Source organism: Sanguibacter sp. Z6_81, from assembly GCF_057180625.1.
Window position 1 is genome coordinate 628368 of sequence record NZ_JBXUFV010000002.1, and the last position, 113191, is coordinate 741558.

At 71.6% G+C, this 113191-nt stretch carries 109 protein-coding genes and 3 tRNA genes (2 of these 112 only partly in view); 41 read left to right on the forward strand and 71 right to left on the reverse strand.

Annotated features, from left to right (window positions below):
• The 8 genes from leuS to AC2AXK_RS07870 form a co-directional block, all read right to left on the reverse strand.
• On the reverse strand, positions 1-1266 hold the 5' portion of the coding sequence (leuS, locus tag AC2AXK_RS07835) for a leucine--tRNA ligase (protein ID WP_484344793.1). Its footprint begins 1707 nt before the window's first position; 1266 of the gene's 2973 nt are visible here — the first part of the coding sequence; its start codon is at positions 1264-1266; the stop codon falls past the left edge of the window.
• A 30-nt stretch (positions 1267-1296) separates the two neighbouring features.
• Positions 1297-2001, reverse strand: a complete 705-nt coding sequence (locus AC2AXK_RS07840; RefSeq protein WP_484344794.1) for a vitamin K epoxide reductase family protein — start codon at positions 1999-2001, stop codon at positions 1297-1299.
• 15 nt (positions 2002-2016) lie between these two features.
• A complete protein-coding gene (locus AC2AXK_RS07845; RefSeq protein ID WP_484344795.1) occupies positions 2017-3252 on the reverse strand; it encodes an MFS transporter in 1236 nt (411 codons plus the stop codon).
• The gene (locus AC2AXK_RS07850) at positions 3249-3932 is read right to left on the reverse strand and encodes a metal-dependent transcriptional regulator (RefSeq protein ID WP_484344796.1); all 684 of its coding nucleotides are present in this window, start codon (positions 3930-3932) and stop codon (positions 3249-3251) included. The genes AC2AXK_RS07845 and AC2AXK_RS07850 overlap by 4 nt, the downstream gene beginning before the upstream one ends.
• A 78-nt stretch (positions 3933-4010) precedes the next feature.
• Positions 4011-4862: a metal ABC transporter permease gene (locus AC2AXK_RS07855; RefSeq protein WP_484344797.1), complete on the reverse strand. Its 852-nt coding sequence runs from the start codon at positions 4860-4862 to the stop codon at positions 4011-4013.
• Positions 4859-5635 (reverse strand): metal ABC transporter ATP-binding protein, encoded by a 777-nt coding sequence (locus AC2AXK_RS07860; protein ID WP_484344798.1) that lies wholly within the window; start codon positions 5633-5635, stop codon positions 4859-4861. The genes AC2AXK_RS07855 and AC2AXK_RS07860 overlap by 4 nt, the downstream gene beginning before the upstream one ends.
• Positions 5632-6630, reverse strand: a complete 999-nt coding sequence (locus AC2AXK_RS07865) for a metal ABC transporter solute-binding protein, Zn/Mn family (protein ID WP_484344799.1) — start codon at positions 6628-6630, stop codon at positions 5632-5634. Before AC2AXK_RS07865 ends, AC2AXK_RS07860 begins: the two co-directional genes overlap by 4 nt.
• A gap of 78 nt (positions 6631-6708) precedes the next feature.
• A complete protein-coding gene (locus tag AC2AXK_RS07870) occupies positions 6709-8466 on the reverse strand; it encodes a metallophosphoesterase family protein (RefSeq protein WP_484344800.1) in 1758 nt (585 codons plus the stop codon).
• Positions 8467-8607: 141 nt separating this feature from the next.
• On the opposite strand from AC2AXK_RS07870, the gene AC2AXK_RS07875 reads away from it, so the two are divergent.
• On the forward strand, positions 8608-9069 hold the full coding sequence (locus tag AC2AXK_RS07875; protein WP_484344801.1) for a PPOX class F420-dependent oxidoreductase: 462 nt from the start codon (positions 8608-8610) through the stop codon (positions 9067-9069).
• Between the two features lie 21 nt (positions 9070-9090).
• Here AC2AXK_RS07875 and ku read toward each other — a convergent pair whose 3' ends face one another.
• The gene (gene ku / locus AC2AXK_RS07880) at positions 9091-10158 is read right to left on the reverse strand and encodes a non-homologous end joining protein Ku (protein ID WP_484344802.1); all 1068 of its coding nucleotides are present in this window, start codon (positions 10156-10158) and stop codon (positions 9091-9093) included.
• Positions 10159-10245: 87 nt separating this feature from the next.
• Between ku and AC2AXK_RS07885 the strand changes: the two genes are divergently transcribed.
• From AC2AXK_RS07885 to AC2AXK_RS07895, 3 genes are all read left to right on the forward strand, one after another.
• Positions 10246-12753: an ATP-dependent DNA ligase gene (locus AC2AXK_RS07885; protein WP_484344803.1), complete on the forward strand. Its 2508-nt coding sequence runs from the start codon at positions 10246-10248 to the stop codon at positions 12751-12753.
• A gap of 84 nt (positions 12754-12837) precedes the next feature.
• Positions 12838-14340 carry a malate dehydrogenase (quinone) gene (gene mqo, locus AC2AXK_RS07890; protein ID WP_484344804.1) on the forward strand — a complete coding sequence of 501 codons (1503 nt, stop codon included), beginning with the start codon at positions 12838-12840 and terminating at the stop codon, positions 14338-14340.
• A gap of 61 nt (positions 14341-14401) precedes the next feature.
• Positions 14402-15394 (forward strand): aldo/keto reductase, encoded by a 993-nt coding sequence (locus AC2AXK_RS07895; RefSeq protein ID WP_484344805.1) that lies wholly within the window; start codon positions 14402-14404, stop codon positions 15392-15394.
• A gap of 62 nt (positions 15395-15456) precedes the next feature.
• Here AC2AXK_RS07895 and AC2AXK_RS07900 read toward each other — a convergent pair whose 3' ends face one another.
• Genes AC2AXK_RS07900 through idi form a run of 8 tightly spaced genes read right to left on the reverse strand, consistent with a single transcriptional unit; the run spans position 15457 to position 21875 of the window.
• Positions 15457-16065, reverse strand: coding sequence for a thymidine kinase (locus tag AC2AXK_RS07900; RefSeq protein ID WP_484344806.1), 609 nt, complete (start codon positions 16063-16065; stop codon positions 15457-15459).
• Positions 16066-16115: 50 nt separating this feature from the next.
• The gene (locus AC2AXK_RS07905) at positions 16116-16970 is read right to left on the reverse strand and encodes a prenyltransferase (protein ID WP_484344807.1); all 855 of its coding nucleotides are present in this window, start codon (positions 16968-16970) and stop codon (positions 16116-16118) included.
• Positions 16967-17311: a lycopene cyclase gene (locus AC2AXK_RS07910; protein ID WP_484344808.1), complete on the reverse strand. Its 345-nt coding sequence runs from the start codon at positions 17309-17311 to the stop codon at positions 16967-16969. Before AC2AXK_RS07910 ends, AC2AXK_RS07905 begins: the two co-directional genes overlap by 4 nt.
• Positions 17308-17658, reverse strand: a complete 351-nt coding sequence (locus AC2AXK_RS07915; protein ID WP_484344809.1) for a lycopene cyclase domain-containing protein — start codon at positions 17656-17658, stop codon at positions 17308-17310. The genes AC2AXK_RS07910 and AC2AXK_RS07915 overlap by 4 nt, the downstream gene beginning before the upstream one ends.
• Positions 17655-19232, reverse strand: a complete 1578-nt coding sequence (gene crtI, locus AC2AXK_RS07920) for a phytoene desaturase family protein (protein ID WP_484344810.1) — start codon at positions 19230-19232, stop codon at positions 17655-17657. The genes AC2AXK_RS07915 and crtI overlap by 4 nt, the downstream gene beginning before the upstream one ends.
• Positions 19229-20113: a phytoene/squalene synthase family protein gene (locus tag AC2AXK_RS07925; protein ID WP_484344811.1), complete on the reverse strand. Its 885-nt coding sequence runs from the start codon at positions 20111-20113 to the stop codon at positions 19229-19231. Before AC2AXK_RS07925 ends, crtI begins: the two co-directional genes overlap by 4 nt.
• On the reverse strand, positions 20110-21330 hold the full coding sequence (locus tag AC2AXK_RS07930; protein WP_484344812.1) for a polyprenyl synthetase family protein: 1221 nt from the start codon (positions 21328-21330) through the stop codon (positions 20110-20112). The genes AC2AXK_RS07925 and AC2AXK_RS07930 overlap by 4 nt, the downstream gene beginning before the upstream one ends.
• Positions 21327-21875, reverse strand: a complete 549-nt coding sequence (idi, locus tag AC2AXK_RS07935) for an isopentenyl-diphosphate Delta-isomerase (protein ID WP_484344917.1) — start codon at positions 21873-21875, stop codon at positions 21327-21329. Before idi ends, AC2AXK_RS07930 begins: the two co-directional genes overlap by 4 nt.
• 89 nt (positions 21876-21964) lie before the next feature.
• Between idi and AC2AXK_RS07940 the strand changes: the two genes are divergently transcribed.
• Together AC2AXK_RS07940 and AC2AXK_RS07945 are read left to right on the forward strand one after the other, a co-directional pair.
• Complete coding sequence (locus AC2AXK_RS07940) at positions 21965-22498, forward strand: MarR family winged helix-turn-helix transcriptional regulator (RefSeq protein ID WP_484344813.1); 534 nt, start codon at positions 21965-21967, stop codon at positions 22496-22498.
• 9 nt (positions 22499-22507) lie between these two features.
• Positions 22508-23158: an alpha/beta hydrolase gene (locus AC2AXK_RS07945; RefSeq protein WP_484344814.1), complete on the forward strand. Its 651-nt coding sequence runs from the start codon at positions 22508-22510 to the stop codon at positions 23156-23158.
• A gap of 25 nt (positions 23159-23183) precedes the next feature.
• On the opposite strand, the gene AC2AXK_RS07950 is transcribed toward AC2AXK_RS07945, so the two are convergent.
• Positions 23184-23825: a CYTH domain-containing protein gene (locus tag AC2AXK_RS07950; protein WP_484344815.1), complete on the reverse strand. Its 642-nt coding sequence runs from the start codon at positions 23823-23825 to the stop codon at positions 23184-23186.
• 181 nt (positions 23826-24006) lie between these two features.
• Between AC2AXK_RS07950 and AC2AXK_RS07955 the strand changes: the two genes are divergently transcribed.
• The 4 genes from AC2AXK_RS07955 (at position 24007) to AC2AXK_RS07970 (ending at position 27210) form a co-directional block, all read left to right on the forward strand.
• Complete coding sequence (locus tag AC2AXK_RS07955; protein WP_484344816.1) at positions 24007-25086, forward strand: NAD(P)/FAD-dependent oxidoreductase; 1080 nt, start codon at positions 24007-24009, stop codon at positions 25084-25086.
• Positions 25087-25208: 122 nt separating this feature from the next.
• Complete coding sequence (locus AC2AXK_RS07960) at positions 25209-26084, forward strand: hypothetical protein (RefSeq protein WP_484344817.1); 876 nt, start codon at positions 25209-25211, stop codon at positions 26082-26084.
• Positions 26081-26524 (forward strand): phage holin family protein, encoded by a 444-nt coding sequence (locus AC2AXK_RS07965; RefSeq protein ID WP_484344818.1) that lies wholly within the window; start codon positions 26081-26083, stop codon positions 26522-26524. Before AC2AXK_RS07960 ends, AC2AXK_RS07965 begins: the two co-directional genes overlap by 4 nt.
• Positions 26521-27210, forward strand: a complete 690-nt coding sequence (locus AC2AXK_RS07970; RefSeq protein ID WP_484344819.1) for a DUF3618 domain-containing protein — start codon at positions 26521-26523, stop codon at positions 27208-27210. The genes AC2AXK_RS07965 and AC2AXK_RS07970 overlap by 4 nt, the downstream gene beginning before the upstream one ends.
• 134 nt (positions 27211-27344) lie before the next feature.
• Here the strand turns inward: AC2AXK_RS07970 and AC2AXK_RS07975 are convergent, their stop codons facing one another.
• Positions 27345-28091, reverse strand: coding sequence for an MBL fold metallo-hydrolase (locus AC2AXK_RS07975; protein WP_484344820.1), 747 nt, complete (start codon positions 28089-28091; stop codon positions 27345-27347).
• A gap of 140 nt (positions 28092-28231) precedes the next feature.
• On the opposite strand from AC2AXK_RS07975, the gene AC2AXK_RS07980 reads away from it, so the two are divergent.
• The 7 genes from AC2AXK_RS07980 to AC2AXK_RS08010 all read left to right on the forward strand — a co-directional run bounded on the left by AC2AXK_RS07980 (position 28232) and on the right by AC2AXK_RS08010 (position 34634).
• Positions 28232-28681: a pilus assembly protein CpaE gene (locus tag AC2AXK_RS07980; protein ID WP_484344821.1), complete on the forward strand. Its 450-nt coding sequence runs from the start codon at positions 28232-28234 to the stop codon at positions 28679-28681.
• Positions 28678-29526 (forward strand): DUF72 domain-containing protein, encoded by an 849-nt coding sequence (locus AC2AXK_RS07985; RefSeq protein WP_484344822.1) that lies wholly within the window; start codon positions 28678-28680, stop codon positions 29524-29526. The genes AC2AXK_RS07980 and AC2AXK_RS07985 overlap by 4 nt, the downstream gene beginning before the upstream one ends.
• 56 nt (positions 29527-29582) lie before the next feature.
• On the forward strand, positions 29583-30428 hold the full coding sequence (locus tag AC2AXK_RS07990) for an ABC transporter ATP-binding protein (protein ID WP_484344823.1): 846 nt from the start codon (positions 29583-29585) through the stop codon (positions 30426-30428).
• Between the two features lie 56 nt (positions 30429-30484).
• Complete coding sequence (locus tag AC2AXK_RS07995) at positions 30485-31477, forward strand: ABC transporter substrate-binding protein (RefSeq protein ID WP_484344824.1); 993 nt, start codon at positions 30485-30487, stop codon at positions 31475-31477.
• Positions 31474-33597: an iron ABC transporter permease gene (locus AC2AXK_RS08000; protein ID WP_484344825.1), complete on the forward strand. Its 2124-nt coding sequence runs from the start codon at positions 31474-31476 to the stop codon at positions 33595-33597. Before AC2AXK_RS07995 ends, AC2AXK_RS08000 begins: the two co-directional genes overlap by 4 nt.
• A 118-nt stretch (positions 33598-33715) precedes the next feature.
• A complete protein-coding gene (locus AC2AXK_RS08005; protein WP_484344826.1) occupies positions 33716-34159 on the forward strand; it encodes a GNAT family N-acetyltransferase in 444 nt (147 codons plus the stop codon).
• Between the two features lie 58 nt (positions 34160-34217).
• Complete coding sequence (locus tag AC2AXK_RS08010) at positions 34218-34634, forward strand: VOC family protein (protein WP_484344827.1); 417 nt, start codon at positions 34218-34220, stop codon at positions 34632-34634.
• Positions 34635-34658: 24 nt separating this feature from the next.
• Here AC2AXK_RS08010 and AC2AXK_RS08015 read toward each other — a convergent pair whose 3' ends face one another.
• The 14 genes from AC2AXK_RS08015 to AC2AXK_RS08080 all read right to left on the reverse strand — a co-directional run bounded on the left by AC2AXK_RS08015 (position 34659) and on the right by AC2AXK_RS08080 (position 48951).
• Entirely contained in the window at positions 34659-35885 is a 1227-nt protein-coding gene (locus tag AC2AXK_RS08015; RefSeq protein WP_484344828.1) for a benzoate/H(+) symporter BenE family transporter, read from the reverse strand.
• 237 nt (positions 35886-36122) lie between these two features.
• Positions 36123-36195, reverse strand: a tRNA-Ala gene (locus AC2AXK_RS08020).
• A gap of 45 nt (positions 36196-36240) precedes the next feature.
• Positions 36241-36921, reverse strand: a complete 681-nt coding sequence (locus AC2AXK_RS08025) for a histidine phosphatase family protein (protein ID WP_484344829.1) — start codon at positions 36919-36921, stop codon at positions 36241-36243.
• On the reverse strand, positions 36918-37367 hold the full coding sequence (gene rsfS / locus AC2AXK_RS08030) for a ribosome silencing factor (protein ID WP_484344830.1): 450 nt from the start codon (positions 37365-37367) through the stop codon (positions 36918-36920). Before rsfS ends, AC2AXK_RS08025 begins: the two co-directional genes overlap by 4 nt.
• A gap of 16 nt (positions 37368-37383) precedes the next feature.
• Entirely contained in the window at positions 37384-38604 is a 1221-nt protein-coding gene (locus tag AC2AXK_RS08035) for a hypothetical protein (RefSeq protein ID WP_484344831.1), read from the reverse strand.
• Positions 38601-39215, reverse strand: coding sequence for a nicotinate-nucleotide adenylyltransferase (gene nadD / locus AC2AXK_RS08040; RefSeq protein ID WP_484344832.1), 615 nt, complete (start codon positions 39213-39215; stop codon positions 38601-38603). The genes AC2AXK_RS08035 and nadD overlap by 4 nt, the downstream gene beginning before the upstream one ends.
• Before the next feature lie 17 nt (positions 39216-39232).
• Positions 39233-39382 carry a hypothetical protein gene (locus AC2AXK_RS08045; RefSeq protein WP_484344833.1) on the reverse strand — a complete coding sequence of 50 codons (150 nt, stop codon included), beginning with the start codon at positions 39380-39382 and terminating at the stop codon, positions 39233-39235.
• A 139-nt stretch (positions 39383-39521) separates the two neighbouring features.
• Positions 39522-40826: a glutamate-5-semialdehyde dehydrogenase gene (locus tag AC2AXK_RS08050; RefSeq protein WP_484344834.1), complete on the reverse strand. Its 1305-nt coding sequence runs from the start codon at positions 40824-40826 to the stop codon at positions 39522-39524.
• A gap of 13 nt (positions 40827-40839) precedes the next feature.
• Positions 40840-41412 carry a GNAT family N-acetyltransferase gene (locus AC2AXK_RS08055; RefSeq protein WP_484344835.1) on the reverse strand — a complete coding sequence of 191 codons (573 nt, stop codon included), beginning with the start codon at positions 41410-41412 and terminating at the stop codon, positions 40840-40842.
• Positions 41409-42524 carry a glutamate 5-kinase gene (gene proB, locus AC2AXK_RS08060; protein ID WP_484344918.1) on the reverse strand — a complete coding sequence of 372 codons (1116 nt, stop codon included), beginning with the start codon at positions 42522-42524 and terminating at the stop codon, positions 41409-41411. The genes AC2AXK_RS08055 and proB overlap by 4 nt, the downstream gene beginning before the upstream one ends.
• A gap of 55 nt (positions 42525-42579) precedes the next feature.
• On the reverse strand, positions 42580-44118 hold the full coding sequence (obgE, locus tag AC2AXK_RS08065; protein WP_484344836.1) for a GTPase ObgE: 1539 nt from the start codon (positions 44116-44118) through the stop codon (positions 42580-42582).
• Positions 44119-44302: 184 nt separating this feature from the next.
• On the reverse strand, positions 44303-44560 hold the full coding sequence (gene rpmA / locus AC2AXK_RS08070) for a 50S ribosomal protein L27 (protein ID WP_056131185.1): 258 nt from the start codon (positions 44558-44560) through the stop codon (positions 44303-44305).
• Positions 44561-44633: 73 nt separating this feature from the next.
• Entirely contained in the window at positions 44634-44942 is a 309-nt protein-coding gene (gene rplU / locus AC2AXK_RS08075; protein ID WP_484344919.1) for a 50S ribosomal protein L21, read from the reverse strand.
• A 349-nt stretch (positions 44943-45291) separates the two neighbouring features.
• Positions 45292-48951 carry an Rne/Rng family ribonuclease gene (locus AC2AXK_RS08080; RefSeq protein ID WP_484344837.1) on the reverse strand — a complete coding sequence of 1220 codons (3660 nt, stop codon included), beginning with the start codon at positions 48949-48951 and terminating at the stop codon, positions 45292-45294.
• 471 nt (positions 48952-49422) lie between these two features.
• Here AC2AXK_RS08080 and AC2AXK_RS08085 point away from each other — a divergent pair, with 471 nt between their 5' ends.
• From AC2AXK_RS08085 to AC2AXK_RS08105, 5 genes are read left to right on the forward strand one after another with little or no spacing between them, the layout of a single operon-like run.
• Positions 49423-50904, forward strand: coding sequence for a cytochrome ubiquinol oxidase subunit I (locus AC2AXK_RS08085; RefSeq protein ID WP_484344838.1), 1482 nt, complete (start codon positions 49423-49425; stop codon positions 50902-50904).
• Between the two features lie 27 nt (positions 50905-50931).
• On the forward strand, positions 50932-52023 hold the full coding sequence (gene cydB, locus AC2AXK_RS08090; RefSeq protein ID WP_484344839.1) for a cytochrome d ubiquinol oxidase subunit II: 1092 nt from the start codon (positions 50932-50934) through the stop codon (positions 52021-52023).
• The gene (gene cydD / locus AC2AXK_RS08095) at positions 52020-53672 is read left to right on the forward strand and encodes a thiol reductant ABC exporter subunit CydD (protein ID WP_484344840.1); all 1653 of its coding nucleotides are present in this window, start codon (positions 52020-52022) and stop codon (positions 53670-53672) included. The genes cydB and cydD overlap by 4 nt, the downstream gene beginning before the upstream one ends.
• The gene (gene cydC, locus AC2AXK_RS08100; protein WP_484344841.1) at positions 53669-55477 is read left to right on the forward strand and encodes a thiol reductant ABC exporter subunit CydC; all 1809 of its coding nucleotides are present in this window, start codon (positions 53669-53671) and stop codon (positions 55475-55477) included. The genes cydD and cydC overlap by 4 nt, the downstream gene beginning before the upstream one ends.
• The gene (locus AC2AXK_RS08105; protein WP_484344842.1) at positions 55478-56701 is read left to right on the forward strand and encodes a GAF domain-containing sensor histidine kinase; all 1224 of its coding nucleotides are present in this window, start codon (positions 55478-55480) and stop codon (positions 56699-56701) included. It begins immediately after the preceding gene.
• A 94-nt stretch (positions 56702-56795) separates the two neighbouring features.
• Here the strand turns inward: AC2AXK_RS08105 and AC2AXK_RS08110 are convergent, their stop codons facing one another.
• Positions 56796-57422 (reverse strand): response regulator, encoded by a 627-nt coding sequence (locus AC2AXK_RS08110; protein ID WP_484344920.1) that lies wholly within the window; start codon positions 57420-57422, stop codon positions 56796-56798.
• Positions 57423-57548: 126 nt separating this feature from the next.
• Between AC2AXK_RS08110 and AC2AXK_RS08115 the strand changes: the two genes are divergently transcribed.
• Positions 57549-58505, forward strand: coding sequence for an NAD(P)-dependent oxidoreductase (locus tag AC2AXK_RS08115; protein ID WP_484344843.1), 957 nt, complete (start codon positions 57549-57551; stop codon positions 58503-58505).
• A 30-nt stretch (positions 58506-58535) separates the two neighbouring features.
• On the opposite strand, the gene mutM is transcribed toward AC2AXK_RS08115, so the two are convergent.
• The 9 genes from mutM to AC2AXK_RS08160 all read right to left on the reverse strand — a co-directional run bounded on the left by mutM (position 58536) and on the right by AC2AXK_RS08160 (position 66921).
• Complete coding sequence (mutM, locus tag AC2AXK_RS08120; RefSeq protein WP_484344844.1) at positions 58536-59465, reverse strand: bifunctional DNA-formamidopyrimidine glycosylase/DNA-(apurinic or apyrimidinic site) lyase; 930 nt, start codon at positions 59463-59465, stop codon at positions 58536-58538.
• Positions 59458-60195 carry a ribonuclease III gene (gene rnc, locus AC2AXK_RS08125; protein WP_484344845.1) on the reverse strand — a complete coding sequence of 246 codons (738 nt, stop codon included), beginning with the start codon at positions 60193-60195 and terminating at the stop codon, positions 59458-59460. The genes mutM and rnc overlap by 8 nt, the downstream gene beginning before the upstream one ends.
• 48 nt (positions 60196-60243) lie before the next feature.
• On the reverse strand, positions 60244-60438 hold the full coding sequence (gene rpmF, locus AC2AXK_RS08130; RefSeq protein WP_083941789.1) for a 50S ribosomal protein L32: 195 nt from the start codon (positions 60436-60438) through the stop codon (positions 60244-60246).
• 2 nt (positions 60439-60440) lie between these two features.
• Complete coding sequence (locus tag AC2AXK_RS08135) at positions 60441-61010, reverse strand: YceD family protein (protein ID WP_484344846.1); 570 nt, start codon at positions 61008-61010, stop codon at positions 60441-60443.
• Positions 61011-61135: 125 nt separating this feature from the next.
• Positions 61136-61666: an ATP synthase subunit B family protein gene (locus tag AC2AXK_RS08140; protein ID WP_484344847.1), complete on the reverse strand. Its 531-nt coding sequence runs from the start codon at positions 61664-61666 to the stop codon at positions 61136-61138.
• 1 nt (position 61667) lies between these two features.
• Positions 61668-62180, reverse strand: a complete 513-nt coding sequence (gene coaD, locus AC2AXK_RS08145) for a pantetheine-phosphate adenylyltransferase (protein WP_484344848.1) — start codon at positions 62178-62180, stop codon at positions 61668-61670.
• Positions 62181-62208: 28 nt separating this feature from the next.
• Entirely contained in the window at positions 62209-62754 is a 546-nt protein-coding gene (rsmD, locus tag AC2AXK_RS08150) for a 16S rRNA (guanine(966)-N(2))-methyltransferase RsmD (RefSeq protein ID WP_484344849.1), read from the reverse strand.
• A gap of 58 nt (positions 62755-62812) precedes the next feature.
• On the reverse strand, positions 62813-65092 hold the full coding sequence (locus AC2AXK_RS08155) for an ATP-dependent DNA helicase RecG (RefSeq protein ID WP_484344850.1): 2280 nt from the start codon (positions 65090-65092) through the stop codon (positions 62813-62815).
• Between the two features lie 2 nt (positions 65093-65094).
• Positions 65095-66921, reverse strand: a complete 1827-nt coding sequence (locus AC2AXK_RS08160) for a DAK2 domain-containing protein (RefSeq protein WP_484344851.1) — start codon at positions 66919-66921, stop codon at positions 65095-65097.
• 263 nt (positions 66922-67184) lie between these two features.
• Between AC2AXK_RS08160 and rpmB the strand changes: the two genes are divergently transcribed.
• Together rpmB and AC2AXK_RS08170 are read left to right on the forward strand one after the other, a co-directional pair.
• Positions 67185-67376, forward strand: coding sequence for a 50S ribosomal protein L28 (gene rpmB / locus AC2AXK_RS08165; protein ID WP_198733004.1), 192 nt, complete (start codon positions 67185-67187; stop codon positions 67374-67376).
• Between the two features lie 109 nt (positions 67377-67485).
• Positions 67486-68001, forward strand: a complete 516-nt coding sequence (locus AC2AXK_RS08170) for an N-acetyltransferase family protein (protein ID WP_484344852.1) — start codon at positions 67486-67488, stop codon at positions 67999-68001.
• 28 nt (positions 68002-68029) lie between these two features.
• Here AC2AXK_RS08170 and AC2AXK_RS08175 read toward each other — a convergent pair whose 3' ends face one another.
• Positions 68030-69010 (reverse strand): thiamine-phosphate kinase, encoded by a 981-nt coding sequence (locus AC2AXK_RS08175; protein ID WP_484344853.1) that lies wholly within the window; start codon positions 69008-69010, stop codon positions 68030-68032.
• Between the two features lie 35 nt (positions 69011-69045).
• Here AC2AXK_RS08175 and AC2AXK_RS08180 point away from each other — a divergent pair, with 35 nt between their 5' ends.
• A complete protein-coding gene (locus AC2AXK_RS08180) occupies positions 69046-69585 on the forward strand; it encodes a DUF3515 family protein (protein WP_484344854.1) in 540 nt (179 codons plus the stop codon).
• A gap of 57 nt (positions 69586-69642) precedes the next feature.
• On the opposite strand, the gene AC2AXK_RS08185 is transcribed toward AC2AXK_RS08180, so the two are convergent.
• Entirely contained in the window at positions 69643-70845 is a 1203-nt protein-coding gene (locus AC2AXK_RS08185) for a D-alanine--D-alanine ligase family protein (RefSeq protein WP_484344855.1), read from the reverse strand.
• A 61-nt stretch (positions 70846-70906) separates the two neighbouring features.
• Between AC2AXK_RS08185 and AC2AXK_RS08190 the strand changes: the two genes are divergently transcribed.
• Complete coding sequence (locus AC2AXK_RS08190) at positions 70907-72070, forward strand: trans-sulfuration enzyme family protein (protein WP_484344856.1); 1164 nt, start codon at positions 70907-70909, stop codon at positions 72068-72070.
• 37 nt (positions 72071-72107) lie between these two features.
• Entirely contained in the window at positions 72108-72824 is a 717-nt protein-coding gene (locus tag AC2AXK_RS08195; protein ID WP_484344857.1) for an AMIN-like domain-containing (lipo)protein, read from the forward strand.
• 18 nt (positions 72825-72842) lie between these two features.
• Here the strand turns inward: AC2AXK_RS08195 and AC2AXK_RS08200 are convergent, their stop codons facing one another.
• From AC2AXK_RS08200 to leuC, 5 genes are all read right to left on the reverse strand, one after another.
• The gene (locus tag AC2AXK_RS08200; RefSeq protein ID WP_484344858.1) at positions 72843-73841 is read right to left on the reverse strand and encodes an NAD(P)H-dependent glycerol-3-phosphate dehydrogenase; all 999 of its coding nucleotides are present in this window, start codon (positions 73839-73841) and stop codon (positions 72843-72845) included.
• Complete coding sequence (locus AC2AXK_RS08205; protein WP_484344859.1) at positions 73838-74656, reverse strand: lysophospholipid acyltransferase family protein; 819 nt, start codon at positions 74654-74656, stop codon at positions 73838-73840. Before AC2AXK_RS08205 ends, AC2AXK_RS08200 begins: the two co-directional genes overlap by 4 nt.
• Positions 74657-74737: 81 nt before the next feature.
• A complete protein-coding gene (gene murA, locus AC2AXK_RS08210) occupies positions 74738-76054 on the reverse strand; it encodes a UDP-N-acetylglucosamine 1-carboxyvinyltransferase (protein WP_484344860.1) in 1317 nt (438 codons plus the stop codon).
• Between the two features lie 131 nt (positions 76055-76185).
• Positions 76186-76824: a 3-isopropylmalate dehydratase small subunit gene (gene leuD, locus AC2AXK_RS08215; protein ID WP_484344861.1), complete on the reverse strand. Its 639-nt coding sequence runs from the start codon at positions 76822-76824 to the stop codon at positions 76186-76188.
• Between the two features lie 38 nt (positions 76825-76862).
• Positions 76863-78302: a 3-isopropylmalate dehydratase large subunit gene (gene leuC / locus AC2AXK_RS08220; protein WP_484344862.1), complete on the reverse strand. Its 1440-nt coding sequence runs from the start codon at positions 78300-78302 to the stop codon at positions 76863-76865.
• A 111-nt stretch (positions 78303-78413) separates the two neighbouring features.
• On the opposite strand from leuC, the gene AC2AXK_RS08225 reads away from it, so the two are divergent.
• Positions 78414-79133 (forward strand): IclR family transcriptional regulator, encoded by a 720-nt coding sequence (locus tag AC2AXK_RS08225; RefSeq protein ID WP_484344863.1) that lies wholly within the window; start codon positions 78414-78416, stop codon positions 79131-79133.
• A 148-nt stretch (positions 79134-79281) separates the two neighbouring features.
• On the opposite strand, the gene AC2AXK_RS08230 is transcribed toward AC2AXK_RS08225, so the two are convergent.
• The 6 genes from AC2AXK_RS08230 to AC2AXK_RS08255 form a co-directional block, all read right to left on the reverse strand.
• Positions 79282-79354: transfer RNA gene (locus AC2AXK_RS08230), tRNA-Glu, on the reverse strand.
• Positions 79355-79462: 108 nt separating this feature from the next.
• Positions 79463-79534: transfer RNA gene (locus AC2AXK_RS08235), tRNA-Gln, on the reverse strand.
• A 125-nt stretch (positions 79535-79659) separates the two neighbouring features.
• A complete protein-coding gene (locus AC2AXK_RS08240) occupies positions 79660-80481 on the reverse strand; it encodes an HAD family hydrolase (protein WP_484344864.1) in 822 nt (273 codons plus the stop codon).
• Entirely contained in the window at positions 80478-82025 is a 1548-nt protein-coding gene (gene gltX / locus AC2AXK_RS08245; RefSeq protein ID WP_484344865.1) for a glutamate--tRNA ligase, read from the reverse strand. Before gltX ends, AC2AXK_RS08240 begins: the two co-directional genes overlap by 4 nt.
• Before the next feature lie 108 nt (positions 82026-82133).
• Entirely contained in the window at positions 82134-82925 is a 792-nt protein-coding gene (locus tag AC2AXK_RS08250; RefSeq protein WP_484344866.1) for a fumarylacetoacetate hydrolase family protein, read from the reverse strand.
• Between the two features lie 17 nt (positions 82926-82942).
• Positions 82943-83839, reverse strand: a complete 897-nt coding sequence (locus AC2AXK_RS08255; RefSeq protein WP_484344867.1) for a methyltransferase domain-containing protein — start codon at positions 83837-83839, stop codon at positions 82943-82945.
• Between the two features lie 108 nt (positions 83840-83947).
• Here AC2AXK_RS08255 and AC2AXK_RS08260 point away from each other — a divergent pair, with 108 nt between their 5' ends.
• Positions 83948-84928: an aldo/keto reductase gene (locus AC2AXK_RS08260; RefSeq protein ID WP_484344868.1), complete on the forward strand. Its 981-nt coding sequence runs from the start codon at positions 83948-83950 to the stop codon at positions 84926-84928.
• A gap of 95 nt (positions 84929-85023) precedes the next feature.
• The gene (locus AC2AXK_RS08265) at positions 85024-86064 is read left to right on the forward strand and encodes a 3-methyladenine DNA glycosylase (protein ID WP_484344869.1); all 1041 of its coding nucleotides are present in this window, start codon (positions 85024-85026) and stop codon (positions 86062-86064) included.
• Here AC2AXK_RS08265 and AC2AXK_RS08270 read toward each other — a convergent pair.
• Positions 85992-87452, reverse strand: a complete 1461-nt coding sequence (locus AC2AXK_RS08270) for an alanine/glycine:cation symporter family protein (RefSeq protein WP_484344870.1) — start codon at positions 87450-87452, stop codon at positions 85992-85994. The two genes, AC2AXK_RS08265 and AC2AXK_RS08270, sit on opposite strands and share 73 nt — an antisense overlap.
• Before the next feature lie 115 nt (positions 87453-87567).
• Between AC2AXK_RS08270 and AC2AXK_RS08275 the strand changes: the two genes are divergently transcribed.
• Both AC2AXK_RS08275 and AC2AXK_RS08280 read left to right on the forward strand, forming a co-directional pair.
• Positions 87568-88458, forward strand: coding sequence for an endo alpha-1,4 polygalactosaminidase (locus AC2AXK_RS08275; protein ID WP_484344871.1), 891 nt, complete (start codon positions 87568-87570; stop codon positions 88456-88458).
• A gap of 167 nt (positions 88459-88625) precedes the next feature.
• Complete coding sequence (locus AC2AXK_RS08280; RefSeq protein WP_484344872.1) at positions 88626-91229, forward strand: DEAD/DEAH box helicase; 2604 nt, start codon at positions 88626-88628, stop codon at positions 91227-91229.
• On the opposite strand, the gene AC2AXK_RS08285 is transcribed toward AC2AXK_RS08280, so the two are convergent.
• Complete coding sequence (locus AC2AXK_RS08285) at positions 91207-91878, reverse strand: GNAT family N-acetyltransferase (RefSeq protein ID WP_484344873.1); 672 nt, start codon at positions 91876-91878, stop codon at positions 91207-91209. The genes AC2AXK_RS08280 and AC2AXK_RS08285 overlap by 23 nt on opposite strands.
• 80 nt (positions 91879-91958) lie before the next feature.
• Between AC2AXK_RS08285 and ybaK the strand changes: the two genes are divergently transcribed.
• Positions 91959-92462: a Cys-tRNA(Pro) deacylase gene (gene ybaK / locus AC2AXK_RS08290; protein ID WP_484344874.1), complete on the forward strand. Its 504-nt coding sequence runs from the start codon at positions 91959-91961 to the stop codon at positions 92460-92462.
• 77 nt (positions 92463-92539) lie between these two features.
• On the opposite strand, the gene AC2AXK_RS08295 is transcribed toward ybaK, so the two are convergent.
• The gene (locus AC2AXK_RS08295; protein WP_484344875.1) at positions 92540-94054 is read right to left on the reverse strand and encodes a DUF2079 domain-containing protein; all 1515 of its coding nucleotides are present in this window, start codon (positions 94052-94054) and stop codon (positions 92540-92542) included.
• An 81-nt stretch (positions 94055-94135) separates the two neighbouring features.
• On the opposite strand from AC2AXK_RS08295, the gene AC2AXK_RS08300 reads away from it, so the two are divergent.
• The 5 genes from AC2AXK_RS08300 to AC2AXK_RS08320 all read left to right on the forward strand — a co-directional run bounded on the left by AC2AXK_RS08300 (position 94136) and on the right by AC2AXK_RS08320 (position 97393).
• Positions 94136-94894, forward strand: a complete 759-nt coding sequence (locus tag AC2AXK_RS08300) for a YggS family pyridoxal phosphate-dependent enzyme (protein ID WP_484344876.1) — start codon at positions 94136-94138, stop codon at positions 94892-94894.
• Positions 94895-94960: 66 nt separating this feature from the next.
• A complete protein-coding gene (locus AC2AXK_RS08305; RefSeq protein ID WP_484344877.1) occupies positions 94961-95758 on the forward strand; it encodes a hypothetical protein in 798 nt (265 codons plus the stop codon).
• A gap of 105 nt (positions 95759-95863) precedes the next feature.
• Positions 95864-96748 carry a CPBP family intramembrane glutamic endopeptidase gene (locus AC2AXK_RS08310; RefSeq protein ID WP_484344878.1) on the forward strand — a complete coding sequence of 295 codons (885 nt, stop codon included), beginning with the start codon at positions 95864-95866 and terminating at the stop codon, positions 96746-96748.
• Between the two features lie 14 nt (positions 96749-96762).
• A complete protein-coding gene (locus AC2AXK_RS08315; RefSeq protein WP_484344879.1) occupies positions 96763-96957 on the forward strand; it encodes a helix-turn-helix transcriptional regulator in 195 nt (64 codons plus the stop codon).
• Positions 96944-97393 carry a hypothetical protein gene (locus tag AC2AXK_RS08320; RefSeq protein ID WP_484344880.1) on the forward strand — a complete coding sequence of 150 codons (450 nt, stop codon included), beginning with the start codon at positions 96944-96946 and terminating at the stop codon, positions 97391-97393. Before AC2AXK_RS08315 ends, AC2AXK_RS08320 begins: the two co-directional genes overlap by 14 nt.
• A gap of 7 nt (positions 97394-97400) precedes the next feature.
• Here the strand turns inward: AC2AXK_RS08320 and lplAB are convergent, their stop codons facing one another.
• The 4 genes from lplAB to AC2AXK_RS08340 all read right to left on the reverse strand — a co-directional run bounded on the left by lplAB (position 97401) and on the right by AC2AXK_RS08340 (position 102676).
• Positions 97401-98450, reverse strand: coding sequence for a lipoate-protein ligase LplAB (gene lplAB / locus AC2AXK_RS08325; protein WP_484344881.1), 1050 nt, complete (start codon positions 98448-98450; stop codon positions 97401-97403).
• 84 nt (positions 98451-98534) lie between these two features.
• A complete protein-coding gene (gene cimA / locus AC2AXK_RS08330; RefSeq protein ID WP_484344882.1) occupies positions 98535-100124 on the reverse strand; it encodes a citramalate synthase in 1590 nt (529 codons plus the stop codon).
• Between the two features lie 262 nt (positions 100125-100386).
• Positions 100387-101514 carry a branched-chain amino acid aminotransferase gene (locus AC2AXK_RS08335; protein ID WP_484344883.1) on the reverse strand — a complete coding sequence of 376 codons (1128 nt, stop codon included), beginning with the start codon at positions 101512-101514 and terminating at the stop codon, positions 100387-100389.
• A 118-nt stretch (positions 101515-101632) separates the two neighbouring features.
• Complete coding sequence (locus AC2AXK_RS08340; RefSeq protein ID WP_484344884.1) at positions 101633-102676, reverse strand: 3-isopropylmalate dehydrogenase; 1044 nt, start codon at positions 102674-102676, stop codon at positions 101633-101635.
• A gap of 89 nt (positions 102677-102765) precedes the next feature.
• Here AC2AXK_RS08340 and AC2AXK_RS08345 point away from each other — a divergent pair, with 89 nt between their 5' ends.
• The gene (locus AC2AXK_RS08345) at positions 102766-103089 is read left to right on the forward strand and encodes an antibiotic biosynthesis monooxygenase family protein (RefSeq protein WP_484344885.1); all 324 of its coding nucleotides are present in this window, start codon (positions 102766-102768) and stop codon (positions 103087-103089) included.
• Between the two features lie 50 nt (positions 103090-103139).
• Here AC2AXK_RS08345 and AC2AXK_RS08350 read toward each other — a convergent pair whose 3' ends face one another.
• The 5 genes from AC2AXK_RS08350 to AC2AXK_RS08370 form a co-directional block, all read right to left on the reverse strand.
• A complete protein-coding gene (locus AC2AXK_RS08350) occupies positions 103140-103682 on the reverse strand; it encodes an ASCH domain-containing protein (protein WP_484344886.1) in 543 nt (180 codons plus the stop codon).
• Positions 103679-104143: a nitroreductase family deazaflavin-dependent oxidoreductase gene (locus tag AC2AXK_RS08355; RefSeq protein WP_484344887.1), complete on the reverse strand. Its 465-nt coding sequence runs from the start codon at positions 104141-104143 to the stop codon at positions 103679-103681. The genes AC2AXK_RS08350 and AC2AXK_RS08355 overlap by 4 nt, the downstream gene beginning before the upstream one ends.
• 139 nt (positions 104144-104282) lie before the next feature.
• The gene (gene ilvC / locus AC2AXK_RS08360) at positions 104283-105311 is read right to left on the reverse strand and encodes a ketol-acid reductoisomerase (RefSeq protein ID WP_484344888.1); all 1029 of its coding nucleotides are present in this window, start codon (positions 105309-105311) and stop codon (positions 104283-104285) included.
• Between the two features lie 45 nt (positions 105312-105356).
• Positions 105357-105878 carry an acetolactate synthase small subunit gene (gene ilvN, locus AC2AXK_RS08365; RefSeq protein ID WP_484344889.1) on the reverse strand — a complete coding sequence of 174 codons (522 nt, stop codon included), beginning with the start codon at positions 105876-105878 and terminating at the stop codon, positions 105357-105359.
• 21 nt (positions 105879-105899) lie between these two features.
• Positions 105900-107777, reverse strand: a complete 1878-nt coding sequence (locus AC2AXK_RS08370) for an acetolactate synthase large subunit (RefSeq protein ID WP_484344890.1) — start codon at positions 107775-107777, stop codon at positions 105900-105902.
• Between the two features lie 416 nt (positions 107778-108193).
• Between AC2AXK_RS08370 and AC2AXK_RS08375 the strand changes: the two genes are divergently transcribed.
• Positions 108194-108814 (forward strand): DUF4352 domain-containing protein, encoded by a 621-nt coding sequence (locus AC2AXK_RS08375; protein ID WP_484344891.1) that lies wholly within the window; start codon positions 108194-108196, stop codon positions 108812-108814.
• 28 nt (positions 108815-108842) lie between these two features.
• Here AC2AXK_RS08375 and ilvD read toward each other — a convergent pair whose 3' ends face one another.
• From ilvD to gatA, 3 genes are all read right to left on the reverse strand, one after another.
• Positions 108843-110576 carry a dihydroxy-acid dehydratase gene (gene ilvD, locus AC2AXK_RS08380; protein ID WP_484344892.1) on the reverse strand — a complete coding sequence of 578 codons (1734 nt, stop codon included), beginning with the start codon at positions 110574-110576 and terminating at the stop codon, positions 108843-108845.
• Positions 110577-110711: 135 nt separating this feature from the next.
• Positions 110712-112220 (reverse strand): Asp-tRNA(Asn)/Glu-tRNA(Gln) amidotransferase subunit GatB, encoded by a 1509-nt coding sequence (gene gatB, locus AC2AXK_RS08385; protein WP_484344893.1) that lies wholly within the window; start codon positions 112218-112220, stop codon positions 110712-110714.
• Positions 112217-113191: the 3' portion of an Asp-tRNA(Asn)/Glu-tRNA(Gln) amidotransferase subunit GatA gene (gene gatA, locus AC2AXK_RS08390; RefSeq protein ID WP_484344894.1), read on the reverse strand. Its footprint extends 540 nt past the window's final position; the window shows 975 of its 1515 coding nt (coding positions 541-1515); its start codon lies off the right edge, out of view; the stop codon is at positions 112217-112219. The genes gatB and gatA overlap by 4 nt, the downstream gene beginning before the upstream one ends.

Sequence of the window (113191 nt, forward strand, 5' to 3'; positions counted from 1 at the left end):
GCCGGTGAACACGCCCGTCTTCTGCTTCGCGTCGATCTGCCGCTCCACGGCCGTCTTGGCCGCGGCGGCCCGGCGGTACGCGGCCACCGCCTCGACCGGCGTGGCGTGCCCACCGGTCCACGCGTCCTTCGTCCCGGCCGGCCACTGGTCGGGGACGGACGTCTCGAGCAGGGGGTGCTCGGGGGCGACGACCATGAACGTCGCACCGAAGAGCGTGTCCGGGCGGGTCGTGAAGACCTCCACGGAGGCGCCCTCCCCACCGCCGGGCACCGGGAACGTCACGTGCGCGCCCTCGGAGCGACCGATCCAGTTGCGCTGCATCGCCTTGACCTTGTCCGGCCAGTCGATGAGCTCGAGGTCGTCCGCGAGGCGGTCGGCGTAGGCCGTGATCCGCATGTTCCACTGACGCAGGTTCCGCTGGAAGACGGGGTAGTTGCCGCGCTCGGACCGACCGTCGGAGGTGACCTCCTCGTTCGCGAGCACCGTGCCGAGCCCGGGGCACCAGTTCACCGGAGCGTTCGACACGTACGCCAGACGTTGGTCGTTGATGACCTCGCGCTGCTCCGCCGGCGTGAGGTCGGACCATGCTCGTCCGTCAGGCGTCGCACGCGTCCCGGCCGCGTACTCGGCCTCGAGCTCGGCGATCGGCCGGGCGCGTCCCAGACCACCGTCCGCGCGCTGCGCCGTCTCGTCGTACCAGGAGTTGAAGATGCGCAGGAAGATCCACTGCGTCCAGCGGACGTAGTCGGAGTCGGTCGTCGCGAACGACCGGCGTGGGTCGTGACCGAGACCCAGGCGGCGCAGCTGGCGCTGCATGTTGGCGATGTTCTGGTCCGTCGTGATCCGCGGGTGCTGGCCCGTCTGGACGGCGAACTGCTCGGCGGGCAGACCGAACGCGTCGAACCCGAGGGTGTGCAGGACGTTGTCTCCGCTCATCCGCCGGAAGCGTCCGACGACGTCGGTCGCGATGTACCCCAGCGGGTGCCCGACGTGCAGGCCCGCACCGGAGGGGTACGGGAACATGTCCATGACGAAGAAGCTCGGCGTGGCTGGGTCCGCGTGCGCACCCTCGCCGTCGGTGAGACCGACAGGGTCGGCTGCGTAGAACGTGCCGCGGTCCTCCCAGTGCTGCTGCCAGCGCTGCTCGATCTCGGCGGCGAGAGCGGCCGTGTAGCGGAAGGCTGGCTCGCCCGGCCCGGGGGCCGCGCTGCGCGCGTCGTCGGGAGTGGTGCGAGCGTCTGTGCTGGGGGAATCCTGCGTGGTCACCCGTCGGAGTTTACCGCCCCGAGCACCCGGTCAGCCGCGCTGGATGTGGTCCGCGATCGCCGGGTAGAGCCCGATGCACACCCATGCCACGACGGCGAGGTAGAGGACGACGAGGACGACCGAGCGGTTCTTCACGAGAGTCGACCGCGTGCGCTCGGAGACGCGGACGTGCCGCTCCTGGACCGCGTAGGTGAAGGTGTACCAGGCCAACGGGATCACGACCGCCCAGACGACCATGCAGTACGGGCAGAGCTTGCCGAGCACGGCGACGGACGTGTGGATGAGGAAGACGACGAGACCGAGGGCCGCGAGGGTGCCCGTGAGGAGCGACAGCCAGTACCACCGTGGGAGCCGGGCGCCCGTGAGCAGCACGACGCCCGTGGTGACCACGACCGGGAACGCGCCCACGCCGATGAGCGGGTTCGGGAAGCCCAGCAGGCCCCCCTGCCAGGAACCCATGGCAGCGCTGCAGTCGAGGAAGATGTTGAGCGAGCAGCTCGCGACGTGGTCGGGGTCGAGGAGCTTGAGGTACTTCTCCACCGCGAGGGCGAGCGATGCGGCGAACCCGACGAGCCCGAGGACGACGAGCAGCCACCCCATGCGCCGCGGGGAGATCTCGGTCAGGCGCGCGAGCGCGTCACCGTCGAGGGCCTCGTCGTCTCCGTGGTCGTCGTCGACGAGGAGGGCGCCGTCGCCGTCCGAGGCCGTGCCACGGTCCAGGTCACTGCCGGTCACGAGCGTCTCCTTCGGTCAGCGTGCTGGATCGAGGATATCCGGTGCGACCCGCGGGAGCCTCTGCCGGCCCACGGCGAGGACGAGCGCGAGCCCCACGACAGTCATGACGACGCCCACCCATGCGAGGGAGAGGTACCCCCAGCCGGCGGCGATGACGAGGCCCCCGACGAACGCGCCGTTCGCGTTGGCGGCGTTGAGCGCAGAGTGGCACAGCGCCGCGCCCAGGGAGGGTGCCGCCGGCGAGAGGTCCATGAGCCGGGCCTGGAGCGCGACGCTGAGCACCTGCGACGTCGTCCCCAGGGCCACGAGCGCGAGGACCGCTGCGACCGGGTGCGCCCCGACGAGCGCGAACGCCGCGAGGCTCACCGCGGTGCTCGTGTACCCGACGTACACGGCGCGCATGACGTGCAGGTCCACGAGCCGGCCGCCGACGATCACGCCGAGGGTCATCCCCACACCGAAGAGCGCGAGGACGGCGGGGACGGATCCCTCGGACAGGCCCGTGACCTCGAGCAGCGTGGGCTTGACGTAGGAGTAGACGGCGAAGAGCCCGCCGAAGCCGACGGCGGACGCGACGAAGAGGATCCACAGCGGTCCGTTGCGCAGTGCCGCCAGCTCACCGCGCACGCTCGCTTCCCTCGGTCGCGGGATCGCGGGCAGGAACGACACGAGGAAGACGACGGTGACGAGCCCGAGCAGGCCCACGGCGACGAAGGTGGCACGCCAGCCCAGGTGCTGTCCGAGCCAGGCCGACAGGGGGACCCCCACGATGTTCGCCACCGTGAGCCCGGCCATGAGCATCGCGACGGCGAACCCCCGGCGCGCCACGCCGACGACGGCGGTGCCCAGGACGGCTCCGACACCGAAGAAGACGCCGTGCGGGAGCGCGGACACGAAGCGCCCCACGAGCAGGAGCTCGAGGTTGGGCGCCCATGCGGAGAGGAGGTTGCCGACCGAGTAGCCGACCATGAGCCAGACCGCGAGGGTCTTGCGGGGGACGCGGGCGGCGAGGACCGTGATGAGCGGCGCGCCGACGACCACGCCGAGCGCGTAGGCGGTGATGGCGTGACCGGCGGCGGGGATGGAGGTCCGCAGCCCGTCCGCGATGTTCGTGAGGATGCCCATCGTGGCGAACTCGGTCGTGCCGATGGTGAACCCGCCGAGCGCGAGGGCGGCGAGGGCGGCGACGGGGCGCACCGCGGCGCGGGCGGCTGGAGCCGGAGCCGGGCTCTTCGCACGGGCGGTCTTCACACGGGCACGACCCACACGGCGTCGGCGGCGAGCAGGCCGAGGTCGAGTCGGCTGGTCGCGGTGCCGTCGTCCCACTCCACGCTGATCGTCCCGGCGAAGTCGCGGCGGTCGACGACCGTCAGGTGGGTGTCGAGACCGAACCCGAGCTCGGCGAAGTACCGCAGCACCTCAGGGTCGGCGTCGGAGATGCGCGCGACGACACCGCGGGTGCCGGCGTCGAGGCCGGCGAGGGTCCGGGCGGCGGGCCGGGGAACGGTGCCGTCCGCGGTGGGGATGGGATCACCGTGGGGGTCGCGGACGGGGTGTCCGAGCCGGGCGTCGATCCGCTCGACGAGGGTGTCGGAGATCGCGTGCTCGAGCACCTCGGCCTCGTCGTGCACCTCGTCCCACGTGTACCCGAGCTCCTGGACGAGGAACGTCTCGAGCAGCCGGTGGCGTCGGACCACCCGCAGTGCCTGGGCGCGGCCTGCGGGGGTGAGCTCCACAGCCCCGTACCGCTGGTGCTCGAGGAGCCCCAGGCCCGTGAGGCGGCGCACGGTCTCGGAGACCGTGGACATGCCGACACCCAGTCGCTCGGCGAGCAGCTTGGTCGTCACCGGCTCGGCCGACCACTCCTGCGCGCTCCACACGACCTTGAGGTAGTCCTGGGACACGGAGGTCAGTTCAGGCGCATCGGTCACGGTGCCAAGCCTAGGACAGTCCGTGCACGAGGCAGCACGGCACGGCCCGACGCCCGCAGACGCCGCCAGCCCGGGAGCTCACACCCTCGACCGTTGTCGCAGGGTCGCGAGGTAGGCGACACCGAACGTGACCCCCTGGGCGAGGACGATGAGTCCCGCGCTCGAGGCGTCGAGGTAGTAGCTGGCGTACATGCCCGCGACGGCGCACCCGACGGCGATCGTCGGTGCGATGACGAGCATCCTCGCGATGCGGTCGGTGAGCAGGAACGCCGTCGCCCCCGGGATGATGACCATGGCGACGACGAGGATGACCCCGACGGCCTGCAGCGCGACGACGACCGTCAGGGCCAGCGCGCCGAGGAGGAGGGCGCTCAGCCGCCGGGGCGACAGACCGATGGCGTGGGCGTGCACGGGGTCGAACGCGAACAGGGTGAGGTCGCGCTGCTTGACGAGCAGGACCGCTGCCGTGAGCACACCGAGCACGACGACCTGACCGATGTCGAGGTCGCTCACGCCCAGGAGGTTGCCGAAGAGGATGTGCGAGAGGTCGATGTGGCTCGGTGTGAGGGAGACGAGCACGAGCCCGATGGCGAAGAGGGAGGTGAACACCACACCGATGACGGCGTCCTCCTTGAGGCGCGTGGTGTCCCGGACGGTCCCGATGAGGGCGACCGCCCCGAGCCCGAAGACGAGGGCTCCGACGGCGAACGGTGCTCCGACGATGTAGGAGAGCACCACGCCCGGCAGGACGGCGTGCGACACGGCGTCACCGAGCAGCGACCATCCGATGAGCACGAGCCAGCAGCTGAGCAGCGCGCACACCGCGCTCGCGACGACGGTGACGAGCAGCGAACGCAGCATGAACTCGTAGGCGAAGGGCTCGCTGAGCCACCCGCCCACCGCAGACAGGACGTCGAGCACCGCGCTCATGCTGACGCCCCCGCACCGAACGCGAGGGCGAGGTTGGCGTCGGTGAGGACGACCTCGGGCGGTCCCGCAGCCAGCACCCGGTGGTGGATGAGCACGACGTGGTCGGCGAGCGCCGGCAGCGCAGCGAGGTCGTGCGTCGAGACGAGCACGGCACCTCCGCGTGCTGTCAGCTCCCGGAGCACTCCGACGACGAGCTGCTCGGACACGCGGTCGACACCGGCGAACGGCTCGTCGAGGAGCAGCACCTGGGCGTCCTGGGCGAGTCCGCGTGCGACGAACGCGCGTCGCCGCTGTCCGCCGGAGAGTCGCCCGATCTGCCGGTCGGCGAGGTCGGACAGCGCGACGCGCCCGAGGGCGTCGTCGACGGCGGCACGGTCCGAGCGTCCGAGCCGGCGCATCGGGCCGAGACGGCCGTAGCGGCCCATCGCGACGACGTCCCGGACCGTGAGCGGGAAGTCCGCGTCGACGGCCTCTGCCTGGGGTACGTACCCGACGAGCCCGGTCCGCCGCGCCCGGGCGGGCGGGAGACCGAGGATCTCCATGGACCCTGCGGCGGGCGCGACGATACCCATGAGTGCCTTGAAGATGGTCGACTTGCCTGCTCCGTTCACCCCGATGAGGCCGGTGATCCCGCCGTTCGCCACCGTGAGGGACGCGCGGTCGAGCGCGGGACGGGTCTCGGTCCCCCGGCGCCCTGACGACGGGTAGGTGTAGCTCACGTCGTCGACGACGATCGCGGCCGGGACGCCGGTGACCCAGCGGTGCACGGTCATGACTCCTCCGTGGGGGTGCCGGCTGTGAGGCCGTCGATGATGAGCCCGACGTCGTACGTCAGGAGGTCGAGATAGGTGGGGACGGGTCCGTCGGCAGCGGAGAGGGAGTCGACGTAGAGCTCGCCGGCGTAGGTCGAGCCGGTCTCTGCCGCGACCTGCCGCTGGGCGCCCGTGGGCACCGTCGACTCGCAGAACACCGCAGGCACGTCGCGGGCCCGGACGGTGTCGACGAGGGCGCCCATGTTCCGGGGGGTCGCCTGCTGCTCGGAGTTCACCGCCCAGAGGTAGGCCTCGTCGAGTCCCGTGTCGCGGGCAAGGTAGGAGAATGCGCCCTCGCAGGTGACGAGCACCCGGCGGGACTCCGGCAGCGCCGCGACCGCCTCCGTGAGCGAGTCGGCGAGCCCGGCGAGCTCGGCGGAGTACCGCTGCGCGTTGGCCCGGTAGTCGGCGGCGTGCTCGGGGTCCGCGTCGGACAGGGCCTCGCCGATGCTGAGGGCGTACTGCGCTCCCACCGTCGGCGACATCCATGCGTGGGGGTTGGGCACGTCCGGCTCGCCCGCTGACCCCGACCGGCGTACCGGGAGGGGCTCGACGACGTCCCCGAGCGTGACGCGGGGAGCGTCGACGCCCGCCGTGAAGTCCGCGAACCACGCCTCGAGGCCGAGTCCGTTCTCGATGACGAGGTCGGCTTCCGCGGCGCGCCGCAGGTCGTCGGGCGTGGGCTCGTACCCGTGGATCTCCGCGCCCTGCTTCGTCACGGACTCCACGTGCACGTGGCTCCCGCCCACCTGCCGGACCATGTCGGCCGTCACGGTGAAGGTCGTGAGCACGAGCAACGCGTCACCCGCGCGCTCGCGGACGTCGGTGCTGCCTGACGGCGCGCAGGCGGGCAGCGCGAGCAGGCTCGCTGCGACCGCCAGCGCGGTGGCGGCCCCCGCTCGGCGCGGGCGGCCACGACGATCGCCGAAGGGCTCCCACAATTGAAAGTTCGGCATACCGAACTTTTACACACGGCATGTGCCCTGTCTACCGGGACACGTGCCATCCAGAGCCGCCGCCAGCACCGGGTCCGCTCAGCCGTCGGTCGCTGCCTCGCCCCCGGTGTCCGGGACGGTCACCAGGCCGGACGTCCCCTCCCCGACCCGCTCGTCAGCGACCGGCGCCGGCCGCGGGAACGCGAGCCGCGCACCCACCTGCGCGCTGCCGTCCGGGCGCACACGCACGACCTGGTAGTCCTGCATCGTGCGCGTCGCCCGATCGAACCGGAAGACCGTCATCTCGGCATCGCCGTTGAGCGGTCCCACCGTCGCCTGGCCGCTGACCGACCCCGCGGTGGACCCGCTCACGTAGAGCACCCCACCGCCGGAGCGCACCGGGCCGAGCCGGGTGTGGGTGTGGCCCGACATCTGCACCGGCACGCATCCCGAGGCGAGCGCCGGCGTACCGACGGCCGGGGTATGGATGAGCATGAGGTCCACGGGCTCGTCGGCCTCGCACGCCACCTCAGCCAGGCGCTTCCCGGCTTCCGCGTAGCTCTCGCCCGAGACCGAGGCTGATCCCTGCCCGATCCGCGTCTCGTGAGGGTCCCGGTCACCGAGGATCCGCACTCCGGCGACCTCGACGATCGACCCGTCGAGCACGACGACGCCCGCGTCCCGCGCCTGCTGGGACGTCTCGGTGCTGTCATGGTTGCCGTCCGCCTGCACCATCCGGACGCCGTCCGGGAGCGCGCTCGCGAAGGAGTCCATGCAGAACCGTTCGACGGACGTCCCGTTGATCGTCGTGTCACCGCCGTTGAGGACGAGATCCGCCCCCGAGAGCCGGGCGGCCGTCGTGATGAGCGGGGACATCCCCGTGTTGCAGTGCAGGTCCGAGACGAGCAGCAGCGTGACGAGGTCGGCCTCCGGCGCATCCTCGTCGCCCGCTTCCGCGGCGCCGCTCTCCTCCCGACCCGGCTCGTCCTCGCGCGTCTCGTCCTCGCCCCCACCGGCACCAGGACCCGCACCGGTGTCGTCGGAGCTGCCTGCCTGACCGACGCTCTCCTGCAGCCGGGCCGTCGCGAGGTCCGTACGCTCGGTCCGTGCCGCCCACGCGGCCGCGAGGTTGCGGTCCGCCCCGGCGTAGAAGTCCTCGTTCTCGCGGTAGACGCTCAAGAGCTGACCGCCGTACGCGTCCACCACGCCGGAGAGTCGCCCGGTGATGCGCGCCCCCTCGAGCGGCGTGCCGGCGAAGACCGCCGACGCCCGCTCGCCCTCGACGTCCGACGAGCCCTGCGCCCCGTCGGTCACGACGACCCCGCCCACGACCGCAGAGACGGTCACGAGAGCCGCGATGGACCAGGAGTGCCGGGTAGCCGCTGCACCGAGCTCCGAGCGGCGCTCGGCACCGAGCAGGAAGTACCCCCCGACACCGACGGCGAGCACGACGAGCATCATGGCGACCGCGCGGCTGATCGCATCCTCGACGAGCGCCCCGGCGACGTAGGAGATCGTCTCCTGCGGCCCGGCGAAGAACTGGAGGTACCCCTGCACGTCGGTGGCGAGCGCGTCGAGCGTCGCACCGGAGTCCACCGACGTGAGGTCGTTCGGGATCTCCTCGATCGTCACGGTCACGCCGAGGCCGCCCGGCAGCGGCGAGTCGAGCGCGACCGTCCCGAGCGGGCCGAGGTCCACCCGCACCTCGGAGTCGACCGTCACCGCGTAGTGCGCGTTGTGCGGACCGAGGCTCGCGTCGGTCGACGCCGTCGTCACCCCGTAGACGAGGGACCCGAGGACCACGACGAGCACGACGAAGGCGATCCGCAACCAGCGGGGTGGGGGCGACAGGTGCACCGCCACATCACCTCCGGTCGATCGGCACGCGGCCACAAACGCCCTGATCGTAACGCGCTGTCCTGAACGACGCGGGCACCTGACCACGCACCCGGGAGGCGGCCCGGCGGTGCACCGGCGCCCGCTCGCTACTGTCAGGACATGGTCCGATCCATCGCCTCCGCCACGACAGTCACCCGCGACGAGCTCCTCGAGTTCGTGCGCCCACGCCACCACGCCGTCCTCACGACGTTCCGCAAGGACGGCAGCCTGCAGACCTCTCCCGTGTCCTGCGGCGTCGACGCGCAGGGGCGAGTGGTCGTCTCGACGTACCCCGACCGCGCCAAGGCGGTGAACCTGCGCCGGGACCCCCGCGTGTCGATGTGCATCCTCTCCGACGACTTCGACGGCGAGTACGTGCAGATCGACGGCACGGCCGAGGTCCTCGACATGCCCGAGGCCCTCGAACCCCTCGTCGAGTACTTCCGGGTCATCGCCGGCGAGCACCCCGACTGGGACGAGTACCGGGACGCCATGCGCGCCCAGGACAAGTCGCTCCTGCGCGTGACCATCACGCGCTGGGGCCCGCTCGCCAAGGGTGGGTTCCCCGCGCGCCTCGCGTGACGCCGAGGGGCGAGCCGCCTGTCAGGCGCTCTCCTTCTTCTCCGCCCCGCCCTTCTCCGCCCCGCCCTTCTCCGCCCCGCCCTTCTTCGCGGCAGCCTTCTTCGCGGGGGCCTTCGTCGCGGCAGGCTTCTTCGCTGGCGCCTTCGACCCGGACGTCGTCGACGAGGACGGAGCCGCGTCCGTCGCACGCTTGGCGGTCGCCTTCTTCGTCGTCCGGGACACACCAGCGGAGTCGTCAGAGCCCGAGGTGCCACCCGACGTCCCGGTGCTCCCTGACGCCTTGGTGCTCTTCCCGGTCCCCCGTGACTTCTCGACGCTGCGTCGCAGCACCTCCATGAGGTCGACGACCTGCGCGTCCTCGCCGTCCTCGTCCTCGGGCTGCTCGCCGAACGTCGCTGCCGTGTCGACCGCGTCCCCCTGCTCGAGCTTGGCGTCGATGAGCATCTGCAGCTGCTCGGTGTACTCGTCGGTGAACTTCTCGGGGGTGAAGTCGCTCTCGAAGCTCTCGACGAGCGTGGCCGCCATGTCGAGCTCCTTCTGGCTGATGCGGACCTTCTCGTCGAGGGACGGGAAGGACGCCTCGCGGACCTCGTCGTCCCACCGCAGGATCTGCAGCGTGAGCACGCCCTCGCGGACCCGCAGCGCGCCCAGCCGCGAGCGCTGACGCAACGAGAAGTTCACGACGGCGACGCGCTCGCTCGCCTCGAGGGTGCGCACGAGCAGCGCGTAGGACTTGATCGACTTCGAGTCCGGCTCGAGGTAGTAGGCGTGCTCGTACATGATCGGGTCGATCTGGTCGGCGGGCACGAACTCGACGACGTCGATCTCCCGGCTGCGCTCGACCGGCAGGGACTCGAGGTCGTCAGAGGTGAGGACCACGGTGCGGTCCCCGTCGTCGTACGCCTTGGCGATGTGCCCGTAGTCGATGACCTTGCCGCAGACCTCGCACGTGCGCTTGTACCGGATGCGCCCGCCGTCGGCGTCGTGCACCTGGTGCAGCCCGATGTCGTGGTCCTCGGTCGCGCTGTACAGCTTGACCGGCACGTTGACGAGCCCGAACGTGATGGCGCCCTTCCAGATCGCTCGCATCGCCCCATCATGGCCCGAGGTGCCGCAGCGTGCACCCGTCGCCATGATGGGGCGGGACACAGGTCGGCACGACGACGGGAGCCTGGCATGGCGGCACGGTCCGGCGGCGGTGCGCGCTCGTCGCGCCCGGGTGGCGCGCAGGCCGTGGAGATCGGCGGGCGTCGCCTGTCGCTGACCAACCTCGACAAGGTCCTCTACCCGCGCACCGGCACGACGAAGGCGGAGGTGCTCGCCTACCTCGCCGCCGTCGCTGACCCGTTCATCGCCCACGCGTACGACCGTCCTGCGACGCGCAAGCGCTGGGTGCACGGCACCGACGGCCCGGTGTTCTTCCAGAAGAACCTCGACGACGCGACACCCACGTGGGTCCCGCGCCGCCGCCTGCAGCACTCCGACCACGTGAACACCTACCCGGTGGTCAACGACCTGGCGACGCTCACGTGGCTCGGTCAGATCGCCGCCCTCGAGGTGCACGTGCCCCAGTGGCGGTTCACCGGCGACCCCGACGACGCCGGTCGGAGCAACCCCGACCGGCTCGTCCTCGACCTCGACCCGGGCCCCGGCACGGGCCTCGCGGAGTGCGCCGACGTCGCTCGGTGGGCGCGCGCGATCCTTCTCGACATGGGCCTCGAGCCGTTCCCCGTCACGAGCGGTTCCAAGGGGATCCACCTCTACGCCGCGCTCGACGGCACGAACGACGCGACCGCGATCGGAGCCGTCGCGCACGAGCTCGCACGGGCGCTCGAGGCGGACCACCCGGATCTCGTCGTGAGCGACATGAAGAAGTCGCTCCGTGAGGGCAAGGTGCTCGTCGACTGGTCCCAGAACAACCCGAACAAGACGACGATCGCGCCCTACTCGCTGCGGGGACGCGAACGCCCGACGGTCGCGGCACCACGGACCTGGGACGAGCTCGACTCCCCCGACCTCGACCATCTCGAGATGGACGACGTCGTGGCCCGGCTCGCGGAGCACGGCGACCTGCTCGCCGGGCTGCGGCGCCCGCAGGACACCGGACCGGCACCCGCGCCCGCGGTGACCGACCGGCTCGCGGTGTACCGCTCCAAGCGCGACGGCGCGAAGACCCCAGAACCGGTGCCCGCGCGCACGAGCGCAACGCCTCGGCGGGACCCTGGCGCCGAGGACGCCGCACCGACGTTCGTCATCCAGGAGCACCATGCGCGTCGCCTGCACTTCGACTTCCGGCTCGAGCACGACGGCGTCCTCGTCAGCTGGGCCCTGCCCAAGGGCGAGCCCGACGACCCGGCCCGCAACCACCTCGCCGTGCAGACGGAGGACCACCCCCTCGAGTACGGGACGTTCGAGGGGTCGATCCCCAAGGGCGAGTACGGCGCCGGGGAGGTGACGATCTGGGACGCCGGGACGTATGAGCTGCACAAGTGGCGGGAGGGCAAGGAGGTCATCGTCACCCTGCACAGCGCCGGGCGCCCCGTGGACCGCGGGACACGGAAGCTCGCTCTCATCCACACCGGGTCCGGCGAGGAGTCGACCTGGCTCATCCACCTCATGTCGCCGGACACGCCGTCGTCGCGAACCCGACCGGCGGTGGGACCTGCCCCGGTCACCGAGCGGCCCACGCGCAGTGCTCCGGCATCGGACATCGCACCGATGCTCGCGACGCCGGGATCGATCGACGACCTCGACCGCACCGAGGACTGGGCGTTCGAGATGAAGTGGGACGGGGTCCGCGCGATCCTCACCGTCGCCGACGGTCACGTCACCGCACGCAGCCGCAACGGCATCGACCTCACCGCGACGTACCCGGAGCTCGCCGCGCTCGCCGACGCCGTGGACGGCGACGCGGTCCTCGACGGGGAGGTCGTCGCGCTCGACCGTGCCGGACGCCCCGACTTCGGCCGCCTGCAGCCCCGGATGAACCTCACCGAGGACCGCGACGTCGAGCGCGCAGCGCAGGCGCAGCCGGTCGACCTCATGGTGTTCGACCTCCTCGAGCGGGACGGCCGACGTCTGACCCGGCACACCTACGACGACCGGCGCGCGCAGCTCGCGGAGGTGCTGACGGAACGCGACGGGATCCACCTGCCCCCGGCCTTCGAGACGGCGTCGGGGGGCGACGTGCCCGGGCTCGCCCGGCAGGCCTTCGAGGCGAGCAGGACGCTCGGGCTCGAGGGCGTCGTCGCCAAGCGCCGCGACAGCGTCTACCAACCGGGTCGGCGCGCGCGCACGTGGGTGAAGATCAAGCACCAGCGCACCCAGGACGTCGTCGTCGTCGGATGGCGCCCCGGCCGTGACGGGCGGGCGGGCCTCGTCGGATCCCTCCTCGTGGCGGTCCCCGACGACGACGGGGTGCTGCACTACGCGGGCCGCGTGGGCTCCGGGTTCTCGGAACGGCTCGTGCGTCAGCTCACCGAGGAGCTCGGCAGGGCTGAGCGGTCAGCACCGGCCGTGGAGGGTGTGCCAGGTGCGGACGCGCGGGACGCCCGATGGGTGGAGCCCGACCGCGTCGCGGAGGTGACCTTCGCGGAGTGGACGGGCAGCGGCAGGCTCCGGCACCCTGTGTGGCGGGGATGGCGGCCCGACCGGTCGGTCGCGGACGTCCGCCTCGATCCGTGACCTTGGTCCCACCCCACAACGCATGACCCGTGATATTGGTCACTTCGGCCCAATCCTGCGGCTGACGAGTCATAGCATCGCCAGGTGGCAGCCTCCAAGAACACCCCCAGCGCACCCGTCGACGTCGTCCTCGTGGGGGGCGGGATCATGAGCGCGACGCTCGGTTCCCTCCTCCGCCTCCTCGAGCCCACGTGGACCATCCAGATCTACGAGCGTCTCGACGCCGTCGCTCAGGAGAGCTCGAACGCGTGGAACAACGCCGGCACCGGGCACGCAGCCCTGTGCGAGCTCAACTACACGCCGCAGCGCGCCGACGGCACCGTCGACATCCGCAAGGCCGTGACGATCAACGAGCAGTTCCAGGTGTCCCGCGAGTTCTGGCAGCACCTCGTCTCCGCCGAGCTCCTGCCCGACACCGAGGGCTTCATCAGCTCGACGCCGCACATGACCTTCGTCCGCGGCGCGGAGAACGTCGAGTACCTGCGCCGGCGGCACGCGGCGCTGTCCGCGCACCCCCTCTTCTCGGACCTCGAGTTCTCCGACGACCCGGCCGTCATCGGCTCGTGGGCCCCGCTCCTGCTCGCTGAGCGCCGCGACGACGAGCCGATCGCCGCGACGCGCGCATCGGACGGGACCGACGTCGACTTCGGCGCCCTCACCCGCCGCATGACCGACTACCTCGTCGCCAGCGGCGCCGAGCTGCACCTCGAGCACGAGGTGCGTTCGCTCACCAAGCGCAACGACGGGACGTGGCGCCTGTCCGTCGCCGACCGCAGCTGGAACGCCCAGGAGGCACGTCGCACGGTCGACGCCCGCTTCGTCTTCATCGGGGCCGGCGGCGGCGCGCTGCCGCTGCTGCAGAAGGCGGGCATCCCGGAGATCAAGGGCTACGGCGGCTTCCCCATCAGCGGGGTGTTCCTGCGCACGCGCAACCCGGAGCTCGTCGCCCAGCACCAGGCCAAGGTCTACGGCAAGGCCGACGTCGGCTCGCCGCCCATGTCCGTCCCCCACCTCGACACCCGCGTCGTCGACGGCGAGACCTCGCTGCTGTTCGGTCCGTACGCGGGCTTCAGCACGAAGTTCCTCAAGCGCGGGTCGCTCCTCGACCTCTTCCGCTCCGTCCGGCCGTCGAACATCGTCACGATGCTCACGGTCGCCAAGGACAACATGGACCTCACCATGTACCTCGTCCGCGAGGTGACGAAGTCGAAGTGGTCGAAGTTCCGCACGCTGCGTGACTTCATGCCGACGGCTGACCCCAAGGACTGGGAGTTCATCACCGCCGGGCAGCGCGTCCAGGTGATGAAGAAGAAGGACGGCGCCTTCGGTGGGGTCCTCGAGTTCGGCACGGAGCTCGTCACCGCCGCCGACGGGTCCATCGCTGGCCTTCTCGGCGCCTCGCCCGGTGCGTCGACCGCCGTGACCGCGATGGTCAACCTCCTCGAGCGGTGCTTCCCCGAGCGCATCGACGCCTGGCGTCCCGAGCTCGCCACGATGCTTCCGAGCCTCCACATCAGCACGTGGGACTCTGACGCCGAGCTCGCCAGCCTGCGGGACAGCGAGTCCGAGGCACAGCCCAGCGCCTGATCGCGGGCGAGGGGCGGGGTGCGTCCAGCGGCTGGCGGTGACGCCGCCTAGGGTGGGGCGCATGGACACCAGAACCACATCCCGCCTCTCCCCCGACCTCAGCGCCATCAGCCTCGGCTGCTGGCAGCTCGGCAGCGACTGGGGTGACGTCTCGGAGGAGTCGGCCCACGCCGTGCTCGCCGCGGCCCTCGACTCCGGCGTGACGTTCCTCGACACGGCAGACGTGTATGGCGACGGTCGGAGCGAACGCATCATCGGGTCGTTCCTCGACCAGCGTGGCCGCCACGGCATCACGGTCGCCACGAAGATGGGCCGGCGCGCCGACGCGCACACCCCCGAGGCGTACACGCTCGACGCCTTCCGGGCCTGGACGGACCGGAGCCGGGAGAACCTCGGCGTCGACACCCTCGACCTCATCCAGCTGCACTGCCCGCCCACCCCGGTGTTCTCCGCTGACGCCACGTACGACGCTCTCGACACGCTCGTCGCCGAGAAGCGCGTCGCCGCGTACGGCGTCTCCGTCGAGACCTGCGCCGAGGCCCTCACGGCGATCGCGCGCCCCGGCGTCACGAGCGTCCAGATCATCCTCAACGCGTTTCGCCGCAAGCCGCTCGAGGAGGTCCTCCCGGCAGCCCGGGAGGCGGGCGTCGCGATCATCGCGCGCGTCCCCCTCGCGAGCGGCCTGCTCTCGGGCAAGTACGACGCGAGCACGACGTTCGCCGACAACGACCACCGCAGCTACAACCGCTCGGGCGCCGCGTTCGACGTCGGCGAGACGTTCGCCGGTGTGCCGTTCGACGTCGGTGTCGCCGCCGCGAACGAGGTGTCCGCGCTCGTCCCCGAGGGATCCGGCATGACGACCGCGCAGCTCGCGCTGCGGTGGATCCTCGACCAGGACGGCGTCACGACGGTCATCCCGGGCGCTCGCAACGCCGAGCAGGCACGCGGGAACGCGGCCGCGGCGGACCTCCCGCCGCTCACCCCGGAGCAGTCCGCCGCGCTCGAGCGCATCTACGACGAGAAGATCCGCCCGCACGTCCACGACCGCTGGTAACAGGTGCGTCGTCCTGGCAGCGCCGTCCCGAGCTGCAGCAGCACCTCGGGACGGCGTGCGCGTCAGGACGCCAACCGGCCGCCGCTCTCCCGGAGGTAGCACGCGGCGCAGAGCGACTCGTAGCCCACCTCGACCCCGTCGATCGCGACCTGGGCACCGTCGAAGGTGAACGCGCCGTCGACAGTGCGGGCATTGAAGACCGCCTTGCGGCCGCAGCGGCAGATCGTCTTGAGCTCCTCCAGAGAGTGTGCGACCTCGAGCAGCCGTCGGCTGCCAGGGAACGCCACCGTCTGGAAGTCGGTGCGGATGCCGTAGCAGATGACGGGAACACCGTCGAGCGTCGCCACACGCAGGAGATCGTCGACCTGGTGCGCCGTGAGGAACTGCGACTCGTCGAACAGCAAGCAGCTGACGTCCCGCCCGGTGCGGCGCTGGAGCTGCTCCCGCTGAGCCTGGAACGCGCCGAGCACGTCCTCCTCGGCGCCGACCACGAAGTCGACCTCCCGGTCCACGCCCAGCCGTGACCGGATCGCCCGGCCCGCCTTCGTGTCGACCCCCGGCTTGGCGAGGAGGACCTCGTGGCCCCGCTCCTCGTAGTTGTGCGCCGCCTGCAGCAACGCCGTGCTCTTGCCGCTGTTCATCGCCCCGTACCGGAAGTACAGCTTCGCCATCGCGTCGTTCTCCTCGTCGTGTCGGCGACCATCCCACCACACGCAGGGCGTCAGGTGAGCGCGATCCAGATGAGGAGCTGTGTGACGAGGAAGCCTGCGACGAGGTTGTGCCACAGGAACCGGCGCCAGCCCGCGTTGGCCGTCTCGCAGTCCTCGTCACGCAGCGAGCGGAAGGGTGCGACGTTGACGAGGTACCCGAGCGGGATCACGGCCGCGAGCACCCCGGGCCACCCGGTGGCGAGGAGCGCGAGGGCAGCTCCGGCGTAGCAGGCCATGGCGAACCGCACCGTCCGCGCGGCACCGAAGGCCGTGGCGACGGACCCGATCCCGGCGGCACGGTCGGCCTCGATGTCCTGGACGGCGCCGAACGCGTGGGAGCCCACACCCCAGAGGAAGAAGGCCCCGAGCGCGGCGTACACGGGGACGGAGACGGTCCCGGGGGCGGCGAGCAGCAGCCCGACCACGGCGGGGCTGACGAAGTGGGTGCTCGAGGTGAGCGAGTCGAGCAGCGGCCTCTCCTTGAACCGCAGCACGGGCGCGGAGTACGCGACGACGGCGGCGACGGACACGGTGAGTGCCACGGTCGACGAGAAGTTCCCCACAGCGACGAGGTACACGAGGAAGGGGACGTTGCTCAGCACGGCGGTCCACAACGTGAGCCGGTGCACACCGCGGTCGAGCACGATCCCCTCGACCCCGCCCTTGCGCGGGTTGCGCAGGTCGGACTCGTAGTCGAAGACGTCGTTGATCCCGTACATGAGGATGTTGTACGGCACGAGGAAGTAGAGGGTGCCCAGGACGAGAGGCCACGTGATGCCGCCGCCGGCCATGATGTACGCGGCGGCGAACGGGTACGCGGTGTTGATCCAGCTGATGGGCCGTGAGGACGCGATGACCTGCTTCATCGACCGTCCTTGTGGCCTACGCCGGCCCAGACCGCGGGCAGCAGGATCGCTGCGGCGACCGGCCAGGCGAGGTCCTCGAGCGGAGCGAGCCAGACGGTGACCCCGCTCATGTGCTGGTCGTCGAACCGGAAGAGGTCCGCCCAGATCATGATGCTGTCGAACACGACCGTGAGCACCACGAGGACGAGGCCGACGACGGCCGTCGCCGCCCACCAGCGCCGCGCGCCCGGTGCCGGGACACGGCGGTCGACCGGCGTCCGACCCGCTCCACGCCGCAGCGCGACGAGAGCGACGGCCGCCGCGACGAGGACGAACACCGCGTTGAGCTGGAGGTACGTCACGCCTGCCCTCCGTCGGCTCGCGCGCGGACGAGGGCGGGGACGAGGTACCGGGTGGCGAGGCCGTGCAGGACCATCGTCAGGTGGCACAGGAAGGTGATGAACACGAGCTCCTCGAGCGGGAAGTCGGGGGCGAGCTCGATCCCTGTCATCGCGGCGCTCTGGCCCCTCTCGAAGATCCCGAAGGAGATGCCGGCTGCGTCCCACAGGAGGAAGAAGACGATGCCGACGGCCATGACCAGGCCCGCGCGACGTGCGTCGGCCCAGAGGAAGACCCGCCACCGACGGTCGACGACGAGCATGCACGCGAACGAGACGAGGAGGGCACCCAGGTACTCCCAACCGGTCACAGCGGTTCCTCCAGTGGTGTCGTCGACCGGTCGGAGCGTAGCCGCTTGAGCGCGATCTCCGCGCTGATGAGGCACATCGGCAACCCGATGCCGGGGATCGTCGTCCCGCCGGCGTAGAGGAGGCCGTCGACCCGTGCGGAGCTGTTGGACCCGCGGAGGAAGGCGCTCTGCCGCCAGGTGTGCGCGGGGCCGAGGGCTCCTCCTGACCAGGAGTTGTAGGACTCTGCGAAGTCGGCGGGGCCGACGGTGCGGCGGACGACGATGCGGTCGGTGAGGTCGGGGATCCCGGCCCACCGGGCGACCTGCTCGATGGCCGCGTCCGCCGCCTTCTCGATCGCCGGGGAGCCCGCTCCGTCGATGCCTCCCGTACCGGTCGACGGGTCCGGCGGCACGGGGACGAGGATGAAGACGTTCTCCGTCCCCGGGGGCGCGACGGTGGGATCCGTCGCGGACGGCTTGCACACGTACGCCGAGGCTGGCTGCGGGATGTGCGCGTCCGGACCGAAGATGTCGTCGAAGTTGCGTTGCCAGTCGTCGGTGAAGAACAGCGAGTGGTGCGCCAGCTGCGGGAGCTCGCCGGTCACCCCGAGGTAGACGAGGACGGCTCCCGGCCCCGACTGCCGGGAGTCCCACCACTCCTGCGGGTAGGTCTGCAGGGCTGGCGGAAGCAGGGTCGTCTCCGTGTGGTGCAGGTCCGCGGCGCTGACGACGACGTCCGCGTCGAGCTCGCGCGTGCCCGCGTCGCACTCGTACGTCACACCGGTGACGGCGGCCCGTGGACGCCGGGCGCGACGCGCACCCCCGACGTCGCGCGTGCGGATGGCAGTGACCGTCGCGCCCGTGCGGATACGCACGCCCTCCGCCCGGGCGAGACGCTCGACAGCCTCGATCACGGTGCTGAAACCGCCCCGCGGGTACAGGACCCCGTCGACGAGGTCGAGGTGGCTCATGAGGTGGTACATGCTCGGAGCCCGGTCCGGGGAGGACCCGAGGAACACGGCGGGGTAGCCGAGGATCTTGCGGATCCGGTCGTCCCGGAAGTAGCCCGCGACGAAGCGGTCGAGCGGTCGGGCGAGCAGCTGGACGAGCCGACCACCGCGGCGCAGCACGTCGGCCCGCACGAGCGAGAGCTTCGACTGGAAGCTCGAGTAGAGGAACCGTTGCTGCGCCATCTCGTACGTGTCGCGTGCGGAGGCGAGGTAGCGGTCGAGGCTCGCGGCCGCGCCGGGCTCGATCGCCTCGAACGTCGCCTTCGTCGTCTCGACGTCGGCGGTGACGTCGACGGGGTCAGCGTGCCCCTCGAAGAAGACCCGGTAGCCGGGGTCGAGCCGCACGAGGTCCAGCTCGCGCGCGGCGGTGGTACCCAGGAGCCGGAAGAAGTGGTCGAACACCTCCGGCATGAGGTACCACGAGGGTCCGGTGTCGAACCTGAACCCTCCCGACTCCCACGAGCCGGCCCGCCCACCGAGCTCGTCGCGCTGCTCGAGGAGCTCCACGTCGTAGCCGTCACGTGCCAGGAGGGCCGCCGTGGCCAGACCTGCGATCCCTCCCCCGACGACGATCGCCGTGCTCACGAGCGGCGACCGTTCGCGATCGCGCGGCCGAGGATCTGGGCCTTGACGTGCCCCGGGACGCGCACGCGTTCGCGCAACAGGTCGCTCGCCGGAGCGGCCGCGAGGCGGGCACTGAGCTCCTCGAAGAGCCCGTGGGCGGCGGCGACGGCCGTCCGGCTGTTCGCGGGCAGGGCTCGGATCGCCTCGGCCGCGACCGCGAGGTCGGCGTCGATGTCCGCCACGAGCACGTCGCGCTGCTCGTCGGAGAACGCGTCGAGATCGAGGTCGGGGAAGTACACCCGGCCCAGGACCTCGCGGTCGGTCGCGAGGTCGCGCAGGAAGTTGATCTTCTGGAACGCCGCTCCGAGGCGGCAGGCTCCCGGCGCCAGCTCGTCGTAGTCGGCGCGACCCGCCGCACCGAGGAACACGCGCAGGCACATGAGTCCGACGACCTCGGCGGAGCCGTAGATGTACGCGGCGAGCGACTGCGGTGTGTGGGTGCGCACCTCGAGGTCGGCGCGCATGGACGCGAAGAACGGAACGACGAGGTCTGGACCGATCCCGTACCGGCGCGCGGTGAGACCGAAGGCGTGCACGACGAGGTTCGTCGAGTGCGCGGCGACGAGGACGTCGAGCGTGTCCCGCTCGAGCGCGTCGAGCAGCGCAGCGCTCCGCGTCGTGTCCACGGCGCTGTACGGCCCGTCGACGATCTCGTCGGCGAGGCGGACGAGCGCATAGACGTTGCGGACGTCGGTGCGCGTCGAGGGGTGCAGCAACCGGCACGCCCATCCGAACGACGTCGAGTACCCGGCGATGACGGTCGCTGCACTGCGCTGCGCGACGAGGTCGTACAGCTGGGCCTCGTCCGGCCGCGCGCGGCGGAGGCCTGCGGTTGGGCTCATGCGGGTCGCACGATCAAGGATGCCGTCATCGTCTCGATCCATCGGGTGAAGCGGTCGGGGAGGTCGACCTCGGTCAGACGGGCGTGGGCCGACGCGAGGCAGTCAGCGGCGAGGTCCTCGATGAAGCGACGCGAGCCTGCCGCTTCCAAGGACGCGCGGACCGCGTGGAGCTGCTCCTCGGTGACCCGGTCGTCTCCGAGCACCGCCCAGATGCCGTCCCACTGGTCCGTGGTCCGGGCATGCGCGATGAGGGGTGTCATCTTTCCCTCCCGCAGGTCGGTGAGAACGCTCTTGCCCGTCCGGCCCGTGCTGCCGAAGACGCCCTGGACGTCGTCGTAGAGCTGGAACGCGAGACCGACGAGCCTACCGAATCCGTCGAGCCACTCGACGGTCGACGCATCAGCGCCGGCGAGGACCGCCCCGGCTCGCAGCGGGAGCTGGAACGAGTACGCGGCGGTCTTGTGGGTCTCCATCGACAGGATGTCGGAGAGCCCGACCCCGCCGGGAACGACGCTGAACGCCACGTCGGAGAGCTCGCCCGCCGCCGTGAGGTAGATGGCGTGGTCGAACAGCTCGAGCAGCTCGCCACGCACCTCGGGACAGGCGCTGCTCACCGCGATCATGTGTGCGGCTCCGGAGAGCGCGAGGTCCCCGGCGAGGATGCCGGCCGCCGCCCCGAGGCTCCGGGCCATGCGGTCGTCGGCGCCCGCCAGCCGCGCCCGGTCGTAGAAGGTTCCCGGGACGTTGCGGCGGCCGCGGCGGACGTCGTCGTGGTCGATGACGTCGTCGTGGATGACGAACGCCGTGTGCAGGAGCTCGACGGCCGCGCCGATCGTGGCGGCGAGGCGGACGTCGGTGCCACCGAGCACCTCGTACATGCCTGTCACGAGCGCAGGACGGAACCGTTTGCCTCCGTCTGCCGACTCACGCAGACCGAGCCACAGCCGGTGGTACTCGTCGCCGTGCTGCGCCGCCCGGTCGATGCGCGTGCCGAAGTACTCGTCCAGCACCTGCGCCACGGCCTCGCGCGAGGAGCGGAGACCGGGGAGCTGCTCCGCGGGCATCACGCGGGCGGGGTCCGTGCTCGTCGGCCCCGTGCTCGTCGGCTCCGTGCTCGGCGGCTCCGTGCTCGGCGGCTCCGTGCGGGTCTGCTCCGCGCTCGCGGCCGAGCGCCCGGTCCGCGCTCGCGTCCCCGCGGGCACAGGCGGCGCCGTCATGCGGGCACCGAGAGGTCGACCAGCGCGATCTCGTTGAGCTGCGCGACCATCCACTCGCTGAACGCCCAGGGCGTCGCGGTGATCGAGCGTCCGAGATCCTCGGTGTCGACCCAGCGCAGGTCCATGACCTCGTCCGGGTTCGGGACGGGCTCGAGCTCGGTCGTTGCGACATAGACGGGGCACATCTCGTTCTCGACGACGCCCGAGGCGTCGACAGCGCGGTACCGGAAGTCGGGCAGCACGACGGACACGTCCCGGACCACGAGGCCGAGCTCGTGGGTCGCATGGCGGGTGATCGCGTCGAGCATCGACTCGTCCTCGCGGGGGTGCCCGCAGAAGGAGTTCGTCCACACCCCGGGCCAGGTGCGCTTGTGCAGCGCCCGGCGGGTGAGCAGGACCGCTCCGTCGCTGCGCAGCACGTAGCAGGAGAAGGCGAGGTGGAGCGGCGTGTCGGTGCCGTGCACGGTTGCTCGGGGCGCCGTCCCGGTCCTGCGTCCGGTCTCGTCGAGGAGGATCACATGGTCCTCGTGGGTGGTGACCTGGATCGTCACGAGGACCTCCGATGCAGTGGTGGGACGGTGTGAGCGAACGATTTTGCTAGCCAGGCTAGTTAATAGTCAACTATGATCACATGATGAGTACGAACGACGCGACCGGCACAGGGACATACTGGTACGACAACGATGAATCGGCCATCCACATCTTGCACGCCCTGAGGCGTTTCCGGCGCGAGGACCAGTCCATGCGCCGACGAGTGAGCGCCGACATGGCGATGAACGAGAGCGACCTGCTCGCCCTCCAGTACGTCGTCAGCGCCCAGACGAAGGGCGCCATCGCCACACCGCGCGGCCTGTCCGTGACCCTCGGGTTCTCCACGGCCTCCACGACGAAGCTCCTCGACCGCCTCACCGCCTCGGGCCACCTCGAACGGCACCCGCACCCGACCGACCGCAGAACACTCGAGATCCGTGCCACGGCGCACGCGCACGAGGACATCCGCGGTCGCCTGCGGGAGATGCACGACGCGATGCTCGCCATCGCCGACGAGGTCCCGGAGGGCTGCCGCGACGCAGTCGTCACGTTCCTCACGTCGATGGCGGACCACCTTCGCGACCAGCCCCCGCGCCGACCTGGCACACCACCGACGACCAACCCCTCCACCGGATAGGGTTCCCGGATGACGCTGAGCATCTCGACCGGGGCGACCGTGCTGTCCCCCGGTCCCCGCCCGGACTCGCCGCTCCTGCTGCTCATGCATGGATACGGAGCCGACGAGCACGACCTCGCCGGACTCGTCCCGCACCTCCCCCGGCATCTCGCCACGGCCTCGGTACGCGCCCCGCTCCCCCTGCCGTCGGGGTACGCGTGGGTGCCCATCGTCGACCCCGGTCGTCCCGACCCCGCGGCTGCGAGCGCCGCTGCCGACGCCGTCCTCGCGTGGATCGACGAGCATGTCCCCCCGACGACGCAGATCGCCCTCCTCGGCTTCTCCCAGGGCGGCCTCATGGTCACCCAGCTCATGCGTCAGGCACCCGCCCGCTTCGTCGCAGGCGTGGTGCTGTCCGGTTTCGTCACCGAGGCAGCACTGGACTCGGACATCGAGCTGGCACGCCTCGCGCCTCCCGTGTTCTTCGGCCGGGGCGACCGGGACCAGATCATCAGCAGCGACGCGTTCGAGCGGGCACGGCGCTGGCTCGCCCAGCACACCACCCTCACGGACGTCGTCTACCCCGGGCTCGCCCACGGGATCAGCGGACCCGAGATTGCGGCAGTCGCTCAGTTCCTCAGCACTCACGTGCCGGACGTGGACCCCCCGCTGCTCCCCTGAGCCGTACGGGTCAGGAACGCGCGGTTCAGGGCAGGTCGGTCTCGAGCGTGTTGCGCCCGAACTCCTGGAGGAACCGCGGCCCCCGGGTCGCGAGCTCCTGCGCATAGGCCGGCGCCCACGCCGAGTACGGTGCGTGGGACAGGGTCTCGTTCGAGAATCGCCGGTCGTCCGTCACCTCCGTGACGCAGAAGCGCGGGATCGTCAGATCGGTGACCGGACCGCCGCGTTCGCACTCCGCGATGATGAGCGGCCGGTTCGCTCCGCCGAACACGTCGATGACCCACCCGTCGCCGCCCAGCCACATCGCGTAGCGGTTCTTGATGATGCGCTTGCCGCCGAGCCGGATCAGCTCGAGCCCGACCCCGACGTCGATCTCGCGCTCGGCCTCGTAGCGCGTGCCACCGACCATCGGGCCCTTGACGGTCACGGCACAGAACTCGAACTCTCCCGCAAAGTCACGGAGCACACCGAGCTCGTCCTCGGTGCCGTCGAGGTCGAGGAGGACGGAGCCGGACTGGACGCGGACCCGCATCGCATAGCCCTCGGCGGCCAGGACATAGCTCTGGACGATGAGGACGGGATCAGGCTCGGTGAGGGCCGCGGTGGGAAGGTCGTCCACGAGGAAGCGGCGCTCGAACTCGAAGTCGCCAAAACCGCAGTCGCTCATCGGTCCTGGCCTCCTTCTGAGGGCTGTCCTCATGTCACGGTACCACCAGCTGGACCGAGCCGACCGGGTCCTCCCGAGGGACCTGCGCGGGCCCCTGCCCGCGACGCGGTGCCCGCACCGCCGACGTCCGGTGGCGAGAGCGGCCCGGAGAACCGACAGTGGGGCGCGGAGGTGGTCTGTCATGACCCAGGAGACCGGGGCCGCACGTGGTACCGGAGCGGCTCACGTCGACGGGTGCGAGCACGAGGGCGGTGGCAGCCGACCCTGTCCCGGCGGGCGAGGTGGGCCGACGACGATGCTCGACGCACTCGTCGTCGGCGGTGGCGCGGCCGGGCTCAGTGCCGCGCTCGTGCTCGCCGGGGCGCTGCGGGACGTCGTCGTCGTGGACGGCGGATCTCCGCGCAACTCCCCCGCAGGGCACGTGCACGGATACCTCGCTCGGGAGGGAGTCTCGCCCGGCGACCTCATGAGGGACGGTCGGACCGAGGTCGAACGGTACGGCGGCCGGTTCGTCGACGACTCCGTCGAGGCACTCGAGCGGGACTGCTCGGGCTTCCGCGCCTCGCTCTCCTCGGGATCGGTGCTCCACGCACGTACGGTGCTCATCGCGACCGGCCTCGTCGACGAGCTCCCCGACATCGAGGGGGTCCGGGAGCAGTGGGGCACCGGCGTCTCGCACTGTCCGTACTGTCACGGGTTCGAGGTGCGAGGCCAGCCGATCGGTGTGATCGCGTCCAACCCGATGTCGCTGCACCAGGCTCTGACCGTCCGGCAGTGGTCCGACGACGTCGTCCTCTTCACGCACTCGACGGCGAGCCTCAGCCCCGACGACGAGGAACAGTTCGCCGCGCGGGGCGTGCGCGTCGTCGACGGCACCGTCGACGCCCTCGTCACCTCGGGCGACCGTCTCGTCGGCGTGCGGATGGAGTCCGGAGAGGTGGAACCGCGTACGGCGCTCTTCATCGGCCCGCGCTTCCTCGCCCGCGACCGGCTGGCAGTCGTGCTCGGGGCGCGCACGGAGCGCAACGACTTCGCGCAGTGGCTCGCTGTCGACGACGAGCAGGCCACGACGGTGCAGGGACTGTGGGCCGCGGGCAACGTGAGCGACCCCGCTGCGCAGGTGATCGCGGCGGCAGCTGCCGGTTCCCGTGCCGCGATCTCCATGAACGCCTACCTCGTCGACGACGACGTCGCCCGTGCGGTCGAAACGCGTCGCCAGTCCGCGAGCGCGCCTGCGAACACAGGCAGCCGGGAACTCTAGACGAGCAGAACGACCTTCGCACGACATGTGATTTCGGGAGGCGGAGGCGGCATATGCAGCACACCATGGACGCAGACGTCAAGAAGTGGCGTGGAAGAAGTCTCCGAACGAAGGGAACGACCATGACAGACGCATACAGCGGTCCGACGAACCCGATCGAACCCCTCGGGTCGTCCGCGGGCGAGCCCGTCCCCACGTACCCCGCGCACAGCGCAGGGTCGACCAGCTCCTACTCGACGACGGGCTCCGACTCCCAGGACTCCGGTCTCAAGGACACGGCGAAGGACGAGGCAGCGAACGTCGCCTCGACCGCACGCGACGGCGCGAGCCGCGTCGTCGAGTCCGAGAAGACCATGGTCAAGGACACGGCCGCCGAGGCCAAGACCGCCGCGAAGGACACCGTCGCCGAGGCGAAGGTCGCTGCGAAGGACCTTCTCGACCAGGGGCGGACGGAGCTCGCGAGCGGGGCCAGCCAGCAGGTGCAGCGCCTCGCCGGGACGGTCCGCACGTTCTCCGACGACCTCACGTCGATGGCTGACGGCACGGAGGGACAGGGCCTCGCCCGCGACCTCGCGCGTCAGGCGTCCTCCTACCTCGCCGACGCGAGCGACTGGCTCGAGAGCCGTGAGCCGTCCGACCTCCTCACCGACGTCTCCAGCTACGCCCGTCGCAACCCGGGGACCTTCCTCGCGATCGCGGCAGGCGTCGGCCTCGTCGTCGGCCGCGTCGCCCGGGGTCTCAAGGACGACGCCGCGCAGGAGAAGGCCGCGGACACGGCCGGGTCCCAGCACGCGCCCAGCTCGTTGTCCGGTCACACGCCGGCCGGATACGTGCCCGCCAGCTACGCACCCGGCACCCTCGCCGACACGGCACCCGGCGCTGACACCGGAGCGGCGACCGACCCGCTCGGCACCTACGCGACCCCGACGACGGCCGCCGACGGCTACGGCCGCACCGGCGACACGACGTACGACCAGGGTCTCGGTGGGCTTCGATGACGGTACCCACAGGCGCACCGGGAGCCCCCGGGGCCGATCCGACGAACGCCTCGGTGGGGCAGCTCTTCGGTGAGGTGACGAAGGACTTCTCCGAGCTCATCCGGCAGGAGATCGCCCTCGCCAAGGCCGAGGCCACGGAGTCGGCCAAGCAGGCCGGCAAGGGCGCCGGGATGTTCGGCGGCGCTGCCGTCGCCGGGCACTTCGTCCTCCTCTTCCTCTCGCTCACGCTCTGGTGGGGCCTCGCACGTCTCATCGGAGACGGCGGCGAGGACCCCGCACTCGGTTGGTCCGGCCTCATCGTCGCGATCATCTGGGGAGTCGTCGCCGCGGTGCTCGCCGCGAAGGGCAAGAAGGAGATGGCGCGCACGAAGGGCCTCCCGCAGACCGCCGCCACCGTCAAGCAGATTCCAGATGCTCTCAAGGGACAGGAGACGCCATGACCACGAACGACCCGGACCAGATCCGCGCAGACATCGAAGCGACCCGCGCCAACCTCAGCCAGGACGTCGACGCACTCACCGAGAAGGTGAGCCCCAGTGCCGTCGCTCACCGGCAGGCCGACAAGGTCAAGGACGCCGTCTCGAGCGCCAAGGAGAAGGTGTTCGGCGCTGCCAGCGGCGCGAACGACAGCCTGCACAGCACCGCGAGCGGTGTGTCCGACAGCATCCGCGGTACGGCGAGCAGCACGAAGGACGGGCTCTCCGGCGCCGCGAGCGGCGCCATGGGCTCCGTGAAGGGCGCGCCGAGCGCTGCGAGGGCCAAGGCGCAGGGCAACCCGCTCGCCGCCGGCATCATCGCCTTCGGCGTCGGACTTCTCACCGCCTCGCTCATCCCGTCGAGCCGCCGTGAGCGCGACGCCGTGCACTCCGTCAAGGAGAGCGACGCGGTCCAGACTGCCACCGAGGGCGTCAAGAGCAGCGCCGCAGAGCTCGCCGACACCCTCCGCGAGCCCGCCATGCAGGCTGTGGACCAGGTGAGGGCGACGGCGACCGAGGGCGCCCAGCAGGTCCGGGACACCGCGGCCAGCGGGGCAGCCGACCTCAAGTCCGAGGCGAAGCACGCCACCCAGGACGTGCGCGACCAGGCTCAGGACTCGCAGGCGAACATCCAGGACGCCCGCGCCTGATCGCTCGCGGACGACTCACACGAAGGCCCCCACCTCACGGTGGGGGCCTTCGTCGCGTGTACGGGGGCCTGTGGCGCGTCGCGAGCGACGGCAGCCCGACGGCGATCTCGCGCCCGGTGCCGGGCGCGAGCCCCTCAGACGCCGCCTGCCGCGTGCGCGAGCTCCACCGCGGACTCCACGCCCTCGAACCATGGCTCCCCGTGCCCCGGCAGCACCGTCCGGGCTCCGGTGGCCGCGAGGACGTCCAAGGACCTCAGAGCCTCGTCGATGTCCGCCGTGGCCGCTCCCGCCACGATCCGGGGCCCCGTGTGTGCTGTGTACGGGTCGAGGGTCACGAGCGCGTCGCCGCTGATGAGGACCCCCCGCTCAGGCAGGTGCAGCGCGCAGTGCCCGAAGGTGTGGCCCGGGGTGAAGAGGATCTCTGGCCGACCCGGGACGTCGAGCACGGACCCGGGCGTCATGGCACGGGTCCCGCGCACACCGCGGACCTTGAGTGCCCCGGCTCGCGTCATGGCGGCCAGGATGCCGATGCTGCGCGGGTACCGCACCGGGTAGATCCCGCGGAGGTTCTCGTGCGCGTAACGGTAGGGGTGCGCGGCGAGGAACTGCTCGTCCTCGTGGGCCCACACCGGCACCTCGAGGTGTTCGACGAGCTTGCGGGCGACGCCCACGTGGTCGAAGTGCGCGTGCGTGAGCACGAGGGCAGAGATGTCGTGCGGGCGCTTCCCGATGGTCCGCAGGGCGTCCGCGAGCACCGGCCAGACGGCCGGGAGCCCGGCGTCGACGAGCGTGAGCGCGCCGTCGTCGCCCTCGACGAGGTAGCAGTTGACGTACGCGTGCTCGATGCGGTGGACGCCTTCGGCGACGGTGACGCTGGTCATGGTGGCCCTCCGTGCAACGACGGGCGGTAGCCGACGGGTTCGCGGCACCCCCGTTCTCCGGCGACCCTACCCACCGCCCCGGGCGGGCGCAGGGCGAGTGCCGGGGTGCGGGGGGCGCCGCGTCCGGAGAGACTGGGGCGATGATCTCCTCGGACCTCGCACGCGCTCTCGCCCTCGCCGGTCTCCGGTGGCAGCCAGCAGCCGGAGACCGGTTCACGATCGAGTCGCAGGACCTCTCCGACGCGGTGTTCACCGTGAGCGACATGACCGTCGAGGTGCACGAGTTCGACACGGGCAAGGTGCTCGGCTTCAACGGCACCACCGAGTGGGCGCTCGACTCCGTGGACCTCGACCAGACGTTGTGGCACCCCACGGAGGAGCAGCTGCGGGTCCTGCTCGGACCCTCCTTCCGGTCGTTGCGCCACGACGGCGACGAGCGGTTCGTCGCGGAGATCCTGCTGCACGGCGAGCCGGTCCTGTTCCCGGCCGGCAGCGCCTCGGATGCCTACGCCACCGCGCTCCTCGATCTCATCGCGGCGGCCGGTCACGGCGACGGGACGCCCTTCCCGACGAAGATCCACGAGTCTTGACGCACGCACCCACCGCCCGGGTGGGCATCTCCGGGTGGCGGTACCCTCCGTGGCGCACGACGTTCTACCCGCCGGGCCTGGTGCAGCGGCGCGAGCTGGAGTACGTGGCGGAGCGTATGCCCAGCGTGGAGATCAACGGCTCCTTCTACTCCCTCCAGACGCCCGCGAGCTATCAGCGGTGGCGCTCCCAGGTGCCGGACGACTTCGTGTTCGCGGTCAAGGGTGGCCGTTACATCACCCACATGCTGCGACTCGTCGAGACCGAGGCGGCGCTCGCGAACTTCTTCGCGTCCGGTGTCCTCGCACTGGGTCCGACGCTCGGCCCGATCCTCTGGCAGCTGCCCGAGCGGCACGTCTTCGACGCCGACGTCGTCGGGCGGTTCCTCGCGTCGCTCCCCCGCACGACGGCCGCAGCCGCGGAGCTGGCCACGCGCCGCGACGAGCGCCTGGATGGGCGGGACTGGCTGACGACCGACGAGGACCGCCCGCTGCGTCATGCGCTCGAGGTGCGACACCCGTCGTTCGTCACGCCGGAGGCTCTCGACCTTCTCCGAGCACAGGACGTCGCCGTCGTCGTCGCCGACACGGCCGGGAAGTGGCCCCTGGTTCTCGACGTGACCGCCGACTTCGTCTACGTGCGGCTGCACGGCTCGTCCGAGCTGTACGTGAGCGGATACGACGACGGAGAGCTCCGGACGTGGGCCGAGCGGATCCGGGGCTGGGTCGACGGAACGTCCACCGCGGACGGGGTCGGGCGCGACGTCTACGTGTACTTCGACAACGACGCGAAGGTGCACGCCCCCTTCGATGCGCTGCGCCTCGCGGAGATCGTGCGCGACTCCTGACGACCGCATCGCGAGATGCTTGACCCGGTGCCGCTAGTGAGGGTTACCTTGCCTATGTGAGGCAATCCTTAGTCACCGACCGCGCCCTGGGCTCCCCGTCACTGACGGGCCAGGACCTCGTGCTCGGATACGACCGTGCCACCGTCGTGCACGGCGCCTCGCTGCACCTGAGCGCGGGACGCGTCACCGCGCTCATCGGCCCCAACGGGTCCGGCAAGTCCACGCTCCTCCGCTCGCTCGCCCGCCTGCACCGGCCGACCTCAGGCACCGTCAGCCTGCCCGACGTGCCCGACGCCCTCGCACTACGACCCAAGGACTTCGCCCGGCAGGTCACCCTCCTGTCCCAGAGCCGGCCCACCCCGAACGGCGTCACGGTCCGCGACATCGTCGGATACGGCCGCCACCCCTACGAGGCCCGGTACCGTCGCACGGACCCTGACGGACCGCGGGCGGTCGCGCACGCCATGGAGGTCACGGGCGTCAGCGCGATGGCCGAGCGCGGGGTCGACGAGCTCTCGGGCGGAGAGCTCCAGCGCGTCTGGCTCGCGACCTGCCTCGCGCAGGACACCGGCGTGCTGCTCCTGGACGAGCCGACGACCTACCTCGACCTGCGCTACCAGGTGGAGATCCTCGACCTCGTCCGCGACCTCGCGGACGACCACGGCGTCGCCGTCGGCGTCGTGCTGCACGACCTCAACCAGGCCGCCGCCGTCGCCGACCACGTCGTCCTGCTGCAGGACGGTGTCGTGCAGGCCGCCGGGACGCCCGTGGAGGTCCTCACTGCCGAAGCGCTCAGCGCGACCTACCAGATCCGGATCGACGTGAGCGTCGACGCGCGCACCGGCACCGTCCGGACGGAGCCGGTCGGTCGCCACACGGGGCGCCGCGCGGTCCCCGCCTGACCTCACCGCGCACGCCCCTCAACCTCTCCACCCTCACCCAAGACCGAAGGACACCCATGCGCACGTCTCCCCTGCTCCCCGCCACGCTGCTCGCGGCCGCGCTCACACTCACCGCGTGCGGCACCACCGAGGCGCCAGCGTCCACGACCCAGACCGAGAAGGCCGGAGCGTCCGGCGACCCTGTCACGTACACCGACGAACGCGGCGAGCACACCCTCGACGAGGCCGCCGACGAGGTCGTGTCCCTCGAGTGGGGCCTCACCGAGAACCTCCTCGCCCTCGGTGTCGACGTCGTCGGCCAGGCCGACGTCGCCGGTTACAACACGTGGGCAACCGCTCTGCCGCTCGACGAGACGACCCCCGACGTCGGGATGCGGGGCGAGGCGAGCCTCGACGCGATCTCCGCCCTCGAGCCGGACCTCATCGCCGTGACGACCGACACCGCCGACACCGTCGTCGACCAGCTCGAGGAGATCGCACCGGTCGTCGTGCTCCGCGGTTCCGACGGCACCGACCCCATCGGGTACATGGAGAGCACGGTGGAGACGCTCGCTGCCGCGACGGGAACCGCCGAGACGGCGGAGGAGCTGCTCGCGTCCTTCGACGAGAAGGTGCTCGAGGGCAAGGCCGCGCTCGAGGCCGCGGGCCTCACCGGCGCGACGTTCACCATGGCGGACGGCTGGGACACCAACGGCACGGTGAGCGTCCGGATGTACACGCCCGGGTCCTTCTTCGGCGCGATCGCCGCCGAGCTCGGCCTGGTCAACGGCTGGGAGGGCGAGGGCGACCCCGACTACGGCCTGTCCACCACGGACGTCGAAGGCCTCACGGCTCTCGCCGACGCCGACGCGCTGCAGTTCCTCTACATGGCCAGCGACTCCACCGCCGACCCGTTCGCCGAAGGCCTCGCCGGCAACGCGATCTGGGAGCAGCTGCCCTTCGTCGCCGCCGGTGACGTGCACCGCCTCCCGGACGGGATCTGGATGTTCGGCGGACCCGCCTCGGCCGAGGCGTACGTCGACGCGGTCATCGCCGCACTCACCGCGTGAGCACCGCGCAGGAGCGGGCGGTCCCGGTCCCACCCGTGGGCGCGGCCGAGGTCCTCGCGCAGGCGCCCCTCGCCGCTCGCCGCCCGCTCCTGCGCACCAGCGGCGTGTTCGCCGTCACCACCCTCCTCGGCCTTGTCCTCGCCCTCCTGCACCTCACGCAGGGCACCGCCGGCCTGGGGGTCGGTGAGGTCGCGCGCGCGGCCCTGGGCCTCGACGACGGCTCGACGGCCTCCGCCGTCCTCGTCGCCTCACGGCTCCCACGGCTCCTGGCCGGAGTCCTCGTGGGCGCTGCGCTCGGCGCGGCGGGTGCGGCACTGCAGTCCGTGGCCCGCAACCCCCTGGCGTCCCCCGACACCCTCGCCGTCAACGCCGGCGGGTACCTCGCGGTCGTCGTCGTCGCTGTCGTCGGTGTGACGCTCCCGTTCTACGTCTCGGGTCTGCTCGCCCTCGTCGGCGGGCTCGCGGCCGCCGGTCTCGTCCTCGCACTGTCCAGCGGAGGGGGCGCCGGGCCCACGCGTCTCATCCTCGCTGGAGCAGCGACGACGTTGGCGCTGAGCGCCGTGACGAGCCTCCTGCTCGTCCTCTTCCAGCAGGAGACCCTCGGTCTCTTCGCGTGGGGCAGCGGCTCCATCGTCCAGTCCGGGACGCGGACGGTCACCCTCGCCGCACCGGTCGTCGCCGCGGGCCTCGTCGGCCTCGGTCTCCTCGCGCGACGCCTCGACCTCCTCGCGCTCGGCGACGACACCGCCCGGGTGCTCGGGGTGGACGTGCGCGGCACGCGAGTGCTCGCCGTCGGAGGCGCGGTCGTCCTCTCCGCGGCAGCAGTCACCGTGGCCGGCCCCATCGGGTTCGTCGGACTGTGCGCGCCGGTGCTCGCCCGGCTGGTCGCTCGCCGGGTCCCCGGACTCAGCCGCCACGCCACGCTCCTCCCGCTGGCCGCCCTCGTCGGCGTCGTCGTGGTCCTCGCAGCCGACGTGCTCCTGCGGGCCGTGCTGCCGGGCCGGTACGGCGCGGCTGTGCCCACGGGCATCGTCACCACGGTGTTCGGTGCCGTCGTCCTCGTGGCCCTGGCCCGCCGACTGCGGGACTCCGGTCCCGCCGCACGGGGCAGCCGGGCACACGTCCGGCCCCGGAGCGTCCGGCGCGCCGCGGTCGTCGTCACGGTCCTCGTCACGCTCCTCGCAGCGGCGGCGATCGTGGCGGTCCTGCTCGGCGACCGACTCGTCCTGCTCGGAGACGTCGCGAACTGGCTCGGCGGGCAGGCCGGACGACAGGTCGACTTCGTCCTCGACCAGCGCAGTCCACGCGTCCTGGCCGCTCTGCTCGCCGGTGCGGCGCTGGGACTCGCTGGGACGCTCGTGCAGTCGGTGTGCCGCAACCCGCTCGCCGACCCCGGGCTCCTCGGCGTCACCGCCGGAGCGGGTCTCGGTGCGGTGAGCGTCATCCTGCTCGTCCCCGGAGCCCCGGTGTGGATGATGACCGCGACAGGGACGGCGGGCGCCTGCACGACGTTCGCGCTCGTGTACCTCCTCGCCCGACGGGGCGGTCTGAGCTCCGACCGGCTCGTGCTCATCGGTATCGGCACGAGCGCCGGAGTCACCGCCGTGACGACGCTCCTCATCGTCGTCACCGCGCCGTGGAACGTCAACCTCGCCCTCACGTGGCTCTCCGGCTCCACCTACGGGCGCACCCTCGGGCACATCGTCCCCGTCACCGTCGCCCTGCTCGTCGTCACGCCCCTCGCCGCCTCGTACCGTCGCGAGATGGACGTGCTCAGCCTCGACGAGGACACTCCGCTCACGCTCGGCGTCGACGTCGAGCGGACCCGGCTGCTGCTGCTCGCCGGGACGGTGCTCGTCACCGCTGCGGCCGTCTCCGCGGTCGGCGTCGTCGGGTTCGTCGGGCTCGTCGCCCCGCACGCCGCGCGCGCTCTCGTCGGATCCCGCAACGGACGCGTCCTGCCTGTCGCGATGCTCCTCGGAGCACTCCTCGTGAGCGTCGCGGACACCGTCGGCCGCACCGTGATCGCGCCAGCACAGATTCCGGCGGGACTGACCACGGCGCTCATCGGCGCGCCGTACTTCGTCTGGCTCCTGTGGCGGCAGCGCACGCCGCGCTGAAGCCGGTCCTGTGCCCCGTGCCCACGGGCCCCGGGAGCGGCCCGAGAGCGGCCCCGTCTGGACGCTAGTCTGACCAGCGGTCCGAGCTCTGCACGCGCACGTGACACCGGGAGACGAGATGACGACGACGGTCCGACCGGCGACGGCGCAGGACGCCGACGCGGTGTGGCCCCTGGCCATCGCGCTCGCCACCTCCGGGCGCCCGACGCCCGGCGGGTTCGCGGAGATGTACCGGACGATCCTCGCCGACCCCCGATGCCTGCTCCTCGTCGCTGAGGCGAACCCGGGGGGTGCGGTCGTCGGATACCTCTCCGCGTCGACACGGGCCACGTTCCACGCCGACGGGCTCGTGGCCTGGGTCGACGAGATCGTCGTGGCGGAGGCGGTGCGCCGCGCGGGGACGGGCGCGGCCCTCATGCACGCGGCAGAAGCGTGGGCGACAGACGTGGGCGCGTCCGTCGTCTCGCTCGCGACCCGACGCGCCGGCACCTTCTACGAGGCGCTCGGGTACACGGGCTCCGCGACCTACTACAAAAAGACCCTGCTTTGCCCTATCCCCTGACATTTCCCCGGTGCCATGCTGGGAGGGTCACCCGCCGACGACGCACGGAGGTCCGACCATGAGCATCATCCTCAATCCCCACCTGGGTTTCCGGGACACCGCCCGGCCCGCGATGGAGTTCTACCAGTCCGTGTTCGGGGGCGAGCTGGCCATCGACACCTTCGGACCGTCCTTCGGGAGCGACGACCCGACAGACGCCGAGAAGGTCATGCACGCCCAGCTCATGACACCGAGCGGCCTCGTCCTCATGGCGGGCGACACGCCGAGCAGCATGGAGTACACGCCCGGCACGAGCATCCAGGTCTCGCTGAGCGGCGACGACGAGGTCGAGCTCCGGCGCTGCTGGGAGGGCCTCATCGAGGGTGGGACCGTCATCGAGCCGCTCGTGGCCGCGCCCTGGGGTGACCTCTTCGGCATGTGCATCGACCCCTTCGGCGTGCAGTGGATGGTGAACATCTCCCCTACCGCTGCGTGACGCACGCCGTCACGCACCTGCTGGTCACGCACCTGCTCCCGGTGCACGCGTCCGGAAGGTGAGCACCGCGTGCACGAGCAGGCCCGCCACAAGCCCCCAGAAGGCGGACCCGACGCCTCCGAGCGTCAGGCCCGACGCCGTCACCGCCAGCGTGATGAGCGCCGCCTCGCGCGAGCGGGTGTCCTCCACGGCCCCGACGAGCCCGTTGAGCACCGCGCCCAGCAGCGCGACGCCGGCGACCACCGCGACGAGCGCGCCCGGGAGCGCGTGGAACAGCTGGACGAGGCCGACACTGAACACACCGACGACGAGGTAGAGCACGCCCGTCGCCACCCCGGCGACATACCGTCGCGCCGGGTCGCGGTGCGCCTCCTCCCCCGTGCAGATCGCTGCCGTGATCGCGGCGAGGTTGATCGCGTGGCTGCCGAAGGGAGCGAGGACGGTCGAGACGAGACCCGTGGCCCCGACGAGCCGGCGGTCGTCCGGCGAGTAGCCGGCGGTGCGCAGCACGGCGATCCCCGGCGCGTTCTGCGACGCGAGCGTCACGAGCAGCAACGGGATCCCGATGCTCACGATCGCCGCGAGGGAGAAGGACGGAGCCGTCAGGTGCGGGACGGTCACCTCCCCCGTCACCTTGCCGAGGCCATCGAGCCTCCCCTGGACGCCTGCGACGAGTGCCCCCAGGACGAGGGCGACGAGGACGGCGTACCGCGGCACGAGCCGCTTCGTGACGACGAAGGCCGCGACCACCGTGATCGTCAGGAGCGGCGCACCGGGTACCGCCTGGAAGGCGGCGATGACGAACTGCAGCAGTATCCCCGCGAGGAGCGCGGAGACGATGCCGTGCGGGACCCGGTCCATCACCCACCCGAGGGCCCCGGTCGTCGCGATGATCGTCATCGCGAGACCCGCGACGAGATACGCACCCACCGCTGCGGAGAACGCGTGATCTCCGAGCGACGTGATGAGCAGCGCAGCACCGGGCGTGCTCCAGGCGGTGATGACGGGCATCCGCGTCCACAGGCTGAGCACGACGCAGGTCAGACCGCTGCCGACGGAGATGGCCCACACCCACGACGTGGTCTCGTCGACGCTCAGTCCGCCCGCGTCCGCGGCCTGGGTGACGACGGCGAACGGCCCCGAGTACGAGACGAGGACGGCCACGAGCCCGGCGACGACCGCCGAGACGGACAGGTCTCTGCGCAGCCGGGACCGGGCGACGGGGCCTGTCGTCTCGCCGACCGATGTCATCGCGCTCTCCTCGCCCGCCCGGTGAGGCTCGTCACCGCCGGGCAACGGGCGCGGTCGGGCACGCGGCCGCGCGCGTTGCCCGCGACGGCGCGTGACGTCGTCACGCCGTCCAGTCTGTCGTCATCATGGAAAGTACCCCAGTGTGTCCGTTTCGACGACGTGGCGCACGCGACCGGGCGTCCGACCCGGAGAACACCGAAGGGCGCCTGACCTGGTGGTCAGACGCCCTTCGTTCGGTGGAGCTGAGGGGACTCGAACCCCTGACCCCCTGCATGCCATGCAGGTGCGCTACCAGCTGCGCCACAGCCCCGTGACCCCGAGGGATCCGGTGCCCCGTTTCCGAAGCGTCGCAATCTTAGGACGAAGTTGCCTCGAAGTTCCAATCGGGCCCCGCGTTCCAGTGATCCAGCGGGTAACCGGCCCCGACATTGTGGGCCATGAGACGCCAACCGGGGTGCGCGGACGGTCCGGAGCGGTTGAGCTGCGACCAGTGGACGTTGTTGAGCCCCGCAAGCCCACGCCACACCGTCGGGTCGAGGCCGAGCAGCGCCGTGAGCGCGATCGTGATCGCGGCGCCGTGCGAGACGACGACGAGCGTGTCCTGCGTGTCCAACGCCTCCCCGTGCTCCGCGATCGCCTCGAGCATCCGTGCGACCACTGCGGCGCGGCTCTCCGCGCCGGACCGGGGCGGCTCCTCCCCGCGGCGCCACTGAGCGAACTCGACCGGCCATCGTTCCTCGAGCTCAGGCCTCGACAGGCCTTCCCACTCCCCGAAGCCACGCTCGCGGGTCCTGGGGTCGACGACGACCTCCACGCCCACAGCACTGCCGTACGCCTCCGCGGTGGCCCGGGCGCGGACGAGGTCGGAGGAGACGACGAGGGTCGGCCGGTGGGCACGCGCGAGCGCTGCCGCACCATGCTCCGCCTGCCACTCACCGACGTCGTCGAGCGGGATGTCCACCTGACCCTGGAGCCGGCCCTGCAGGTTGTACGCGGTCCGGCCATGCCGCAGGAAGACGAGGGTGCCGACGCTCACTCGTCGACGTCCGCACCCACCCCGCGCAACGGGTAGCCGAAGTCGTCGGGCTCGTACTCGGGCGCGACCGTCCCGTCGCCTCCACGGGCGTCCTCGGGGAGCTCGATGAGCGGGCAGTCCTTCCACAGACGCTCGAGCGCGTAGTACACGCGGTCCTCGGCGTGCTGGACGTGGACGACGATGTCACCGAAGTCGATGAGGACCCAGCGGCCCTCCGCCTTGCCCTCACGCCGGATCGGCTTCGAGCCGAGCTTGTGGAGGGCTTCCTCCACGGCGTCGACGATCGCAGAGACCTGGCGCTCGTTGTTGCCGGAGGCGATGAGGAAGACGTCGGTGAGCACGAGCTGCTCGCTGACGTCCAGCGCGATGATCTCGGCGGCCTTGCGCTCGGACGCCGCGCGGGCCGCCGCGATCGTCAGCTCGATGGCACGGTCAGTTGCAGGCACAGATGCTCCTCAGAGATCACACATGAGATGGATGGGGTGATGCGTAGGACGATGCATGGGACGCGGCGGACATGCTCGCGGCGGTGCCCTCGGCAGCGGCGGCGCCGCTGCCCTCCAGGCCGACCTTCCAGATGATCAGCCCGAGAACGAACGCTACCGCGACGAGGATCAGATAGTGCAACCACGTGTACTTGTGGTCCCCGTCGTCGTCGTCCTCGTCCTCGTCGTCCTCGTCGTCGACGTCGTCTGCTGCGCTGTCGGCCGGGAGCGACCGCGGCGGGGTCCGCGGTGCCTGGGCAGGACCATGTCCGTCGCGCTCCTCCGGGGCCGCGTCAGCCGCCGGCACAGCCCCGCTCGGTTGCGACGGGCGCTCGGCGCGCGTCGCAGACACGGCGTCCCAGCGCGGGAGCATCTCCGTCACCGGCTCCGGGCTCGTGGCTGGCGCCGTCGCCGGGTCCGGCGCTGTCCTCGGCGCGGTCGGCGCGGAGACGCGCTGGTGGAACTCGCTCACGGGGGGCGCGCCGCGCCCGCCCTGTTCCGCGGTACGCGGTCCAGCGGCGGACGTGACGGGCGGCCACGGCCGCCGGGGGGTGCCGTCACCGAGGAGCTTCGGAGCGGCGGAGGGAGCCTCGATGGCGGGCTGCGGTCGTGCCGCCTGGTGGAACTGCTGCGGCGTCGGGGCGGGTCGCGGGGCCGATGCCGACGACGGGCGCGCGCCGCTGCGCGGGACCTCGGTGCGCGGGACGTCACGCACGACGGACAGCTCGCCGGTCTCATCGACCGTGCGGATCGCGTTCGTCTGCGTCGGAGGAACCACCACAGGCCGCGAGGAGTCCGCCCGTTCCCGCAGGTTCCGTCGGGACACGTCCGGCGTGCTCTCCGAGCGCGCGGGCTGCGCCTGGACCTGCGGGTGTGGCTGCCCCGGCGGCTGGGACCGGGGTCGCCCGACCCGGCTGAACTGCGAGCCGGGCCCGCTCGGCTGCGGGGTCCGCTGAGGCAGGCCGGTCGCAGACCGCGAGCCACCGTCAGCCTGCTGCGACGGGCGCGCGCCCGGCGCACCGGACCGTGTCGCGGGAGCCGCACCGCGTGGCGACGACACGGGCGGGGCACCCTGTGCCTGGGAGGCTGGCGGCGCCGACGCCGCGGCGGCGGCGGCGGCCGCCGCACGTGCGGCCTGCTCGCGGATCTGGCGGCGCGTCAGCGGGACCGCGGGAGTGTCCCCGCCCTGCTCTGTCATGATGCAACCCTCACAGCCGACTCGACGTACAGACCGTGCTTCGCGATGTACTGCACCACCCCGTCCGGCACGAGGTACCACACCGGTTCACCGGCAGCGGCGCGCGCGCGGCAGTCGGTGGACGAGATGGCCAGGGCCGGGACCTCGAGCTCGCTCACCACGTGCCGCGGCAGACCATCGATCGACAGCCGGTGCCCGGGGCGCGTGACTGCGACGAAGTGCGCCATGCTCCAGAGCTCCTCGGCGTCCTTCCAGGTGAGGATCTGCTCGATCGCATCCGCACCCGAGATGAAGTAGAGGTCCACGTCGGGGCGCTCCTGGCGCAGGTCACGCAAGGTGTCCACGGTGAACGTGAGCCCGGGACGGTCGATGTCCACCCGGCTCGTCGTGAACCGCGGGTTCGACGCTGTGGCGATCACCGTCATGAGGTAGCGGTGCTCTGCCGGGCTGACCGGTTGGTGCTGCTTGAAGCTCGGCTGACCGGTCGGGACGAACACGACCTCGTCGAGCTCGAACCGGGCAGCGACCTCGCTCGCGGCGACCAGGTGACCGTGGTGGATGGGATCGAACGTCCCACCCATCACGCCCACACGGCGGCGCTGCGTCGACATCGACGGATCCGTCGCGATCAGTGACGCGTCCACACGCTGCGGAACGCGTACGTCACGGCGAGGAGACCGAGGAGGACGGCGAAGGCGGTGAGGCCGAAGGCGATCGGCGAGATCGCGAGGTGGTTCACGGCTTCGGTCTCCTCCGCGGCGAGCACTGCTGCGAACATGTCATCCTCCTGTTTCGCTCGTCCGCACGCCCGGTCGGGACCGGACGCAGGACGTTGGTCCTGAGTGAACGTCTAGTCTCTCACGCGTCCTGGCGCGGACGATCCCGACGAGTGCTCGAACGGCGGCGTACGCGGAACGTCAGCGTCGCACGTGACCGTCGCCGTGCACGACCCACTTGGTCGTCGTGAGCTCACCCAGCCCCATCGGACCCCGCGCGTGCAGCTTCTGCGTGGAGATCCCGATCTCGGCTCCGAGCCCGAACTGACCGCCGTCGGTGAAGCGGGTGGAGGCGTTGACCATGATGGCCGCCGAGTCGAGCTCCGCGACGAACCGCTCGGACGACACGAGGTCCGCCGTGACGATGGCCTCGGTGTGCCCCGAGGACCAGGTCCGGATGTGCTCGATCGCCGCGTCGAGGTCGGGCACGACGCGCACGGCGAGGTCGAGCGAGAGGTACTCCGTGGCCCAGTCCTCGTCGGTGGCCGGCACGGCCCGCACGGCGTCGGGCGCGAGAGCGAGCGTGCTCGCATCTCCGTGCACCACCACGTCCGCCGCGCCGAGGGCAGCGAGGACCGCGGGCAGGAGCGTCGGTGCCGCGTCCTGGTGGACGAGGAGCGTCTCGGCGGCGTTGCACACCCCCACCCGGTGGGTCTTGGAGTTGAGGACGATCTCCACGGCCATGGCTGGGTCGGCGCTCGCGTCGAGGAAGACGTGGCAGTTGCCCACCCCCGTCTCGATGACGGGCACGGTGGACTCGCGCACCACCGTCTGGATGAGGTCCGCCCCGCCCCGCGGGACGAGCACGTCGACGAGACCGCGCGCATGCATGAGTGCCACGGCTCCGGGCCGTCCGTAGGCATCGATCGACTGGACGAGGTCTGCGGGGAGACCCTGGCGCTCGAGCGCCCGACCGAGCACCTCGACGATGACCTCGTTGGAGCGGGCCGCTGCGCTCCCGCCACGCAGGATCACGGCGTTCCCGCTCTTGAGGGCGAGGCCGGCCGCGTCGACGGTCACGTTGGGACGCGCCTCGTAGATCATCCCCACGACACCCATGGGGACCCGGACCTGCCGCATCCGGAGCCCGTTCGGCAGCGTCGCTCCCCGGACGACCTCACCGACGGGGTCCGGCAGGGCAGCGAGCTCGCGGAGCGCGTCGGCGATCGAGGCCACCCGGTCCTCCGTCAGCGCGAGGCGGTCGAGGAGCCCCGGGGAGGTCCCGTTCTCGCGGCCCCGGGCGAGGTCGTCCGCATTCGCCTCGACGATCTGCGCCGTCGCGGCGACGAGGGCGTCGGCCAACGCGTGCAGCGCGGCGTCCTTGGTGCTGCGGGTCGCCGTGGCCAGCGCCAACGACGCCGTCTTGGCACGCCGGGCGACGCCCAGCACCGCCGCGCTCACGTCGTCGGCGAGGGCGTCCGGTCCGTGCTCTGCTACCTGGGTCATGTGACCAGGTTAGTCACCCCTCGCGGGCGTCGTCACGCGCGTCCGGAGGTGCGTCGTCACCGAGCGGGAAGGAGTAGAAGCGCAGCGTCCCGATGCCGCGCACCACCGTCGACTCCCGTGCGGGATCGCGCACGAACCCGAGGCGTTCGTAGAGCGCCACTGCGGGGTTGTCCGGCCCGGTGTCGAGCACGATCGCGCGCACCCCCCAGGTCCGCGCCTCGGCGACCGCAGCCTCGACGAGCAGCCGACCCAGGCCCTGCCCCCGCCCTTCGGGGAGCGTCGTGAGCAGGCGCAGCTCGGCCTCGTCCGGCCGTGCGTTGCGCACGTAGCGGGTACCCGACCGCAACAGGCTCGCCGTCCCGAGGATCGTGCCGTCGTGGACGCGGACCGCGACGAGCAGAGCACCGTCACGGTCACGACCGGCTGCATCGTGGAGCAGCGCGAGCCGGTCGGCGTCGCTCGTCGCGCCATAGGGACCGGTGTCGAAGCCGTGCTGGGTGACGCGGCCCACCTCGGCGTGCTCGCGGGGCTCGGCGCGCCGCACGACGACGTCCGTCGCGAGGTCCCTGCCGGCGCCCGGGCTCATGACTTGCGGGGGCGCGGCACGAGGACGAGGTCGTCACGGTGCACCACGGCGCGGTCGTAGCCCTCGCCGAGCGAGTCGCGCAGCTCACCCGTGGAGAATCCCAGCAGCGCGGGGACCTCACGTGCGTCGTAGGAGACGAGCCCGAGCGCGACGACCTTCCCGGTGGAGTCCACGAGCTCGACGGGGTCCGCCGACCGGAAGTCGCCCTCGACTGCCGTGATGCCGGCGGGGAGCAGCGATGCCGTGCCACCGGTGACTGCCCGGACCGCTCCGTCGTCGAGCACGAGCCGGCCACGCGCCTTGGCGGCGTACCGCAGCCACAGACGGCGCCGCGACGTGCGTTTGCCGGTTGCCGCGAACCACGTGCCGGCCTCCCTCCCGGCGAGGGCGTCGGCGACGTTGTCGGCGCGCGTGAGGACCACGGGGATGCCTGAGCCCGATGCCATCGACACGGCCTCGAGCTTGGTGACCATCCCGCCCGTCCCCACCGCGCTGCCGCTGCCCGAGATCTCGACGTCGGCAATGTCAGCGAGGCTGTGCACCTCGCGGATACGGGTGGATCCCGGACGCGACGGGGGGCCGTCGTAGAGCCCGTCGACGTCCGTGAGCAGGATGAGGGCGTCCGCGCGTACGAGGTGGGAGACGAGCGCGGCCAAGCGGTCGTTGTCGCCGAACCGGATCTCGTTCGTGGCCACCGCATCGTTCTCGTTGACGACGGGCACGACACCGAGGTCGAGGAGCCGCTCGAGGTTGCGCTGAGCGTTGCGGTAGTGGCCACGCCGCACGGTGTCCTCGGCGGTGAGGAGCACCTGCCCCACCCGCAGGCCGTGCGCCGCGAACGCCTCGGTGTACCTGGCGACGAGGATGCCCTGGCCCACCGAGGCCGTCGCCTGGGCGGTCGCGAGGTCGCGCGGCCGCGCGGGCAGGCCGAGGGGGGCGAGCCCGGCCGCGATGGCACCTGACGTGATGAGCACGACCTGCTTGCCCTCGGCGTGGCGCGCGGCGAGCACGTCGACGAGCCTGCGGAGCGCAGCGACGTCGAGGTGTCCGTCGGCCCCCGTCAGGGAGGACGAGCCGATCTTCACCACGACGCGGTGCGCGTCCCGGATCATGGCGCGCGGGTGCGGTGCAGGAGGCAGGTCTGTCACACGTACATCGTGCACCAGGTCAGACCCCGGCAGCCTCGTCGTCCGCGATCGGGTCCGTCCAGATGCCTGCCTCGCGCTCCGTCCACAGCTCTGCGCGGGCCTCGGCCTTGGCGTCCATGCGCTCGGTGTGCTCGCGGCGCTTGTCCGACCGCGACGGGCGCAGGGACTCCTCGAGGCGCACGTCCGAGCCGCGCGGCCCGCCGAGCAGCTCGGAGCCCGTCATGAGCGTGGGCTCCCAGTCGAAGATCACCGAGTTGTGCTCCGGGCCGATCCGGACCTCGTCGCCCGCGACGGCGCCGATCTTGAACAGCTGCTTCTCGACGCCGAGGGTCGCGAGCCGGTCCGCGAGGTAGCCGACGGCCTCGTCGTTGGAGAAGTCGGTCTGGCGGACCCAGCGCTCGGGCTTGACTCCTCGCACCTCGTAGTACGGGCGACCGCCGGACTCCTTGCGCTGCACGGTGAAGCCGGCATCGTCGACCGCGCGCGGCCGCAGGACCGTGCGTGCGGGTGCGGGCGCGGGCGCCACGGCCCGGGCACGCTCGACGTACTCGCCCAGGGCGTACGCGAGGGCCTTGAGACCCTCGTGGCTCACGGCAGACACCTCGAAGACCTTGACGCCGCGGGCCTCGAGGTCGGGCCGCACGAGCTCGGCGAGCTCGCGTGCCTCCGGGACGTCGATCTTGTTGAGGACCACGAGGCGCGGTCGCTCCGTGAGCGGGACGCGTCCTCCGTCGATGTCGAGGTCACCTGCGTACGCGGCGAGCTCCTGCTCGATCGTGTCGAGGTCGGACATCGGGTCGCGGCCCGGCTCGAGCGTCGCGCAGTCGAGGACGTGGACCATGACCGCGCACCGCTCGACGTGCCGGAGGAACTCGAGCCCGAGGCCCTTGCCCTCGCTCGCGCCCGGGATGAGGCCGGGGACGTCGGCGACGGTGTACCGGGACCCGCCGGCCTGGACGACACCGAGGTTGGGCACGAGGGTGGTGAAGGGGTAGTCGGCGATCTTGGGACGCGCCTTCGAGATCGCGGCGATGAGGCTCGACTTGCCGGCGCTCGGGTAGCCCACGAGCGCGACGTCGGCGATGGTCTTGAGCTCGAGGACGAGATCGAGCTCCTCGCCCGGCTCGCCGAGCAGCGCGAATCCGGGCGCCTTGCGGCGCTTCGACGCGAGGCCCGCGTTGCCGAGCCCACCGTGGCCGCCGGGTGCGGCGACGAACTCGGCTCCGTCGCCGACGAGGTCGGCGAGGATGTTGCCCTCGCGGTCCTTGACGACGGTGCCCGTCGGGACCGAGAGGATGAGGTCCTCACCGTTGGAGCCCTGCCGGTAGTCGCCCATGCCCTGGGTGCCGGACTGCGCGACGCGGTGCGGGGAGTGGTGGAACTCGAGCAGGGTGGTCACCTGGGCGTCGACACGGATGATGACGCTCCCGCCGTTGCCCCCGTTGCCTCCGTCGGGACCCGCGAGGGGCTTGAACTTCTCCCGGTGGATGGAGGCGCAACCGTTGCCGCCGCTCCCGCCCGTGGCATGCAGGACGACTCGGTCAACGAAGGAAGCCATGGTTCAACCAATCATGTAGCGCTGACGGGTCCGGACGGGGCGGAGCCCGTCCGTCTACAGTCTCGCGCCGTCAGCAAGGAGCGATCAACACGGGCACGCAGAGGTGCACGCGGACGAAACATCGAAGAGGGACGCACCATGCGGTGCGTCCCTCTTCGCGGTGGTTCAGCTGTGGTCGAGGACCTCAGACGCCAGCCTCGACGATGTCGATGACCTTGCGGCCACGGCGCGTCCCGAACTGGACGGCACCAGCGGTCAGCGCGAAGAGCGTGTCGTCGCCGCCACGGCCGACGTTGTTGCCGGGGTGGAAGTGCGTGCCCCGCTGGCGGACGATGATCTCGCCCGCGCTGACGACCTGGCCACCGAAGCGCTTGACACCGAGGCGCTGTGCGTTCGAGTCGCGACCGTTGCGCGAGGAACTCGCACCCTTTTTGTGTGCCATGGCGGAACCTGCTTTCCTGCTGAAGAGTGTGTGGAAGACGAGCGCGCCGGGCGTCGCCCGCCGCGCGGAGGAACTACTTGATCTCGGTGACCTTGAGGCGCGTCAGCTGCTGACGGTGCCCCTTGCGCACACGGTAACCCGTCTTGTTCTTGAACTTGAGGATCGTGATCTTCGGACCCTTCTCGTCCCGAACGATCTCTGCGGTGACCTTGACCTTCGCCAGCTTGGCTGCGTCGGTGGTCACCTTCTCCCCGTCGACCAGAAGCAGCGCGGGAAGTTCGATGGACTCGCCGGCGTCGCCCGAAAGTCGGTCGACGACGACGACGTCGCCGACGGAAACCTTCTCCTGGCGGCCACCGGCCTTGACGATCGCGTACACCACGTTGCTGCTCATCTCTCTTAGTCTCAGCGGCGTGCTCATCACCGGGGCAGTCGAACACCTCGGGAGCACACGGGACCAGCGCGAATCACATCGCGCCGACGGTCAAGATTACGGAATACGGCACCCTGGGTCAAGTTGCGCTCCCGGGCACGCGCGGAACGGAACGCTCCGGCTCCTATCCTACGACGTCGTCGGACTGCTCGGCGCCATCGCGGCCCGTGCCTCCACGCTGACCACGGCTGACGCGCGGCTGACGCGCGGCCGCTGGCCCGACAGAAGGCCGCGGGAACGCCTGATGCCACCGCTCCGGAGGGAGCGGTGGCATCAGGTGAGGTTCACCGGTGACGCGTCAGAGGGCGACGTCCGGCCCGGTGGACGCCCGACCTTCGGCGTCGGCCTCGTCGGAACGTGGGGCGGCCCCGTGCCCGGATGCCGCGAGCTCGGCCACGACGTCGAAGACCGGGCTCTCGGCGCGCGCCGACGGCGGGGTGGTCGGTGCCGCCTCGTCCGAGACGACCGTCGCCCCGTCCGTGACCTGCGCCCCTGCGTCCGACTGCGTGTCCACCTGCTGAGCATCCGCGAGCGGTTCGAGGTTCTCGAGCTCGTCCGTCTCGACGCTGACCGCCGCGTCCTTGTCGTGCTCGTGCTCGTGCGCGTGGGCCGCAGCCGCGGCGATCGTCGCGAGCGTCGCCTTCACGGACTCGCGTTCCTCGGGCAGCACCGGGACCGTCGTGATCGCAGCACCCTCGTCACGGCCCGCGCCCCGCTTGCGGCGCGCACGCTTGTCGAACGAGTCGCCGGCCGCTGCGGCCGTCGCACCGTGCCCGGCATCGGCGTGCTTCTCGTTCGGTTCGTCGTGCACGACGAACCCGCGACCGTTGCAGTGCTCGCACGTCTCGCTGAACGCCTCGACGAGGCCCTGCCCGACGCGCTTGCGCGTCATCTGGACGAGGCCGAGCGAGGTCACCTCGGCGACCTGGTGCTTCGTCCGGTCCCGGCCCAGGCACTCCACGAGCCGACGCAGGACGAGGTCACGGTTCGACTCGAGCACCATGTCGATGAAGTCGATGACGATGATGCCGCCGATGTCCCGCAGCCTCAGCTGTCGGACGATCTCCTCAGCCGCCTCGAGGTTGTTGCGGGTGACCGTCTCCTCGAGGGTGCCGCCCGATCCGATGAACTTGCCGGTGTTGACGTCGACGACGGTCATCGCCTCGGTGCGGTCGATGACGAGGGACCCTCCGGACGGCAGGAACACCTTCCGATCGAGGCCCTTGGCGAGCTGCTCGTCGATCCGCGCCTCCGAGAACACGTCCTTCTCGCTCGTCCAGCGGTGGACACGCTCGGCGAGGTCCGGCGCGAGCTCGTTGACGTACTCGGAGATCTCCGACCAGGCGGTCCCACCCGAGATGGTGAGCTCCTTGAAGTCGTCGTTGAAGATGTCCCGCACGACGCGGATCGCGAGATCCGGCTCGCCCTGGAGCAGTGCCGGCGCGGACGCGCTCTTCGACTTCTTCTCGATGGCCTCCCACTGGGCCTGCAGCCTGGCGATGTCGGCGCGCAGCTCCTCTTCGCTCGCACCCTCGGCAGCGGTACGGACGATGACACCCGCGGACTCGGGAACGACCTCGCGGAGGATCTTCTTCAGACGAGCACGTTCCGTGTCGGGGAGCTTGCGGGAGATCCCGGTCATGCCGCCGCTCGGGACGTAGACGAGGTACCGACCCGCGAGCGTGATCTGCGACGTGAGCCGAGCACCCTTCTGGCCGATCGGGTCCTTCGTCACCTGCACGAGCACGGGGTCGCCAGACTTCAGCGCCTGCTCGATGCGCCGTGGCTGGCCCTCGAGGCCCGCAGCGTCCCAGTTGACCTCACCGGCGTAGAGCACGGCGTTGCGCCCCTTGCCGACGTCGACGAAGGCCGCCTCCATGCTCGGCAGCACGTTCTGCACCCGGCCGAGGTAGACGTTGCCGGCCATGGAGGCCTGCGACTGCTGGGAGACGTAGTGCTCGACGAGCACCCCGTCCTCGAGGACGGCGATCTGCGTCCGGCCGTCGCGCTCACGCACGATCATCGAACGGTCGACGCTCTCCCGACGGGCGAGGAACTCCGCCTCGGTGATGATGGACCGACGCCGGCCGGCGTCGCGGCCGTCCCGACGACGCTGGCGCTTCGCCTCGAGGCGCGTCGAGCCCTTGAGCGCGGTGACCTCGTCCGATGCGGTCCGTCCCTCCGACCCGCCGCGTGTGCGGGGGGTCCGGGCGGGAGCTGCATCGGGCTCGGCCTCGCTGCCGCGTGCGCCCCCCCGGCGACGGCGGCGGCGACGGCGGCTCGAGCCGCTCTCTCCGTCGTCCTCGGAATCCTCGTCGGACGACGCGTCTGCCGCGTCGTCCGCCGCTTCAGTCTCGGCCACGGCACCGCGGCGGCGGCGCGAGCGACCGCGACCGGTCTCAGCGTGCCCCTCGCCCCTCTCGTCCTCGGGTGCGCGGGCGGGCTCGTCCTCGTCCGTCGACGCGTCGTCGTCGGAGTGGTCCTCGGTGCTGCCCTCGTTCGGGGTGTCAGAACCGCCACGGCTACGCCGACCACGGCCGCCACGGCGACGGCGACGGCGCGACCCACCCGAGCCGTCCTCGGAAGCGTCGGTGTCCTCGGAAGCGTCGGTGTCCTCGGAGTCGTCCGTGTCCTGCGAGTCGTCGTCGGCCCGGTCGTCGTCCTCCGCCACCGTGCCGCTGGCGCTCTGCGCACCCGCGGTCTCGTCAGCAGCGGCCAGACCGTCGACCATGTCCTCGTCGACGAGGAGCTCGTCCTCGTCGACGCCGCTCGAGGCCGGCTGCACGTCGGCGACGGACGGCGCCGCGCTCGTCCGCGGCGGACCGGCCGGCGACTGGACCCGGCGACGACCGGTGCGGGTCACCGCCGTGTCCGGCGCCTGGAAGAGCAACGCGGTCGACGCGCGACGCGGCGCCTGCTCGCTGGTCGTCGGCGCCGGCGCGGCCTCCGGGGCAGGCTGCGGTGCAGCGGTTCTGCTGGCGGGCTCCGGCGCGGTGGTCTCGCGGACGGGCTCCTGCGCGGTGGTCTCGAGCGCCGGGGTGGGATCCGTGACCGGCGCCTTGGACGCGCCCGACCGCGAGCGACGGCTCGTCCGCACGGGGCTCTCCTCCGGCGCCGCCTCCGGCGAGGACGACGACTCGGACGAGGACGAGGACTCGGACGAGGACTCGGGCTGCGATGACGACTCGGGGCGGCTCGCTGCGCGGCGGCCGCCGCGGGTACGTGCAGCACGCTTGGGCGCAGCCGGCACGTCGACCTCGTCCGCAGCGCTCGTCCCGGCGCCCTCCGGAGCGGCCTCGGCGGGCGCACTCGCAGGTGCGTCCTGGGCCGCGGCCTTGGCCGACGAACGGGAGCGTCGGCTCCTCGTGGCAGGCTCCGCGGTCCGCGCGAGCTCGGCGATCACGTCGAGCTGCGGCTCGCCCGCGGCGGGGGTCGTGTCCGCAGCGGCGCTGACCGGTGTGTCGTCGGCAGGTGCGGCGGCAGCGGGTGCGACGTCGGGCGCGTCGGCTGTCCGGGCGCCGGCCCGTGAGCGGCTGCGTCGGGCTCGCGGAGCACTCACGCTCGGCGCGTCGTCGGACGTCTGGGCGCCCTCCGTCCCGGCCGCGGGCCCGTCGGTCGTCGGAGCAGCCACGACGCTCGGGGAGCTGGTGTCTGCGACCGGCTCGGTGCTGGCGACAGGCTCGCTGGTGGCGCGCGACCTCGTCGCACGACCGGACGCCGTGGCGCGACGGCGCTTCGGGGGCTGGGCCGACTCCTCGGCGGCGGGCGTCTCGCTCACCGCGGCGCCGCTGGTGCTCGTGGCCGGAGCGGGAGGTGCGCTCGCGGGAACCGGTGCGGCGAGGGCGGTGAGGTCCACGGGCTGCGGCGCCGCAGTCTGGCGGGTGACTCGTCGTCGCGCCGGCTTCTTCGCCGGGACGTCGTTGCCGCTCGTGCTGGTGGGAGTGTTGTCGAGAGTCACGAAGGTGCTCCAATGCCCGGAGGGTCTCGCCCCACACGTGCGGCGCCCTCAGGCGGTTCGGTCGTCGCAGACGCAGGAGCGCCCACGACGGAAGTCGTCGGTGTCAGTCCGCTGCACGGGCGAGCGAGCGGGTGCGCCAAGCTGCCGGGTACGTACCCCGACTGCGGCGCCACCACGATCTGCGATTCGCGTTGCTGCGAGCTGTGTCGGCCTCAGGGAGTGTGGCCCCTGAGCCGTCCTCAGTATCGCACAGGGGCGTCATCGAGGACTGCGGGGCGCTGACAAGGCGTGTCGAGACCAAGGTCACACGTCGCAGGCGAGTGCCCGCGCCGCCACCGGGACCTTGGTCCCGGCCCCCCGACGGTGCAATCCCTAGTGTCGTTCCGACGCACGATGCGTGCTGCGGGCCCGAGGACAGGACCGGCGAACGCCCCGGCGCGCCCCGTACCCGACCCGCACCTCTGGAGCATCGTGGACGTCCTCGACCTCGCACGGTGGCAGTTCGCCATCACCACCGTCTACCACTTCTTCTACGTCCCGCTGACGATCGGCCTCGCGCCGCTCGTCGCGATCATGCAGACCGCGTGGGTCCGCACCGGCGACGAGCGCTGGCTCAAGCTCACGAAGTTCTTCGGCAAGCTGCTGCTCATCAACTTCGCGATCGGCATCGTCACGGGAATCGTGCAGGAGTTCCAGTTCGGCATGAACTGGAGCGAGTACTCGCGGTTCGTCGGTGACGTGTTCGGCGCACCGCTGGCCATGGAGGCGCTCGCCGCGTTCTTCGTCGAGTCCACCTTCCTCGGGCTGTGGATCTTCGGCTGGGACAAGCTGCCGAAGAAGATCCATGTGGCGTGCATCTGGGCGGTCGCCGTCGCGACCAACCTCTCGGCCTACTTCATCCTCGCGGCGAACTCCTGGATGCAGCACCCCGTCGGCGCGATCTTCAACCCGGAGACGGGACGCGCCGAGATGACCGACGTCTGGGCCGTGCTGACGAACTCGACGCTCCTCGCCGCGTTCCCGCACACGATCACCGCCGCGTGGCTCACGGCCGGCACCTTCGTCGCCGGGATCGCCGCGTGGTGGATGGTCCGCGAGGTGCGCCGCGGCCGTCCGGACGTCGCCCGCGACGTCTACCGCCCCGCCGTCGTGCTCGGCCTCGTCGCCATGATCGCGTCCGGTGTCGGCCTTGCCGTCTCGGGCGACGCGCAGGCCAAGCTCATGTTCGACCAGCAGCCCATGAAGATGGCCGCGGCGGAGGCCCTGTGCGAGGGCGAGGACGGCGCGAGCTTCTCGATCCTCACGCTCGGAGACCTGTCGAACTCGTGCGAGGGCGTGCTGCACGTGCTCGAGCTGCCCGGGGTGACGAGCTTCCTCGCCGACGGCCGGTTCGACTCCTACCTGCCGGGCATCGCCGAGCTGCAGGAGATGTACAGCGAGAAGTACGGGGACACCGACTCGGCCGGCAACCCCGTCGACTACTCCCCCAACCTCGCGCTCACCTACTGGAGCTTCCGTCTGATGATCGGCCTCGGGGCAGGCTCGGCCGCCCTGGCCGTCGCCGCACTGTGGCTCACCCGGCGCGGGCGGGTGAGCGACAAGCAGTGGCTCGCACGTCTCGGCCTCCTCGCGATCCCCACGCCGTTCCTCGCGTCCTCGTTCGGATGGATCTTCACCGAGACCGGCCGCCAGCCGTGGGTCGTCGCACCGAACCCCACGGGCATCGACGCGATCCGGATGCTCACCGAGCGCGGGGTCTCCACCGCGCAGGGCCCTGCCGTCGTGCTCGCCTCGATGGTGATCTTCACGCTCGTCTACACGGCGCTGACGGTCGTCTGGGGCCGGCTCATCTGGCGCTACATGGCCGAAGGTGCGCCGGAGACCGTGCACGACGACTCCCCCGAGGCACGCACGGACGACGACACCGACCGCCCGCTGTCCTTCGCCTACTGACCCGGCCCGCGAGAAAGACACACCGACATGGACCTCCAGCTCCTGTGGTTCCTCCTCATCGCCGTCCTGTGGACGGGGTACCTCGTGCTCGAGGGCTTCGACTTCGGCGTCGGCATGCTCCTGCCCGTGCTCGGGCGCGACGAGAAGGAACGGCGCCTCGTCATCAACACCATCGGGCCGGTCTGGGACGGGAACGAGGTATGGCTGCTCACGGCGGGCGGTGCGACGTTCGCCGCCTTCCCCGAGTGGTACGCCACCCTCTTCTCAGGGTTCTACGTCCCGCTGTTCCTCATCCTCATCGCCCTCATCCTGCGCGGGATCTCGTTCGAGTACCGGGGCAAGATCGACGACCCGACCTGGAAGCGCCGGTGCGACCAGGGAATCATCATCGGCTCGTGGCTCCCCGCGATCCTCTGGGGTGTGGCGTTCGCGAACCTCGTGCGCGGCGTGCACCTCGACGCGGACCACGAGTTCGTCGGCGGCTTCTGGTCGCTGCTCTCGCCGTTCGCCCTCCTCGGCGGTGTCGTCACCCTCCTGCTGTTCCTCACCCACGGGGCCGTGTTCCTCGCGCTCAAGACCGACGGTGAGATCCGCACCCGAGCCCGGACGCTCGCCGGGGTGCTCTCCGTCCTCACCGTCGCTGCGGCGGGAACATGGGCGGTGTGGGCGCAGGTCGCGTACTCCGTCACCTGGACGTGGGCGGCCGTCGTCGTCGCCGCAGCGGCGCTCGTCGGGGTCGTCGTCGCGAACGCCCGCGCCCGGGAAGGGTGGGCCTTCCTCCTGTCCGCCGTGGCCATCGTCGCCGCCGTCGTCCTCATCTTCGGCTCCATGTACCCCGACGTCATGCCGGCGCACCTCACGGAGAACTCGCTCACCATCCGCAACGCCTCGTCCACCGAGTACACGCTCACCGTGATGTCCTGGGTGGCGCTGTTCCTCACGCCCGTCGTGCTGCTCTACCAGGGCTGGACGTACTGGGTGTTCCGCAAGCGCATCAGCCTCACGGACATCCCCGCACCGATCGGCCTGCCAAGTCTGTCCGCCCGGCGCGACCTCGCCGCTCGGACCCTGCGGGAGCGCGAGGACGCCGCCAGCGCGGAGGGCGGCGCGTCCGAGTGAAGCCCCTCGACCCCCGGCTGCTGCGGTTCGCCGCCCCCGCGCGCGCCTACCTCCTGCTGACGGCCGCGCTGGGGCTCGTCTCCGCAGGGCTCGTCGTCGCCCAGGCCCTCCTCGTCGCCGCGATCCTCGCGCCGGCGATCAGCGAGCGTGCGCCGCTCGTGGACCTGCGTGGGCACGTCGCCTGGCTCGCGGGCGTCGTCGTCGCGCGCGCCGTCACCGTCGGCGTGCAGGAGCGGTTCGCCCAGCGTGCGGCGACGCGCGTCGTCGGGGACCTGCGCGCGGGCGTCGTCGCACGTGCCGCCGCGCTCGGACCCCGCTGGAGGGCAACGGGCAACGGGACGGACGTCGCGACACTCGTCACGCGGGGGCTCGACGACCTGGAGCCCTACCTCGTCGGATACCTGCCGCAGCTGCTCCTCGCCGCCACCGTCACCCCGGCGGTCCTGCTCGTCGTCGCCGACCTCGACTGGGTGTCCGCGCTCGTCGCCACGGTGACCATCCCTCTCGTTCCCGTCTTCATGATCCTCGTCGGGCACCTCACCCAGACGACGTCCCGTCGCCGCCTCGTCGCCATGCAGCGCCTCGGCGCGCAGGTGCTCGACCTGCTCGCCGGCCTCCCGACCCTGCAGGCGCTGGGCCGCGAGCGCGGTCCCGCGGCGCGGGTGCGCGCCCTCGGAGAGGCATACACCCGCTCGACCATGGGCACCCTGCGGGTCGCCTTCCTCTCCGGGATGGTCCTCGAGCTGCTCACGACCCTCTCGGTCGCGCTCATCGCCGTCGGGGTGGGCCTGCGGCTCGTGCACGGCGGGATCGAGCTGGAGACGGCCCTCGCGGTCCTCGTCCTCGCGCCCGAGGTCTACCTCCCGCTGCGTCAGGTGGGCGCCCGCTTCCATGCGGCGGCCGACGGCGTGGCCGCCGCCGACGCAGCGTTCGCCGTCCTGGAGACGCCCGTGCCGACGCCCGGCACCCTCGGGGCCCCCGACCTCAGGACCGCCGTCGTCTGCGTCGAAGGACTCGGCGTCGACGCGCCGGGACGGGGTGTCCGGGCACCTGCAGGACTGTCGGTCGTCATCCGCCCCGGACGGGTGGTGGCGCTCGTCGGGCCCAGCGGAGCAGGGAAGACCACCGCGGTCCTCGCCCTGCTCGGTCTCGTCCGACCGGACGACGGGCGCGTGCTCGTGGACGGCCTCGACCTCACCGACCTCGACCCCGCATCGTGGTGGTCGCAGATCGCCTGGCTCCCCCAGCGCAGCGTCCTGCCCCCCGGCACGCTCCGCTCCGCCCTCGGAGATCCTGACACCCGACGCCTGGTGCAGGCCTGCGCCCTGACCGGCCTCGACGAGGTCCTGGTGACGCTCGACGACGGCCTCGACACCGTCGTCGGCAGGGGCGGTCTCGGCCTGAGCGTCGGCCAGCGCCAGCGGGTGGCACTCACCGCCGCCCTGCTCGGATCGCAACAGCTCGTCGTCCTCGACGAGCCCAGCGCTCACCTCGACGCCGTCTCGGAGGAGCACGTCCTGGCATGCGTCCGCGCGCTGCGCGACGCCGGTCGCACCGTCCTTCTCGTCGCCCACCGGCCCTCGCTCGTCGCGCTCGCAGACGATGTCGTCGAGGTCCGCTCCGACGCACCGGTCGGAGCCCTCGCATGACGGTCCGGGCCCCCGACCAGCACACCTCCTCGCAGGCTGCTCCTGCCGCCGCTCGCGACCCGCTCTGGCGGGCCGTCCGGATGCTCGACGTCCGGTGGCGCCCCGCCCTCGGTGCTGTCGCGCTCGGCACGCTCGCCCTCGGGAGCGCCGTGGCGCTCGCCGCCGTGTCCGCCTGGCTCATCGCGCGAGCGTCCCAGATGCCCCCGGTGCTCACCCTGTCCGTCGCGACCGTCGCGGTGCGCACCTTCGGCATCACACGTGGAGTCTTCCGCTACCTCGAACGCCTCGCGTCCCACAAGGTGGCGCTCGACGGGATGGTCGCGCTGCGGACCCGGCTCTACACGACTCTCGCGTCCGGCCGCCCCGAGGCCGTCGCCTCGGTCCGACGCGGTGACCTCCTCGCACGTGTCGGCGCCGACGTCGACGCCGTGGGGGACGTCGTCGTACGCGCCCTGCTCCCTGCCGCCGTCGGCCTCGCCCTGTCTGTCGGGTCCGTCGGGCTCCTCGCGACCCTCCACGTGCCCTCGGCGCTCGTCCTCGCCCTGTGCCTCGTCCTCGCCGGCGTCGTCGCTCCGGCGCTCGCCGCCCGCGGTGCTCGCACGAGCGAGGAACGCACGAGCGCAGCACGCGCAGACACGGCCGCGCTCGCGCTCGAGATCCTCGACGACGCCGGACCGCTCACCGTGTCGGGACGGCTCGACGAGCGGATGCACGCCGTGCGGGCGGCGGACCGGCGCACCACGGCCGCGACGGACGCGGGAGCCCGCACGTCCGGGGCGGCGAGCGCCGTCGGCACCCTCGCCGTCGGCCTCGCCGTGCTCGGCGCGCTCGTGCTCGCGATCCCGGCGACGCACGCCGGCGCCCTCGACCCGGTGGCGCTCGCGGTCGTCGTGCTCACCCCGCTCGCGGCGTTCGAGGCCGTTCAGGTCCTCCCGGCGGCCGCGATCCAGCTGCACCGCTCGCGACAGGCTGCTGCCCGCATCATGGCGCTCCTGGACGCGGCGGCGCCGCGCGAGGACGTGACGGCTCCCCTGCCTCCCGACGGCGAGACGTCCGGGGCTCCGCTGGTCGCCCGGGACCTGGCCTGCGGATGGCCCGCCCGCCAGCCTGTCGTCCGTGACCTCGACCTCGAGCTGGCACCTGGACGCTCCCTCGCGATCGTCGGGCACAGCGGTGCGGGCAAGACGACGATCCTGCTCACCCTCGCCGGTCTCCTCCCGCCCGTCTCCGGCACGCTCCTCCTCGGAGGGCGACCCGCCGAGCACCTGTCTCGGGAGGCCGCAGCCGAGGTGGTCACCTTCACCGCGGAGGACGCCCACGTCTTCGACACCACGCTGCTCGAGAACCTGCGGGTCGCGCGAGGCGACCTCTCGGAGGCCGAAGCGTGCGACGCCATCCGGCGAGCCGGGCTGGGCGGGTGGCTCGACGCCCTCCCCGACGGGCTCGGCACGCGGCTCGGGGCCGACGCCACGACGGTCTCCGGCGGGGAGCGGCGCCGGCTCCTCCTCGCACGCGCCCTGTGCTCCCCCGCGCAGGTCCTCCTCGTGGACGAACCCGCCGAGCACCTCGACCCCGCCACCGCGGACGCCCTGCTCACCGACCTCCTGCGCCTCGGGACCGACCCGCACCACCCGCGCACGGTGGTCGTCGCGACCCACCGCCTCACCCCGCTCGCTGCCGCCGACGAGGTCCTCCTCCTCGACGGCGGCCAGGTCGTCGACCGCGGACGCCACGAGGAGCTCCTCGCCCGCCGCCCGGCGTACCGTGGCGGTGTCGACACAGAGACCGCACGCAAGGAGAGCTGAGTGATTCCCACCGAGGCAGACGCGATCGAACGCGAGCGCTGGCTCAGCGCAGGGGCGGAGATCACCACGATGCTCCTCTCCGGGGCACCCGAGGAAGAGGTCCTCGAGCACATCGTCACCGTCGCCCGCAACATCGCCGAGGCCGACGCCGCGTGCCTCGTCCTTCCCGGGCTCGGCGGCGAGCTCGTCATGGAGATCGTCCACGGGTGGGGCGCGAAGGACCTCCTCGGCCTCGTCATGCCACGCTCCGGGCTCTCCTGGACGGCGCTGCAGACGGGCAAGGGCCACCTCGTCCCCTCGCTCAAGCGTGCCCGCAACCTCGTGCTCCCGCCGATGCGTCAGTACGGCCCTGCCCTCTATGCCCCGATGGGCACGGCCGACAAGCCCGTGGGCGTGCTGGTCCTGCTGCGCAAGGACGGCAAGGAGGCGTTCATCTCCAAGGACCTCGAGCGGGCGTCGACGTTCGCGGACCAGGCTGCCCTCGCGCTCGTCCTCGCTGAGGCGCGCCAGGCGCAGGACGTCGGCAAGCTCGTGGAGGAGCGGGAGCGCATCGCCCGGGACCTCCACGACCTGGCGATCCAGCAGCTCTTCGCGACCGGCCTGCAGCTCGAGACCGTCCGGCGCCGCGCGGCGCGAGGGCTCGACAAGGCCGGGCTCATCGCGATCCTCGACGAGGCGCTCGACAACGTGGACAACTCCGTCCGGGAGATCCGATCGATCGTGCACTCCCTGCGGGACCCGGACGCCGCGACGGGGCTCGTCGAGCGCCTGCGGCGGGAGGCGGCGTTGGCCAGGACCGGTCTCGGGTTCGCCCCGTCGCTCGTCATCTCCGTCGACGACCGGAGTCTCGGAGCGCTCGACGACGACGAGGCGACGATCGACACCCTCGTCTCGCAGCCCCTGGCGGACGACATCCTCGCGGTCGTCCGCGAAGGACTTGCCAACGCAGCCCGCCACGCCCAGGCCTCGTCCGTGTCCGTCCGGATCGCGGTCCTCACCCCCGCTGCCCTCGGGACAGGCGGCCCGGGCGAGGTGCGGGTCGAGGTGGAGGACGACGGCGTCGGGCTGAGCGGGGCGAGCGGACGGAGCTCCGGCACGTGGAACGTCGCCGCCCGGGCACGCCAGCACGGCGGCACGTCGTCGATCGAGAACGCCCCCGGTGGACGTGGAACCGTGCTCACCTGGAGCGCTCCGCTCAACGCCCGGTCGAGCGGAGACTGGTAGCAGCGGCACCTGGTGACAGCGGGGCCGGGTAGCGCAGGCGGCGGCTGGCGCAGCGGGCCGCCTGCGCAGCTCGGCCCGTCACGGCCGGCTGGACTCAGCGCAGGGCGTCGGGCGCCCACGCCTGGTTGCGCCGCGAGGCCGCCCAGGCCGCCACCTGAGTGCGACGCTGGAGTCCCATCTTCGCGAGCAGCGACGTGATGTGGTTCTTCACGGTCTTCTCGGCACAGCCCAGTCGCTCCGCGATCTCCCGGTTGGACAGGCCCTCGCCGATGAGCGCGACGACGCGCACCTCGCTCGGGGTCAGGTCTTCCGTGGGGTCGTCGTGCTCCCGGCGACGGCGCGTCACCGTGCGCTGGTCGAGGAGCACCCGGCCCGCCGCGACCGCGCGCACGACGTCAGCGATCTCGGCGCCCCGCACGCTCTTGAGCACGTACGCCGCCGCGCCGACCTCGAGCGCGGCCGCGAGTGCCGCGTCGTCGTCGAACGACGTGAGGACGATCGCGTAGATCTCAGGCTGCGCCTCACGGACGGCGCGCATGAGGTCGATCCCAGTTCCGTCGGGCAGCTGGAGGTCGACGAGCATGACCTGGGGTCGCACGAGCTTCGCTCGACGCACGCCCTCGGCGACGCTGCCCGCCTCGGCGACCACGTGCATGCCCTCCGACCGGTCGATCACCTCCGCGATCCCGCGGCGTACGACCTCGTGGTCGTCGACGATCATGACGGTGATGCGGGAGTCCTGGCCCTGGGTGTCCTCGGCGGTGTCCACCCGACCATCCTAGGACGGGCTGGCCCGGCCTCGGTCCCACGACCCGTGGCGCCCCGCCGCACCTGGCACTGTAGGGGCATGAAGGTCCTCCTCCCCACGTCCCTGCCCCTCACGGTCACCGCCCCCGCGGACCACGACGTCGACCTCGTCGACTACGACGTCACGCTGCCCGTGCCCGACGAGCACACCGACGCCGAGGTGCTCGTCGTCTGGGGCAACAACCGCAAGCAGCTCGCGGACAGCGCCCAGCGCCTGTCGGCTCTGCGATGGGTCCAGGCCCTCCCCGCCGGGCCCGACACCGTGGTCGAGGCAGGATTCGGCCCGGACGTCGTCATCACGTCGGGCAGGTCGCTGCACGACGGGCCGGTCGCGGAGCACGCCCTGGCCATGTCGCTCATGGCGGTCCGCAGGCTCGACCTCATGCTCGACGCCCAGCGCGCCGGACGGTGGGCGGGCGGGCTCGGCGGCGTCCAGACCGGGGACCAGGCGCACGTCCCGGGCCTGGGCACGCTCGACGGCCGCGAGGTGACGATCTGGGGCTTCGGGTCGATCGGACAGAGGCTTGCTCCGCTCCTGGCGGCGCTCGGCGCCCACGTCGTCGGTGTGGCGACCAGCGCGGGTACGCGTGCCGGCTTCCCGGTGATCACCGACGACGACCTCGACGAGCGCCTGCCGGTCACCGACCTGCTCGTCGCGGTGCTGCCAGCCGGCAGTGCGACCGACCGCGTCATCGACGCCCGACGCCTGGCCCAGCTGCCGGACCATGCCTGGCTCGTCAACGTCGGCCGCGGGACCACTGTCGACGAAGATGCCCTCGACACGGCCCTGCGGTCCGGGACGCTCGGTGGCGCAGCGCTGGACGTGTTCGCCCGCGAGCCGCTGCCCGCCGCCTCCCCGCTGTGGTCGGCACCGAACCTCATCGCCACCCCGCACGCCGCGGGCGGCCGGCCCCAGGGCGCGGAGGCCCTCATCGAGGAGAACCTTGCGGCGTTCCTCAGCGGCGCGCCGCTGCGGAACGTCGTCGACCGGGGCTGAGTCGTCGACCGGGACGGACGCGTACCGTCCTCATCGGCCCGCCGCGCGAGGGCGGCGCTGGCACGTCGGGCAGGTGAACGACGAACGGTTCATGAACTCGTCCCGGCGGATCGGCGTCCCGCAGCGCCGGCACGGCTGGCCGGCGCGTCCGTAGGCCTCGAGCGACCGGTCGAAGTACCCGGACTGCCCGTTGACGTTGACGTACAGGGCGTCGAAGCTCGTCCCGCCCTGGACGAGGGCGCTGCGCATGACGTCCTCCGCGGCCGCGAGGACGCGCGCGACGTCGGCGCGCGGCATCGTCGCGGTGCTGCGCGCGAAGTGCATCCGCGCACGCCAGAGCGCCTCGTCGGCATAGATGTTCCCGATGCCCGAGACGAGCGACTGGTCGAGGAGCGCGCGCTTGATCCCGGTCCTGCGCCGCCGGAACGCATCGACGAGCGCGGCGCGACCCGCGGTGCCCGACCCGACGGCCGGGTCCAGCAGGTCGCGCGCGATGTGCGCGACCGGACCAGGCACGACCGCACGGTCGGTGCCGGAACCGCCGGGGAGACCGTCCGCGGTCGGTGCGAGGTCGCACACGCTCAGGTGCCCGAAGGTCCGTTGGTCCACGAAGTCGAGAGTGAGCTCCTCGTCCCGAGGCCCGCTGAGCGTGAGCCGCACGCGCAGGTGGGGGGACGTCACGGCACGTCTCTCGCTCGACCGCACGAGGAGCTGTCCGCTCATCCCCAGATGAGCGAGGAGCGCGGATCCCGGTGCGTCGAGGAGCAACCACAGATACTTGCCACGTCGCGCTGCGGCGGTGAACCGTCGTCCGACGAGCTGCGCGGCGAAGTCCGCCGGGCCCGGTGCGTGCCGGCGGACGCTGTAGTCGCGGAAGACCTCCACGTGCTCGACCCGTGCGCCGAGCACGTGCCGCTCCAACCCGGAACGGACGGTCTCGACCTCGGGAAGCTCAGGCACCGCCGGGGCCGGACCCGCCGGACGCAGAGCCCCGGAGCACGGTCTCGTACGCCGCCTGGGCGGCGACCTGCTCCGAGAGCTTCTTGGACGTCCCGCGGCCGGTACCGACGACCTCACCGCCGAGCATCACGCGCGAGGTGAACACGCGCGCGTGGTCGGGCCCCTCGGCCTCGCTCGCATACTCGGGCACACCCACGCCACGCTCGGCAGCGGCCTCCTGGAGCGAGGTCTTCCAGTCCAGCCCGGCGCCGAGGGTGGACGCGGCCGCGAGGGTCGCGTCGATGAGACGGTGCACGAACTCGCGCGCCACGTCGAGACCATGGCTGAGGTACACGGCACCGATGAGCGCCTCGACCGTGTCGGAGAGGATCGAGTCCTTGTCGAACCCGCCGGTCCCCGACTCGCCCTTGCCGAGGAGGATGTAGTCCCCGAGCCCGAGCTCCCGTGCCACGGCAGCGAGCGCACGCTGCGACACGGTCGCCGCGCGCATCTTCGCGAGCTCGCCCTCCGGGCGGTCGGGGTGCCGACGGTAGAGCGCCTCGGCGGACACGAGACCGAGCACCGCGTCACCGAGGAACTCGAGCCGCTCGTTCGTGGGGATCCCACCGGCCTCGTGCGCGAAGGACCGGTGGGTGAGGGAAAGCACGAGAAGCTCGGGGTCCAGGTGGACCCCGAGCTTCTCGAGCAGCTGGTTCGCGGGCGAGACCTGACGTCGAACCTTGCTCGCCACGGACAGACCCTTCAAACCCAGCTGGATGACGCCACAGGCGTCAGAGAATCAGTTGGCGTGCTCGGTACGCACTGCTTCGGCGTACTGGCGACCCTTGTAGGTGCCGCACGTGGGGCACGCAGCGTGCGAGAGCTTGTCGCCCTTGCACTGGGGGCACGTCGTCAGGTTCGCGGCAGTCGTCTTCCACTGCGAACGACGCGCACGGGTGTTGCTGCGCGACATCTTGCGCTTCGGAACAGCCACGGCTAGCTCTCTTTCGTTTCGTTGAACATGCTCTTCAGTGTCGACCACCGGGGATCGACGATGTCATGCCTGTGATCGACCTCGTCTGCCAGTCGCACCCCGCACTCGGAGCACAGACCCGGGCAGTCCGGTGAGCACAACGGTTGGAATGGTAGTGCAGTGACGACCGAATCCCTAAGCGCCGGTTCCAGGTCGATCAGATCGTCCTGGACCTCCCGCACCTCGTCCTCGTCGTCGCCCGCCTCCACAGCGGCTTCCGCGCGCTCCGGATAGACGAACAGCTCCTGGATCGAGATGTCGACGTCCTCGACAACTTCCTCCAGGCACCGGACACACTCTCCGACCGCACGGCCGGAGACGGAACCGGAGACGAGAACCCCCTCCATCACGGCTTCGAGCCTCAGGTCGAGGTCGAGCTCACTGCCTTCGGGGATGCCGATCACGATCGTGCCGAGATCCGCGGGAGCGGACACCTTCCGGTGCTCGGTCCGCATCGATCCCGGCCGCCTGCCCAGCTCGACGGTGTCGAGGACGAGAGGCGAACGGTGGTCAAGCTTGATGGGACGCTGCACAGGATATCCAAACAGGTGTGATCTCGGTCGGAGCCGTGAGTGGCAGGACCAACAGGCAATACTACGTCATGGCTGCGCGGCGCCCAACACCGGTCCCCGACGTCGTCCGTCCGCGAGCGGTGCTGCTACCGATCTGCTCCAGCGCCGGCAGCGTCGCTCCCGGCGAGCCGCTCGGCGAGCTTGTCCCGTCCGGCGTGCACCTGGGCGAGGATCTTGCCCAGGTCGATCTCGAACTCCGCGAGTCGACGGTCGCAGTAGTCGTCAGCCTCCCGGCGCAGCGTCTGCGCGGTGGTGTGCGCCTCCTCGAGGATCGCCCGTGCGCGCGCGCCGGCCTGCACGACGACCTGCTCCGAGCTGACGAGCTCGGCAGCTCGAACCCGGGCGGTGGCGATGATCTCCTCGGCATCGGCCTGCGCGTCCTCGAGGACGTTGTCGGCGTCGGAGAGGACCTCGTCAGCGCGCGTGAGCTGTGACGGCAGGGCTTCCCGGAGCTCGTCGAGCAGGTCGAGGGCCTCGTTGCGGTTGACGAGCACCGATGCGGACATCGGCATGGCTCGTGCGCGCTCGACGAGGTCGGTCAGGGCGTCGAGCAGTCCCGGCACCCCGGGTCGCTGCTCACCCTCGACGTACGTCTCGTTCTCGTCCTGCATGTTCATGTCACTCCTTGCTCGCTGAGGTGTCGCCGCGGTCCACGGTGCCACCGAGTGCCGCCTGCAGCGCGGAGGCGACGCCGTCCGGCACCATCGCACTCACGTCACCGCCGTACCGCGCGACGTCCTTGACCAACGACGAGGCGACGTGCGCGAGGTCCGGACGCCCGAGCACGAACACGGTCTCGACACCCCCGATGTGCTGGTTCATGAGCGCCATCGGCAGCTCGGCCTCGAAGTCGCCACCACCTCTCAGCCCCTTGACGACCACCGTCGCCCCGATCTGGGCGCAGAAGTCGACGAGGAGCCCGGGCACGACCTCGACGCGCACACCGGGCAGGCCGGACACCGCCGCACGCGCCAGCTCCACGCGCCGGTCGACGTCGAGGAGCGGAGCCTTGCTCGAGTTGCGCGCGACCCCCACGACGACCTCGTCGAAGAGGCTGGCGGCACGTCGGACGACGTCGACGTGGCCGAGCGTGATGGGATCGAAGGAGCCGGGGCAGACGGCGATGGTCACGCGTTCACGGTAGTACACCGGCCTGGGGTCACGGCTCTGCGTAGTAGACCGCGGTGTCCCCGTAGGCCTTCGAGGTGATGAGGTGCCATGTCGGTGGGAGCACCGGCGCCGGCCCGCGTGCTGCCCTCTCGACGACGACGACGGCGTCCGGCGCCACGGCGTCCTCGAGGGCCAGGAGCACCTGCGCGACCGCGGCGTCCGTGACGTCGTACGGCGGGTCGAGGAAGACGACGTCCCACGGTCCGACGGCCTCGTCGAGGACGAACCGCTCGGCGCGCTCCGTGACGACCTCCACCCCGTCCAGGCCGAGCGCAGCCACGTTGCGCGCGCACACCTGCGCCGCAGACCGGGCAGCCTCCACGAGCACCACCGCGCTCGCTCCCCTGCTCGCCGCCTCGAGGCCGAGCGCGCCGGATCCCGCGTAGAGGTCGAGGACCCGGGAACCCTGCAGGACCCCGTAGTGCTCGAGCCGCGAGAAGATCGCCTCCCGGACGCGCTCGCTCGTCGGCCGTGTGCCCTTCGCCGGCACAGCCAACGTCCTGCCACCGACCGTCCCCGCCACGATCCTCGTCACGTCGCACAGCCTACTCAGCACCGCGCCGCCGTCTCGCGCCCGCGCAGGGACGGCCCGGTCAGGTCCGGTCCAGGAACTCCTCACGCCCGTCGTCGAGCCGCACGGCGATGGCCGCGCGCAGCGCCGGGTGCTCGGCGAGGTCCGGGTCGCTCGTGACGACCCTCGCGGCATCCTCGCGGGCCTGGGCGATGACGTCCGCGTCCTTGACGACCCGCAGGAACCGCAACGAGCTGGACCGGCCCGACTGGGCGGCGCCGAGCACGTCCCCCTCGCTCCGGAGCTCGAGGTCGGCCGCAGCGAGCTCGAACCCGTCGGTCGAGCCCGCGAGGACCGCCAACCGTGCTCCCGCGGGCGACCCCGGCGGCGCATGGGTCACGAGCAGGCAGATGCCCGCGTCCGCGCCCCGGCCCACCCGACCCCGCAACTGGTGCAGCTGGGAGATGCCGAACCTGTCGGCGTCGAGGACGACCATCGCGGTCGCGCTCGGGACGTCGACGCCCACCTCGATGACCGTCGTCGAGACGAGGACATCGAGCTCGCCCGTGGTGAAGGCCGCCATCACCGCGTCCTTCTCGGCCGGAGGCAGCCGCCCGTGCAGCACACCGATCCGGACGCCGGCGAGCACCGGCTTCGCCCGGAGCTCCTCTGCGACCTCGAGCACCGCACGGAGCGGCGCACGGGTGTCGTCGTCGAGGTCGAGCTCTCCCTCAGGGCCCTCGTCCGGGTCCGGGTCCGCGTCGTCCGGTGAGATGCGCGCACAGACGACGTACGCCCGGCGGCCCGCGTCGACCTCCTCGCGCACCCGCGCCCAGGTGCGGTCCACCCACGCCTCGTTGCCCGCGGGGACGACGTGGGTGGTGATCCCGGCACGACCGGCCGGGATCTCCCGCAGGACGGACGTCTCGAGGTCGCCGAACACCGTCATGGCGACCGTCCTGGGAATAGGTGTGGCGGTCATCACGAGCAGGTGCGGGACGTGCTGCGCCTTCGCGCGCAGGGCGTCGCGCTGCTCGACGCCGAACCGGTGCTGCTCGTCCACCACGACGAGCCCGAGGTCGGCGAACTGCACGGTCGCGCTCAGCAGTGCGTGCGTCCCCACGACGATCCCCGCGGCACCGCTCGCGGCGTCGAGGAGGTTCTCCTTGCGAGCCCGCGCGCCCTGCGAGCCGGTGAGCAGCGCCACGCGTGTCCCGTGCCCCGCGCCACCGAGGAGCCCGCCCTGCGCGAGGTCCCCCAGGAGCGACCGCAGCGTCCTGGCGTGCTGAGCGGCGAGGACCTCGGTCGGCGCGAGGAGCGCGGCCTGTCCGCCGGCATCGACCACCTGCAGCATCGCCCGCAGCGCGACGACGGTCTTGCCCGAGCCGACCTCGCCCTGCAGGAGGCGCTGCATGGGCTGTGAGCGACCCAGCTCGCCCGCGATCTCGGCCCCCACCGCACGCTGCCCCTCGGTGAGGTCGAACGGCAGCCGCGCATCGAAGTCGCGCAGGATGCTCGGGGCGGCCCCGCTGGCACCCTCGGAGGGCTGCACCGGGCGTGGTACCGCCTCGAGCCGGGCGGCCCGGGAGCGCCGCCGGGCGAGCGCCGCCTGGAGCACGAAGGCTTCCTCGTACCGGAGCCGCTCCCGCCCGCGCTGCCACTGCGCCTCGTCCTGCGGGAGGTGGACGTCGAGGAGCGCCTGGTGCAGACCGACGAGCCCACGCCGGGCCAGGACGTCGTGCGGGACCGGATCGGGGACGTCAGCGGGCACCAACGGGTCGAGGACGGTGCGGACGCAGCGTTCGATCCGCCAGGTGGGCGCGGCCGAGCTCGCGGGGTAGAGCGGGATCGGGCGGCTCGCCTCGACGAGCGCCGACGCCTCGTCGTCAGCGTCGACACCGACGATGAGGTAGTCCGGGTGGGCGAGCTGCCGCTCGCCCCGGTAGTCGGAGACGACGCCCGTGAAGAGTCCTGTCCGGCCGGGGCGGATGCGGTCCTCGTGCACGCGCAGGACACCAGCGCGCTTCGCGAAGAACGTCAGGGCGAGGCGATGGGTGCCGTCGGAGACGACGGCCTGGAGCATGGCGCCGCCCCGGGACTGCATCTGGCGGACGGTGGCGGTCATCACCCGCGCGACCACCGTGACATGCTCGCCGACGACGAGGCCGGACATGTCGGTCATCCGCCCGGGCTCGCCGTAGCGACGGGGGTAGTGCCGCAGCAGCTCCCCCGTCGTCGTCAGTCCCAGCTTGGCGAGGGGCCCGGCCGTCCGGGCTCCGAGCACCTTGGTGAGCGGCTCGTCGAGCAGGGGCGCTGACGGGGCAGGATCGGCGACCGATGGCGGCACGGCGGCGAGGTCCATCGTCAGTCGATCCCCATGACGAGCGATGCGGACCGTCGGCCTGAGGCGAGGACGACGACGTCCATCCCGGGGCGTGCCCCCTGTGCGTGCGCCGTGACGTCGGTCACGACGCGCGCGGGGACCAGCTCGCTCGCGAGCACCGTGAGGACCGGGTCCTCGTCGGCCGCGGCGGCTGCCAGCAGGTCGTCGAGCGATGCCCGGACGGCGACGACGTCGTCGCTCGGGACGCGCACGGCCCGGACGGCGGCCGCTGCCCCCTCGAGCGCCGCCAGCACCGCCGGTGCGTCCTCGGTGCTCTCCATCCCCGCCCAGGCGGCCATCGCCGCGACGACATGGAGGTCGCTCGTCGTGGGCGCGACCATGACGCCGTCGAGGTGACCCAGCGCGGCGACGTCCGGCGGCAGCGCCCCAGTGGCACTGTCCGCGAGGGGCGCGCCCGCCCGGGCGAGCTGTCGCGCGGCGTCCAGGGTCGCCGCGTCGGCCGGCAGCAGGACCACCCGCACCGCCCCCGTCTCGGTGGCACCCCGGACGAGGTCGTCGGCGGACACCGGGACGGACCCGCGCAGCACGACGACCGCACCTGCCCGGGCGAGGTCCGCGACCAGTCCCGGCGACGCGGTGCACGCCACGACGCCCGTCGGCGCACGCTCACCCTCCGCCCGCTGCGCCACCTGGTGCGGCAGGCTGCGGACGACGATCTGGCGCTGGCTCCATCGCTGTGTGCGTCGCAGCACCGCGTGCGGGTCGTCCGTGTGCACGTGAACCTGCCAGGACCCGTCACCGCCGACGACGACGACGGAGTCACCGATCTCCTGGAGCTCGCAGCGCAGGCGTTCGGCGACGTCGCGCGTCGAGCCGCACGCACCCGACCCGTCGGGCACCGTCGGAGGCCCCGTCCGCTCGGATGCGGGATCCTCGACGACGAGCATGACCTCGAACTCTCCGTCGACCCCTGTGTGGTCGTGGCGCTCGGGGACGGACCGCCCGGACCCGTCCTCGCCGTCGGGGCGATCCGGGTCGTCGCGATCCGGGTCGTCGGCCGGCGTCAGCGCGCCCGCGGGTGCGACCTGCAGTGTCTCCATGACGGCGATCGTGCCCGCGGCCACCGACACCCCGTCCCCCTGCGGGTCCTCCCGCAGGTGGGGCGCCCCGGTGCGCAGCGAGACGGAGAGCGCATCGAGCACGAGCACGAGCCCGTAGGCCCCGGCGTCGAGCACCCCGGCCGCGCGCAGCACGTCGAGGTCCTGCACGCTGCGTCCCAGCGCGGCGCGGGCTCCCTCCGTCGCACCCGCGACCAGGTCCTCGAGCGGTGCACCTGCGGGCGCGGCGGCCAGGACGTTCGCGGCGCCACGTGACGCGCCGTCCGCGGCCGACAGGATGGTGCCCTGCCGCGGCTGGCCGACGGCGTCGTACGCCTTGCGTGCCGCCAGGTCCAACGCTCGAGCGACGTCCTGCACCCCCGGCTCGGGGGCCGCGCCGCCTCCGGGCGCGCCAGCCTCGCCGATGCCCCTGGCAAACCCCCGCAGGTACTCGCTGAGGATCACACCTGAGTTGCCCCGAGCCCCCAGCAGTGCGCCGCTCGCCCAGGCGTGCAGCACCGCAACGACGGTCGCCCCGGCCGGCAGCCTCTCGACGGCCCGGGCACCCTCGCCGAGGGTGAGCGACATGTTGGTCCCTGTGTCGCGGTCGGCGACCGGGAAGACGTTCGCGCTGTCGATCACCGTGCGTGCGGACGTGACGAGCTCGAGGCTCCTGCGCGCCCACTCCCGCACGACCTGCGCGTCGAGCCGGGCGGCCCGTCCGAGGTCCTGGGTGGTGCGCTGGTCCACGTCTCATCCTCCTCACCCGGTCCGTGGTCGTGACGTCATAATGATGACCCGGGACAGTGTCCTGGCCGGCACCCACGAGGCAACTTGAGTCTGGAGCGCCGGATCCGTTACCCTATCGAGGTTGCCCGGATTCGTATCGGGGCAGTCGCGGACCGCTCTGCTACCCGTCGTCATGGCTCATCCATGGCTGGGCCAGCGTTTTCCGCTATCCACAGACCATTGAATTCGCCGCCTCGCGGCGTGCACGACGATCAGGAGAGACCGTGGCTGCCAACTGCGAAGTCTGCGCAAAGGGCCCGAGCTTCGGGCACAGCATCTCGCACTCGCACGTGCGCACGAAGCGCCGCTGGAACCCGAACATCCAGCGCGTTCGCGCAATCGTCAACGGTGCACCCAAGCGCCTCAACGTGTGCACCTCCTGCCTCAAGGCAGGCAAGGTCACGCGCAACGTCTGAGCACCAGCAGCACAGCTCTTCAGGAGCCCGTCGGACCTCGTCCGGCGGGCTCCGACGTTTTTGTCCGCTGCGCCTTGGTCGTCCACGCTCCTCGTGGCAGGCTAACCCTATGGACGACCACACCGACGACGTGACGATCCGCAGGGCCACCCCCGCCGACGCCGAGGTCGTCGCGCAGATCCACACCTCCTCGTGGCGGCAGGCGTACACCGGGATCATCCCCGACGAGTACCTCGGATCGATCTCCGTGCAGACGCGCACGAACCTCTGGACAGACATCCTCTCCGCCCGCGAGAACCTCACGTGGCTCGCACAGCTCAGTGGGCGGACGGTGGGCTTCGCGAGCATCGGACCCGCCCGTGACGAGGACGCCGAGCACGGCGACCTCGAGCTCCGCTACATCTACCTCGAGCCCGAGGCCTGGGGCCGGGGTGTCGCACGGCATCTCATGCGCGAGGCGCTCGCCGGTGTGCCGGACCACACTCCCCTGTCCCTGTGGGTGATCGCGGACAACGAACGCGCGCGGCACTTCTACCGCCGCCACGGCTTCGCGCCCGACGGCGTCGAGAAGCTCGAGGAGTACGCCGGGGAGAAGCTCACCGAGGTGCGCTACCGCCGCAGCTGAGCGGTCGCCTGCCAGCCGGACGGCGGCCCTACCCGCCGAAGTGGTCCCACCCGGGGCTCGCGGTCACCTCCTGGCCCGCCACGGTCACGCCTCCTGCGCTGGTCGGGCCCGAGCGCTCGGTGACCCGACCGATCACCCGGAACCCCGCGGGCAGGGCGTTCCCCGGAGGGAACGTCGCGAGCAGCCCGTGGTCCTCACCGCCGCTGAGGACGAGGTGCCACGGGTCGACGGCGAGCGCCCGAGCAGCCGCGGAGACAGCAGCGACGTCCGTCGACAGCGCCCCCTGGGGTCCGTGCAGGTCGATCGCCACATCGCTGCTTCGAGCGATCCGTCCGGCGTCCCGGAGGAGTCCGTCCGAGACGTCGAGCATCGCGGTCGCGCCGCACACCGCGGCATCGACCCCGGCGCCGACGGGCGGATCCGGGCGGAGGAAGGCCGCGACGAGCCCGGCGTCCACCTCCGGACGCCCAGCGGCGAGCAGCGCGAGGCCCGCGGCAGAGCGACCGAGCACCCCGCAGTGCGCCAGCACGTCCCCGTCTCTCGCTCCGGACCGGAGGACCGGAGCGCGGCCGTCGAGGTCGCCGTGCACGGTCACCGCGACGACGACCGAGGCACCACCCGACAGATCACCGCCCACCACGGACGCTCCGTGCTGCTGGCACGCAGCAGCGAGGCCGCGTGCCAGTCCGACGACCCACTCGACCTCGAGGTCACCGGGGACGACGAGCGACACCACGAGGGAGGACGCTCGCGCCCCCATCGCGGCGACGTCAGCGAGGTTCTGCACCGCCGCGCGCCACCCGACGTCGTACCCGGTGGACCAGGCGCGCCTGAAGTGCCGGTCCTCGACGAGGACGTCCGTCGAGACGACGAAGCGGCCGTCCGGCGCGCTGACCACGGCTGCGTCGTCGCCGGGACCCACGAGCGTCGACGGCACGGGAGGGAAGTGCGGGAGGATGCGCGCCAGCAGCTGCTCCTCGGAGAGCTGTCGGACGTGTTCGGGGGCCACGGCGCCACAGTACCGGGGAGCACTAGGATGACGTCATGCCCTCACGTCCCGCCGGCGGCGTCCGCCGGCCCCCGGCGCAGCTGTCCGGGCCTCCCGTACGGGCCCTCCGGAGACGCACGGCGGCGTTCGCCGCCCTGGCGGTGACGGTCCTCTCCGGGTGCACCCCGACGATCACCGTGCCCGCAGGACAGGATGCTGCCGACCCGCTGTGCGCGCGGGTGGTGCTCGCCGCACCGGCCGAGGTCGGTGGCCAGCCGAAGGTGCGGGCCTCCGGGCAGGCGACGGCGGCCTGGGGTGAGCCGGGCCGGGCGATCACGCTGACGTGCGGGGTGCAGCAGCCCTCCCCGACGAGCTCGGACTGCCAGTCGATCTCCCTCGATGCGTCGGACGCCGCCACCGCGGTCGACTGGATCACCACGCAGGACGAGAAGGGATGGACGTTCGTCACCTACGGACGCGACCCCGCGATCGCGGTGCAGGTGCCCGCGGCACTCTCCGGGAGCCAGCCCACCGCTGCTCTCGTCGACCTCGCCGCGGCGGTCACCGAGGTCGAGGCCACGCAGCGCTGCCGCTGATCCGCGCGCCCTGGGAGCACCCGTGCCGCCCCTCGTGGCAGCCGCACAGGTCCTGCGTCAGCGCAGGCCCGTCGGACGCGCGAGCGCGAGCTCGAGGAGCTCGGTGATGAGGTCCGCGTAGGCGAGCCCGGACTCCTGCCACATCCGCGGGTACATCGAGAACGGCGTGAAGCCAGGCATGGTGTTGATCTCGTTGACGACGACCGTTCCGTCGTCCGTGACGAAGACGTCGACGCGCGACAGCCCCTCAGCACCGACGGCCTCGAACGTCCGGACCGCGATGTCGCGCACCTGCGCCACGACGTCTGCGGGCAGGTCGGCGGGGCAGACGAGGTTGACGCTCGCCTCGTCGAGGTACTTCGCCTCGAAGTCGTAGAAGTCACGGTCGGCGCCCGTCACCTGGATCTCGCCGGGGAGTGAGGCGCGGGCACGCTCGCCGGGGCGGCCACCGAGCACGGCGCACTCGATCTCCCGCCCGACGACGGCGGCCTCGACGACGACCTTGGGGTCGTGCCGCTGCGCCTCACGCATGGCCGCCGGCAGGTCCTCGAGACGACTGACCTTCGAGATGCCGAGGCTCGAGCCGGCGCGTGCGGGCTTGACGAACACCGGCAGACCGAGGTGCTCGATCGACTGCGTCCACGCCTGCTCGTTGCCCTCCCACTGCTCTGCCGGCACCACCGTGAACGGTGCGATCGGCAGCGAGTGGCCAGCGAGCACGAGCTTCATGTAGTGCTTGTCCATGCTCACGGCCGAGGCGAGCACGCCTGCACCCACGTACGGCAGGTCCGCGAGCTCGAGCATCCCCTGGAGCGTGCCGTCCTCTCCGAACGGTCCGTGCAGCAGCGGGAACACGACGTCGACGTCGCCCACGACGCGAGGCGGCTCGCCGGGCACGAGCACCCGCAGACCGCGCTGCCCGACGGCGAGCGGGAGCAGGGCCTCCTGGGGACCGGTCGCGACCTCGGGGAGGCGTCCGTCGCGGATCTCCCACTGGTCGGGGTCGTCCGGGACGAGGACCCACTGCCCGTCGGGCGTGATGCCCACGGGCACGACGTCGTACCTCTCCCGGTCGATCGCGCGCATGACCCCGGCTGCTGTCGCGCAGGAGATGACGTGCTCCCCGGAGCGCCCTCCGAAGAGCAGGACGACCCGGGTGCGACGCGGCTCGCGGGGCACGGCGGGTGCGACGGCTGCGTCCGGTCCGGTCGTCGGGGACTCGGGCGTGTGCGGGGGCTGGGGCTGGGGCTCGGTAGACATCAGGGGCGACTCTACCGGCGCCGGACATGCCCTGGTACAGGCGGGGCATAGGGTCAGACGCATGACCGACGTTCCTCCGCGCGCAGACACCTCCCTCTCGCAGCACGAGCCGGCACCCGCGACTCTCGCCGTCACGGCGGGCCGGCCGGCGCGCACGCAGGGGGCACCGGTGAACCCTCCTGTCGTGCTGTCCTCCACCTACGTCTCGGCCGGCGTACCCGCGCCCGGCGAGAGGCTCTACGCGCGGATGGACACCGAGACGTGGGGCCCGTTCGAGACGGCCGTCGCCGCGCTGGAGCGCGCGACCGAGCCAGGCATCGTGTTCGCGTCGGGCATGGCGGCGATCGCCGCTGTGCTGGCCCTCGTGCCCGACGGGGGCCGCGTGGTGCTCCCACGGCACTCGTACCAGGTCACGCTCGGCTTCGTCGACGACATGGCAGCCCGGCACGGCGTGACCGTCGTCCGCGTGGACATCGCAGACACCGCCGCGGTGATCGCCCAGCTCGACGCTACCGACCTGCTGTGGATCGAGTCGCCGACCAACCCCATGCTCGAGGTCGCTGACCTGCCGGTGCTCGTCGACGCGGCGCACCGGGCCGGCGCTCTCGTCGCGGTCGACAACACCTTCGCCACGCCCCTCGTCCAGCGCCCGCTCACCCACGGTGCGGACGTCGTCGTGCACTCGGTGACGAAGTATCTCGCCGGCCACTCGGACGTCGTCCTCGGGATCGCCGTGACGAGCTCCGCGCACCTCGCTGGACTCCTGCGCGCCCACCGCACGCTGCACGGTGCCATCGCCGGTCCGTGGGAGGTGTGGTTGGCCCTGCGTGGACTGCGGACCCTCGCGCTCCGGGTGGAGCGTGCCCAGGCCAATGCTGCCGAGCTGGCGCGCAGGCTCGCCGCGCATCCGGCCGTTGCCGAGGTGCGCCACCCGAGCCTGCCGCACGACCCCGGCCACGAGACCGCCCGACGCGTCATGGACGGATTCGGGGCGATCATCGGCCTCCGGCCGCAGGGCGGGATCGCGGCGGCCGACGGGGTCGTCGAGGCTCTACGGTTGTGGGTCCCCGCCACGAGCCTCGGCGGGGTCGAGTCCACGATCGAGCGACGCCGCAGGTTCGCCACCGAGTCGCCCACCGTCCCCGAGGACCTCCTGCGCATGAGCGTCGGCATCGAGGACGTCGACGACCTCTGGGCCGATCTCGAGCAGGCGCTGAGCAGATGACCCCGACGACGACCACGAGGAGCGCACGAGGATGACGATGAGCACAAGCAGCGACGCACGCCGCCGAGCAGGTCGCCCGGGACCGGGCGGACGGCCCGTGCCAGCGCGCGCGGCCGCTCTGGCGCTCGTGGCCGGGCTCGCCCTCGCCGGCTGCACGAGCGACACCCCTCCGTCTCCCGCCACGCAGAGCCCGTCCGGGACGCCGTCGGCCTCCCCCTCGCCCACGGCCGACCCGCCCCCTGCGGAACCCTCCGCACCGGAGCCGTCCCCGCAGGACGGCGAGGACCAGCTGGACGGCCTCCCCTTCCCTGCCGACACCAGCGCGGACACGGCTGAGGCCACCCCGGGCGCGCTGCTCACCGTCGTCGACGTCCGGACCGCGGGCCACGACGGCTTCGACCGTGTCGTCTACGAGATGGCCGGCACCGGCCTGCCCGGATGGACCGTCGAGTACGCCGACGAGGCGGTCCAGGCGGGTAGCGGGACCGTCCTCGACATCCCGGGTGACGGCACCCTCAGCGTGCTCATCACCGGCAGTGCCTACCCCATGGACAGCGGTGCGGAGCCGTTCGAGGCGAGCGGCCCGGTGTCCGCGGCAGACACGCAGGTCGTCACCGAGGTCCACGGCTGGGCGGTGTACGAGGGCGTCACGGACTCGAACATCGGCCTGACGACAGCCGGGCACCCGTTCCGCGTCCAGATGCTCGAGAACCCCGTACGCGTGGTCGTGGACGTCGCCCACAGCACCCTCTGACCGCGGCAGGTCCGGGTGTCAGACGCCCTCGGCCTTCTGCGGCCGGGCGAGCAGACCCCGGGCCATGCGTTCCACGGGCAGGCCCTCGTGGAGGACCGCGACGACTGCCTCGGTGATGGGCATCTCGACGCCCACGGAGCGAGCCAGAGCCAGGACGGACCGGCACGACTTCACGCCCTCGGCGGTTCCGCCGGTCGCGATGATCGCGTCGTCGAGCGACATGCCCTGGCCGATGTGCTTGCCGAGGGTGTGGTTGCGCGACGACGGTGAGGCGCACGTGGCCATGAGGTCGCCCATCCCCGCGAGGCCGGGGAAGGTCTCGGCATCGGCTCCCAGCTCCGCCCCGAGCCTCGCGATCTCCGCGAGGCCGCGGGTGATGACCGTCGCGGTCGTGTTGAACCCGAATCCCCGCCCCTGGGCCATGCCCACGGCCAGAGCGATGACATTCTTCACGGCACCGCACAGCTCGACGCCCACGACGTCCGCGTTGGTGTAGGGACGGAAGTACCCGGAGGAGCAGGCCCGAGCGACGAGCGCCGCGGTCCTCGGGTCGGTGGACGACACCACCGTCGCCGTCGGCTGGCGCTGCGAGATCTCGCCGGCCAGGTTCGGTCCCGACACGACCGCGACGCGCCCCGGGTCGATGGCGAGCGCGTCGGCCACGACCTCGCTCATCCGACGGTCCGTGCTCAGCTCGACACCCTTCATGAGCGACACCGCCACCGCACCGGCGGGGACGAGGTCACGGAGCGGCTCGAGGATCGCCCGTGCACTCTGCGAGGGGATCGCGACGACGACGAGGTCGACGCCGGCGAGCGCCGCCCGCACGTCGGTCGTCGCGGACACCCCGTCCGGCAGGACCACGTCCGGGAGGTAGCGCACGTTGACGTGGCGCGTCGTGATGGCCTCGGCGACTGCGGCGTCCCGACCCCAGACGCGCACCGTGCACCCTGCGTCGGCGAGCACCTGCGCGAAGGTCGTGCCCCATGCGCCGGCGCCCAGGACCGCTGCGATCACCGGACGTCCCCAGCGAGCGTGTCGCCCGGGTCGGGAGCCGCGCTCGTGCCACCCGTCAGGCCGGCAGCCCCGGGGGTCTTTCGCATGTCGTACCGGACCGCGGGCGCGCGCTCGCCACGCAGGTCCTCGAGCAGGCGGGTGATGGCGTCCATGATGCGTTCGGTGGCCTCACGCAGGACGGCGGAGTCCATCGGCCGGTCGTAGAGGTCGTCGAGGTCCACCGGCGGGCCGGCGACGATGTGCACCCGCTTGCGGGGGAAGGGGCGCAGACGCTTGGAGTACTGGCCGAGGATCTCCTGGGGGCCCCACTGCGCGATGGGGATGACCGGCGCCCGGCTGCTCAGGGCGAGGCGCGCAGCACCGGTCTTGCCCGTCATCGGCCACAGGTCGGGGTCACGTGTGAGCGTCCCCTCGGGGAACACTGCGACGCACTCCCCCGCACGCAGCTGCTCGACCGCCGCGGAGAGCGACGAGGCCGCTCCCGTCGTGTTGCGGTGCACGGGGATCATGCCCGTCTTGTCGAGCACCGTGCGCAGCACGGGGATCTTCCACAAGGACGCCTTGGCGAGGATGCGCGGCGCACGGGCCTCGTCGTAGAGGAAGTGCGCGAACGTCAGCGGATCGATGTTCGTCATGTGGTTGCTGGCGGCGATGAAGCCACCTGTGCGCGGCAGATTCTCGGTGCCGCGCCAGTCCCGCGTGCTCACGGCGAACAGGAACGGTTTGAGGAGCCCGGCGACGAGGCGGTAGGTGACGTTCTTGCCGTCGCCCGCCGGCTTCGCTCCCCCGACAGGTGAGGTTCCCTGAGTTGTCACCGGGACAGGCTACCGCGAGCCGGGCGCATCCCCGACGTCCTCCGGCGGGCCGGAGGACGGGCGCGCCCGGCGGGAGAAGCCTCAGCTCCGGCTGAACTCTGCGCCGAGGGCCCCGAGCTTGTCCATGAAGCTCTCGTACCCACGGTCGATGAGCTGGATCCCACGGACCGTCGAGGTGCCCTTGGCGGTGAGCGCTGCGATGAGGTGGCTGAAGCCACCGCGCAGGTCGGGGACCTCGATCTCCGCTGCGGCGAGCGGGGTCGGGCCGGACACGACGGCGGAGTGGTAGAAGTTGCGCTGTCCGAACCGGCAGGGCCGGCCTCCCAGGCACTCCTTGTACACCTGGATGTTCGCGCCCATCCCGCGCAGCGCGTCGGTGAACCCGAAGCGGTTCTCGTAGACCGTCTCGTGGACGATCGACAGCCCGGTGGCCTGCGTGAGCGCGACGACGAGCGGCTGCTGCCAGTCCGTCATGAAGCCCGGGTGCACGTCCGTCTCCAGGACGATGGAACGCAGCTCACCGCCGGGGTGGAAGAAGCGGATGCCCTCGTCCTCCACCTCGAACTCTCCTCCGACCTTGCGGAAGGTGTTGAGGAACGCCGTCATCTCGGGCTGGGTGGCGCCCTTGACGAAGATGTCGCCCTGGGTGGCGAGCGCCGCCGAGGCCCAGGAGGCCGCCTCGATGCGGTCGCCGAGGGCGGTGTGCCGGTACCCCGACAGCCGCTCGACGCCCTCGATCCGGATGACGCGGTCTGTGTCGACCGAGATGATCGCGCCCATCTTCTGCAGGACGTTGATGAGGTCCATGATCTCGGGCTCGGTCGCCGCGTTGGACAGCTCGGTGATGCCCTCCGCGCGGACCGCGGTGAGCAGCAGCTGCTCCGTCGCACCGACGCTCGGGTACGGCAGGGTGATCTTCGTGCCGCGCAGCCCGTTGGGGGCCGCCAGGTAGATCCCCTGAGCACGCTTCTCCACGGTCGCACCGAACTGACGCAGGATGTCGAGGTGATAGTTGATCGGCCGGTCGCCGATGCGGCAGCCGCCCAGGTCCGGGATGAACGCCTCACCCAGGCGGTGCAGGAGCGGCCCGCAGAAGAGGATGGGGATCCGGCTCGATCCCGCGTGCGCGTCGATGTCTGCCACGTGGGCGGCCTCGACGTTGCTCGGGTCGAGCCGCAGCACCCCGGCGGGGACGTCGTAGTCGACCGTCACCCCGTGCAGCTCGAGGAGCCCGGACACGACGGCGACGTCGCGGATCTCCGGGACGTTCCGCAGCTCGCTCGGGCCGTCGCCGAGCAGCGAGGCGACCATCGCCTTGGAGACGAAGTTCTTGGCGCCGCGGACCGTGATGGTTCCGTTCAACGGGTTGCCGCCGTTGACATAGAGCAGATCATTCATGGGGCTATCGTCGCCTATCCATCGCGTGCGGACCTATTCCCCGCGTGCACGTGCACGGAGTCTTCACGTCCCAACACGAACGCGAGGCCACCTGTTCCCAGGTGACCTCGCGTCCTCAGGTGTCCGAGCCGTCAGGAGACGGGCCGTGCAGCCTCGATCTCGACGGGCGGGAGGTGCTTCGCCGGCAACGTCTTCGGGCGCCAGGACGCCCGCGTGGCCTCGAACTCGGTGATCTCTTCTTCGTGCTGAAGGGTCAGGCCGATGTCGTCCAGACCCTCCATGAGGCGCCAGCGCGTGTAGTCGTCGACCTGGAACGGCACGACGACGTCGTCGGCGGTCGCGGTGCGGTCGACGAGGTTCACGGTGATCTCGGTGCCCGGCCTCGTCTCGAGGATCTTGAGCAGCAGCTCGATGTCCTCCTGCGCGACCTGAGCGGCCAGGAGCCCCTGCTTGCCCGAGTTCCCCCGGAAGATGTCGGCGAAGCGCGCGGACAGGACGGCCTTGAACCCGTAGTCCTTGAGCGCCCAGACAGCGTGCTCGCGCGACGAGCCGGTGCCGAAGTCGGGACCGGCGACGAGCACCGAGCCGCGCGTGTAGGCGGGCTGGTTGAGGACGAACGACTCGTCACCGCGCCAGGCCGCGAACAGTGCGTCCTCGAATCCCGTGCGCGTGACGCGCTTGAGGTAGACCGCCGGGATGATCTGGTCGGTGTCGACGTTGCTGCGCCGCAGCGGGACGCCCACGCCGGTGTGCGTTGTGAACTTCTCCATGATGTGTGACTACTCCAGGAAGCGGTGGCGGTGGACGGTCAGGCGGTCTGCAGCGCGTCGGCGTCTGCCGCGTCCTGCGCGAGGTCGGCGGGCGACGAGAGCGTGCCGCGGATGGCGGTGGCCGCCGCGACGAGCGGCGAGACGAGGTGGGTCCGTCCGCCCTTGCCCTGACGGCCCTCGAAGTTGCGGTTCGACGTCGAGGCGCTCCGCTCGCCGGGAGCGAGCTGGTCGGGGTTCATGCCCAGACACATGGAGCAGCCGGCGTTGCGCCACTCCGCACCGAAGTCGAGGAAGACCTTGTCGAGCCCTTCGGCCTCGGCCTGCAGGCGCACGCGGGCCGAGCCCGGGACGACGAGCACGCGCAGCGAGTCGGCCTTCTTGCGGCCCTCGACGATCTCGGCGACCGCGCGCAGGTCCTCGATGCGACCGTTGGTGCACGAGCCGATGAAGACGGTGTCGATCGCGATGTCGCGCAGGGGGGTGCCGGGGTTGAGGCCCATGTACTCGATCGCACGCTCAGCCGTGACACGCTCGTTCTCGTCGGCGATCTCGGCGGGGACGGGGACGTTCGCGGAGAGCGGCAGCCCCTGCCCCGGGTTGGTGCCCCAGGTGACGAACGGCTCGAGGTCGTCCGCCTCGAGCACGACCTCGGCGTCGAACACCGCGTCGTCGTCGGAGCGCAGCGTGCGCCAGTACTCGACGGCAGCGTCCCAGTCCGCCCCCTCGGGCGCGTGCGGGCGGCCCTTGAGGTACTCGAACGTCGTCTCGTCCGGTGCGATCATGCCAGCGCGCGCGCCAGCCTCGATGGACATGTTGCAGATCGTCATGCGGCCCTCCATGGAGAGCCGGCGGATCGCCTCGCCGCGGTACTCGAGCACGTAGCCCTGCCCGCCGCCCGTCCCGATCTTGGCGATGACCGCGAGGATGATGTCCTTCGCGGTGCTGCCCTCGGGCAGCGCGCCGTTGACGGTGATCGCCATGGTCTTGAACGGCTGGAGCGGGAGCGTCTGGGTGGCGAGCACGTGCTCGACCTCGCTCGTCCCGATACCGAACGCGAGCGCACCGAAGGCGCCGTGGGTCGAGGTGTGGGAGTCGCCGCACACGACCGTGAGGCCGGGCATCGTCAGGCCGAGCTGCGGGCCGACGACGTGCACGATCCCCTGGTCGGCGTCGCCGAGCGAGTGGAGGCGCACGCCGAACTCCGCGGCGTTGTTGCGCAGGGTCTGGATCTGCGTGCGGCTCGTGAGGTCCGCGATCGGCCGGTCGATGTCGAGCGTCGGGGTGTTGTGGTCCTCCGTCGCGATCGTCAGGTCCGGACGACGGACGCCACGGCCCGCGAGGCGGAGTCCCTCGAACGCCTGCGGGCTCGTGACCTCGTGGACGAGGTGGAGGTCGATGTAGAGAAGATCGGGCGAGCCGTCACTACCCCTGCGCACGAGGTGCGCGTCCCAAACCTTCTCTGCCAGCGTGCCGGCCATCACTGTTCCTCTCGTACGCGTACACGTTCGCCCACCGATGCACGGGCGCTTCTCGGGTTACTTCCGGAGAGCCTACTTGCGTCTCAGCCTTCGAGACTGCAATATCGACCTATGGACAATTCTAGCGGAGTCGGAGTGCTGGACAAGGCAGCCTCCGTTTTGGGCGCTCTCGAGGCCGGCCCCGCCACCTTGGCACAGCTCGTCGCAGCTACCCACCTGGCTCGCCCGACGGCCCACCGCCTCGCGGTCGCGCTCGAGCACCACAGGCTCGTGACCCGGGACATGCAGGGCAGGTTCGTCCTCGGACCGCGCCTCAACGAGCTCGCGACCGCGGCCGGCGAGGATCGCCTGCTCGCCGCGGCGAACCCCGTGCTCACCGCGCTGCGCGACCACACGGGCGAGAGCGCGCAGCTGTACCGGCGCCAGGGCGACCAGCGCATCTGCGTCGCGGCGGCCGAGCGACCGGTGGGACTGCGCGACTCGATCCCCGTGGGCGCGACGCTCACCATGCACGCCGGGTCGGCGGCGCAGATCCTGCTCGCCTGGGAGGAGCCCGACCGCCTCCACCGCGGCCTGCAGGGCGCGAAGTTCACCGCGACGATCCTCTCGGGGGTCCGTCGCCGCGGCTGGGCCCAGTCGGTCTCCGAGCGCGAGGTGGGCGTCGCGTCCGTGTCGGCCCCCGTGCGCGGGCCCTCGGGTCGCATCGTGGCCGCCGTGTCCATCTCGGGACCGGTCGAGCGCCTGAGCCGCCAGCCCGGACGCCTGCACGCCGGGTCCGTCGTCGCTGCGGCGAACCGACTGACCGAGGTCCTGCGCCGCTCCGGCGAGTGACGTGACCCCCGGCTGACGCCGCGTGCTCCCCCGACGCCGGGTGGACCTCCAGGGGTCCACCCGGTTCGCCACGTTCCTCGGGGCGGAACGGGCGGCAGCGTCCGCCGGACGCAACAAAGGCCCGGTCAGATGACCGGGCCTTTCGCTGTACCCCCAACGGGATTTGAACCCGTGTTACCGCCGTGAGAGGGCGGCGTCCTAGGCCGCTAGACGATGGGGGCCTGTGGACCGAGCAGCCTTGCTTTCGCAGTGCTTCTCGACTTCCGAGTGAGAACTCTACCGCATCATTTCCGGTGGGCTGACCACCTGCGAAACGGAAGAACTCTGCGCTGGGGTACCAGGACTCGAACCTAGAATGACGGTACCAGAAACCGTTGTGTTGCCAATTACACCATACCCCATGGGGGTACCACCTCGACGGTGAGCCCACCCGGATCTCTGTCCGAGCGACGCTCCCCGAGGGGCGCTACCGACGTGGAACATTACCGGAGTCCGGGCCTACCGCCAAACCGGAGGTCCGCGCCGCTCACCGACGGGCGAGGTTCTCGACCTCCGAGAGCGTCGCGACGACGGGGATGCCGGCCTCGCGGGCGAGCTCCGGGTCCTCGACGTGCGGCCCCCCGCGGCGCCCACCGGGCCGGTCGAGCCACACCCCGACGAGGCCGGCCGCACGCGCAGCGAGAGCGTCCACGTCGAGCTCGTCGCCCACGTACATCGTCCGCGCCGGATCGGTCCCGAGCCGTGCGCACGCCTCGAGGAACACCCTGGGGTCGGGCTTCCCCACCCCGAGGGTGTCGACGCCGACGAGCAGCGGCACGGACCCGAGACCGACGTGGTCGAGCTTGCGCTCCTGGTACGCGGCAGCCGCGTTCGACAGCGCACCGACCCGCACCCCGAGCGCTCGCAGAGCACTCACCACCGGCGCAGCGTCGTCGTGCGCCCGCCACCCGGCCTGGAAGGCCGCTTCGAAGACGGCATCCCACGCGGGGAAACCCTCGCGTGTGACGGGCGCTCCTGCGAACACTCGTTGGAGCTCCTCGGCACGCAGGAGCCGCTGCTCGGCGAACGTCAGCTCGCCCCGGGTGTACGCCCGGTAGCGACCACCTGAGTCCGTGCGCCAGACGCCGACGACCTCCGGGTACCGCGTCGCGTCGAGGTGCGGCAGGTACGTCCGGGCGATCGCCTCCATCGCCCGGACGAAGGCACCCCGCGTGTCGACGAGGGTGTCGTCGACGTCGAACAGCACGCCGTCGCAGGGCGCGCCGGCGAGCGTCCGGGCGACCGGGGCCCGCGGGGACCCAGCCGGGGCCGGCTGGGCCTCGTCGTCCCGGACGCTGCGTGCGCTCACACCGTGGAGCGGAGCGCGCGCAGCCGGGTGAGCGACGACTCCTTGCCGAGGATCTCCATCGACTCGAACAGCGGCGGCGACACCCGGCGCCCCGTGATCGCGACACGCAGCGGCGCGAACGCGAACTTCGGCTTGACGCCCATGTCCTCGACGAGCGCCGCCTTGAGGGCCTCCTGCTGGGACGCGGGGCTGAAGTCCTCGAGACCGGCGAGCACGTCGATGGCCCGCTCGAGGATCGCGGGCGCCTCCGGCTTGAGCGCCGCGACCGCCTCGGGCTCGAGGGCGACCGCGTCGTCCGCGACGAAGAGGAAGCCGAGCATCCCGGGGGCCTCGCCGAGGAGCGTCATGCGCTCCTGCACGAGCGGCGCACCGGCGTCGAGCAACCGCTGCTGGGCGGGGCTGAGCTCCGCGTAGGTGCCCGCGGGCAGCACGCCCGCGTCGTGCAGGTACGGCACGAGCCGGTCCCGGAAGTCCTCCGGGGCAAGCATCCGCAGATGGGTGGCGTTGATCGCCTCGGCCTTCTTGAGGTCGAACCGTGCCGGGTTGGCCAGGACGTCCGAGATGTCGAACGCGGCGACGAGCTCGTCCACGCTGAAGATGTCGTTGTCCGCCGAGATGCTCCACCCGAGGAGGGCGAGGTAGTTGAGCAGACCCTCCGGGGTGAAACCGCGCTCCTTGTGCAGGAAGAGGTTGGACTCGGGGTCACGCTTGGAGAGCTTCTTGTTGCCCTCCCCCATGACGTACGGCAGGTGACCGAACTTCGGCATCGTCGTCGCGATGCCGAGGTCGAGCAGGGCGCGGTAGAGCACGACCTGACGCGGGGTGGAGGACAGGAGGTCCTCCCCACGGAGCACGTGGGTGATCTCCATGAGCGCGTCGTCCACCGGGTTGACGAGCGTGTAGAGCGGCTGCCCGTTGGCGCGGACGATGACGAAGTCGGGGACGGTCCCGGCCTTGAACGTCACCTCGCCACGGACGAGGTCCGTGAAGGTCACGTCCTCGTCCGGCATGCGCAGGCGGAGCACCGGCTCGCGCCCCTCGGCGCGCAGCGCGGCCTTCTGCTCGTCCGTGAGGTGCCGGTCGTAACCGTCGTAGCCCATGGCCTTGGGGCGGCCGGCAGCGACGTTGCGGGCCTCGATCTCCTCGGGGGTCGAGAAGGACTCGTACGCGTACCCGCCCTCGACGAGCTTCGCGACGACGTCGCGGTACAGGTCGGAGCGCTGCGACTGCCGGTACGGCTCGTGCGGCCCCCCGACCTCGACGCCCTCGTCCCAGTCGAGCCCGAGCCAGCGCATCGCCTCGAGCAGCTGCAGGTAGCTCTCCTGCGAGTCCCGCTCGGTGTCGGTGTCCTCGATGCGGAACACGAACGTGCCGCCCGTGTGGCGTGCGTACGCCCAGTTGAACAGCGCCGTCCGGATGAGCCCGACGTGCGGCGTGCCCGTCGGGGACGGGCAGAAGCGGACGCGGACGCCGCTCACGGCGGGGTCTGCGTCGGTCACGGGGAGGGGGGACAGCGCACTCACGGACACACCTGGTTTTCGCATCGGGGTCGGCACCGCCGGTCCCGGCGGCCCACACCAGCCTAGCGACTCGCACAGGCCCCGAGCCGCGACCGGTGGGCGCCGCGAGCCGCACGACCGGTCGCGCGGCGCTCAGTCGTCGTAGCTGCGGCGCACCACGGGGTTGCTCAGCACGCCGATGCCCTCGACCTCGCACTCGACCCGGTCGCCGGCGACGATCGGGCCGACCCCGGCGGGGGTGCCGGTGAGGATGATGTCCCCGGGCAGCAGCGTGAACGCCTCGGAGATGTACGAGACGAGGAAGGCGACGTCGAAGACGAGGTCCCGGGTGTTGCCGTCCTGGCGGGGCTCACCGTTGACGCGCGAGCGCACCCCGAGCTCGTCGGTCTCGAGGTCGGTGACGATCCAGGGACCGATGGGGCACGAGGTGTCGAAGCCCTTGGCGCGTGCCCACTGCCCGTCCGACCGCTGGGCGTCGCGCGCGGTGACGTCGTTCGCGACGGTGTACCCGAGGACGTGCTTGAGCGCGCTCTCGGGAGTGACGTTCTTCGTCACGCGCCCGATGACGACGGCGAGCTCGGACTCGTAGCTCACGTCGCTCGTGAAGTCGGGCAGCACGATGGGGTCGTCCGGTCCGATGATGGCCGTGTTGGGCTTGAGGAACAGCAGGGGTGCCGCGGGGAGCTCGTTGCCCATCTCGGCAGCGTGGTCCGCGTAGTTGCGGCCGACGCCCACGACCTTGGACCGCGGGATGACGGGGGCGAGGAGCCGGACGCCGTCGCCGATCTCGATCCGTTCACCCGTGGGAGTCACGGGCATGTAGAGGGGGTCCCCGGTGAGGACGGCGAGGTAGTCCTTGCCGTTCTCGGTCTGCACGAGGCCGAATCGGGGGTCGTCTCCAGTGGTGAATCTCGCGATGCGCACGGGCCCAGCCTACGACGTCAGACGCGGGCGAGGATCTCGCCGTTGAGCACGCTGAACCACCCGTCGGGCTGCTCCGCCCAGCGCTGCCACTCGTGCGCGAGCTCCTCGAGCGCGACGTCGTCCGCGAGCCCGGCTTCCTTGGCCTGGACGGCGAAGTTGGACGCGATGCACCGCTCGGCCCACAGCCCGCCCCACCACGTGCGGGCCTCGGGGGTCGCGTAGCACCAGACGCCCGCGGAGGCGGTGAGCTGCTCGGCGTCGAAGCCGGCCTCCTCGAACCAGGACAGCAGGCGTCGCCCGGCGTCCGCCTGGTAGCCGTAGGCCGCGGTGACCTCGTGGTAGAGCGTGTTCCACTCGGTGAGACCCGCCGACTCGGGGAACCACGTCATGGCCGCGTAGTCCGCGTCGCGTGCCGCGACGATGCCGCCGGGGCGGGCGACCCGTCGCATCTCGCGGATCGCGGCGAGCGGGTCGGACAGGTGCTGGAGGAGCTGGTGGGCGTGCACGACGTCGAAGGAGTCGTCCTCGAAGGGGAGCTCGTAGGCGTTCGCCTGCTCGAAGGTGACGTTCGAGGCGCCCGACGTCTGCGCGAGGTCGCGCGCGCTGTCGAGGATCGCACCCGAGGCGTCGACCCCCACGACGCGTCCCGGAGAGACGATCCGCCCCAGGTCGACGGTGAGCGTGCCGGGGCCGCAGCCGACGTCGAGGATCGTCATCCCCTCACGCAGGAGCGGCACGAGGTGCGCCGCGGAGTTGGCAGCCGTCCGTGACCGGTGCGAGCGCAGGACCGACTCGTGGTGCCCGTGCGTGTACGACTCGGACTCCTGCGACTGCTCGCTCCCGAGCGCGCCCGTCGGGGCGTGCCGGAGGGAGTCGGACTGAGCGGCGGTGCGCTCGGGCGCGGACTGGTTCATAGTCACGACCGTATGCCCGTGGGAGGCACGCGAGGCAGGGTTCTCAGATCGTGGTCACCGGGCTGTCGTCGTTGGTCCGGCGCGCCACCTGCGCGTACGTTCATTCTCATGACCTCCCCCGCGCTGCGCCACGTCGGACGTTCCGGTCTCACCGTCTCCTCGGTGGGCCTGGGGTGCAACAACCTCGGTCGGCCACGGACGGCGACGGAGTCGCTCGAGGGCAGCCGGGCGGTCGTGCACGCCGCGATCGACGCGGGGATCACCCTGTTCGACGTCGCCGACGTGTACGGCGCGCGGCCAGGCCTGTCCGAGGAGCTGCTGGGCGCTGCGCTCGGCCCGCGGCGCGACGGCGTCGTCGTCGCCACGAAGTTCGGCATGGACGTCCGCGGAGCGAACGGGCCGGACCACGGCGCACGCGGGTCACGCCACTACGTCGTGCGCGCCGTCGAGGCGTCGCTGCGCCGCCTGGGCACGGACTGGATCGACCTCTACCAGCTCCACACCCCGGACCCGGCGACTCCGCTCGAGGAGACGCTCACCGCACTGGACGGGCTCGTCCAGGCCGGCAAGGTCCGGTACGTCGGGCACTCGAACATGGCCGGGTGGCAGGTGGCCGACGCCGAGCACCTGGCGCGCGCGCTGGGCACCGAACGGTTCGTCTCCAGCCAGAACCACTACAACCTGCTGGACCGCAGGGCCGAGCTCGAGATCGTCCCGGCTGCGAGCGCGTACGAGCTCGGGATCCTCCCCTACTTCCCGCTGGCCAACGGCCTGCTCACCGGGAAGTACAGCAGGGCGGACCGGCCTGCCGACGGACGCCTCACCCACTCCAAGCCCGGCCTCCTGGAGTCGGCGCCGTGGGACGCGCTCGAGGCCTACTCCGCGTTCGCCGCAGAACGCGGGCTCACCGAGGTCGAGGTGGCCTTCTCCTGGCTGGCGGCCCGACCCACGGTCGCGAGCGTCATCGCGGGAGCGACCCGCCCGGAGCAGGTGCAGCAGAACGCCGCAGCGGTGCACCCGCTCTCTGCGGACGACCTCGCCGCGCTCGACGAGATCTTCCCGGCACCGGACGCCGTCGCTCTCTTCTGATCGACGTCGCCGGTCTCATCGCGGGCACTGTGTCCCTGATCGTCGCGGCCGCCCGGCGGTGAGGTCGGCCAGGCGCCTTCCGTAGACTCGGGAGCATGGTCTCCACCGTCCCCGGGCGCACCCTCCCGGCGTCCGACTGGCACTCCCGCGCCGTCGGGCACGCCGCGCGGGCGGACGCGCTCACCGCGGGGTGGCGCGAGCGCCGGGCCACCGGTGAGCAGCACGAGATCGACGACTTCCTCTTCACCTACTACAAGACCCGTCCGGCGCAGCTGCGCCGGTGGCACCCGGGCGCCGGCGTCGTGCTGCTCGACGACGCAGCGGCCACCCACCTCCCGCCCGCCCCGGACGACCGGTCGGGCGCACGGGGACCCAGCACACCGGACAGCAGCGCGGTCGCGAGCGTGGCCGAGCGCCTCACGTGGCGTTGGCACACGGCCGGTCCCCGAGGTGGGGTGACCCTCGACGTCGCGGCCTTCCTCGCCGACCGTGGCAGCACGGTGACGTACGTCCGGGACCTGCTCGCGGCCACCGCGAGCCGTCCGGCGAACACCGCGTGCTTCGGGCTCCACGAGTGGGCGATGGTCTACCGGCGCGGTGGCGACGCCCGCCACGGTCTGCCGCTCCGGCTCGGCCCGGCCGGGACGGACGCGGTCGTCGAGGCGCACCAGATCCGGTGCTCGCACTTCGACGCGTTCCGCTTCTTCACACCCGAGGCGCGCCCGCTCAACCGGTTGCAGCCGACCCGGGAGTCACAGGCCGCGGACGACCAGCCCGGGTGCCTGCACGCGACGATGGACCTCTACAAGTGGGTGTCGAAGCTCGGACCGGCGGCCCCGGGAGAGCTCGTGCTCGACTGCTTCGAGCTGTCCCGCGACGTGCGTCAGCTCGACATGGAGGCCTCGCCCTACGACGTCACGGGGCTCGGTGCGGACGCGGTCCGTATCGAGACTCCTGAGGGCAAGGCGCAGTACGCACGCCGCCAGCGCGCCTTCGCCGACCGCGCCGCTCCCCTGCGCGCCGCGGTCGTCGCGGTCTGCGACAGCCTCCTCGGTGCGGACACCTACGGCGGGCTCGTCGGCGGGGACGTGGCGGGCGCGGCCCAGATGTCGCCGGGAAGCTCGGCGGGCAGGTAGGGGTTCCCGGGCGCGACGAACCTGTCGTCGGCGCCCGTGCGACGCAGGTGCTCGTAGTCGCGCAACGCGCCGAAGGCCCACCCCCCGAGCAGGGTGATGGCCGTGAGGTTGACGATCGTCATGAGTCCCATCGCGACGTCCGCGAGCGCCCACACGACCTCGAGGCTCAGCAGGGCCCCGCTGCCGATCGCCGCCAGGACGAGCATCCGCAGTGCGGTGAGCGCGCCGCCCTGCACGCCGAGGAACGTGAGGTTCACCTCGGCGTAGGAGTAGTTGCCCAGCACGGAGGAGAACGCGAAGACGAAGACGAGGACGGTCATGAGCGGCGTCGTCCAGGCGCCGAGGGAGCTGGCGACGGCGTCGGTCGTCAGGGCGGCCCCCGCTGCCTCGGTGGTCGACCCCGGGTCGTACACCGACGGCCCGGCCACGAGGATCATGAAGGCCGTCGCGGAGCACACGACCATCGTGTCGACGAACACGCCGAGGCACTGGACCAGCCCCTGCTTCACCGGGTGGCTCACGGTTGCCGTCGCGGCGGTGTTGGGTGCGCTGCCCATCCCTGCCTCGTTCGAGAACAGGCCGCGCTTGACGCCGTTGAGCACGGCGGCGAGGAGACCGCCGCCGGTCCCGGCGACCGCCTGGTCCAGCCCGAAGGCGCCCTCGAAGATCTGCCGCAGGACACCGGGCAGGGCATCGACGTTGAGGACGACGATGACGAGAGCGAGCAGGACATAGGCGCCTGCCATGATCGGCAGGACGATCCCCGCGACGGTCGCGACGCGCCGCACGCCACCGAAGAGCACGGGGGCAGCGAGGATGACGAGCCCGACGGCGCTCCAGGCGGTGCCCACGCCGTGCCCGGAGGACAGGGCGTCGCTGATCGTGTTCGCCTGGACCATGTTGAAGGCGAAGCCGAACGTGAAGATGAGCAGCACGGCGAAGAGGACGGCGTAGGGGCGGGACCCCAGGCCGCGCTGGATGTAGTACGCCGGTCCCCCGCGGAAGCTGCCGTCGGGGTTGCGCACCTTGAACAGCTGCGCGAGCGTCGCCTCGACGAAGGCGGTGGCCATGCCGACGACGGCCACGGCCCACATCCAGAAGATCGCACCGGGGCCACCGAGCGTGAGCGCGATCGCCACGCCGACGATGTTGCCCGTACCCACGCGCGACGCGAGCCCCACGCAGAAGGCCTGGAACGAGGAGATCCCACCCTCCGAGCCGTGCGTCGAGCGCGCGATGACACGCCACATCTCGCGCACGTGGCGGAGCTGGACGGCACGGCTGCGGATCGTGAAGTAGATGCCCGCCCCGACGAGCAGGTAGATGAGCAGGTAGCTGTAGAGCGCGTTGCTCACCGGGTCGATGACCGCGGTCCTGAGCTCGTCCATGTGGCCCCCCTGCTCGCACCCCCCGCGGCCGCTGCGGGTATGTGCCGTGACTTCGGACACTAGGCCAGTTCACCGCGCATCTCCCCTCGAACGCAGGCGGGTGTTCACTTGCCCCATGGACTCCTCCCGCAGCGCGTTCCTCCGAGGGGCGCTCGTCGCGGGCACGGTCGCCCTCGTCGTCGGGTGCGCGGGCGGGTCAGCCGCCGATCCGTCGGCCGAGCCGGTGCCTGGACCCGCTGCGCCGCCGCCGCTCGCCACCGACGTGTCAGGGGTCGCCCTGCCGCCGGTCGCGACGGGCCTCGACTACCAGCTCTCGGCGCCGTACCCCGTTCCCGACGGGGTCGGGGTCGTCGTGCGCGACGCGCAGGCAGAGCCCGCGGCCGGCGTCTACTCCGTCTGCTACGTCAACGCCTTCCAGAGCCAGCCCGATGAGACCGACGGGTGGCTCGCAGCACAGCCGGAGGCGGTCCTGCGCACCCCGGACGGTGCCCCGGTCGTCGACCCCGGGTGGCCCGACGAGGTCCTGTTCGACACCTCGCGGCCCGAGGCCCGGCTCGTCGTGCAGGCTGCCGTCACGGAGGTTCTCGACCGCTGCGCGGACGCGGGGTTCGACGCCGTCGAGCTCGACAACCTCGACTCCTTCACGCGGTCCGACGGAGCGCTGACGGCACAGGACAACCTCGCGCTCGCGGCGCCCCTCGTGGCGCACGCGCACGCTCGTGGACTCGCGGTGGCGCAGAAGAACACCACCGAGCTGGGCGAGCGGGGACGTGAGGCGGGTTTCGACCTCGCGGTCGTCGAGGAGTGCGAGGCGTACGACGAGTGCGACGACGTCCGCGAGGTGTACGGGGCGCACGTCCTCGAGATCGAGTACTCCGACAGCCCGGACTTCGAGGACATCATGGCGACCGCGTGCGCCGCCCGGGGTGACGAGGTGCCGGTCGTCGGGCGCGACCGCGACCTCACCGTTCCCGGTGACCCCGCGTACGTCTTCCGGACCTGCTGATCCTCAGCCCTCGCGCCACACGTCCCGGACGAGCCTCCCGTCGTCGCGGACGCGGGCACCCGCGGACGGCCGGTGGGGGTGCGGAGGCCTCCGGGCATGAGGTGCAGCACAACGAGCCCGGCGCCCAGGACGGCTGCCCACGACCGCCGGGCGACGGACCTGGGAGAATGGGCAGGGTGTCCACCCCCGCGCCCGTCCAGATCAGCCTCCTCGACCACATCCCGCCCGCCGGCGCGTCCGGCGAACCGGACCCGGACGAGCTCTACGAGGGCTTCACGTCCTGGGCGCAGGACCGCGGGCTGGACCTCTACCCGGCGCAGTCCGAGGCGCTCATCGAGCTCGTCTCCGGCTCGCACGTCATCCTCAGCACGCCGACCGGCTCCGGCAAGTCGCTCGTCGCGATGGGCGCGCACTTCGCCGCCCTGGCCGCGAACAAGCGCACGTTCTACACCGCGCCCCTCAAGGCGCTCGTGAGCGAGAAGTTCTTCGCACTGGTCGAGGCGTTCGGGTCGGCGAACGTCGGCATGATGACCGGGGACTCGTCCGTCAACCCCACCGCACCGATCATCTGCTGCACGGCGGAGATCCTCGCGAACATCGCCCTGCGCGACGGCGCGGACGCCGACGTCGACCAGGTCGTCATGGACGAGTTCCACTTCTACGCCGACCCCCAGCGCGGGTGGGCGTGGCAGGTGCCACTGCTCGAGCTGCCCCGGGCGCAGTTCCTGCTCATGTCGGCGACCCTCGGCGACACGAGCGGCTTCGCTGCGGAGCTCGAGCAGCGCACCGGCCGCCCGGTGGCCGAGGTGACGAGCGCCGACCGGCCCGTGCCCCTGAACTTCAGCTATGTGGTGGAGCCGCTCACCGAGGTGCTCGACGAGCTCGTGCACACCCACCGCGCGCCGGTGTACGTCGTGCACTTCACGCAGAAGGACGCGGTCGACCGCGCACAGTCGCTGCTGAGCATGAATGTCGCCTCGAGGGCGGAGAAGGACGCGATCGTCGCCGAGCTCGCGGACTTCCGGTTCAGCTCGGGCTTCGGCAGGTCGCTGAGCAAGTTCCTGCGGCACGGCATCGGGGTGCACCACGCGGGGATGCTGCCCAAGTACCGCCGGGTCGTCGAGCGGCTCACGCAGAAGGGCCTGCTGAAGATCGTCTGCGGGACGGACACCCTCGGGGTCGGGATCAACGTGCCGATCCGCACGGTGCTCCTCACGAGCCTCGTGAAGTTCGACGGCGAGCGCATGCGCCACCTCTCCGCGCGGGAGTTCCACCAGATCGCGGGCCGCGCCGGACGCGCCGGCTACGACACGGCGGGTGACGTGCTCGTCATGGCACCCGAGCACGTCATCGAGAACCGCAAGCTCCTCGAGCGTGCGGGCGACGACCCGAAGAAGCTCAAGAAGATCGTCCGCAAGAAGGCGCCGGCGGGCGCGGTCAACTGGACGGACAAGACGTTCGAGCGGTTGCGCGACTCCGAGCCCGAGCTCCTCACCAGCCACTTCACCGTCAACCACGCGATGGTCCTCAACGTCCTCGCCCGCGGGGCGAACGGCGACAAGGACCCGATCGCCGCGATGCGTCACCTGCTCACCGCGAACCACGACTCGGAGGGCCAGAAGGCTGCCCACGTGCGGCAGGTCTTCCGCATCTACCGCTCGCTGCGCCAGGCGGGCATCGTCGAGAAGGTGGCCGACGCCGGACCGCGCGGCTACACCGTCCGCCTCACGGTGGACCTGCCGCGGGACTTCGCGCTCAACCAGCCGCTCTCGCCGTTCGCGCTCGCCGCCCAGGAGCTGCTCGACCAGGAGTCCCCCACCCATGCGCTCGACGTCGTCTCGGTCATCGAGGCGACGCTCAGCGACCCGCGCCAGGTGCTCTACGGTCAGCAGCGCGCCGCACGCGGCGAGGCGATCGGCGCGCTCAAGGCCGAGGGCTACGACTACGACGAGCGCATGGCGGCGCTCGAGGACGTGTCGTGGCCCAAGCCGCTCGCGGAGCTGCTCGACGCCGCGTTCGCGACCTACAAGCGCGCGAACCCGTGGGTGGCCGACCAGGAGCTCTCCCCGAAGTCGATCGTCCGGGACATGGTCGAGCGGGCCATGACCTTCGCCGAGTTCGTCTCCCGCTACCAGCTGGACCGGACCGAGGGGGTCGTGCTGCGGTACCTCGCCGACGCGTACCGGACGCTCCGGCAGACCGTCGCCGCCGAGCACCGTACGGAGGAGGTCGAGGAGATCACGGAGTGGCTCGGGGAGCTCGTCCGTGGGGTCGACTCGAGCCTGCTCGACGAGTGGGAGCGGCTGTCCCACCCCGTCGACGAGGCGGGCGTCGTCGTGGCCGGTTCCGACGGGAGCGCCGCGGACCAGGCTCCGGTGCGGCCGATCACGGGCAACGTGCGGTCGTTCCGCGTCCTCGTCCGCAACGCGATGTTCCGCCGGGTGGAGCTCGCCTCCCGCGAGGCGTACTCCGTGCTCGGAGACCTCGACGGGGCGTCCGGCTGGGACGCGCACGCCTGGCGTGACGCGCTCGACCCGATGTTCGAGGACTACGGTGACGACGCGATCGGGGTCGGTCCTCAGGCCCGCTCCCCCAAGCTCCTGAGCATCACCGAGCAGGTCGAGGGAAACCCTCGCCTGTGGGCGGTCCGTCAGGTGCTCAACGACCCTGACGGCGACCACGACTGGGGGATCACCGCAGTCGTCGACCTCGATGCCTCGGACACCGAGGGGCAGGCCGTCGTGCGCATCACCGGAGTCGCGCCCATGTGAGGTGCGCCTCTCCCACGCGCTGGTCGGGACGAACCGGGCTCAGGCCGGTCGGCACCGTCCACTCGCCGACCGGGCCCGGCCCGTCGTCAGGGTGGCGGGTGCCCGCCCACGCGTCGGTCGGGGCGCCGCGGAGGTCGAGCCAGCCGCGGAGCGTCCCGCCGAACGTGAAGCCCGTCTTCCAGGCCACCCGTCGCGAGCCGACGTTGCCGACCGCTGCGAGCCAGAGCACGGTCTCGAGCCCGAGGTCGTGGAAGCCGTGGTCGAGCAGCAGGGTGACCGCGGACGTCATGACGCCCCGGCCCCGGACGGCCGGGTGGGCGCCGAAGCCGATCTCGGCCCGCCGGTTCCCCCGGTCACGCAGGGAGAGGCTGCCGGAGAATCCCCGACTCCCGTCGGGGTGGGTCGACTCGATGGCGAAGAGGTGCACGGACCCGTCGCTCCAGCCAGCGGGAGCCGCCGTCGTGACCCAGTCGGACGCCAACGTCGCGTCGTACGTGACAGGGACCATCGTCCAGTGCACGGAGAGCGGGTCCGTGCACTGCTCGACCACGCCTGCGATGTCCGCAGGGCGGTGGGCACGCAGCGTCACATCCCCGCTGACGAGGGTGGGGACGGCGTCGGGGAACTGGAGCGGCGCGCTGAGAGGCATGGGGCATCTCAGCACCTGCACGCGCCGCACGTCGAGCACTTTCCTCTCCCTCGCGGCCCCCCAGCGGCTAGCGTGGGGTCATGGCGAAGAAGGTCGCTCGGTCCGGGACGTCGGGGACGCCAGCCCTCGTCGCGCTCGAGCGCGCCGGCGTCGCGCACACGGTCCACCCGTACACCCACGACCCGACGAGCGAGCTGGGCTACGGCCTCGAGGCTGCCGCCGCGATCGGTGTCGAACCAGCACGGGTGCTCAAGACGCTCATGACGCAGGTGGACGGCTCGCTCGTCGTCGCGGTCATACCTGTGGACCGCAAGCTCGACCTCAAGGCCCTCGCGCACGCCGCGGGCGGCAAGAGGGCCGCGATGGCGGACCAGGCAGCCGCTGAGCGGGCGACGGGGTACGTCGTGGGTGGCATCTCGCCGCTGGGCCAGCGCCAGGCGCACCCGACGATCCTCGACGAGTCGGCTCTCGCGTACGACGCCGTGTACGTCTCCGGGGGGCGCCGCGGGCTGGACGTGGGCCTGGCGCCCACAGACCTGCTGCGGCTGACGCAGGGCACGGCCGCACCGATCTCCCGCACCTGAGCGCCGCACCCGCGGAGCACGAACCCAGCGAGGTCAGGCCACGGCTCCCGAGCGCTCGTCGCGCAGGTCCTGCTCACTCACTCGACGCGCTGCACGACGACGTAGCCCGAGTCGTCGAGCACCTCGGCATACCGCGCTCCGGGATACGCGCGCTCGGCGTACTCCGCCACGTCACGCGGCGGGCCCGCTCCCCACGTCGCGCGGTCGACGACGACGTAGTCCGGGCGGGCCGTCGGGTCGGCACCGATCCAGAACACCCGACGCTGCCCCGCGAGCTGCACGATGAGTCCGCGGTCGGTCGCGACCGACGCGCCCGGTGGCACGGCCGCGACGGCACGCTCCGCCGCGGCATGCCGGGGGCTGCGCTCGTACGACGCCGCGTCCGCGAGGTCCGCGAGCGGGTACCGCGGGACGAGGAGCAGCGCGAGCGCCAGCATGATCGCGGGGGCGACAAGGGCGTACCTCCGCACGATCGCCCTCGGGCTCGTGCCGAGGGCTCGCAGCCCCTCGATCGCGGCGACGAAGACGATCGGCATGAGGATGACCGAGTAGTGCCAGGTCGTGCCCCAGTAGAACTCCGTCGAGCCCAGGAACCGCCACGCGAGCGTGGGGACGACGAGCAGCACGAGCGGGGAGCGCAGTGCGACGAACGCCGTCGTCGCGAGCAGGAGCACGACCGTCTCGACCTTGACGGCCGGGGTGACGAGGTCGGCGGCCATCTGCAGGACGGTGCCGAGAAGCCCGTCGCCCGTCCCGGACGCGCCCTCGTCGGTGAGCTTCCCCCAGTAGTCGTACCGGCCTGCCGGGTTGAACGCCGGCACGATGACGCCGACGACGAGCGCCATCCCGAGTGCTCCCGCGCCCGCGACGAGCGCACCGAGCCGCCGCTGCCCGCGCATCCACAGCACGAGCCCGAACGCTGCGACGGTGAGCCCGAGGTCCTCCTTGACCCCGAGGAGCAGCACGATCCAGACCGCGCTCGCCCGCCACCGCCCCTCGAGGTGGGCCACGAGGCCGAACGCGAGCAGCGGCACCGCGAGCGCGTACTCGTGGAACTGGACGTCGACCGCCGACTGGATGCCCCACGAGAACGCGTAGGCGGCGCCGAGACAGAGCCCGCGCACGGGTCCGAGGATCCGGCGGGCGGCGAGCGTGATCGGGACGACGGACACCGCGACGAGGACGCACTGCGCGACGAGAAGGGTCACGGGGGTCGGGAAGAGTCGGTAGAACGGTGCCAGCACGGCCAGCAGCGGCGAGAAGTGGTCACCGAGCTGATGGAACCCCGGGCCCTTGATGTCGACGACCGGCGCGCCGAGGTGCGCCCAGCCGCGCACGGCCTGCTCGAAGATCGCGAGGTCCCACGACGGGTTGTCCCACCGGTACCAGCGCGCGAGGGACAGCGCGAGGTAGGCGACGAACGCGAGGACGGTCAGGACGGCCACCGGCCAGACCGCTGGGCCGTCGTCGACGACGATGCTGCCGGGGGCCCGTCCCTCCGGACGGGACCGCGGCTCGCCCGTCGACCCGCGGACGCTCGGGTCCGCAGGGCCTGGCGGCTCCTCCGGGATCGTCACGCGCGCGGTGGTCACCTGCACAGTCTTCCGTACACGGGGAGTACGGCGCCGCTCACGACCACCGGAGCCGGCCGTGCGATCGCTACGATTGTCCGCGTGCCGATCCCCGACCTCACACCCGCTCTGCGGCGGGTGCGCGAGCGCGTCGCGGCGGCGTGCGCGGCGGCAGACCGCCCGGTGAGCGACGTCGACGTGCTCCTCGCGACCAAGACGCAGCCCGTCGAGGTCGTGCGAGCCGCAGCAGCTGCCGCCAGGGCGCTGGCCGCCGATCCGGACCGCCCCGTCCTGCTCGGGGAGAACCGCGTCCAGGAGCTCGCGGCGAAGGCTGCAGACCTCGCCGGGCCCGGCCTCACCGCCCACCTCATCGGGCCGCTCCAGTCGAACAAGGTCAACGCTGCGCTGCGGGCCCTCGGACAGTACCCGTCGGCGTGCATCGAGAGCATCGACTCGCTGGCACTGGCGGAGCGGGTGGGCTCGCGGTGGTCCGCCGAGCACGACACGCCCCTTGACGTGATGATCCAGGTGAACGTCTCGGGCGAGCCGACGAAGGCCGGTGCGCGGCCCCAGGACGCGGCTGCGCTCGCCGCGCAGGTCGCCGTGACGGCGGGGATCCGGCTCACGGGATTCATGACGGTGGGCGCGAACACGTCCGACGAGGACGAGGTGGGTGCCGGGTACGCGCTGCTCGCGGCGATCCGCGACGAGGTGGTGGGCTCCGGCGCTCCCGGGTGCGTGAGCGCGGCCGGGTTGTCGATGGGCATGAGCCGGGACCTCGAGCTCGCGATCCGCCACGGCGCGACGACGGTCCGGGTGGGTACTGCGGTCTTCGGCGCCCGCCCCGCGCTCGGCGGCTAGCCCGTCCGGCTCACGCACGGACGGGCTCGTTTTGCTCCGGGGGCAGCGATGCGGGATGGTCGGACCATGAAGATGCCGTTCTCCCGCCGCTCCGCCTCCAACGACCTCCCCGACGGCGCCGCCGAGGAGTGGTCGGCGGACGACAACGCTGTCCTCGTGCGCCTGACGTTCGTCCCGGACCCCCGCGACGACGCCGCGACGGCCGACCGGCTGTCCGCTGCCGTCGTCGCGACGGTCGCCGCCGTGCAGGCCGGCGAGTTCGGGCACTCGATCCCCGAGGGCACCCGTGATGCCGGCGTGCGGATCGTCGTCGACACGGGCTCCGTGCCGCTCGGCCCCCTGGCCGCGCGGCACGTCGAGATCCTCCAGGAGCGGCTCGGTGTGTCCATCCCGCTGAGCGTGGTGACCCAGGACCCGCCCACGGTTTCGGAGGACGAGCCGGTCGAAGCTCCGGCAGTCACGACGACGGCCGTTCCAGCAGGGCCGGCCCCCCTCGCCACCGAGCCCTCCCCCGGGCTCGTCGCCGCACCGTACATGTGGGACGAGGAGAACGACCGGCTCCGGGCCGAGATCGTCCACCTCGGCGCGGCAGGCGACGACGCCCAGACCGCGGCGGACGTCCGCGCCCTCGTGGAGCTGACGATCGCGGCCCTGGGGGCACCAACCACCCGTGGTCTCGTCCCGGCGACGGCGCCGGCCGACTACCCGGTCTGGCTCACGGTCGTCGTCAACGACGATGCCGTCGGTCCGTTGACCGAGAAGCTGTTCGAGGCCGGGGAGGCCCAGTTCGAGGACACCCGCGTCGACTTCGTGGCCATGACGGAGCCGCGCGCGACGGTCGAGGAGATGCTCGCCGCCCGCTGACCGCGCCCCCGCCGCGGCGGTGTCAAAGACGCTTGACAGGACTGTCGGAGGTCAAGCATCCTTGACATATCTAGTCAAGGATCTTTGACACCGCCGGGAGCCCGCATGTCGTTGCTCGATCACCTCCAGTCCCTCTCCCCGCCGACGTCGACGTCCGTCGTACTCGTCGTCGCCGTCCTCGCGCTCGTCATCCACGAGCCCCTGTCCGGACGCCGCTCCTACGCCCGCTTCCGGGCGGAGGAAGCCGTCGAGGGCGAGCCGGCGCGCGTGCGGTTCTACCGCTCCTGGACCCGTCAGGGGTGCGTCACCGCAGCGCTCGCCCTCGCGCTCGTGCTCGCGCTGCCCGGCGTCGGGCTCTCCGAGATCGGCTTCCGGCTCCCCGACCTCGCCGGGGCAGACCGGTTCGGGCTCACGGACGGCACGATCACGTCCTCCACCGTCGCCGGGATGATCACCGGTGCTCTGCTCGCCGTCGTCGGCACCATCGTCGCCGGCCTCGTCGTCTCCCGGCGCCGGGCCCGCACGACGCCGGACGGCGAGACAGGCGCGGCAGCACCCCAGGCCGCCCGGGGGCAGATGGCAGCCGTCCTGCCCATGCTGCCCCGCACGCCCGCCGGCCGGCGCGGGTGGGCCATGCTCTCGCTGAGCGCCGGGGTGACCGAGGAGATCACCTACCGAGGGCTTCTCCTGCTCACTCTCGCCGTGCTCCTGCCGGCGGGCACCTCGCAGCTCACGCTCGTCGTCACCGCTGCAGCGCTGTTCGGCATCGCGCACGCCTACCAGGGCTCGACCGGGATCCTCGCCACCGGGCTCGTCGGAGGCGTCCTCGCTGCCCTCTACCTCGCCACCGGCAGCCTGCTGCTGCCCGTGGTGCTGCACACCCTCGTGGACCTGCGGGTGCTGCTGCTGCCCACCTCGGCCCTCGCGACCGACGACCCCGCCGCGCCGACCCCCCAGGGAGCCGGCCCGGCGCACCATCCCTCCGCCTGACGAGAGGAGTCCTCGTGCGCAACGACGTCCGCCGCCTCCGCGAGGCCGCCGGTCTCTCCCAGGGTGCACTCGGCACTGCCCTGGGCGTGTCCCGGCAGACCATCAACTCGATCGAGACGGGCAAGTACGACCCGTCGTTGCCGCTCGCGCTCGCCATCGCCCGCTTCTTCACCACGACCGTCGAGGAGATCTTCCATGTCGACCCCTGACCCTGCTCCGCCCCGCGGCCCGTCTCCCCGTCGCACTGCCGGCGGCCAGCGAGCCCTCGCACTCACGGCCGGTGGATCGGTGCTCGCCATCGCCGGGACCTACGCCGCCTTCGGCGACTGGGCGACGGCATCCGGGGTGCTCTGCGGGGGCGGTCTCGCGCTCGCCCTGCTCTCGGTCGCCGGACGCCGTGCCGCGCGCCGGGGGGCGGACGCAGCCACCGCGGAACGGGTCTTCTCGGGCCGGGGCGACGAACGCGACGTGCGCGTGTACCTCACGACCATGACCGTCGTCGGACTCGTCGCGTTCGTCACCGCGTCGCTCCTGCCCGCGGCCGTGAACCTCGGGCTCGACGCCGACGCCGCGCTGCGGTCCCTGCCCTACGTGCTCCTCGCGACAGGCGGCGTGACGTTCGTCGTCGTCGACCGCCGCACCTGAACCCTCGTCATGGCACCCGCGCGGTCCACTCAGGACTCGAGAACTTCGTCGCCACGAGTTCCTCGGCGCGTGCGCGCTCCGCGTCCGTCACCGCACCGTCGACCGTGTCGTAGCGGCTGCGGAAGTGGGACTTGAACGCCTCGATGACCTCTGCACGGGCCATCCCCGTCTGCGACCGCACGGGGTCGACCCGCTTGTTGGCGCTCTTGGTTCCCTTGTCGCTCATCTTCTCCCGGCCGATCCGCAGCACCTCGAGCATCTTGTCCGCGTCGATGTCGTACGCCATCGTCACGTGGTGCAGCACCGCGCCACCGACGAAGCGCTTCTGCGCCGCGCCGGCGATCTTGCCCGCGGGCGACGCGATGTCGTTGAGCGGCTGGTACGTGGCCTGCACGCCGAGGTCGGCGAGCGCCCCGAGGACCCAGTCGTCGAGGAAGGCGTAGGACCGCTCGAAGCTCAGTCCCTCGACGAGCGAGCCCGGGACGGTGAGCGAGTAGGTGATGGTGTTGCCGGGCTCGATGAACATCGCGCCGCCGCCGGACACGCGTCGCACCACGGTGATGCCGTGCTTCTCCGCACCGACGGGGTCGACCTCGTTCTTCAACGACTGGAACGAGCCGATGACGACAGCGGGCGCGCCCCACTCCCAGATCCGCAGGGTGGGCGGACGCAGGCCCGCGTCCACCGACTCGGCCATGGCCTGGTCGAGCGCCATGTGCATCTCGGGCGCCTGAGGGCCCTCGTGGACGATCTCGAAGGTGTGGTCGTGCCAGCCCGTCGCCCGGCCGAGCGCGCGCCGCGCAGCGATCGCCACCGCCTCGGGGGTGAACCCCACGAGGACCGCGGACGGGTCGAGGGACCGCGCGATCGCCGCCGCGAGCACAGCGACCGAGGAGTCCGCCGGCATCCCCTCGAGCGCCCCGTCGATGTCCGCGAGCGCCGTGTCCGGCTCGAGGAAGAAGTCACCGCTCACCGCGACGTGCGCGAGCCGGCCCTCCTCGACCTCGAGGTCGATCGCCACGAGCTTGCCACCAGGAACCTTGTATTCGCCTCTCACCGGTTCAGCCTATGCCCGCCGGGCGACGTGCCACGCCAGCGCCGACACACGGTCCGAGCGAGCACGACCGGCTTGCCCCCGGCGTCAGCGCGGGTTGACCCCGGCGTGGATGAGCCCGTAGATCGCCGAGTCGGTGAGCGCCTCCCAGGAGGCCTCGAGGAGGTTCGGGCCCACACCCACGGTCGACCAGCTCGACTGCCCGTCCGTCGTCTCGATGAGCACCCGCGTGATGGCACCGGTCCCGTGCATCTGGTCGAGGATGCGCACCTTGAAGTCGATGAGCTCGAACGCCTCGATCTCGGGGTAGACCCGGGTCAGCGCGAGACGCAGTGCGGCATCGAGCGCGTTGACCGGCCCGTTCCCCTCGCCCGTCGACACGATGCGCGCGCCACCCGCGTTGAGCTTGACCGTCGCCTCGGCGGTGGCCTCCGTCCCCCGGTGCCCGCTGCGCTCGACGATGGTCCGCCAGCTCTCGACATCGAAGTACCGGGGTCGCTCACCGATCATCTCCTCGACGAGCAGCAGCTCGAACGAGGCGTCCGCGGCGTCGTAGGTGTACCCGTCGGCCTCGTCGGCCTTGACGCGCGCCGTGATCCTCGTGAGGACCTCGGCCTGCCCGGACAGGTCGAATCCGAGCTCCTTGCCCTTGAGCTCGATCGACGCGCGCCCGGCCATGTCGGAGATGAGCATCCGCATGTCGTTGCCCACCCGCGTGGGGTCGATGTGCTGGTAGAGGTCCGCGTCCACCTTGATCGCGCTGGCGTGGATCCCGGCCTTGTGGGCGAACGCGCTCGCCCCGACGTACGGCTGGCGGGCGTACGGGGAGATGTTCGTGATCTCGCTGATCGCGTGCGCGATCCGGGTCGACTCCTCGAGGCCTGCACCGGCGAGCAGCGACCTGCCGTGCTTGAGCTCGAGGTTGGCCATGACCGTGACGAGGTCCGCGTTGCCGGTCCGTTCGCCGTAGCCGTTGACCGTGCCCTGCACGTGCGAGCAGCCGGCGTCGATCGCGGCGAGGGAGTTCGCGACGGCACAGCCGGAGTCGTTGTGCGCGTGGATGCCGAGGACGGCGTCCTCGCCCACCAGGCTCCGGACGTCGCCGACGACCTCGGTGATCCACTGCGGCAGCATCCCGCCGTTGGTGTCACAGAGTGCCACGACCTCCGCACCGGCCTCGAACGCCGCGAGCAGCGCCTCCCGGGCGTACGAGGCGTCGTACCGGAACCCGTCGAAGAAGTGCTCCGCGTCGACGACGACCCGCCGTCCCTCGGCGACGAGGAACGCGACGGTGTCGCGGATCATCGAGAGGTTCTCGGCGCCGTCGGTGCGTAGTGCCCGCTCGACGTGTCGGATGTCGAACTTCGACACGAGGGTGACCACCGGCGCCTGCGACCGCAGCAGTGCGAGGACCTGGGGGTCCTCGGCAGCGCGCAGCCCGACCTTCCGGGTGGCGCCGAACGCGGCGAGCACCGCGTTCTTCAGCTGGAGCTCGGTGGCCGCGCGGGAGAAGAAGTCCGTGTCCTTGGGCACCGCACCGGGCCATCCACCCTCGATGAACCCGACACCCAGCTCGTCGAGGAGGGGCGCGATCGCGAGCTTGTCCGAGACGGACAGGTTCATGCCCTCCTGCTGCGCTCCGTCGCGCAAGGTCGTGTCGTAGACGTGGAAGTTCACGCGTGAGCTCTTTTCCGTGCTGGGTGAGGAGATGGACGGTCCCGACGTCCAGAAGCATTGTGCTGGATCCGCGGCAGGGGTGGCGCCGTCGTCCAGCAACAAAAAAACCTCCCGGGGTACGGGAGGTTCGCGCGTCCGGGTCGTCCGGGACGCGCTAGGTGCGAATGAGCGCCATGCAGGCGGAGGTGTGTGCCACGAGACACATCATGGCACACACCTCCCGTGTCGGTCATCGACTGCCCCGCCGGCCGGCGGACGCACGTCACACGAGTCGGGTCATCCACCCGTGCCGGTCGGTCGCCCGCCCGTTCTGGATGTCCGTGAGCTCGGCGCGCACCGACATCGTCAGGTCACCTGCGTGCCCGTCGCCGATCGTCAGGTCGAAGTCCTCCCCCGCGAGCCGTCCGATGGGTGTGACGACCGCGGCGGTCCCGCACGCGAAGGCCTCGGTGATCGAGCCGTCGGCCAGGTCGGCCAGGACCTGCGCCAGCGGGATCCGGCGCTCGCGCACCTCGAGGCCACGGTCGCCGAGCAGCTGGATGATCGACGAGCGAGTCACGCCCTCGAGGATCGACCCCGAGAGCTCGGGAGTCTCGACCGAGCCGTCCGCACGCACGAAGAAGACGTTCATGCCGCCGAGCTCTTCGATCACCGAGTTCGTCGCGGCGTCGAGGAAGCAGACCTGCTCGCACCCCTTGCCCTGCGCGTACATCTGCGGGAGCAGGCTCGCGGCATAGTTCCCGCCGCACTTCGCGGCCCCCGTCCCGCCCTCACCGGCGCGGTGGTAGTCCTGCGCGACCCAGATGGACACGGGCTTGACCCCGCCGGCGAAGTACGGGCCGACGGGCGAGGCGATGACGAGGAACTCTGCCTCGAGCGACGGGCGGACGCCGAGGAAGACCTCCGAGGCGTACATGAACGGTCGGAGGTAGAGGCTCGCCTCGTCTCCGGAGGGGATCCACTCGACGTCCGTGCGCACGAGCGCAGCGACCGCGCCGAGGAAGTCCTCCGTGGAGAGCTCGGGGAGCGCCAACCGGCGCGCCGACCTCGCGAACCGCTCGGCGTTCGCCTCCGGGCGGAACGTCCACACGGAGCCGTCGGCGTGCCGGTACGCCTTGAGGCCCTCGAACACCTCCTGGCCGTAGTGCAGGACGGCGCTCGCGGGGTCCATGAGCAGCGGGCCGTACTTCTCGACCCGACGCTGCCCCCAGCCGCTCGTCGAGGACCACGTGGCCCGTGCCATGTGGTCGGTGAAGACGGTGCCGAACTGGGGTGCCGCGGTGACGGCCTCCCGCTCGGCGGTGGGCAGCGGGGACTCGCTGCGTCGGACGTCAAAACGGGCGGCAGCCTCATCGATGCTCATCGTGGAGCGTGCAAGCGTGGTGCTCATGGTCAGTGCCTTTCACCTGGCGACCCCTGCATTTTTCCACGCCGCGGACCGAATGGCTGCACGCTGTGGGAGGGGGTCCTTCTCGGGAGGGAGCGGTGAAGACGACCGGGGTCGGGGATCAGCCGCGCACGCGGTCCGCGAGCGCAGTTCCCACCTCGGCCGTCGAGCGTACTCGGCCGTCGCGCTCGACGAGGTCGGCTGCGACCGCCGACTCCACCCGTGCAGACTCCTCGGACAGCCCGAGGTGATCCAGCAGCATGGCGACGGACAGCACCGTCGCGGTGGGGTCCGCCTTGCCCTGCCCGGCGATGTCGGGCGCCGATCCGTGCACCGGCTCGAACATCGACGGTGCGGTGCGGTCCGGGTTGATGTTCGCGGAGGCGGCGAGACCGATGCCGCCGGTGATCGCGGCCGCCTGGTCGGTGAGGATGTCGCCGAAGAGGTTGTCGGTGACGATGACGTCGAACCGCGACGGGTTGGTCGTGAGGAAGATCGTCGCGGCGTCGACGTGCAGGTAGTCCGTCGTGACGTCGGGGAAGTCAGCGTTGACGGCCTCGACCGTGCGGCGCCAGAGGTGGCCGGCGTGGACGAGGACGTTGTGCTTGTGGACGAGCGTGAGGTGCTTGCGCGGACGCGCCTGCGCGCGGGCGAACGCGTCGCGTACGACGCGCTCGACACCGAACGCGGTGTTGACGCTCACCTCGTTGGCCACCTCGTGCGGGGTGCCGACGCGGATCGCGCCGCCGTTGCCGACGTACGGTCCCTCGGTGCCCTCGCGCACGACGACGAAGTCGATCTCGCCCGGCTCGGCGAGCGGGGAGCGCACGCCGGGGTACAGCTTTCCGGGGCGCAGGTTGACGTAGTGGTCGAGGGCGAAGCGCAGCTTGAGCAGCAGCCCGCGCTCGAGCACGCCGGACGGGACCGACGGGTCTCCGATGGCGCCGAGGAGGATCGCGTCGTGGGTGCGGATCGCGTCCAGGTCCGCGTCGGTGAGCGTCTCACCCGTCGCGTGCCAGCGCTGCGCACCGAGGTTGAACTTCGTCGTGGTGACGGTCGTCCCCGAGCCGGCGAGCACCGCGTCGAGCACGGCGAGCCCCTGCTCCACGACCTCGATCCCGATGCCGTCGCCTGCCACCACTGCCAGCTCGATGTTCCTCGTCATGACGGTGAGGGTACGCCGCCGTCCATGAACCGGAACGCGTGTCCCACGATCCGATCACGTTCCCAGCGGGCGGTGGCATGCTGGACCGCATGACTGTCGTGAAGATCAATGCCATCGAGGTTCCCGAGGGCGCCGGAGCCGAGCTCGAGGCTCGGTTCGCCGCGCGTCGACGAGCCGTCGAGGGGAGTCCGGGCTTCCTCGGGTTCGAGCTCTTGCGCCCCGTCGCCGGTGAGAGCCGGTACTTCGTCTACACCCGCTGGGCGACGGAGGAGGACTACCAGGCCTGGGCCGCGAACGGCGCTCGGGCGGCCCATGCCGGCCCGAGCGGAGAAGGACGCCCGGCGCCCGTCGCCACCGGCGCGTCGCTCCTGGAGTTCGAGCTCGTCGAGGACGCCTCCGCCGAGCGGGGATAGCACCGCGGGTCTCCCGGCCGGCCCTGGGGTCGGACGGGAGACCAGCGCGCCTACTGCGGGTAGAGCAGCTCGAAGCGTTCAGCGACGACCTCGAGGTCCGCGGGCAGCTCATCGACGCCGAGCTGCCGCGCGAAGTACCTCGAGTGGCCCTCGCGCCAGGCCGCGAGCGACCGGTCGTCCTCCCCCTCGGCGGCCGCGAAGTCCTCAGTGACGTCCATGAACGGCAGGACCTCGACCTCGGTCGTGCGGATGAGCGCCCTCGGGTGCCGGGCGCCGTCGAGGATGATCGAGAGGTCGCCGACCGCAGGGAGCGGAGCGGTCTCGTCGCCGTACTCCACGAGCAATGACGACGTCGCTGTCTTGGTCCCCTCGAGCACGAGGCCGAGGAGCTCGTCCGCGAGAGTCGCGTCGTCTCCGAACGACCAGGCCATCGGCGGCACGCCTGCGGCGACCGACACCCCGCCGACGACGGCGATGCGTCCGAGACCGGCTCGTGTCCGTGCACTCTCCCAGAACTCGACGATCTCCTCGTCGCCCGCACCTGTCCCAGGGCTGGCGTCAGGCACCTGGGGACCAGCGGTGGCGCCAGTCATGCGACCACGTCCTCACCCGTCGCGTCGCCCACCGGCTCGAGGACGAGGACAGGGATGACACGGTCGGTCTTCGTCGCGTAGTCCGCATAGTCGGGGTATGCCGCGACCGACCGCTGCCACCACTCCTCGCGCTCGTCACCCGTCACCTCGCGGGCGACGTAGTCCCGCACCTGCGCCCCGTCCTGGAGCGTGACGAGCGGGTGCGCCCGCAGGTTGTGGTACCAGGTCGGGTGCTGCGGGGCTCCGCCCATGCTCGCGACGACCGCGTACCGGCCGCCGTGCTCGACGCGCATGAGCGGCACCTTGCGCACCTTGCCGGAACGGGCACCGAGCGAGGTGAGGATGATGACCGGCCGACCCTCCCAGGTCGTGCCCTGCGTGCCGCCGGAGCTCTCGTAGAGCTCCACCTGCTCGCGCGTCCGGGTGTCGGGGCTGGGTTCGTAGACTCCGTCGAGTGGCATGTGCCTAGTCAACCATCGTGCTCGAGGCGCGCGCACGGCGCGACGCGCACCGGACGTGGCGCCCGGCGGGTCCGGACGCACGCCGGGGCGGGCACCGCCACGTCAGTGGGGTACCCGCCCCGGCGGGACGGACGAGGCGTCAGCGCCCCGCGGAGCCCTCGACGTAGTCCGAGTCGGACGGCTTGACCCACGCGAAGAGCTTGCGCAGCTCGCGGCCGGTGGCCTCGATCGGGTGCTGCTCACCCTTGGCGCGCAGCTCCTTGAACTCCTGGCCGCCGTTCTCCTGGTCGTTGATGAACCGCTCGGCGAACGCACCGTTCTGGATGTCGGCGAGGACAGCCTTCATGTTCTCCTTCACCTCGGGCGTGATGACGCGCGGGCCGGAGACGTAGTCGCCGTACTCCGCGGTGTCGGAGACGGACCAGCGCTGCTTCGCGATGCCGCCCTCCCACATGAGGTCGACGATGAGCTTGAGCTCGTGGAGCACCTCGAAGTAGGCGACCTCGGGCTGGTAGCCCGCCTCGGTGAGGACCTCGAAGCCGTACTGGACGAGCTGCGAGGCGCCACCGCACAGGACGGCCTGCTCGCCGAAGAGGTCCGTCTCGGTCTCCTCGGTGAACGTCGTCTTGATCCCGGCGGCACGCAGGCCTCCGATGGCCTTGCCGTAGGACAGCGCGAGCTCCCACGCGTGACCGGACGCGTCCTGCTCGACCGCGACGATGACCGGCACGCCGCGTCCGTCGAGGTACTCGCGGCGCACGAGGTGCCCCGGTCCCTTGGGCGCGACCATGATGACGTCGAAGCCCGGCTCGGGCTTGATGTACCCGAAGCGGATGTTGAAGCCGTGCCCGAAGACGAGCGCGGTGCCCTCGTTGAGGTTGGGTGCGATCTCCTGCGCGTACACGTGGCGCTGGACCTGGTCGGGCGCGAGGATGACGACCACGTCAGCCTCCTTGACCGCCTCGGCGACGCTCAGGACGCGCAGTCCTTCGTTCTCGGCCTTGGCACGCGAGGAGCTGCCCTCGCGGAGCCCGACGCGCACGTCGACGCCCGAGTCCCGCAGGTTGAGCGCGTGGGCGTGCCCCTGGCTGCCGTAGCCGATGACCGCGACCTTGCGGGCAGCGATGATGGACAGATCAGCGTCGTCGTCGTAGAACAGCTCAGCCACCGTGGATCTCCTTGGTTCTCGTATGTGTGTTGGAAGCGAAAGGGGTCAGGCGCTACGGACGCGCTCGAGCGCGCGGTCCGTGATGGAGCGGGCGCCGCGACCGATGCCGACGGTGCCGGACTTGACGATCTCACGGATCCCGAAGGGCTCGAGCGCCGTGAGCAGCGCCGAGAGCTTCTCGGGATTCCCGGTCGCCTCGATCGTCACCGCGTCGGGGACGACGTCCACGACGTGGGCACGGAAGAGCTGGACGACCTCGAGCACATGGGTGCGGCTCGTGAGGTCGGCGCGCACCTTGACGAGCATGAGCTCGCGCTGGACGGCGGCCGAGGGATCGAGCTCGACGATCTTGATGACGTTGATGAGCTTGTTCAGCTGCTTCGTCACCTGCTCGAGCGGCAGCGAGTCGACGTCGACGACGACCGTCACGCGCGAGAGGTCGTCGTGCTCGGTGGGACCGACCGCGAGCGAGTGGATGTTGAAGGACCTGCGGGCGAACAGCCCTGCGATCCTGGTGAGCACGCCCGGCTTGTTCTCCACGAGCACCGAGAGGGTGTGACGCGTCATGTTCCTACCAGCCTTCCGGTGTCAGTCTTCGCGGTCCCACGCGGGTGAGATCCCGCGTGCGTACTGGATGTCGTCGTTGCTCACTCCGGCGGCGACCATCGGCCACACCATCGCGTCCCTGGAGACATTGAAGTCGATGACGACGGGCTGGTCGTTGATCGACTCGGCCCGCTTGATCGCCGCATCGACCTCGTTCGCGTGCTCGACGCGAATGCCGACGCAGCCGTAGGCGTCGGCCAGCTTGACGAAGTCGGGGACGCGACGCGTCCCGTGCCCCGTGTGCAGGTCGGTGTTGGAGTACCGCGACTCGTAGAACAGGGTCTGCCACTGGCGCACCATGCCGAGCGACGAGTTGTTGATGAGCGCGACCTTGATGGGGATGTCGTTGATGGTGCAGGTGGCCAGCTCCTGGTTGGTCATCTGGAAGCACCCGTCGCCGTCGATCGCCCAGACCGTGCGGTCGGGCTGGCCGACCTTCGCGCCCATCGCTGCGGGGATCGAGTACCCCATCGTCCCCAGTCCGCCGGAGTTGAGCCACGTGTTCGGGCGCTCGTAGCGGATGAACTGCGACGCCCACATCTGGTGCTGCCCGACACCGGCGACGTAGATGGAGTCCGGCCCGGAGATCGCGCCGAGCCTGCTGATGATGTGCTGCGGGGCGAGGTGGCCGTCGTCGGGCTCGGTGAAGCCGAGCGGGTACGTCTCGCGCCACCCGTCGATCTGGCGCCACCACGCCTCGAGGTCCGGCTTGCCGTGCTGCTCGTGCTCGCGCGCGAGCTCGGGCAGCAGGTCGGCGATGACCTCTTTGAGGTCACCGACGATCGGCACGTCCGGGGTGCGGTTCTTGCCGATCTCCGCAGGGTCGATGTCCGCGTGGATGATCGTCGCGTGCGGCGCGAAGCTCGAGAGCTTGCCCGTCACACGGTCGTCGAAGCGAGCGCCGAGGGCAAAGACGAGGTCCGCCTTCTGCAGGGCCGCGACCGCGGGCACCGTGCCGTGCATCCCGGGCATCCCGAGGTTCTGCGGGTGGGAGTCCGGCAGTGCGCCGCGGGCCATGAGGGTCGTCACCGCGGCAGCGCCGGACAGGTCGACGAGCTTGCGCAGCTGGGCGGCCGCACCCGAACGGATCGCACCGCCACCGATGTAGAGCACGGGGCGACGTGCGGACGCCAGGAGCCGGGCCGCCTCGCGGATCTGCTTGCTGTGGGGCTTCGTCACCGGGTGGTACCCGGGCAGGTTGAGCTCCTGGGGCCAGGAGAAGGTCGTCCGGGACTGCATGGCCGACTTCGCGATGTCGACGAGCACAGGTCCGGGCCGCCCCGTCGAGGCGATGTGGAACGCCTCGGCGATCGTGCGCGGGATGTCATCCGGGTTCGTCACGAGGAAGTTGTGCTTCGTGACAGGCAGGGTGATGCCGACGATGTCCGCCTCCTGGAAGGCGTCCGTCCCGATGAGGGAGGCGCCGACCTGGCCGGTGATCGCGACCATGGGGATGGAGTCCATGTTGGCGTCCGCGATCGGCGTGACGAGGTTCGTCGCCCCGGGGCCCGACGTCGCCATGGTCACGCCGACACGTCCGGTCGCGTGCGCGTACCCGGAGGCCGCGTGCCCACCACCCTGCTCGTGCCGCACGAGGATGTGCCGGAGCTTCTTCGAGTCCATGAGCGGGTCGTACGTCGGGAGGATCGCCCCGCCCGGGATGCCGAAGACGACCTCGACCCCGGCGGCCTCGAGCGACCGGACGATCGACTCCGCGCCGTTGAGCTCGTACGGCGCGACGACGGACGACGCAGCCGTCGCAGCTCCACGTGCGGGAGCCGGCTTCGCGGCGCCGGGCGCCGCGGTGTCGCTTGTCTTGGCGGTACCGCGGGGCGGTGCCGGCGTGGGTCCCTGGACCATCAGGTTCTCCTGTGTGCTCATGCTGGGTGGGAGGTGCTACCGGTCAGGCTGGTCGAGCTGCTCGGTCCCGGGACGCTCGGTCCCGGATGCGACCCCTCCTGCGCCGGATGGGCGCCGAGCGGGGTTCACTGGTGGTGACATGAAAAAACCCCTCGCACCCGGGTAGGGCTCTTCGAGGGGTAAGCGCGCGGACGAGACCTCAGTGGTGGGCCTCAGCCGACGCGCTCAGGAAGTACTACGAGAAGGATCATCTGCACACCCAGCACAGTACGCCTCGTCCTCATCGATGTCACATGTCTCCGGCCATGTCTCAGCCGGTGGGACCGGGGCCCTTGCAGCCCACCCGCGGCCCTCTAGAGTGAGGAGCCGCGCCACGAGCACGCGGGCAGGCGCCGACGAGGAGGACGACACCCACGATGGAGCAGGACACCGCGGTCCGCGAGCCCGTAGCGCGTCACACGTCCCTGGCCGGAGCCGCTCGTCGGTCCGCCGGGGCATGGCCGAGGATCGCGCTCGTCGCTGCGTTGCTCCCCGCGCTCGCTGCCTGCGGGAGCGACCCGCTCGCCCCCGCAGACTCGAGCAGTCCGGCCGACCTCGCCTATGTCGAGCTCACCGGCTCCATCGACGACCGGGTGGCCAACCACAAGGTTCTCGTGCACGGGGTCGTGACGAACTACCCGGCCCCGGACTCCGCCGACGTGCCTGACGGCGTCGACACGCTGCTTCTCGTCGACCTCACCGTCACCACGGGCACCACGCACCCCCGGGAGGTCGGCCCGAACAGCTTCGAGCTCCGGTCGGATGCCGGCGATCCGCTGCGTGCGCTCGCGACGGTGCCGGCAGCGCTCACGGACTCGACGCTGTGGCCCCTCGGTTCGCAGTCGGCCGGCCGTACGCAACGAGGCTGGGTCGCCTTTCCGATGGAGTGGGACACCCCCACCCTCGAGTCCGCCGAGCTCGTCCTCGTCCGGACGCGGACAGCCGCCGAGCCGGGCGAAGGGGACGCAGAGTTCAGCGTCTCCCTCCCCCTGGACTGACCCTCCTCGTGCGGCCCCCCGGGGCCGATCAGTACAGCACCGCACCCTGCGACGCGGAGTGGACGAGCTTCGCGTACTTCGCGAGCACCCCGCGCGTATAGGTCGGCGCGAGCGGCGCCCACCCGGCGCGGCGTGATTCCAGCTCTGCGTCGTCCACGAGCAGGTCGAGCGTCGCGTTCGCGACGTCGAGCCGGATCCGGTCACCGTCCCGGACGAACGCGACAGGACCAGCGTCGACGGCCTCGGGGGCGACGTGCCCGACGCACAGTCCGGTGGTCCCACCCGAGAACCGACCGTCCGTGAGGAGCAGCACGTCCTTGCCGAGGCCCGCCCCCTTGATCGCGCCGGTGATCGCGAGCATCTCCCGCATCCCGGGGCCGCCCTTGGGCCCCTCGTACCGGATCACCACGACGTCCCCCGCCTGGATGGTGCCGTCCTCGAGGGCGTCCATCGCAGCACGCTCCCGGTCGAACACCCGCGCCGTCCCCTCGAACACGTCCTTGTCGAACCCCGCGGACTTCACGACGGCACCCTCGGGCGCGAGGGAACCGTGCAGGATCGTGATGCCGCCCGTGCGGTGGATCGGGTTGTCGAGCGCCCGGAGGATCTTCCCGTCCGGGTCGGGAGGTGCGATGTCGGCGAGGTTCTCGGCGACGGTCTTGCCGGTGACCGTGAGGCAGTCGCCGTGCAGCAACCCCGCGTCGAGCAGTGCCTTCATGACGACGGGCACCCCACCGATCCGGTCGACGTCGGCCATGACGTAGCGTCCGAACGGCTTGAGGTCACCGAGGTGCGGCACGCGCGCCGCGACACGGGTGAAGTCCGCGAGCGTGAGCTCGACCTCGGCCTCGTGGGCGATGGCGAGCAGGTGCAGGACGGCGTTCGTCGATCCGCCGAAAGCCATGACCACGGCGATCGCGTTCTCGAACGCCTCCTTGGTCATGATCTGCCGCGCGGTGATCCCCTTGCGGAGCATCTCCACGACCGCCTCACCTGACTTGAACGCGAACGCGTCGCGACGGCGGTCAGCGGACGGCGGTGCGGCAGAACCCGGGAGGGACATCCCCATCGCCTCGGCGACCGAGGCCATGGTGTTCGCCGTGTACATCCCGCCGCAGGCGCCCTCTCCCGGGCAGATCGCGCGCTCGATCCGCTCGAGGTCTCCCTGGCTCATGAGGCCACGCGAGCACGCGCCCACGGCCTCGAAGGCGTCGATGAGCGTGACGTCCTTCTCGGTACCGTCCTCGAGCTTGACCCACCCGGGCATGATCGTCCCTGCGTACAGGAACACGGACGCAAGGTCGAGTCGCGCCGCGGCCATGAGCATCCCCGGCAGGGACTTGTCGCACCCGGCGAGGAGCACGGACCCGTCGAGACGCTCCGCCTGCATGACGGTCTCGACGGAGTCGGCGATGATGTCCCGCGAGACGAGGGAGAAGTGCATGCCCTCGTGCCCCATCGAGATCCCGTCGGACACGGAGATGGTGCCGAACTCGAGCGGGAAGCCGCCACCGGCATGGACGCCGTTCTTCACGGCCTTCGCCAGGCGGTCGAGCGAGAGGTTGCACGGCGTGATCTCGTTCCACGAGCTCGCGACGCCGATCTGCGGCTTCGCGAAGTCGTCGTCGCCGAGCCCCACGGCCCGGAGCATCCCCCGGGAGGCGGTCGCCTCGATCCCGTCGGTGACGGTCCGGGACCGGGGCTTGATGTCGATCCCCGAGGTGGACCCGGGAGAGCCGGCGTGCTGGCTGGTTGTGGTCATGCACCCGAGTCTATGGGCGCGCCTCGGCGCCCGTCGCGAGGACGCACGCCGAGGCGACCGGTCGGCGTGCGCGCGACCCGGAGCTCGTTCGCTCCCGACCGCGCGTGGTTCGCACGGTCGGGAGCGCCCCTGGTCTCAGCCGATGCGTTCGAGGATGAGCTCGCGGACCCGTCCGGCGTCCGCCTGCCCTCTCGTCGCCTTCATGACTGCTCCGATGACGGCCCCGACCGGACCGAGGTTTCCCGAGCGGATCTTCTCGGCGATGTCGGGCTGCGCGGCGAGAGCCGCATCGATCGCCTCGAGCAGCGGGCCGTCGTCGGAGACGATCTCGAGGCCACGGGTCACGACGACCTCCTCGGGGGAGCCCTCTCCCGCGAGCACTCCCTCGAGCACCTGCCGCGCCAGCTTGTCGTTGATGCGACCTGAGTCCACGAGAGCCTGGAGCTCACCGACCTGCTCGGGAGTGACCGGGAGATCGGTGAGCTCGACGTCCGCGGTCTTCGCGGCCCGGGCGAGCTCACCCATCCACCACTTGCGTGCCGCGGCGGCGCTCGCGCCGGCCGCGATCGTCGTCTCGATGATCTCGACAGCACCGGCATTGACGACGTCGCGCATCTCGGGGTCCGAGTAGCCCCACTCGGTCTGCAGGCGTCGGCGCCTCGCGACGGGCATCTCCGGGAGCGTCGCGCGGATCTCCTCGACCCACTCGCGGGACGGCGCGACCGGCACGAGGTCGGGCTCCGGGAAGTACCGGTAGTCCTCGGCGTCGGACTTCACGCGTCCCGACGTCGTCGTCGAGGTGTCCTCGTGCCAGTGCCGGGTCTCCTGGATGATCGTCCCGCCAGCGTCGAGCACGGCGGCCTGGCGGCTCACCTCGTACCGCACCGCACGCTCGATGGACCGGAACGAGTTGACGTTCTTCGTCTCGGTGCGGGTACCCAGCGGCGACTCGGGCGTCGGGCGCAGCGAGAGGTTGACGTCCGCACGGACGTTGCCCCGCTCCATGCGGGCCTCGGAGACGTCGAGCGCCCGGAAGATGTCTCGCAGCGTCTGGACATACGCGCGCGCGACCTCGGGAGCACGGTCCCCCGCGCCCGTGATCGGACGCGTGACGATCTCCACGAGCGGGATGCCCGCGCGGTTGTAGTCGACGAGGGAGTACTCCGCCCCGTGGATGCGCCCCGTGCTGCCACCGACGTGCGTGTTCTTCCCGGCGTCCTCCTCCATGTGCGCACGCTCGATCTCGACGCGGAACACGGAACCGTCGTCGAGCTCCACGTCGAGGTACCCGTCGAACGCGATGGGCTCGTCGTACTGGGACGTCTGGAAGTTCTTCGGGACGTCGGGGTAGAAGTAGTTCTTCCGTGCGAAGCGGCACGACTCGGCGATCTCACAGTTGAGCGCGAGCCCGATGCGGATGGCGTACTCGACGGCCTTGCCGTTGACCACGGGGAGAGCGCCGGGGAGACCGAGCGACACCGGGGTCACCTGGGTGTTCGGCGCTCCTCCGAACGCGACCTCGGCCGCGCAGAACATCTTCGTGACGGTGCCCAGCTCGACATGGACCTCGATGCCGATCACGGGGTCGTACCGCGAGACGGCGTCGTCGTAGTCGACGAGGTCGACGGTGCTCGAGGTGCTCATCGGGCGATCTCCAGTTCTGGTGCTCGGGCGAGCAGCGGGCCGCCCCAGGTGTTCTCGAGGAGGGACTCCAACGCAGCCCCCACGTGGTAGAGCCGGTCGTCCTTGCGGGCCGGGGCGAGGATCTGGAACCCGACCGGGAGGCCGTCGTCGGAGAGCCCGTTGGGCACCGACATGCCGGGCACGCCCGCGAGGTTCGCGGGGATCGTCGCGACGTCGTTGAGGTACATGGCCAGCGGGTCGTCCATCTTCTCCCCGAAGCGGAACGCCGTCGTCGGCGCCGTGGGCGAGACGAGGACGTCGGCGACGGCGAACGCCGCGTCGAAGTCACGCTGGATGAGTGTGCGGACCTTCTGCGCGCTGCCGTAGTAGGCGTCGTAGTACCCGGCGGAGAGTGCGTAGGTGCCGAGGATGACACGGCGCTTGACCTCGTCGCCGAACCCGGCGCCCCGGGTGGCGGACATGACGCGCTCGGCGGTGACCGGCCCGTCCGTCGGCTCCACACGCAGACCGAACCGCATCCCGTCGAACTTCGCGAGGTTGCTCGACGCCTCGGACGGCATGATGAGGTAGTACGCGGACAGTGCGTACCGGAAGCTCGGGCAGGAGACCTCGACGATCTCGGCACCTGCGCGGCGCAGCAGCTCGAGCGACTCCTCGAAGCGCGCGGACACGCCGGCCTGGTACCCCTCGCCGCTCAGCTCCGTCACGACACCGACCCGCACGCCCGTGAGATCGCCGAGGGCGCCACGGCGCGCGGCGTCCACGACGGCGGGAACGGGCTCGTCCAGGGACGTGGAGTCCCGGGGGTCGTGTCCCCCGATAAGCTCGTGGAGCAGCGCGGAGTCGAGCACCGTGCGGCTGACGGGACCGGCCTGGTCGAGCGAGGAGGCCATCGCGATGAGGCCGTACCGGGACACCCCACCGTACGTCGGCTTCACGCCGACAGTGCCGGTCACCGCACCGGGCTGCCG

Bases quoted from the DNA above. Each gene is read 5' to 3' on its own strand.
- AC2AXK_RS07855 (WP_484344797.1), bottom strand. From the start codon at position 4,862: ATGAGCGCGGTGCTCGACGTCCTGTCTGCGGTGGGCGGGTGGCTCAGC.
- AC2AXK_RS07860 (WP_484344798.1), bottom strand. From the start codon at position 5,635: ATGACCGTGCACCGCTGGGTCACCGGCGTCCCGGCCGCGATCGTCGTC.
- AC2AXK_RS07865 (WP_484344799.1), bottom strand. From the start codon at position 6,630: ATGCCGAACTTTCAATTGTGGGAGCCCTTCGGCGATCGTCGTGGCCGC.
- AC2AXK_RS07875 (WP_484344801.1), top strand. From the start codon at position 8,608: ATGGTCCGATCCATCGCCTCCGCCACGACAGTCACCCGCGACGAGCTC.
- ku (WP_484344802.1), bottom strand. From the start codon at position 10,158: ATGCGAGCGATCTGGAAGGGCGCCATCACGTTCGGGCTCGTCAACGTG.
- AC2AXK_RS07885 (WP_484344803.1), top strand. From the start codon at position 10,246: ATGGCGGCACGGTCCGGCGGCGGTGCGCGCTCGTCGCGCCCGGGTGGC.
- AC2AXK_RS07895 (WP_484344805.1), top strand. From the start codon at position 14,402: ATGGACACCAGAACCACATCCCGCCTCTCCCCCGACCTCAGCGCCATC.
- AC2AXK_RS07900 (WP_484344806.1), bottom strand. From the start codon at position 16,065: ATGGCGAAGCTGTACTTCCGGTACGGGGCGATGAACAGCGGCAAGAGC.
- AC2AXK_RS07905 (WP_484344807.1), bottom strand. From the start codon at position 16,970: ATGAAGCAGGTCATCGCGTCCTCACGGCCCATCAGCTGGATCAACACC.
- AC2AXK_RS07925 (WP_484344811.1), bottom strand. From the start codon at position 20,113: ATGAGCCCAACCGCAGGCCTCCGCCGCGCGCGGCCGGACGAGGCCCAG.
- AC2AXK_RS07930 (WP_484344812.1), bottom strand. From the start codon at position 21,330: ATGACGGCGCCGCCTGTGCCCGCGGGGACGCGAGCGCGGACCGGGCGC.
- AC2AXK_RS07940 (WP_484344813.1), top strand. From the start codon at position 21,965: ATGAGTACGAACGACGCGACCGGCACAGGGACATACTGGTACGACAAC.
- AC2AXK_RS07945 (WP_484344814.1), top strand. From the start codon at position 22,508: ATGACGCTGAGCATCTCGACCGGGGCGACCGTGCTGTCCCCCGGTCCC.
- AC2AXK_RS07950 (WP_484344815.1), bottom strand. From the start codon at position 23,825: ATGAGCGACTGCGGTTTTGGCGACTTCGAGTTCGAGCGCCGCTTCCTC.
- AC2AXK_RS07955 (WP_484344816.1), top strand. From the start codon at position 24,007: ATGACCCAGGAGACCGGGGCCGCACGTGGTACCGGAGCGGCTCACGTC.
- AC2AXK_RS07960 (WP_484344817.1), top strand. From the start codon at position 25,209: ATGACAGACGCATACAGCGGTCCGACGAACCCGATCGAACCCCTCGGG.
- AC2AXK_RS07965 (WP_484344818.1), top strand. From the start codon at position 26,081: ATGACGGTACCCACAGGCGCACCGGGAGCCCCCGGGGCCGATCCGACG.
- AC2AXK_RS07970 (WP_484344819.1), top strand. From the start codon at position 26,521: ATGACCACGAACGACCCGGACCAGATCCGCGCAGACATCGAAGCGACC.
- AC2AXK_RS07975 (WP_484344820.1), bottom strand. From the start codon at position 28,091: ATGACCAGCGTCACCGTCGCCGAAGGCGTCCACCGCATCGAGCACGCG.
- AC2AXK_RS07980 (WP_484344821.1), top strand. From the start codon at position 28,232: ATGATCTCCTCGGACCTCGCACGCGCTCTCGCCCTCGCCGGTCTCCGG.
- AC2AXK_RS07995 (WP_484344824.1), top strand. From the start codon at position 30,485: ATGCGCACGTCTCCCCTGCTCCCCGCCACGCTGCTCGCGGCCGCGCTC.
- AC2AXK_RS08005 (WP_484344826.1), top strand. From the start codon at position 33,716: ATGACGACGACGGTCCGACCGGCGACGGCGCAGGACGCCGACGCGGTG.
- AC2AXK_RS08010 (WP_484344827.1), top strand. From the start codon at position 34,218: ATGAGCATCATCCTCAATCCCCACCTGGGTTTCCGGGACACCGCCCGG.
- AC2AXK_RS08015 (WP_484344828.1), bottom strand. From the start codon at position 35,885: ATGACATCGGTCGGCGAGACGACAGGCCCCGTCGCCCGGTCCCGGCTG.
- AC2AXK_RS08035 (WP_484344831.1), bottom strand. From the start codon at position 38,604: ATGACAGAGCAGGGCGGGGACACTCCCGCGGTCCCGCTGACGCGCCGC.
- nadD (WP_484344832.1), bottom strand. From the start codon at position 39,215: ATGTCGACGCAGCGCCGCCGTGTGGGCGTGATGGGTGGGACGTTCGAT.
- AC2AXK_RS08045 (WP_484344833.1), bottom strand. From the start codon at position 39,382: ATGTTCGCAGCAGTGCTCGCCGCGGAGGAGACCGAAGCCGTGAACCAC.
- AC2AXK_RS08050 (WP_484344834.1), bottom strand. From the start codon at position 40,826: ATGACCCAGGTAGCAGAGCACGGACCGGACGCCCTCGCCGACGACGTG.
- AC2AXK_RS08055 (WP_484344835.1), bottom strand. From the start codon at position 41,412: ATGAGCCCGGGCGCCGGCAGGGACCTCGCGACGGACGTCGTCGTGCGG.
- proB (WP_484344918.1), bottom strand. From the start codon at position 42,524: ATGATCCGGGACGCGCACCGCGTCGTGGTGAAGATCGGCTCGTCCTCC.
- obgE (WP_484344836.1), bottom strand. From the start codon at position 44,118: ATGGCTTCCTTCGTTGACCGAGTCGTCCTGCATGCCACGGGCGGGAGC.
- rpmA (WP_056131185.1), bottom strand. From the start codon at position 44,560: ATGGCACACAAAAAGGGTGCGAGTTCCTCGCGCAACGGTCGCGACTCG.
- cydB (WP_484344839.1), top strand. From the start codon at position 50,932: ATGGACCTCCAGCTCCTGTGGTTCCTCCTCATCGCCGTCCTGTGGACG.
- cydC (WP_484344841.1), top strand. From the start codon at position 53,669: ATGACGGTCCGGGCCCCCGACCAGCACACCTCCTCGCAGGCTGCTCCT.
- AC2AXK_RS08110 (WP_484344920.1), bottom strand. From the start codon at position 57,422: ATGATCGTCGACGACCACGAGGTCGTACGCCGCGGGATCGCGGAGGTG.
- AC2AXK_RS08115 (WP_484344843.1), top strand. From the start codon at position 57,549: ATGAAGGTCCTCCTCCCCACGTCCCTGCCCCTCACGGTCACCGCCCCC.
- AC2AXK_RS08140 (WP_484344847.1), bottom strand. From the start codon at position 61,666: ATGAACATGCAGGACGAGAACGAGACGTACGTCGAGGGTGAGCAGCGA.
- AC2AXK_RS08155 (WP_484344850.1), bottom strand. From the start codon at position 65,092: ATGGACCTCGCCGCCGTGCCGCCATCGGTCGCCGATCCTGCCCCGTCA.
- AC2AXK_RS08170 (WP_484344852.1), top strand. From the start codon at position 67,486: ATGGACGACCACACCGACGACGTGACGATCCGCAGGGCCACCCCCGCC.
- AC2AXK_RS08180 (WP_484344854.1), top strand. From the start codon at position 69,046: ATGCCCTCACGTCCCGCCGGCGGCGTCCGCCGGCCCCCGGCGCAGCTG.
- AC2AXK_RS08185 (WP_484344855.1), bottom strand. From the start codon at position 70,845: ATGTCTACCGAGCCCCAGCCCCAGCCCCCGCACACGCCCGAGTCCCCG.
- AC2AXK_RS08190 (WP_484344856.1), top strand. From the start codon at position 70,907: ATGACCGACGTTCCTCCGCGCGCAGACACCTCCCTCTCGCAGCACGAG.
- AC2AXK_RS08195 (WP_484344857.1), top strand. From the start codon at position 72,108: ATGAGCACAAGCAGCGACGCACGCCGCCGAGCAGGTCGCCCGGGACCG.
- murA (WP_484344860.1), bottom strand. From the start codon at position 76,054: ATGAATGATCTGCTCTATGTCAACGGCGGCAACCCGTTGAACGGAACC.
- leuD (WP_484344861.1), bottom strand. From the start codon at position 76,824: ATGGAGAAGTTCACAACGCACACCGGCGTGGGCGTCCCGCTGCGGCGC.
- leuC (WP_484344862.1), bottom strand. From the start codon at position 78,302: ATGGCCGGCACGCTGGCAGAGAAGGTTTGGGACGCGCACCTCGTGCGC.
- AC2AXK_RS08225 (WP_484344863.1), top strand. From the start codon at position 78,414: ATGGACAATTCTAGCGGAGTCGGAGTGCTGGACAAGGCAGCCTCCGTT.
- gltX (WP_484344865.1), bottom strand. From the start codon at position 82,025: ATGCGAAAACCAGGTGTGTCCGTGAGTGCGCTGTCCCCCCTCCCCGTG.
- AC2AXK_RS08255 (WP_484344867.1), bottom strand. From the start codon at position 83,839: ATGAACCAGTCCGCGCCCGAGCGCACCGCCGCTCAGTCCGACTCCCTC.
- AC2AXK_RS08260 (WP_484344868.1), top strand. From the start codon at position 83,948: ATGACCTCCCCCGCGCTGCGCCACGTCGGACGTTCCGGTCTCACCGTC.
- AC2AXK_RS08265 (WP_484344869.1), top strand. From the start codon at position 85,024: ATGGTCTCCACCGTCCCCGGGCGCACCCTCCCGGCGTCCGACTGGCAC.
- AC2AXK_RS08270 (WP_484344870.1), bottom strand. From the start codon at position 87,452: ATGGACGAGCTCAGGACCGCGGTCATCGACCCGGTGAGCAACGCGCTC.
- AC2AXK_RS08275 (WP_484344871.1), top strand. From the start codon at position 87,568: ATGGACTCCTCCCGCAGCGCGTTCCTCCGAGGGGCGCTCGTCGCGGGC.
- AC2AXK_RS08280 (WP_484344872.1), top strand. From the start codon at position 88,626: ATGGGCAGGGTGTCCACCCCCGCGCCCGTCCAGATCAGCCTCCTCGAC.
- AC2AXK_RS08285 (WP_484344873.1), bottom strand. From the start codon at position 91,878: ATGCCTCTCAGCGCGCCGCTCCAGTTCCCCGACGCCGTCCCCACCCTC.
- ybaK (WP_484344874.1), top strand. From the start codon at position 91,959: ATGGCGAAGAAGGTCGCTCGGTCCGGGACGTCGGGGACGCCAGCCCTC.
- AC2AXK_RS08305 (WP_484344877.1), top strand. From the start codon at position 94,961: ATGAAGATGCCGTTCTCCCGCCGCTCCGCCTCCAACGACCTCCCCGAC.
- AC2AXK_RS08310 (WP_484344878.1), top strand. From the start codon at position 95,864: ATGTCGTTGCTCGATCACCTCCAGTCCCTCTCCCCGCCGACGTCGACG.
- AC2AXK_RS08320 (WP_484344880.1), top strand. From the start codon at position 96,944: ATGTCGACCCCTGACCCTGCTCCGCCCCGCGGCCCGTCTCCCCGTCGC.
- AC2AXK_RS08335 (WP_484344883.1), bottom strand. From the start codon at position 101,514: ATGAGCACCACGCTTGCACGCTCCACGATGAGCATCGATGAGGCTGCC.
- AC2AXK_RS08340 (WP_484344884.1), bottom strand. From the start codon at position 102,676: ATGACGAGGAACATCGAGCTGGCAGTGGTGGCAGGCGACGGCATCGGG.
- AC2AXK_RS08345 (WP_484344885.1), top strand. From the start codon at position 102,766: ATGACTGTCGTGAAGATCAATGCCATCGAGGTTCCCGAGGGCGCCGGA.
- AC2AXK_RS08350 (WP_484344886.1), bottom strand. From the start codon at position 103,682: ATGACTGGCGCCACCGCTGGTCCCCAGGTGCCTGACGCCAGCCCTGGG.
- AC2AXK_RS08355 (WP_484344887.1), bottom strand. From the start codon at position 104,143: ATGCCACTCGACGGAGTCTACGAACCCAGCCCCGACACCCGGACGCGC.
- ilvN (WP_484344889.1), bottom strand. From the start codon at position 105,878: ATGACGCGTCACACCCTCTCGGTGCTCGTGGAGAACAAGCCGGGCGTG.
- AC2AXK_RS08370 (WP_484344890.1), bottom strand. From the start codon at position 107,777: ATGGTCCAGGGACCCACGCCGGCACCGCCCCGCGGTACCGCCAAGACA.
- AC2AXK_RS08375 (WP_484344891.1), top strand. From the start codon at position 108,194: ATGGAGCAGGACACCGCGGTCCGCGAGCCCGTAGCGCGTCACACGTCC.
- ilvD (WP_484344892.1), bottom strand. From the start codon at position 110,576: ATGACCACAACCAGCCAGCACGCCGGCTCTCCCGGGTCCACCTCGGGG.
- gatB (WP_484344893.1), bottom strand. From the start codon at position 112,220: ATGAGCACCTCGAGCACCGTCGACCTCGTCGACTACGACGACGCCGTC.